This is a genomic window from Micromonospora sp. NPDC050784 (assembly GCF_044456765.1).
GTDB classification, from domain to species: domain Bacteria; phylum Actinomycetota; class Actinomycetes; order Mycobacteriales; family Micromonosporaceae; genus Micromonospora; species Micromonospora foliorum.
In genome coordinates this window covers 55,872-170,363 of record NZ_JBITGG010000013.1, presented here as the reverse complement: position 1 = coordinate 170,363, position 114,492 = coordinate 55,872, and the positions used below count along the sequence as shown (strand labels likewise).

Sequence of the window (114,492 nt, the reverse complement as noted above, 5' to 3'; positions counted from 1 at the left end):
GTCGACCCGGGCCAGCACCCAGGTGCCGCCGCCCTCGGCGTTCAGCCGCTCCAGGACCGGGGCGAACTCGTCGCTCTCCGGGAAGCCGGCCGCGCCGAAGAACACGACGACGGGCGTGGCCATCGAGCGTTCGAGCACGTCGGACTGGATGGTCGCCTCGGTGACGTCCACGATGGCGGTGTCACCGCCGGCGGTGGGCGCGCCGGGGGCGCCGTTGGACGGGCCGCCCTGCGGGGGCGTGCCAGGGCGGGTACTTGCTGGTGCGGGGCCACGCAGCGTGCTGAGGTCGACCGCGCCGCGGGTGAAGATCGACGAGGTGATCCGTGGGTCGCTCATGGTTACCTAGTCTCGCACGTGAGCCGCCGATCTCAGCTCACCCGCAACCCCGACGTTGCAACTCTCACGCCCCGCCCCCACCCCCAGCGATCTTGCACATTCTGTCGCCGGTACGCCACATTTATGCCTTATGTCGGCGCACAAACTGCAAGATCGACGGGGGCGGGGTGACGGCGGGGGGTTAGAAGCGGGCTGGCTCCCGGTAGGTGCCCCACTCGGCGCGCAGGGCGTCGCAGATCTCGCCAAGGGTCGCCTCGGCGCGGACCGCGTCGAGCATGGCGGGGATCATGTTCTCGTCGGTACGGCTCGCCTCGATCATCCGGGTCACCGCCGCGCGGACCGCCGACTCGTCCCGCGCGCTCTTGCGCTCGGCGAGCACCCGGCGCTGCTCCAGCTCCACCTCGTGCGAGATGCGCAGGATCTCCAACTCCTTGGCGACCGTGCCGGTGTGGCAGTTGACCCCGACGATCTTCTTGTCACCCTTCTCGAGGGCCTGCTGGTAGACGAAGGCCGACTCGGCGATGTGCCCGGTGAACCAGCCGTCCTCGATACCGCGCAGGATGCCCGAGGTCATCGGGCCGATCTGGTGCGGCCCGTCCCCGCCGAGCTGCCGGATCCGGGCGAAGATCTCCTCCGCCTCGGCCTCGATCTTGTCGGTCAGCGCCTCGACGTACCAGGAGCCGCCGAGCGGGTCGGCCACGTTGACCACACCGGTCTCCTCCATCAGCACCTGCTGGGTACGCAGGGCGATCTCGGCCGACTCGTCGGTGGGCAGCGCCAGGGTCTCGTCCAGCGCGTTGGTGTGCAGCGAGTTCGTGCCGCCGAGCACCGCCGCGAGAGCCTCGACGGCGGTGCGTACGACGTTGTTGACCGGCTGCTGCGCGGTCAGCGACACCCCGGCGGTCTGGGTGTGGAACCGCAGCCACAGGGCCTTCTCGCTGGTCGCGCCGTAGACGTCGCGCAGCCAGCGGGCCCAGATCCGGCGGGCGGCCCGGAACTTGGCGATCTCCTCGAAGAAGTCGAGGTGCGAGTCGAAGAAGAAGCTCAGCCCGGGAGCGAAGACGTTCACGTCCAGCCCACGCGAGAGACCCAGCTCGACGTAGCCGAAGCCGTCCGCCAGGGTGTACGCCAGCTCCTGCGCCGCGGTCGAGCCGGCCTCCCGGATGTGGTACCCGGAGACCGACAGCGGCTTGTAGCGCGGGATCTCCCGAGCGCAGTACTCCATCAGGTCGCCGATCAGGCGCAGGTGCGGCTCCGGGTCGAAGAGCCACTCCTTCTGCGCGATGTACTCCTTGAAGATGTCGGTCTGCAGGGTGCCGTCCAGCTTGGACAGGTCGGCGCCCTGCCGCTCGGCGGCGACCAGGTACATGCAGAACACCGGCACGGCCGGGCCGGAGATGGTCATCGAGGTGGTGACGCCGGCCAGGTCGATGCCGTCGAAGAGCGCCTGCATGTCGGTGGCGGTGTCGATGGCCACGCCGCAGTGGCCGACCTCGCCGAGCGCCTGCGGGTCGTCCGAGTCGCGACCCATCAGCGTCGGCATGTCGAACGCCACCGAGAGGCCGCCGCCTCCGGCGCCGAGGATCATCTTGTAGCGCTCGTTGGTCTGCTGGGCGTTGCCGAAGCCGGCGAACTGCCGGATCGTCCAGGTCCGCCCGCGATAGCCGGTCGGATACAAACCCCGGGTGTACGGATACTCGCCCGGCCAGCCGATCCGTTCGAAGCCCGGATAGGTGGCGCCCTCCGGCGGCCCGTACACCGGCTCCACCGGCATCCCGGAGAGCGTGGTGAAGTCCGCGTCCCTCTTGCGCGCGGCGTCGTACCGGGCCTGCCAGCGCGCCCGTCCGGCGTCGATCTCGTCGGCGTCCATGAGCAGGGCTCCTCCTCGGGTCCTCGACTGCACGTCGAGTGTAAGGCCCCCACCTGAACGATCGCTAAGTCACGCCGTACCGGCGAGTAACGGCGAGCGCGCGCGTCGATCATGGAGTTGTGGTGGTGCACAAATCCCGCAGCCGGGGCCAAAATGGCCACCACGACTGCATGATCGACGGGGGAAGGGGCCCCGGGGGGAGGGAGGCGGGCGGGCGGGGGTGGACTAGGACCGGTCAGGCTGGGGGTGTGGTGGGGGTTTCGCTGATCGCCAGGTCGTCGACCCGGATGTTGACCTCATCGACCCGCAGCCCGAATGTCTCGACCGCCTCGGTCACTCGAGCGCGCACCTGACCGCTGACCTCTGCCACCTGTCGACCGGCCTGGATCACCAACACCAGGTTGACCACTGCGGCGTCCCCGGTCACGTGGGCCGAGCAACCCCGTCGGGCGTCACCCACCTGGTCCAGCCCGACCCGGTCAAGAACCGCGTTGAAGAACCGGGCGACGTCCCCACCGAGGTCGGCCACACCGGGCACCGCGCGGGCCGCCGCGACGGCGATCTTCTCGATCACCTCGTCGGCGACCTGCGTCGTCCCGCCGGCCGGCACCGACGCCCTGGTCAGCTCCCGCGTTGCTTCCAGGTCCACAGTCGCCCCCTGCTCCTCGCACACCACGTCTGGACACGTCCGGCACCCAGTGAAGATGGGGCGGAGCGAGCCTACTGGGACGATGCGTCCCCGGATTTTCCTGCCGGACAGCCAATGCGCGGTCCGGCAACCGTCAGGCCGTTGGCACCTACGCCTCAGACCGCTGTCGCGCCCGGCTGGTTCAGCTCGATGTCGTCCACCGTGACGTTGACCTGGGTGACCGTCAGGCCGTACTTCTCCACGGCCTCGATCACCGCGGCCCGCACCGCCTCGGTCACGTCGGCCACGACGTGCCCGGCGTCGATCACCAGGACCACGTTGATGACGGCCGAGTTGCCCTTCACGTCGGCCGAGACGCCCCGGCGAGCGTCGCCCACCGCGTCCAGGCCGACCTTGTCCAGCACGCTGTTGAAGAACCGGGCCACGTCACCGCCGAGATCGGCGACACCGGGCACCGCGCGAGCGGCCGCCCCGGCGATCTTCTCCACGACCTCGTCGGAAACCGACGTGACACCCCGGGCCGCACCCGTCGCGGGCTGCACTGCGCCGGCGTTCTCCACCGCGTCCGTCATGATCACATCTCCCCTGGTCCCGGTGCACTGTGGACCGACCGACCCGTCAGCCCGCTTCGCGGCAGCTCACTGCCGGCCACGCGCCGCGAGCCTACTAAAACCGGAGTGACCTTCGCGTGCGGGCGGAGGCGCGCTCGGACCGGCACACGAGCGACGACGTCGGACCGTGCCGATCCGGTACGTCCAGCGTGGACGCGCCGGCCGGCGGAAAGCCGGGTCAGCGGGCGAGCTGGGCGAGCAACTCGTCCGCTGCCGTGTACGGGTCGACCGCACCCTCGGCAACCTTGGTGGCGAGCGTGGCCAACTCCGTACCGTCGCGAAGTGAGCCGATCCGGGCGCGCAGGGTGCCGAGCGCGATCGCCTCGATCTCGGCGGCGGCCCGCTTCTCCTGGCGGCGGCGCAGCTCGCCGTGCTCGACCAGCCAGCCCCGGTGCTTGTCGATGGCGGCGGCGATGTCGTCGATGCCCTCGCCGCGCGCGGCGACCGACCGGACCACCTGTGGTCGCCACTGCCCCGGACCGCGCTCACCGAGAGCGATCATGCCCTGGATGTCACGGACGGTGGCGTCGACGCCGTCCCGGTCCGCCTTGTTGACCACGAACACGTCGGCGATCTCCAGGATGCCGGCCTTGACCGCCTGGATCGCGTCACCCATGCCGGGCGCGAGCAGCACCAGCGTCGTGTCGGCGAGCGAGGCGACCTCCACCTCGGCCTGCCCGACGCCGACGGTCTCCACCAGCACCACGTCGCAGCCGGCGCCCTCCAGCACCCGGACCGCCTGCGGCGTCGCCGCCGCGAGCCCGCCGAGGTGCCCCCGGCTGGACATCGACCGGATGTAGACGCCCGGATCGGTGGCGTGGTCCTGCATCCGCACCCGGTCGCCGAGGATCGCTCCGCCAGTGAACGGGCTGGACGGGTCGACCGCCAGCACGCCCACCCGGTGCCCGCGCGCCCGCAGCGCGCGGACCAGCTCGTTCGTGGTGGTCGACTTGCCCACCCCGGGTGAGCCGGTCAGCCCGACCACCTGGGCCTGCCCGGCGTACGGCGCCAGCGCCGCGGCGATCGCCGGCAACAGCGCGTCACCGTTCTCCACCAACGTGATCAGGCGGGCCACCGCGCGGGGGTCGCCCGCGCGGGCCCGCTCCACCAGCAGCGGTACGTCCCTGCTGCGACGCACCGACGTGGTGCCCGCTGCCGGCACGTGCTCAGCCTCGCTCACCGCATCATCTTTGTTCGCGACTGCGGGGCTCGCAAAACCGGCTCACTCCTCGCGCTCACTGCATCATCTTTGTTCGCGACTGCGGGGCTCGCAAAACCGGCTCACTCCTCGCGCTCACTGGCCGGCCGCGGCCTTGCCCGGCACGTGGATGATCAGCGCGTCGCCCTGGCCACCGCCGCCACAGAGCGCCGCCGCGCCGGTGCCACCGCCGCGCCGCTTCAGCTCCAGAGCGAGGGTGAGTACGAGGCGCGCGCCGGACATGCCGATCGGGTGCCCCAGCGCGATCGCGCCGCCGTTGACGTTGACCTTGTCCGGGCTGACCCCGAGGTCGCGGGTGGACTGGACACCGACCTGCGCGAACGCCTCGTTGATCTCGATGAGGTCCAGGTCCGCGACGCTCAGGCCACCCTTCTTCAGGGCGTGGTTGATGGCGTTGGACGGCTGCGAGTGCAGGGAGTTGTCCGGGCCCGCCACGTTGCCGTGCGCACCGATCTCGGCCAGCCAGGTCAGCCCCAGCTCCTTCGCCTTGGCCTTGCTCATCACGAGCACCGCGGCGGCACCGTCGGAGATCGGCGACGAGCTGCCGGCGGTGATGGTGCCGTCCTTGGCGAAGGCGGGGCGCAGCTTGGCCAGCGACTCGACGGTGGTGTCCGGGCGGATGCCCTCGTCCTCGGTGATCACCAGCGGGTCACCCTTGCGCTGCGGGATGACCACCGGGGCGATCTCGTCGGCGAAGTGGCCGTTCTTCTGCGCGGCGGCGGCCCGCTGGTGGCTGGCGGCGGCGAAGGCGTCCTGCTCCTCGCGGGAAATGCCGTGCTTGGCGCCGAGCCGCTCGGTCGACTCACCCATCGAGCAGCAGTCCCAGGCGTCACTGAGGCCGTCGTGCGCCATGTGGTCCTTGACCACCACGTCGCCGTACTTGTAGCCGGTGCGCTGGCCCATCAGCAGGTGCGGGGCGTTGGTCATCGACTCCATGCCGCCGGCCACCACGATGTCGAACTCGCCGGCGCGGATGAGCTGGTCGGCCAGGGCGATCGCGTCCAGGCCGGAGAGGCAGACCTTGTTGATGGTCAGCGCCGGCACGGACATCGGCACACCGGCCTCGACCGCCGCCTGCCGAGCGGGGATCTGACCGGCGCCGGCCTGCAGCACCTGCCCCATGATCACGTACTGGACCTGGTCCGGGCTGACGCCGGCACGCTCCAGCGCCGACTTGATGGCGATCCCGCCGAGCTTCGTGGCCGGGAGGTCCTTGAGGTTGCCCAGCAGCCGGCCCATCGGGGTCCGCGCGCCGCTGACGATCACCGAAGCCATGCCTGCCTCCGAGGGGGTGCCGAGCTGTACGCCTTAACGATTGTTCGGTCAGACTAGCGCCATGGCAGAGAACTCCCCCGTCGAGCCCGGTGCGGACTACGTCACAGACATCGGACTTCGCAAAATTGACCACGTCGGGATCGCCGTGGCCGACCTGGACGCCGCGATCGACTTCTACCAGCGGACGTTCGGGATGCGCTGCGTACACGTGGAGACCAACACCGAGCAGGGCGTTCGGGAAGCGATGCTGTCCGTCGGGCCGACCACCGAGGGCGGCTGCGTGCAGTTGCTCGCCCCGCTCACCCCGGAGTCGACGATCGCGAAGTTCCTGGACCGCAACGGGCCGGGCGTGCAGCAGGTCGCGTACACCGTGGTGGACATCGACGTGGCCTGCGCGGCGCTACGCGAGCGCGGCATGCGCCTCCTCTACGACGCACCGAGGCGCGGCACCGCGGACAGCCGGATCAACTTCGTCCACCCCAAGGACGCCGGCGGCGTCCTCATCGAACTGGTCCAACCCGCCCCCACCCCCCACTGACCCCGGCCCCCTGCCCCGCCCCGCCCCGCCCCTGATTGATCAAGAGGTTTGCGTCAGCCTGCGCCACGAGGGTGACCGAAAGCTCTTGATCGACCAGGGGGTGGCGGCCGGTGGGGCGGGGCGCACGCACGTCAGTGCGCGGATGGCGGGGTGGCCGGACACCTTCACGCATCGGCGGATGCAGTTTTTCACAGAGGACTTCCCGGCCTAGCTACCGTTCAGTAACGTCCGGCCCCACCAGAGCGCGACCGGTGCGGGATGTGTCGAATGCCGACATGGCGGTCGTGCCCACCGGCGCCGACGATGGCAGCACCCGGGCCCGTGCGGGTGCGGATGAACCGGAGGTCACCGTGCAGGACATCCTCGAAGCGATCATGGCGGCGGAGGAATCGAACGATCCGGACCGCGAACTCGCCGGCCTCGCCGGGCTGCCCGTACCGGAGAGCTACCGGGGCGTGGTGGTCCGCGCCGAGGAGGCCCGGATGTTCGACGGCATGGCCACCCGGGACAAGGACCCGCGCAAGGCACTGCACGTGCAGGAGGTGCCGACGCCGGAGCTGGCGCCGGGCGAGGCGCTGGTCGCGGTGATGGCCAGCGCGATCAACTACAACACGGTGTGGACCAGCATCTTCGAGCCGCTGCCCACCTTCAAGTTCCTGGAGCGCTACGGCCGGGTCTCCGAGCTGACCCGCCGGCACGACCTGCCGTACCACGTGGTCGGCTCGGACGCGGCGGGCGTGGTGCTGCGCACCGGCCCCGGGGTGACCCGCTGGGCCCCCGGCGACGAGGTGGTGGCGCACTGCCTCTCGGTCGAGTTGGAGGACGCGGCCGGTCACGACGACACCATGCTCGACCCGCAGCAGCGGATCTGGGGTTTCGAGACCAACTTCGGCGGGCTGGCCGAGCTGGCGGTGGTCAAGGCCAACCAGCTGATGCCCAAGCCGCGGCACCTGAGCTGGGAGGAGGCGGCCAGCCCGGGGCTGGTCAACTCCACCGCGTACCGGCAGCTCGTCTCGCACCACGGCGCCAACATGAAGCAGGGCGACGTGGTGCTGATCTGGGGCGCCTCGGGCGGCCTCGGCGGGTACGCCACGCAGATGGCGCTCAACGGCGGCGCGATCCCGGTCTGCGTGGTGTCCTCACCGGAGAAGGCCGAGCTGTGCCGCCGGATGGGCGCGGAGCTGGTCATCGACCGGGCCGCGGAGGGCTTCCGCTTCTGGAAGGACGAGGAGACCCAGGACCCGGACGAGTGGCGGCGCTTCGGTGAGCGCATCCGTGAGCTGACCAGCGGCGAGGACCCGGACATCGTGTTCGAGCACCCGGGTCGGGAGACGTTCGGCGCCAGCGTCTACGTGGCCCGGCGCGGTGGCACCATCGTCACCTGCGCCTCCACCAGCGGCTTCCAGCACCAGTACGACAACCGCTACCTGTGGATGCACCTCAAGCGGATCGTCGGCAGCCACTTCGCCAACTACCACGAGGCGTGGCAGGCCAACCGCCTGGTCGCGCTCGGCAAGGTGCACCCGACGGTGTCCCGCACCTACGCGTTGGAGCAGACCGGCCAGGCCGCGTACGAGGTGCACCGCAACGCCCACCAGGGCAAGGTCGGCGTGCGCTGCCTCGCACCCACCGACGGGCTGGGCGTACGCGACGGAGAGTTGCGGGCCCGGCACGAGGACGCGATCAACCGCTTCCGGGGTCACTGACCGGCACCGCCGGCCGCCAGGCCTCCCCGACCGGCACCGCCGGTTGCGGGGCCACGGCCGGACGGTGGAACGCGGGATGACCATTGCGCTGATCGCTCATTGTTCTTCCGCCCCCATTAGCGGATAACCCACCCGGATCGAACAAAGGGCCTCGGGGCAACCCCGGGGCCCTTTTCCGCGTCACGCTGCGTGGCGTCCGACCGGCCAAGACCTGCCAAGATCGCCGATTGGTCCAACCACGCCGATCGCGGGAGTTGACCATGCAAAGAGGGCACGAAAGCTTCGCACCGCTCTTGCGAAGCACCCTGGGGGGTCTGCCAGTATGTCCCAATGCCCCAGCAGCAGTCCTCCCCTCTCGCGTTCTTCGATAACGCGAACTCGCAGCCAGATTTCACCGTTGGCCTGCGCGGATACAACACCCATCAGGTCGACGACTTCCTCGGCCGGATGACCGCCGCGCTGACCCAGTCCGAGCAGGCCCGTGCCGAGGCCGAGCAGCGGATGAACGACGCCCAGCGTCGTCTCCGCCAGGCCGAGCAGCGCATGAGTGCGCTGGAGCAGAAGCTCACCGACACGAACAAGCAGCTCGAAGAGAACAGCCGGCCCACCCTCTCCGGGCTCGGCACCCGCGTTGAGCAGATCCTCCGGCTCGCCGAGGAGCAGGCCAACGACCACCGCAACGAGGCCAAGCGCGAGTCGGAGGGCATCCTCTCCGCCGCCCGCCTCGAGGCCCGCGAGATCACCGACAAGGCCCGCGCCGAGGCCGCCGCCATGAAGGCGAGCGCCGAGCGCGAGGCGGGCAACCTGCGCACGGCCGCCGAGCGCGAGGCCGCCGAGGTCCGGGTGCAGGCCCGCCGCGAGGCTGACACGCTGCGCGCCGACGCCGACCGGGAGACCAAGCAGCTGCGTACGGTCACCGCGCACGAGGTGGCCGAGCTGAAGTCGACCGTGGAGCGCGAGGTTGCCACCCTGCGGGCCACCGCCGAGCGGGAGATCACCCAGCAGCGGGCGAAGGCCGCCCGTGAGGCTGAGGAGAAGCGCGCCGAGGCGACCAAGCTGCTCACCGACGCGCGGGACAAGCGCGACAAGGACCTGCAGGCCCTGGAGCTCCAGTTGGCCGAGCGGCGGGAGAAGGCCGAGCGCGAGGAGTCCGAGCGTCACGCCGCCCAGGTCGCGCAGACCCAGAAGATGGTCAGCGAGGCCGAGCAGCGTGCCCGGGCCGCGCAGGAGCGGGCCAAGGAGATCGAGCAGCGCGCCGAGGCGCGGCGGGTCGAGTCGGAGCGCAACGCCGCCGAGACGGTCGACAAGGCCAAGGCGCACTCGGAGAAGACCCTCAACGAGGCGAAGGCCGAGTCGCAGCGCCTGCTCACCGAGGCTCGCACCGAGGCCGAGCTGACCACGCAGGCCGCCCGCCGCGAGGTCGAGGACCTCACCCGGCAGAAGGACGCGGTCACCTCGCAGCTGGGTCAGATGCTCTCCGGGCTCGCCGGCATCGTTCCGGGAATGCCGGCGCAGGCCGCTCCGGCTGCCAAGCCGGACGCCAAGAAGACCGATGGCGGTCAGGAGCGGGTTCCCGCGGAGACCGCCGGCTGACGCGAGGCGTCAGGTCGGGGCATCGACGGCGCGAGGTGACACCGGGTAACCGGTGCCACCTCGCGCCGTGTGCGTTTCCCAGCCCGTGGTATCCGCCGGCCGCAACGGAGTGAAGTAGCTCCCACAAGGCCCGTCCGTATCGCCCCAGCAGGGCCCGTTGCGTGTGAGGATGGGGGCATGTCGCACGGCGAGGAACTGTTCGCTCTCGGCGGGGACGTGACGACGGAGCCCAGCTTCGAGTCCGCTCTGCGGGGGTACGAGAAGAAACAGGTCGACCGTTATGTCGCGCGTGCTGAGCACGAGATCGCGACCCTCGCTTCGGAACGGGAACAGGCGTACACACAGATCCACAAGCTCGCCGGCCAGGTCGAGGTTCTCCAGCGCGACCTGACCCAGGTGCGCAAGCAGATGAACGTGGTCGACCGGGCGTCGTTCCGGCATCTCGGCCCGCGGGTCGAGTCGATCCTCACCCTCGCTGAGGAGCAGGCCGAGCAGATCCTCGCCGACGCGAACGGGGAGATCGAGGCCCGTCGTGCCGCGGCCGAGCACATCATCGAGGAGGCCCGCGAGCAGGCCGCACGGGCTCTGAAGGACTTTGAGATCGCCCTCGCCGCCCGACGCGCCGAGGAGGAGCGGCACAGCGCCGCTCAGCGGGCCGAGGCGGACGCGACCCTGCGGTCGGCCAAGGACGAGTCGGCGCAGTTGCGCAAGGCGGCGCAGGACGCGCTGGCGAAGGCCCAGCAGGAAGCCACCCAGCTGCGGGACTCCGCCAAGGAGATTCACAACCGGGCCCAGCAGGAGGCCACCAAGCTGCGCGAGACGGCCCGCGAGACGTTGGTCAACGCCCGGCAGGAGGCCAGCGACCTGCGCGACGCCGCCAAGGAGGTGCATGCCAAGGCCCTCCAGGAGGCCAAGCGGCTCACCGACACCGCGACCGAGGCCGGGCGGGCCACCCACGCCAAGGCGCAGCAGGAGGCCAAGCAGATCATCGACGACGCGTCGATGGCCGGCCGGGCCACCCGCGCCAAGGCGCAGCAGGAGGCCGAGCGGCTGACGACGCAGGCCACCGAGTCGGCGAAGCGCAGCCGCGCCGAGACCGAGGCGTACGTGCAGCGGATGCGCACCGAGACCGAGGCTTACGTCCAGCACACCCGGGCGCAGACCCAGCAGGAGCTGGGCGCGTGGCGGGCCGGGGTGGAGCAGGAGGTCAACTCCCGTCGGGAGGCGGCCGACCGGGAGTTGGCGCAGCGACGGTCCACGGCCGAGCAGGAGTTCGCCAAGCGCCGCGACGAGCTCGACAAGCAGCACGCGGCACGCCAGCAGGAGCTGGAAGCCGTATTCGCCAGCCGTCAGCAGGAGCTGGAGGGCGGGATCACGACCCGTCGGGACGAGCTGGAGACCGAATACTCCGGCCGCAAGAACGAGCTGGAAGCCGAATACACCGCTCGCAAGAACGAGATCGAGCAGAGCGCGGCCGGCATCCGTCAGGCCGCCGAGCAGGACGCGGCGGCGCTGCGCCAGCGGTCCGAGGCGGAGGCCGCCGAGCTGCTGAGCCGGGCCGAGACCGAGGCCGGCGACAAGCGCCGCAAGGCCGACGAGCATGTCGCGGCGTCCCGGCGGCAGTTCGAGGAGTACGCGGCCACCACCCAGCAGCACCTGGCCACCACCCAGCAGCACCTGGCGGCGACCCAGCAGGAGTCGGCGGCGGGCCGGCAGCAGTTGGCCCAGGTGATGCTGGAGATCGCCCAGGCCCAGCAGCAGCTCGCGGATCTGCGGCAGGAGACCTGGAAGGCCCGACAGGAGTCCGACGAGCTCCAGCGTCAGATGTCCGAGCTGCGGTTGCAGAGTGTCACCGGCCCGATCGACGGCCCGACTGCGCCGGCCGCGTCGGACGACGCGAGCGGGAGCGCGCCCGATGGTGGTGACGACGGCGTGAGCGTCACCGCCGGCGCGGCCTCCGGCTCAGGCGCGGCTTCCGGGTCGGGCACGGGCACCGGGTTGAAGGCCGAGCCCGCCGAGACCGGTCAGCCGGTGAACGCGGGCGCGGAGGAGTCCGGGCAGCCCACGACGCGGCCGGTGGCCGAGCCGGTGACCACAGTGGATGGTGGGACGGCGAGCGCCGGGGTGGACGGGGAGCCGACGGTGGCCGCCGTTCCGGGCGAGGGTGGCCGGGGCGCCAAGCCCACCAAGATCACTAGCACCGGTGAGAACGGCAAGCGACCCACCAAGCCGACCACCGACGAGCGCAGCGCCAAACCCAGCAAGGTCACCATCGACAAGGAGTGACCGTCGGCGCTGAGCCACGCGCACTCATGATCGACACGGCATCAGCAAAGTCGGGGTGTCCCGCCAACGCGGACACCCCGACTTCCTGAATGGCGAGTGGATCAGGCCCGATGGTCCGGGGGTGGGTCGATGATTGGGCGACGGAACGGACCCCACGCCACGAAGCGTTCGAACAGCTCCCTGGGTGCCGGGCCGTCGTAGGGATTGAGCTGGTAGAGGTCGTGCGCCGCCTCGTGGTAGAGCCCGGCGAGGTAGATGGTCAGCGCGGCCGGGTCCTCGTCGAACTCCGCCTTGAGCAGCAGCCGGGCGTCCGCGCAGGGCCACGGCCGGCCGTCGGCCCGGCAGCACCACATGGGCCGCAGCGGGGTGTGCGGCGTCCGCGCGCCGCAAGGTCGGGGAAACACGGGGTACGGCCCAAGCCGCGGCTGCGGCAGCCCCGACATCGGGGTACGTGCCCTTCCGCCTGAGCTGGAGCCCGGCGGGGTGCAGCCGGCGGACGGCCGCGACGCCGAGGTGACCGTGACAGGCAGCGACCGGCCGGCGGGGCGAGACGTGGGCATGGGGTATCTCCTCGGCTGAGGCGCGGTCGCGCCGCCGTTCGACGGCAGGTCCGCGCGGTGGGGAACCGGAGTGGTCTGGGACGACCCGATACGTGACAGTCTGCTGAGGACACCGCTACGGTCGGAAGACATCGCCGACGTCGGTGGGGTGACTGCGGGAACGACGTGGCCCGCCGGGTCGACCGGTGGAGACGACCCTCGACCTGCGGAGGCACTGTGGAAGGCGACGCCGCGCCGACGGCCGACATGATTCGCGCGCAACTGCGCCGGCTGCGGATCGCCGCCGGGATGAGCCAGGAGGACTTCGGCCGGCTGGTGCACTACTCCGGCTCGATGGTGTCCGCGCTGAAGCTGGGCCAACGCCCACTGGACCGGCTCTTCCTGGCTCGCGCCGACGAGGTGCTGACCACCGGTGGTCTGCTCGTCCATTTGCTCAAGCTCGCCGAGCGGGACGGCCAGCCGAGCTGGTTCCGACCCTGGCTGGATGCCGAGCGCACCGCCCGCCAACTGCGCTGCTTCCAACCCACGCTGATCCCCGGGCTGCTCCAGACCGAGAACTACGCCCGCGCGGTGATCCGCTGCGACGACCTGCTCAGCGACGACGAAGTGGAACGCCGAGTCCACGCCCGCCTGGACCGCCAGTCCATCCTCATGCAGGCTGACCCACCGCAGCTCATCGCCGTCGTCGACGAACACGCGCTGCGGCACACCGCTGAGCACATGCGCGGGATCATGGTCGAGCAGCTCACCCAGTTGATCACCTACGCCCAACGTCCGCCGGTCAGCGTGCACGTCATTCCCGCCGAGGTTGGAGTGCACGTCGGGATGTCCGGACCCTTCACGCTGGCGCGCGGCGCGGACGGTGGCTGGGTGGGCAACCTCGAGAACCAGCTTGCCGGCGTCGTGGTTGACCGAGATGGCGACGTGGCTACGCTGCTCTCACGATGGGAGACGGTTCGCAACGAAGCGCTCTCTCATCGGCACTCGATTGACCTGATGAAGGAAGCAGTGGATTCATGCACCTGAGCGGCGCAGTTTGGCGCACCTCCACTCGCAGCGGTAACAGTGAGTGCGTCGAGGTGGCGGACAACCTGCCCGGGATGGTGGGGGTGCGGGACAGCAAGGACCCGACCGGCCCGGTGCTGGTGTTCGCGCCGGCCGCGTGGCGGGCGTTCGTGGCCGTCGCCCGTCGTCCCACCGCCTGAGTCGGGAGGTCTCTGGTGCCACAGCACGACCCGTCCGGCGACGACCCGGACGTGACCCCCGGCCCCAAGCCAGCCGAAAACCCACCGCCAGCGGACACCCCACAGTCGGCGAAGACGCCGCCGACGGCGGAGACACCACTGCCGGTGCCGGTTCCCGCCCCGGGGATCGACCCGGAGGAGCCGCCGGCGGTCCCGTCCGGAAAGTTCGGCACACCGGGGCGGCCGCTGCGCCGCAGCAGCTTCCTGATCGGCTTCACCGGCGCGCTGGGCGTGCTGCTGGCGTACACCCTTTATCTGGGGATTCGCAATGCCGGCGGCATCCTCGTGCTGGTGGTGATCGCGCTCTTCCTCGCGGTCGGCCTCAACCCGGCGGTGGTCCGACTGGGCCGCTGGGGTGTGCCGCACGGCCTGGCGGTGGCGGTGGTCGCGTTGACTGTGGTGCTGCTGCTCTGCGGCGGCATCGTGGCGCTGGTCCCGCCGATCGTCACCCAGTCGGGGCAGTTCATCGACCAGATCCCGAGCCTGCTCGACGAGTTGCGCCGCAGCCCGACGGTCAATGACCTGGTGGAGCGGTACGACGTGGTGGAGCGGGTGCAGGGCGCGGCCAACGCGGAGACGGTCGGACGGGCGCTCGGCGGGGTGCTGGGCGGTGCACAACTGATCTTCGGCACGGTGTTCCGGACGCTGACCGTGCTGGTGTTGACGATCTACTTCCTGGCCTACTTCGACCGGCTGCGTTCGCTGGGCTACTCGTTGGTGCCCCGGTCCCGGCGGCAGCGGGTGCAACTGATCGGCGATGAGATTCTGGCCAAGGTTGGCGCCTACATGGTCGGTGCGCTGAGCATCGCGGTGCTGGCCGGCGCGACCACCTTCGTGTTCGCGCTGATCGTCGACCTGCCGTACCCGTTCGCGCTGGCCGTGGTGGTCGCGGTGACCGACCTGATCCCGCAGATCGGCGCGACGCTGGGCGCGGTGATCGTGAGCCTGGTCGGTTTCGCCGCCGACCTGCCCACCGGCATCGCCTGCGCGATCTTCTTCCTCATCTACCAGCAGGTGGAGAACTACCTGATCTACCCGAAGGTGATGCGCCGCTCGGTGGAGGTCAACGAGGTGGCCGCCCTGCTGGCCGCGCTGCTCGGGGTGGCGCTGCTGGGCGTGGTGGGCGCGCTGATCGCCATCCCCACGGTCGCCGCGCTGCAACTGATCCTGCGCGAGGTGGTGCTGCCCCGTCAGGAGCGCCGCTGAGCGTCAGCCGGCCTGACCAGCGGCCGGGCCGGGGACGGGGGTATCGGCGAAGGCGGCCACCGTCCGGTCGGCGTACGCGCTGACGTCGCCGGCCTCCATCGGGCCGTCCCAGGTCGTCGGCAGTGGCACCCCGACGGCCGGGTTGACCCGTCGGACGATCTCGTCGAGCACCGTCTCCGCGTCGCCCACCCAGAGGTGCTTGGCGCCGGGCACCCCGACCACCTCGGCCTGCGGCACGGCGGCGAACCGCTCCCGCGCCTCGGTGGGGCGCAGGTAGTCGTCGAACTCCGGCACCAGCGCCACCAGCGGCCGACCCGAGTTGGCCCAGGTGGCCAGGTCCTCGGGGGCGGAGAAGCGCAGCGGCGGGGAGAGCAGGATCGCCCCGGCGATCGTCGGGTCGCAGCCGTACTTCAGTGCCAGGTCGGTGCCGAACGACCAGCCGACGAGCCAGATGTTGGGCAGCTCGGCGAACTCCGCGTACTCGATGGCGGCGGCCACGTCGTACCGCTCGCCCACCGCGCCGTCGAACGCTCCCTCGCTGGTGCCGCGCACGCTGCTGGTGCCCCGGGTGTTGAACCGCAGCACCGCCAGGTCGGCCAGGGCGGGCAGCCGCCAGGCCGCCTTGCGGAACACGTGGCTGTCCATCATTCCGCCGTGGGTCGGCAGCGGGTGCAGGCAGACCAGGGTGGCCACCGGCGGTCGGTCGGCCGGCAGGGCCAGCTCACCGACCAGCCGCAGACCGTCGGCGGTGTGCAGCTCGATGTCCTCCCGGCGGCCGGGCAGGATCGACGACGCGCGGATCGCTGTGCTCACCGCCCAAGTCTGTCGCGAAGTCGCCGCCGCCGCCCGCCCAGGCACGAACAGGGTGACCCAGGTCGCTAACCGGCGGGCAGCGCCCCGCCCCGGGCCGCTCCGGCCGGGAGCACGAGCCGCCCCGCCCCGGGTCGCTCAGCCCTGACGCGGCGGCGCGCCGGGCCCGCCACTCAGTAACGCGGGGTGCCCCGGCCGCGCTGCACCGCCGGGCCGCGCCGGTCCCGGGCACGCCAGCAGCCGCTGTGCCAGTGCCGCCGGTCGGTCAGGTCACCCAGGCCGTCCGCCGGCCAGGCCACCAGGTGCGCCACCCCGGGTCGGATCTCCTGGTCACACCCGGGGCAGCGGTACGTCTTGACCGACGCGCCCGCGCCGATGCCGCGTACCTGCCAGGCGCCGTCGGTCCACTGCTGCACCGAGGCGACGCCCTGCCGGACCCGGTCGGCGTCCAGGCTGGCGTTCTCGTCCCGGCGAGGGCGGTTGCGACGGGGGCTCACAGTCACCAAGCGTACGTGCGGCGGGTCAGGCCGCCGGTGGCGGTCACCAGGTCGCCGGCCGGTCCAGGTGCTCGGCGACCCGCGTACCGAGCAGCACCGTCGCCGCCTCCGCCTCGCTGAAGGACTGCTCGTGGTTCATGACGGCGATCAGTTGGGCGCTGGGGATGTCCAGGAGCTCCAGCCGTGCACCGCCGGGGTCGAAGTGGGCGGGCCTGCCGCCGATCGTCCGGTTCGCCGGCGCCTTGTCCGTCACGGTGGCGCCCGCGTACTGCAACTCGACGGTAACTCCCGGGCCGCGGTCGTCGTCCCTGACCTGCAGCATCACCGCGTACGCCGCCGGGAAGGTGCCGACGACCATCCAACAGCTTCGGAGCTGCGCACCGGCCGGCAGGTCGGTGAGTTGCAGCGGACCGGTACAGGTGTGCGCCTGGTCGAGCCGCAGCGCCGCGGCCACATCGAACAGGGCCCGATCGTCGTCGGCGACGACGCTGGCCCGGGCGTACACCCCGGGGGCGGGTTGCCAGTGGCGCAGCCAGACCGTGACCCCGTAGGGACCTTTGGCGTGCGCCACCGACCCGTCGAAGACGCCGTTGGTGACCAGATCCGGCACCAGCTCCGCTGGCAGGCCCTGCGCGCGCCGGGGCAGTACCTCGGTGGACGCGGACAGCTCCAGGGTGACCGTGCGACCGCCCACGTCGAGCTGTGCCATCTCCACGCCGCCCTGCGCCGACCAGGAAAGGTATCGAAGCCGGTCCGGGCCGAACCCGAAGTGCAGCACCCGCGGATCGGCGCCGATCAGGTCCGGGCGGGCGGCCGCACCCGGCACGCCGTCAGCCCGGGGCGGCACCACGGACACCGGGGCGTTGGCCGGCATACCCAGCCCCGGCATGACGACCTCCGGGCCGGAGCCGGGCAGCCGCACCGGGCCGATGGCCACGCCCAGGCCGAGTACGGCCACCGCACCGAGCGCGGTGCCGGCGGCGGTGCGCCGGCGGCGTACCCGGGCACGGCCCCGGGTCACCGCGGTGGCCAGCAGCCGGTCGGTGTCGACACCGCCCTCGGCGCGCTCGCGCAGCGTCTGATCGATTCGCTGGTCGAGGTCAGTCACGGTCGGCTCCCGTTGGTGGCCGGGGCACCGCAGCGCTCCCGGAGGTTGGCGAGCGCCCGCATCGCGTGGGTGCGGACGGTGACCGGCGAGCAGTCCAGGATCTGCGCGATTGTCGCGTCGTCGAGGTCCTCGTAGTAGCGCAGCACCAGGACCGCCCGCTGGCGGTCGGGTAGGCCGAGGATCAGCCGCCACATCTCGTCCCGGTCGGCCGCCTCGCCGCCGAGGTCGCCTCGGTGCGCCCGCTCGGCGAAGGTGTCGACCGCCAGTTCACGGTTGGACCGGCGACGCCACCAGGAGATGTTGGCGTTGACAAGCATGCGGCGCACGTACACGTCGGGTCGGTCGGCGCGGGCGATCCTGCGCCACTGCACGTACGCCTGGGACAGCACGTCCTGAGTGAGGTCCTCGGCCCGGTGCTCGTCACCGGTCAGCAGCCGGGCGAGCCGGACCAGCGCCGGACCCCGGCTGCTGACGTACTCCTCGAAGGTCACACTCTGCAGACGCGGTCAACACCCGCAGGCGTTGACGCGGTCAGCGGTGCGAGTGGTCGCGGAAGCCGCGGCGGGTCTTTCGGCCCAGGTATCCGGCGGTGACGAGGTGCTCCAGCAGCGGCGCGGGCGCGAAGCCCGGCTCGCGCAGTTCCAGGTACAGCTCGCGCTGGATGGCCAGGGAGACGTCCAACCCGACGACGTCGAGCAGCTCGAACGGCCCCATCGGGTAGCCGCAGCCCAGCTTCATGGCGTGGTCGATGTCGTCGGCCGTCGAGTAGCTGGCCTCCAGCATCTTCACCGCGTCGTTCAGGTACGGGAAGAGCAGCGCGTTGACGATGAAGCCGGACCGGTCGCCGCAGACCACACCGGTCTTGCCGAGCGCGGCGCAGACGGCGCGGGCGGTGGCGGTGGCCTCCGGGGAGGTGCGGATGGTGCGGACGACCTCGACCAGCGGCATGACCGGCGCCGGGTTGAAGAAGTGCAGCCCCACCACGTCGGCCGGCCGCTGGGTGGCCATCGCCACGTCGATCACCGGCAGCGAGGAGGTGGTGGTGGCCAGCACCACGCCCGGCTTACAGATCTCGTCGAGGCTCGCGAAGAGGGCCTTCTTGACGCTCAACTCTTCGACGACCGCCTCGACCACCAGGTCGACGTCGGCGAGATGGTCCAGCGTGGCGGACCAGCTGATCCGGCCCAGGGCGGCGTCCCGGTCGGCCTCGGCGAGCTTGCCGCGCACCACGCCCTTGTTCAGGGAGGTTTTCACCGCCTCGCAGACCTTCGCGGACTTCTCCATGCCGCGGGTCACCGACACGACCTCGTAGCCGGCCTTCGCGAAGACCTCGATGATCCCGGTGGCCATCGTCCCGGAGCCCACAATGCCGACCTTGGTGATGGCGCGCGCCCCGTCGGCGACCGCGGCGTCCGTGGCCAGCGGCGTCGCCTCATCCGGTACGACCACCGGAGAGCCGGGCCGCTCGTAGGTGTAGAAGCCCCGGCCCGACTTCCGGCCCAGAAGCCCCGCCGTCACCATCTGCTTGAGCAGTGGCACCGGGGCGTGCCGGCGGTCCCGCCCGCCGCGCCGGTACATGGTGTCCAGGATCTCGTACGCGGTGTCGAGGCCGATGAGGTCCATCAACGCCAGCGGGCCCATCGGCAGGCCGCAGCCGAGCTTCATCGCGGCGTCGATGTCCTCCCGGGTCGCGTAGTGCGACTCGAACATGCCGACCGCGTGGTTGAGGTAGCCGAAGAGCAGCGCGTTGGCGATGAAGCCGGCCCGGTCGTTGATAGTGACGTCGACCTTGCCGAGCCGGGCGCAGAGCGCCTCGACGTCGGCGACCACCTCGGGTGCGGTGACGACCGTGCGGACCACCTCGACCAGCTTCATCACCGGAGCCGGGTTGAAGAAGTGGATGCCGATCACCTGGTTGGGGCGGCTGGTGGCAACCGAGATCTCGGTGACGCTCAACGACGAGGTGTTGGTGGCGAGGATGGTCTCCGGTCGGCAGACCCGGTCCAGCTCGGCGAAGATCCGCTGCTTGAGGTCCAGGTGCTCGGGCACCGCCTCGATGACCAGGTCGACGGAGTGCAGCGCGTCCAGCCCGACCGCGAAGTGCACCCGCTCGTGCAGGGCGTCGCGGTCCGCCTCGGCGAGCTTGCCCTTGGCGACCGCCCGGTCGGTGGAACTCTTCAGGGTGGCCCGGCCGCGCTCCAGCGCCGGCGCGGAGATCTCCACGGCCACCACGTCGATGCCGTTGCGGGCGAAGACCTCGACGATGCCGGCACCCATGGTGCCCAGCCCCACCACACCAACGGTGCTGAACTCGCGCGCCACGACCGGCCTCCCCAGAGACTCCGCACGACCACTGAACGGCCGCTAAGGTTATGCGCGCGAGTCTGCCACGTGACGGTGAGTTGTCGAGACGCCGTGGCATATTTCACCCACGGCACAGCAGGGCCTCTATGCCGCCGCCACGCTGGTCAGGGCCAGCAACTCCGCGACGAACTCCGCCGGGCGCTCCAGGTGCGGGCTGTGACCGCAGCCGGGCAGCACCACCTCGTGGTACGCGCCGCCGGCCGCCGCGTACCGGTCGAGCACCGCCCGGGTCTGGCCGACCATCGGCTGCGGTGGGCAGGCGTCCGCGCCGGGCCAGCCGGGCACGAGATCCAGCGAACCCAGGTACGCCAGGTCGAACAGCGAGGTGTCCGAGACGATGACGTCGGCGTCCCCGCGTACCCAGGTGACGGGCGGCTTCTCGGCGACGGCCACCAGCTCGTCGGCGAGCCGGAACCAGGTCGGCGCGAGCGCGTTGAGCACCCCGCGCTCCCCCGGTGCGGTGCCCGGCCAGTTCTCCGAGGGCACCGCCGTGCCCGGGTAGTTGTCGTCCCCGGTGGCGGTGGAGAGCACGGTGTCCAGCAGCAGGTCTTCGTCCGCGCCCAGCGAGGCGGGATCGGCCACATAGGTGGCTCGCAACACGGCGCGCGGGCTGGCCGGCGCGTCCGCGCTCCGGTCACCGGCGGCGAGTCGGGCGACGAAGTCCGGGTTCGCCGTGCCGGCGCCGGTGCCCGCGAAGTCGGCTGTGGTCGGCGTGCCGGTCAGGTCGCGGGTGCCACCGAAGCCGTACGGGGAGACCGGCGCGGCGAGCAGCAACGCCCCCACCCGGTGCGGATGGTCGACCAGCAGGCGCATCGCCACTCCGCCGCCGAGGGAGTGCCCGACCACCACCGGGCGCGCGTCGGCGTCGAAGAGCGTCGGGTCGTCCAGCAGGGCGGCCACGTCGTCGGCGAAGTCCCGCAGGCCCCGGGTGGCGTCCACCGGGGCGGTCGCGGAGTCGCCGTACCCCCGCAGGTCGGGGGCGATCACCCGCAGCGTCGGTGGCAGCCGCCGGACCAGTGGCTCCCAGAACAGCGCGGACGAGCAGTTGCCGTGGATCAGCAGCACCGGCGTGCCGTCCGGCGGGCCGGCGACCCGTACCGCCTGGGTGATGCCGTTCGCCGTCACGGTCCGCTGCTCGGTCTCCATCCGCGGCATGGTGCCACGCGTGTCCCCGCCGGTCCAGGTGTCGGACGGCCATCCGGTGGTGCCGCCCGGTGTGGCCGACCGCCAGGCGGTCAGCGACGCGTGCCCGGTGGCGCGGCCAGCGGCAGCGGCAGGGTCGGTCGGACGTCGCGCCGGGACGGCCCGAAGCTCAGCCCCACCGGATCGGTGAGCGCCACGCCGGGGTCGAAGAGGCGCAGCTCGGTACGGCCCAGCCGGATCACGTCACCGTCGGAGAGTCGTTCCACCTCGGTGATCCGCCGGTCGTTGAGCCAGGTGCCGTTGGTGGAGCCCAGGTCCCGTAGGGAGGGGCCCTCCGGCGCCAGCCACACCTCGGCGTGACGACGGCTCAGGTGCGGGTCGTTGATGACCACCTGACCGGTCGGCGCACGGCCGATCACCTGTGGTTCGGTTCGCATGCGAAAGCTCGCTCCGCGCATCGGTCCACCCGAGACCGTCAAGAGCGGCATCAGCTCTGGATGTTCCTCCATGGACAGTCAGCCCTCCACCCCACACCGTCACTCCGCGCGTCAGCCTGCCATCAGACGGTAGTCGTCAGTACCGACCGGCCGGTCAGCCTCTCGTCACCTCCCGGCCATCTGCCGTTCGACGATTCGGGCGGGCCGCATCCGTCACCAACGCCCTGACCTGCATGGATCAACGATCGGTCGGGTCGGTGCGACGCCGTTCCCCCGGTCCCGAATCGGGGACCCTACCGGCGAGTAATCCTCGGGTCTAGACTTCCGCCATGACGGCAGTGCATATCCCGGGCGTTCCGGTCATCGACGCGGGCCAGTTGGTTTCCACCAGCCCGGCGACCGGCGCTGAGGCAGGTCGCCTCCCGGTCGCCACCGACGCCGACGTGCGGCAGGCCGTCGCCCGCGCCCGCGCCGCCGGCGAGTGGTGGGCCGGTCTCGGCTTCACCGGCCGCCGCCAGCGGATGCTGCGCTGGCGTGCCCTGCTCGCCAAGCGCATCGAGCAGTTGGCCGAGTTGGTGCACGTCGAGGGCGGCAAGCCGGTCGCGGACGCCATCGTCGAGATCGTCACCGCGATCGAGCACATCGACTGGGCCGCCCGCAACGCCGGCCGCGTGCTCGGTCCACGCCGGGTGCGGTCCCGGCTCATCCTCGCCGAGTTCTCCGCGCACCTCGAATACCAGCCGTACGGGGTGGTCGGCGTGATCGGGCCGTGGAACTACCCGGTCTTCACGCCGATCGGCTCCGCCGCGTACGCGCTCGCCGCCGGCAACGCCGTGGTGCTCAAGCCGAGCGAGTACACGCCCGCCGTCGGCCAGTGGCTGGTCGACAGCTTTGCCGAGGTGGTGCCCGAGCAGCCGGTGTTCACCGCCGTGCACGGGCTGGGCGACGTGGGCGCGGCGCTGTGCCGATCCGGCGTCGACAAGCTGGCCTTCACCGGCTCCACCGCCACCGCCCGGAAGGTGATGGCCGCCTGCGCCGAGACGCTGACCCCGGTGCTCATCGAGGGCGGCGGCAAGGACGCCATGATCGTCGACAGCGACGCCAACCTGGACGCGGCCGCCGAGGCGTGCGTCTGGGGCGGCATGACCAACGCCGGCCAGACCTGCATCGGCATCGAGCGGGTGTACGCCGTCGACTCCGTCTTCGACGCCTTCGTCGACAAGGTGGTGGCCCGCGCCGGTCAGTTGACGGTCGGGCCGGAGGGCACCGACATCGGCCCGATCACCATGCCCCAGCAGATCGACGTGATCCGCCGGCACATCGACGCCGCGATCACCTCCGGCGGGCGCGCCGTGCTCGGCGGCCCGAGCGCCGTCCAGCCGCCGTACGTCCACCCCACCGTCCTGGTGGACGTCCCGGAGGAGTCCGCCGCGGTCCGCGAGGAGACCTTCGGCCCCACGCTGACCATCAGCCGGGTCCGCGACGCCGACGAGGCCGTCAGCCGCGCCAACGCCCTGTCGTACGGCCTCGGGGGTTCGGTCTTCGGCCGGCGGCGTGCGGTGGCCATCGCCCGGCGGCTGCGCTCCGGGATGGCCTCGATCAACTCCACGCTGACCTTCGCCGGCATGTCCACGCTGCCGTTCGGTGGTGTCGGCGACTCCGGCTTCGGCCGGATCCACGGGGAGGACGGCCTGCGTGAGTTCGGCCGGTCCAAGGCGATCACCCGACGTCGCGCCCGGTCGCTGCTGCCGTCGATGACCTTCGACCGCACCCCCACCGACGTGGCAAGGCTCGTCAAGACGATCAAGGCGTTGTACGGAAGGTGAGTGTCGGATAACCGATCATCAAGGAGGATCGGCGTATCCACATGTTTATACGCAGTCAGCACGGCGGTACATTGCGTTAAATGGGCCCCAATCGATTGCGCTACCGCCTTGTCGACAGTGAGCAGTCGTGGGCCGCCCGGCGGCGTCGGCACCGCTCGGACTGGCTGGCACGCACCTTCCCCGACATCGGCGACATGCACGTGGTCGACCTCGGCGGTCGGCTCGGCACCTGGCACCGCGCCGCCGTCCGGCCGGCCCGGGTGACCGTCGTCAACCTGGAGCAGCCGCCCGCCGTCGTCCCGGAATGGGCCCACGTCGAGCAGGCCGACGCCTGCGACCTGCCCCCGCACCTCGCGAACGGCAGCTACGACCTGGTCTTCTCGAACTCGGTGCTGGAGCATGTGGGCGGGCACGAACGCCGGATCCGCTTCGCCGCCGCCGCCCGTTCACTGGCCGACCGGCACTGGGTGCAGACGCCCTACCGCTACTTCCCCATCGAGCCACACTGGATCGCCCCGGGGATGCAGTTCCTGCCGGTACGACTGCGCACCGCGCTCGCCCGACGCTGGCCGTTGGGGCACAAGCCGACCCGCAGCCACGACGCCGCCATCCACCAGGTGCTCTGGACCGAGTTGTTGGACCGCTCGCAGATGCGCCACTACTTCCCCGACTCGACCATGCTGGTGGAGCGGGTGTTCGGCCTGCCGAAGTCACTGATCGTGGTGCGCACCGGGTAGTGCGCGGGTCAGAAGAGGGTCAGCTCGTCCTTCACGATGCCGCGCAGCTTGTCGTAGTCCACCACCACACACCGGATGCCCCGGTCGCTGGCGAGCACCCGGGCCTGCGGCTTGATCTCCTGGGCGGCGAAGACCCCGACGACCGGGCTGAGCAGCGGGTCACGGTTCATCAGCTCGAGATAGCGGGTCAACTGCTCCACGCCGTCGATGTCGCCACGCCGCTTGACCTCGACGGCGACCGAGCCCGAGTTGGCGTCCCGGCACAGCAGGTCGACCGGGCCGATCGCCGTCATGTACTCGCGGCGGACCAGGGTGAACCCCTCACCCAGGGCAGACGGGTTGGCGGCCAGCAACTCCTGTAGGTGCGCCTCCACCCCGTCCTTGCGCAGGCCCGGATCCACACCCAACTCGTACGAGGTGTCCTGGAAGATCTCCTCCAGGGTGATCCGCAGCTCCTCGCCAGCCTTGTTGACGACCCGCCACACACCGGGGGCCTCCTCCAGCCGACACGGCGGGCTCATCCAGTTCAACGGCTTGTACGCCCGGTCGTCGGCATGGATGGACACCGACCCGTCCGCCTTCACCATCAGCAACCGGGTGGCCAGCGGCAGGTGAGCCGAGAGCCGTCCGACGTAGTCCACCGAGCACTTCGCAATGACCAACCGCACCCGACGAGGGTAGCCGAGCACCCCCCGGTCGCCAGCGAGCGGCACTGGCGCGTCGATGCGATGCTGAACTCGTGTTCGAAGTCCTCACCGGCACCGGTCTCGCCGCCTCGGCGGGGCTGAACGCCTACATACCCCTGCTCATCCTCGGTCTGCTCGGCCGGTACACCGATCTGATCGACCTGCCCAGCGGTTGGACCTGGCTCGGTAACGGCTGGGTCATCGCCATCATGGCCGTGCTGCTCGCCGTGGAGATGGTGGCGGACAAGGTCCCCGTGGTCGACCACATCAACGACGTGGTGCAGACCGTGGTCCGACCCACCGCCGGTGGCCTGGCCTTCGGCGCCGGCTCCTCGTCGGAGACGGTGACGGTCAGCGACCCGGGGAGCTTCTTCTCGTCCCACCAGTGGGTGCCGGTCGTCACCGGCGTACTGCTGGCGCTGGGCGTGCACCTGCTCAAGTCCGCGGCCCGCCCGGTGATCAACGCGACCACCGCCGGGTTCGGCGCCCCGGTCGCCAGCACCGCCGAGGACGCCACAAGTGTGGTGGTCTCCCTGGTGGCGATCATCCTGCCGGTGCTGGTGCTCGTCTTCCTGGTCGGCCTGGTCTTCTTCACCTTCTGGTTCGTCCGTCGTCGTTCCGAACGACGCCGCGAACGAGAGGCCGCCCGCGCCGCCGGCTTCCGCGTCTGAGGCTTGATCGGCGGCGGATCGGCGGCCCGCCATACCGGGTTCCCCGGGCCGACAAAAGCCTAGGATCGGGGCAAGAGCCTAGAGGAGGTCGGCATGACCGCAGCGTTGGAGATGCCCCGAGTCCAGGAATGTGTGGTCGCCGCGTGCGCGTACAACCGGTCGGGTGACTGCCACGCCTTCGCGATCACCATTGGCAGCATGGATCACGCCCACTGCCACACCTTCGTCGAGTCGCCCGTGCGGGGCGGCGTGGAGAGCCTGATCGCGCAGGTGGGCGCCTGCCAGCGTGCCGACTGCCGGCACAACGAGCAGTTGGAGTGCCACGCCGCGTCCATCCGGGTCGGCCCGGACAACGACATGGCCGACTGCATGACCTACGCCGGCCGCTGACCAACGCCCACCGGCGACCCACGCCGGCCGGCGACCGGCCGGGACAGCGCTCGATCAGGGCAGGTCGTTGGCGCGACGGATGACCGTCACCAGGTCGTCGATGATGCCGGTGAGGGCGAAGTCCTTCGGGGTGAAGACCCGGGCGACCCCGGCCGCCCGGAGGGTGTCCGCGTCACCGGCCGGGATGATGCCGCCCACCACCACCGGCAGGTCCGCCCGGCCGGCGGCGCGCAGCCCGTCGAGCACCGCGGGCACGGCCGCGAGGTGCGAGCCGGAGAGCACGGAGAGCCCGACCAGGTCCACGTCCTCCTCCACGGCGGCGGCGACGATCTGCCCCGCGGTCAACCGGATGCCCTGGTAGACGACCTCGAAGCCGGCGTCGCGGGCGCGTACCGCGATCTGCTCCGCGCCGTTGGAGTGCCCGTCCAGGCCGGGTTTGCCGACCAGCAGCCGCAGCCGGCCGCTGCCCAGCTCCCGCGCGGTGGCGGCGACCCGCTCGCGCACCGCCACGAGGCCCGGCTCACCGCCGCCGCCGGTGGCGCCGGCGAGGCCGGTCGGCGCCCGGTACTCGCCGAAGACCTGGCGCAGCGCGCCGGCCCACTCGCCGGTGGTCACCCCGGCCCGCACGCACTCCAGGGTCGCCGGCATCAGGTTGGTGGTGGTCGCGGCGTCCGCGCGGAGCCGGGCCAGTGCCGCGTCGACGACGGCCGCGTCCCGGTCGGCCCGCCACCGGCGTACGCCGTCCGTGGCGGCCGCCTCGACGGCGGGATCGACCTGCTCGACGGCGCCCGCACCGGCGGTGGTCAGCGGGGAGGACTCGGTCTCGGTGTACCGGTTGACGCCGACCACCACGTCGGCGCCGGACTCCATCCGCTGGCGGCGTTCGGCCAGCGACGCGACCAGCGCGCTCTTGAGGTAGCCGGTCTCCACGGCGGCGACGACGCCGCCCAGCTCCAGCACCTTGTCCAGCTCGACCCGCGCCCCGGTGACGACCTCGTCGACCAGCGCCGTCATCACGTGCGAGCCGGCGAAGAGGTCGGGATATTCGAGCAGATCCGACTCGTACGCCAGGACCTGCTGCATCCGTAGCGACCACTGCTGGTCCCACGGGCGGGGCAGGCCGAGCGCCTCGTTCCAGGCGGGCAGTTGGACCGCGCGGGCGCGGGCGTCGCGGGACATCGTCACGCCGAGCATCTCCAGCACGATGCGCTGGATGTTGTTCTCCGGCTGCGCCTCGGTGAGGCCGAGCGAGTTGACCTGCACGCCGTAGCGGAACCGCCGTTGCCGGGCGTCGGTGACGCCGTACCGGTCCCGGGTGATCTCGTCCCAGAGCACGCCGAACGCGCGCATCTTGGCGATCTCCTCGACGAAGCGCACCCCGGCGTTGACGAAGAACGAGATCCGCTGCACGACGTCGCCCATCCGCTCGGCCGGCACCTGGCCGGAGTCACGGACCGCGTCGAGCACGGCGACCGCGGTGGCCAGCGCGAAGCCGACCTCCTGCACGGGCGTCGCGCCGGCCTCCTGGAGGTGGTACGAGCAGATGTTGACCGGGTTCCACCGGGGCATCTCCCGCAGCGTGTACGCCACCACGTCGGCGGTGAGCCGCAGCGACGCGGCCGGCGGGAAGATGTACGTGCCCCGGGACAGGTACTCCTTGATGATGTCGTTCTGGGTCGTGCCGGCGCAGCGGGCCAGGTCGGCGCCCTGCTCCAGGCCGACGGTGCCGTAAAGGGCGAGCAGCCACATCGCCGGGGCGTTGATGGTCATCGAGGTGTTCGTGTCGGCGAGCGGCAGACCGTCGAAGAGCGCCCGCATGTCGCCGAGGTGCGCCACCGGCACACCGACCCGGCCGACCTCGCCGGCGGCGAGTTCATGGTCCGGGTCGTACCCCGTCTGGGTGGGCAGGTCGAAGGCGACCGACAGGCCGGTCTGCCCCTTGGCGAGGTTGCGGCGGAAGAGCGCGTTGGTGGCGGCGGCCGACGAGTGGCCGGCGTACGTGCGCATCACCCACGGGCGGTCCCGCTCGGGCAACCGGCTCGCAGATGGCGTCTCATCCATGGCCGGAGTCTAAGTTACCGTTCAGTAAAAGGGACTGTGGAAAACCACACAGGTCCATGTCGCGGACGTCCGGGTGTCAAGTACGCGCAGTGGGGCTGACCACCACACCCCGGGCAGCGAGCCACCCCGGTCAGGACGCACACTGGACGGCATGGAAGACGAGCTGGCCATCTCCGTCCGTGGGCTGCGCAAGGCGTACGGCGACAACGTCGCGGTGGCGGGCGTGGATCTCGACGTCCACCGCGGCGAGGTGTTCGCGTTGCTCGGCCCGAACGGCGCCGGCAAGACCACCACGGTGGAGATCCTGGAGGGTTACCGCCGCCGCGACGCCGGCGAGGTCACCGTCCTCGGCGTGGATCCGGCCCAACCTGATGCCGACTGGCGGTCCCGGGTCGGCATCGTGCTCCAGGGCACCGGCGAGTTCGACGAGCTGACCGTGGGCGAGGTGATCCGGCACTTCTCCGGCTTCTACCCCGACGCGGACGACCCGGCCAAGGTGATCGAGCGGGTCGGGCTGGCCGACAAGGCGAAAGCCCGTACGCACAGCCTCTCCGGCGGGCAGCGTCGCCGCCTGGACGTGGCCCTGGGCATCATCGGCCGTCCCGAGCTGCTCTTCCTCGACGAGCCGACGACCGGCTTCGACCCGGAGGCCCGCCGCGAGTTCTGGGAGCTGATCCGCGACCTCGCCGCGGCCGGCACCACAATCGTGCTCACCACCCACTACCTGGACGAGGCCGAGGCCCTCGCCGACCGGGTCGGTGTGATCGCCGGCGGCCGGCTGGTCGAGGTGGCCGCCCCCAACCGGCTGGGCAACCGGCAGGAGGCCCTGGCCACCGTCTCCTGGCGTACCCCGGAAGGGGCGCTGGAGAGCGCGCAGAGCGCGACGCCGACGGCCTTCGTGGCCGACCTCGCGGCGCGTTACGGCGGCGAGGTCCCCGGGCTCACGGTGACCCGGCCGACCCTGGAGGACGTCTACCTCACCATGATCGGACACGCGCGATGACGACCACGACGAAGCCGCCGACACCGGTCGCCGCCACCCCGGGCCGCCGGCCGGGTGCCGGCGCGCTCGCCCTGCGCCAGGGCCGGCTGGAGATCACCCAGTTCCTGCGCAGCCGGGAGTCCGTGGTCTTCACGATGGGCTTCCCCATCATCATGATCCTGATCTTCGCGTCGATCTTCGGCGGGACGATCGGCGGCGGGGTCAAGTTCACCCAGTACTTCATCACCGGCATGATCGCGACCGGCCTGATGACGGTGAGCTTCCAGAACCTCGGCATCTGGATCCCGATCGAGCGGGACCGGGGCGTGCTGAAGCGCTACCGGGGCACGCCGATGCCGAAGTGGGTCTGGTTCGCCGGCAAGGTGATCATGGTGGTGGCGATCGGTATCGCCGAGACCGCGCTGCTGCTGGCCGTCGCGGTGGCGCTGTTCGACCTCGACCTGCCGGGTACGGCCGGGAAGTGGTTCACCTTCGGCTGGGTCGCCGTGCTCGGGGTGACCGCGTGCACCCTGTGCGGCATCGCGATCTCGTCGCTGGCCCGCACCGCCCGCAGCGGCTCGGCGGTGGTCACCCCGGTCGCCCTGGTGCTCCAGTTCATCTCCGGGGTGTTCTTCGTCTTCACCGACCTGCCCACCTGGATGCAGCAGGTGGCGGCGCTGTTCCCGCTCAAGTGGATGTGCCAGGGGCTGCGGTCGGTGTTCCTGCCGGAGAGCTTCGGCGCCCAGGAGCCGGGCGGCTCGTTCGAGCTGGGCCGGGTGGCGGTGGTGCTGGGCCTGTGGTGCGTGATCGGCGTGGTGCTCTGCCTGACCACCTTCCGCTGGACCACCAAGCGCGACGGCTGAGCGGCCGGCCGGGGCGGACGCCGCCCCGGCCGCCACAACTCAGTACGTGTAGAAGCCCTTGCCGGTCTTGCGGCCCAGGTCGCCGGCGGTGACCATCCGCTGGAGCAGCTCCGGCGGAAAGAACTTCTCGTCGGCGGTGTCGGTGTAGATGTTCTTCGAGGCGTGCAACAGCACGTCCACCCCGGTCAGGTCGGTGGTGGCCAGCGGGCCCATCGCGTGCCCGAAGCCCAGCCGGCAGGCGGTGTCCAGGTCCTCCGCGGACACCACGCCGGACTCCACCAGCTTGACCGCCTCCATCACCAGGGCGGAGATCAGTCGGGTCGTGACGAAGCCGGCGATGTCCCGGTTGACCACGACCACCGTCTTGCCGATCTCCTCGGCGAAGGCCCGCGCCGTGCCCAGCGTGGCGTCGCTGGTCTTGTAACCGCGCACCAGCTCGCAGAGCTGCATCATCGGCACCGGGGAGAAGAAGTGGGTGCCGACGACCGCCTCGGGCCGCTCGGTCACCGCGGCGATCTGGGTGACCGGGATGGCCGAGGTGTTGGTGGCGAGCACCGCGTCCGACTTGCAGATCTTGTCCAGGGCGCGGAACACCTCGTGCTTGATCTCCAGCCGCTCGAAGACCGCCTCGACCACGATGTCCGCGTCGGCCGCCGCCTCCAGGTCGGTGGTCGGGGTGATCCGCGCCAGCGTCGCCTCGACCTCGGACGCCTCGATCCTGCCCTTCTCGGCGAACTTCTCCAGTGACTTCCGAATGCCGCCCAGACCCCGTGTGGTGGCCGCGTCGTCCAGGTCGCGCAGCGTCACCTGCCAGCCCGCCTGCGCCGCCACCTGGGCGATGCCGGAACCCATCAACCCGGCCCCGACGACCGCGAGTCGACCCGCCATCTACTTCTCCCTCGCTGCGATTGAGTGCCTGCCTGCACCCTAGTCGGCGAGCCTGAACGATGGCTAAGTGGCGGTCGGGCCGGATCGCGGCGCCCGGCCTCAGATCTCCAGTGCCGGCTCCTCCGGCGTGGTGCCCCGCTCGACCGCCACCCCGAGCGCCCGCAGGTCGGCCACGAAGTCCGGGTAGCCCCGGTCGACGTGGTGCACGTGGGAGACCTCGGTGAACCCCTTGGCGCAGAGCCCGGCGATGATCAACCCTGCTCCGGCCCGGATGTCGGTGGCCCGCACGGGGGCGCCGGAGAGCCGGTCCCGTCCCCGGACCACCGCGTGATGCCCGTCGGTCTTGATGTCCGCGCCGAGCCGCATCATCTCGTTGGCGAACATGAACCGTCCGTCGAAGATGTTCTCGGTGATCAAAGAGGCGCCGTCACTGACGGCCGCCAGGCCGATCGCCATCGGCAGCAGGTCGGTGGCGAAGCCGGGGTACGGCAGCGTCACCACGTCCACCGCCCGGGGCCGCTCGTCCATCCGTACGCGGAAGCCGTCCCCCCGGGTCTCCACCAGCCCGCCGGCGGCCACCACCTTGTCCAGGGCGACCTCCAGGAAGGCCGGGTCCAGCCCGGTCACCGTCACGTCGCCCCGGGTCATCGCCGCGCCGAACGCCCAGGTGCCGGCGACGATCCGGTCCCCCACCGTGGCGTGACGCACCGGACGCAGACCGGGCACGCCGGTGATCCGCAAGGTGGACGTGCCCGCGCCGACGATGCGCGCGCCCATCTGGCTGAGCATCGTGCAGATGTCGACGATCTCCGGCTCCCGGGCCGCGTTGTCGATCATCGTGGTGCCCTGGGCCAGCACCGCCGCCATCACCAGGTTCTCGGTCGCGCCGACGCTGGGGAAATCCAGCACGATGTCCGCGCCGCGTAGCCCGTGCGGGGCGGAGGCGATGACGAACCCGTGCTCACCGGAGATCTCCGCGCCCATCCGGGTCAGCCCGGAGATGTGCATGTCCAACCCCCGCGACCCGATCGCGTCGCCGCCGGGATGGGCCACCCGCACGTACCCCCGACGGGCCAGCAGTGGGCCGAGCACGCAGATCGACGCGCGCAACCGTCGGACCAGGTCGTAGTCGGCCTCCGCGCCCGGCTGTTCGGGCACGTCGATCGTCACCGACCGGGACCGGGCCACGCCGCCCCGGGCGACCATCGGGTCGACCGGGTCGTCCGCGTCGAACTGGACGTCGCAGCCCAGCCGACGCAGCACCTCCCCCATGATCGCGATGTCGGTGATCCGGGGGACGTTGGTGATCACGCTGCGGCCCGGCGCGAGCAGCGCCGCGGCCATCAGCTTCAACGCCGAGTTCTTGGCACCCACCACGTGCACGGTTCCGGCCAGCCGGGCGTCACCGTGGACCCGGATGACGTCGACATCGTTGACCGCCGGATCGCCGGCGTCGCCGGGACCCACCACCAGCGGCCAGCCGGCGGTGCTGTCCGGCCGCGCCGGGATCGTCAGGTCGGGAATCCGTAGGCTGTGCGTCATGGCCGTCCACCTCACGCGCATCTACACCAAGGCCGGCGACGCCGGCATGACCAGGCTGAGCAACAACGAGCAGGTGCCGAAGACCGATCCGCGGATCGCCGCGTACGCGGATGTCGACGAGTGCAACGCGGCGCTCGGCGTCGCGCTCGCGCTGGGGAACCTCGACGAGGAGCTTCGCGGCGTGCTGGGGTCGGTGCAGAACGACCTGTTCGACGTCGGCGCCGACCTGTCAACCCCGGTCGAGCCGGAGCCGAAGTACCCGCCTCTGCGGGTGACCGAGGAGTACGTCGAGCGCCTGGAGGGCTGGTGCGACGAGTACAACGCACGCCTGAGCAAGCTCGACTCCTTCATCCTCCCCGGCGGCACCGCAGGCGCGGCGCTGCTGCACGTGGCGCGGACCGTCGCCCGGCGTGCCGAACGGGCAGCGTGGGCGCTGGTCAGCCACGATCCGGAACGAACCAGCACGCTCCCGGCAAAGTATCTCAACCGGCTCTCCGATCTGCTCTTTATCCTGTCAAGAACGGCAAATCCGGCAGGAGATGTGCTATGGGTGCCGGGCGGCAAGCGCTGAACGTCGGCGCTCCGCACCACGTCGAGGTGTGGGTTCCCACTCTGCCCGCCACCACGCGTAGCCAAGGCCGACTCCTCAGCAAGCCAACCTGACCAGCGCCTTGATCGACGGGACGACACGACCGGGCGGCACCCGACCACCGAGAGGGCGGGACTCAGCTGAGTCGGTAACGGCAGGTGAGAGAAACCGCGCCGGAACGACGCACAGTGGCAACGACGGGTTTCCGGGGGAGCCCGCCCGGCGCAGGGATCAAGCCTGACCGCCCGGAGCCGGGCGGGCTCCCCCGGAAACCCAGCAAGAGCGACCAGGACGACTCAGGCAGCCGGCCAGTCCTGGGAGGCCATACGCGGCGAGACCGCCCCCGGAGGGGCGGCCTCGAGCCAGGAGAGGAAACCGGTCACGGTCGATCGCGCCATGGCGATCTCCACCGGTGCGTGGTTACTGGTACAGCGGAGGATCACCCAGTCGGCCGGCATGGAGAACCGTTCCTGACCTTCGGGCAACCGGCGGCGCTCCACGGCCAGCCCCTTGCGGGAGAGCACCCGCTTGGGCCGGATCGCGAAGCTGAACATTCGGTACCAGCGCAGCTCGTCACCGGCGAATCGGCCGAAGCCGGGCGACCAGCCGCGGCCGTCGAGCATGGTGGAGACCCGGACGCTGAGCCGGATGATGCCACCGCTGCGGGTGACCAGAGCTCGCCGGACGAAGAGGATCAGAAGCGCGCCGAGGATGACGACAACGCCGATTCCGAATCCTTCGACGATCTCCATCCCCGGTGTGGCTCAGCGGCTCTGCGCGGAGACCGGGGTTGCGCTCTCGGCCAGCACGGTGACACCGTCGGCGCTCACCGAGAGGAAGCCGCCGGCCACCTCGTAGGCGACCTGCTCACCGCCGGCGAGCTTGATGCGGACCTGGCCGGGCTCGGCGAGTTGGCCGAGCAGCGGCGCGTGCCCCGGCAGGACACCGAGCTCGCCCTCGGTCGTCCGGGCGACGACCATCTCGGCGTCACCGGACCAGACCTTCTCCTCGACGGCGACGAGCTCGACGTGAAGCTGCTGTGCCACGCTGTCTCCTTGCTGCGGCTACGGATTGCCGAAAGTCTAGCCTGACGACGTGGCCCGCCCAACGCGGGTGGGGACAACGTCGCCCTGACTACTTGCCCTTGTGCTACTTGCCCTTGTTGACGAATTCCGGGTGCTCGAGCAGGAACGGGTCGAGTTGCTCGTTGTGCAGGGCGTCGAAGAAGTCCGGGACGCCCTCCTGGAACTGCTCGCCGAGATATTTCTTACCGTCGAAGACTCCACCACCGGGGAGCTTGATCATCTCGATGGTGTTCGGGCGGATGTCCTTCAGGGCGAGCCCGAAGTCGACCACGCTGTTACCCCGACCATTGAAGATCAGCGACTGGCCGGCGGCGCGGAGCACCTTGTCCAGCTTGATCGGGTTGGACACCACGTCGGCGCTGAACGCCTGGCCGACCATGGCCTTGACGAACTGCTGCTGGTGGCGCTGCCGGCCGTAGTCGGAATCCGGGACGCCGTTCTTCGGGTAGCGCTGCCGAACGTAGTCCAGCGCCTGCCACCCACTCAGGTGCCGGTTGCCCTTCTTGTAGAGGGCCTGCGGGCCGACGTAGCCCTCACCACGGGTGTTGCCGGGCCGCGGCTTGCCGTCCGGCTGCTTGTGCTCGGACCTCACGTCGCGCTCGATGTACATGTCGACACCACCCATGGCGTCGACGATCTTCTGGAAGCCGGTGAAGTTGATGATCGCGCCGGCGTCGAAGCGCTTGATGCCTGTCACCTTCTGCACGGTGGCGGCCAGCAGCTCGAAGCCCCGTGCCGCGTCGGGGTTGGCCCCCGGCACCTTGCTACCGAACGACATGGCGGCGTTGATCTTGGTGGTCTCGCCCGGAAAGTCGGCCTTCTTGAACGCCGGGATCTGCACGTAGAGGTCACGTGGCAGCGAGAACAGGTAGGCCCGGTCCATCGATGCCGGCACGTGCAGCACCATGATCGAGTCGGCCAGTGGCGCGGCCGTCGGCGTACGCGGGTCGATGCCGACGAGCAGGATGTTGAGCGGACCCTTGATGTCGCTCTTCTTCGCCTGGGCACCCGCCGCCTGGTCGCCGAAGAGGTCGGCCTTGCCGACGGACCCCTCGTAGCGGGCCATGAGCACCTCGGTGCCGACCAGCACGGCGCCGCTGAGCACGGTCAGCACGGTGCCGAACACCGTGCAGATCTTGGCCCATCGCGGCACACCTCGCCAGATGGACGGCTTGCGGCCACTCTTGCCGGCCTTACCCACGAGCATCTCCGTTCGTTACGCCCACGACGAGGAAGACGGGCGCACGTCGTCGAAAGGTTGCAAAGATCAACGCTCGTTCAGGTGAGCGCGGAACGAACCGTAGCTCGGGAGCCTCGGGAGTGACGACCACGAGTAACGGACCGCGACGATGGTAAGGCGCGAACATGAACAAAAGACTGCCCCGGCATTGCCGGGGCAGTCTTTTTGCTACGGGTCGAATGAGGGCTGGTCAGGCCTTCATCAGCTCCTCAGCCTTGCGCTCCAGGTCCTCGAGACCGCCGCACATGAAGAACGCCTGCTCGGGGAAGTGATCGTACTCACCCTCGCTGATCTTCCGGAACGCCTCGATGGTCTCCTTGATCGGGACCGTCGAGCCCGGCACGCCGGTGAACTGCTCCGCCGCGTAGGTGTTCTGCGAGAGGAAGCGCTCGATCCGCCGCGCGCGCTGCACGGTGATCTTGTCTTCCTCGGAGAGCTCCTCGATACCGAGGATGGCGATGATGTCCTGCAGGTCGCGGTAGCGCTGCAGGATCCGCTTCACCTCGGTGGCCACCTGGAAGTGCTCGTTGCCGACGAACTCCGGGGCGAGGATCCGGGACGAGGACGCCAGCGGGTCCACGGCCGGGTAGATGCCCTTGTCGGAGATCGACCGCTCCAGGTTGGTGGTCGCGTCCAGGTGGGCGAACGTGGTGGCCGGGGCGGGGTCGGTGTAGTCGTCCGCCGGCACGTAGATCGCCTGCATGGAGGTGATGGCCTGGCCCCGGACCGAGGTGATCCGCTCCTGGAGCTCGCCCATCTCGTCGGCGAGGGTCGGCTGGTAACCCACGGCGCTCGGCATACGGCCGAGCAGGGTGGACACCTCCGAACCGGCCTGCGTGAAGCGGAAGATGTTGTCGATGAAGAGCAGCACCTCCTGCTTCTTCACGTCCCGGAAGTACTCGGCCATGGTCAGCGCCGAGAGCGCCACCCGCAGCCGGGTGCCCGGCGGCTCGTCCATCTGGCCGTAGACCAGCGCGGTCTTGTCGATGACGCCGGACTCGGTCATCTCGGCGATGAGGTCGTTGCCCTCACGGGTGCGCTCACCCACGCCGGCGAACACCGAGGTACCACCGAAGTTACGGGCAACCCGGGTGATCATCTCCTGGATGAGCACCGTCTTGCCCACGCCCGCGCCGCCGAACAGGCCGATCTTGCCGCCCTTGACGTACGGGGCGAGCAGGTCGATGACCTTGATGCCGGTCTCCAGCATCTCGGTCTTCGGCTCCAGGTCCGCGAAGGCCGGGGCCTTGCGGTGGATACCCCAGTGGTCGTCCGGGGTCAGGGTCTCGCCCTCTTTGAGGTTGAGCACCTCGCCGATCGCGTTGAACACGTGGCCCTTGACCGCGTCGCCCACCGGCACGGTGATCGGCTCGCCGCGGTCGCGCACCTCGGCGCCACGGACCAGGCCGTCGGTCGGCTGCATCGAGATGGCACGGACCAGGTTGTCACCCAGGTGCTGGGCGACCTCCAGGGTCAGCGTCTTCTCACCGCCGGACAGGTTCACCTTCACGTTCAAGGCGTTGAACAGGGGCGGCATGGCGTCGCGCGGGAACTCGGCGTCGACGACCGGGCCGATGACCCGGACCACGCGACCCGTGGCCGTCTTGGTCTCTACTGGTGCAGTCATCACACTTCACTTCCCGACGCGGCCAGCGCGTTGGCGCCGCCGACGATCTCGCTGATCTCCTGGGTGATCCCGGCCTGGCGAGCCGAGTTCATCTCGCGCGTGTACTTCTCGATCATCTCTTCGGCGTTGTCGGTGGCGCTCTTCATCGCCCGCCGACGCGACGCCGACTCACTCGCCGCCGATTCGATCAACGCCGCGTAGATCCGCGTGTTGATGTACCTCGGCAGGAGCGCGTCGAGCAGCGCCTCCGCCTCCGGCTCGAACTCGTACGCCGGCAGCAACCCCTCGGAGCGCGGCCGGTCCTCCACCTGCATCGGTCCGATGACCTTGGTCACCGGGCTCTGCGTCATGAGCGAGTGGAACTCGGTGTAGACGATGTGCAACTCGTCGACGCCGAGCACCCCGTCCGCTCCGGCGCCGCCGTCGGCGTCGTCCGCACCGGCCGTGAACGCCTTGATCAGCGTCTCACCAACGGTACGGGCGTCCTCGAACGACGGCTGCTCGCTGAACCCGGTCCAGTTCGCCTCGATCGGCCGGTCGCGGAACCGGTAGAACCCGACGCCCTTACGCCCGATGACGTAGAGCACCGGCTCCTTGCCGTCCGCATTGAGCCGCGCGATCAGCGACTCGGCCATCCTGATCGCGTTGGAGCTGTAACCGCCGGCCAGGCCACGGTCGCTGGTGACCAACAGGACGCCAGCCCGCCGCACCCGCTCGCGCGGGGTGAGCAGCGGGTGGTCGATCCGCGCGTTGGACGCCAGCGCCGTGAGCACACCGGTGATGGCCTGGGCGTACGGCAGGGACGCCTGCACCCGGGCCTGAGCCTTGGCGATCCGGCTCGTCGCCACGAGCTCCATCGCCTTGGTGATCTTCTTCATCGACTTCGCCGAGCGGATCCGTTGACGAAGAACGCGTACCTGGGCCGCCATGGGATCAGCTCTCGGCCGGGCGGTCGGTCGCGCCGTCGCGGAAGCGGGTCACCGTCTCGCGGTTCTCGTCGCCCTCAAGCGGCGCGGCCGGCGCGTCGTTGACCCGACGCTCCTCGTCCTTGTTGAGGAAGACCTGCTTGAACTCGGCGATCGCGCTGTCCAGGGAGCCGATGATGTCATCGTTCCACTGGTTGTCGGCGATGCCGGCCAGCACACCCTGGTGCTTGTGCCGCAGGTACTGGAGGAACTCCGACTCGAAGCGCCGCACCTCACCGACCGGAACGTCGTCCAGCTTGCCCTCGGTGCCGGCCCAGACCGAGACGACCTGCTCCTGCACCGGGAACGGCGAGTAGTTCGGCTGCTTGAGCAGCTCGACCAGACGCGAACCGCGGTCCAGCTGGGCGCGGGAGGCCCGGTCCAGGTCGGAGGCGAAGGCGGCGAACGCCTCCAGCTCGCGGTACTGGGCCAGGTTGAGCCGCAGCGAACCGGCGACCTTCTTCATCGGCTTCACCTGCGCGGCGCCACCGACCCGGGAGACCGAGGTACCGACGTTGATCGCCGGACGGACGCCCTGGTTGAACAGGTCGGTCTCCAGGAAGATCTGGCCGTCGGTGATCGAGATGACGTTGGTCGGGATGAAGGCCGAGATGTCGTTGGCCTTCGTCTCGATGATCGGCAGACCGGTCATCGAGCCGCCACCCAGCTCGTCGGAGAGCTTCGCGCAGCGCTCCAGCAGGCGGGAGTGCAGGTAGAAGACGTCACCCGGGTACGCCTCACGGCCCGGCGGGCGACGCAGCAGCAGCGACACGGCGCGGTACGCCTCGGCCTGCTTGCTCAGGTCGTCGAAGACGATCAGGACGTGCTTGCCGCCGTACATCCAGTGCTGCCCGATGGACGAGCCGGTGTACGGGGCGAGGTACTTGAAGCCAGCCGGGTCGGAGGCCGGCGAGGCGACGATGGTGGTGTACTCCATCGCGCCCGCCTCCTCGAGCTGCCCCTTGATGGAGGCGATCGTGGAGGCCTTCTGGCCGATGGCGACGTAGATGCAGCGAACCTGCTTCTTCGGGTCGCCGGTGCGCCAGTTGTCCCGCTGGTTGAGGATGGCGTCCAGAGCGACCGTGGTCTTACCGGTCTTCCGGTCACCGATGATCAGCTGCCGCTGACCCCGACCGATCGGGGTCATCGCGTCGATGGCCTTGATGCCGGTCTGCAGCGGCTCGTCGACGGACTGCCGGGACATCACGTTCGGAGCCTGCAGCTCCAGCTCGCGGAAGCCCTCGTTGGCGATGTCGCCGAGCGCGTCGATCGGATCGCCGAGCGCGTTGACCACGCGACCGAGGAAGGCGTCGCCGACCGGAACGGAGAGAACCCGCTCGGTGCGCTTGACGCGCTGCCCTTCCTCGAGCTTGGCGGAGTCACCGAGAACGACGACGCCGATCTCCCGGACGTCGAGGTTCAACGCCACGCCGAGCGTGCCGTCCTCGAACTCCAGGAGCTCGTTGGTCATGGTCGAAGGCAGGCCCTCGACGTGGGCGATACCGTCACCGGTGTCGGCGACGGTGCCGACCTCCTCGCGGGAGACGTCGGACGAGTAGGAAGAGACGTAGCGCTCCAGGGCGCCGCGGATCTCCTCCGTCGAGATGGTCAGCTCGGCCATCCTCTGCTTCCTTAAAATTCAGGGGCCCGGGATACCTAGTACCGACCGGTCCGAATGGCGTCTGTCAATCCGAGCGCTGAGCGGCGGAGCCGCCCCAACGCTGGGCGGCGGAGCCGCTCAGCCGCTGGACGGCGAGCCGATCAGCGCTTCGCGAGCGCGTTGCGGGTCTCGTTGAGGCGGCGCAGGATGGTGCCGTCGTACAGGTCGGAGCCGACCCGCACGCTCACGCCACCCAGGACGTGGGGGTCCACCGTCTGCTTGACGGAGACCTCTCGACCGTATATCGCAGCGAGGCTCGCACCCAGCCGGCGCTCCTCCTCGTCACTCAACGGGGCCGCCACGGTGACGTACGCCACCTGACGGTCCCGCCGTTCGGCGGCGAGTTCCACGAGCCGGGTGAGCGATCCGCTGAAGGAACGCCCCCCGAAGCCGGACAGCGCCACCTCGATGAGGCGAACGGTGGCCAGGCGGGTCTTGCCGGCCAGCAGCTGGCCGACCAGGACCCCGCGCTGGTCCACCGGTGCCGCGGAGTTGGACAGCACCGCCGAAAGCTCGGGCTCGTTGGCGACGACCTGCCCGAAGCGGAACAGCTCGTCCTCGACCTCGCCCAGGTCACCGGCGGCCTCGGTGCTGGCCAGCACCGCTTCCACACCGAGTCGCTCGACGGCGTCGAGCAGCTCCGACGGCGCCGACCAGCGGCCGGACACCAGCGCGGCGAGCAGCTCGAGCGCACCGTCGCCGACCTTGCCGCGCAGCATCCCGCCGAGCAGGTCGGCGCGGTCCGCGCCGGATCGGGCCGGGTCCGAGAGCGCCCGGCGCAGCCGCGGCTCCCGTCGCAGCAGCCCGCCGACGGCGAGCAGGTCGTTCGCGGTGTGTGCCACCGCGACCGCGTCATTGCCGCGGACGTACGCGTCGAGATGCTCGGCCCCGACCTTGTACGACTCCCGGCTGGCGGCCTGCATCAGCGGGCCCCCGTGCTCTCGAGACCGTTCAGGAACCGGTCCACGGTGCCCTTACGCCGCGCCTCGTCGGCCAGCGACTCGCCAACGATCTTGCTGGCCAGGTCCACCGCGATCGTGCCGACCTCCGCGCGCAGCTCACGCACGATGGTGGCCCGCTCGGCGGCGAGCGCGTCCTTGCCCGCCTGGATGACCCGGTCGGACTCTTCCCGCGCCTTGGCGAGGATGTCCTGCCGGATGCCCTCGGCGTCGGCCCGCGCGTCGTCACGGATTTTGGCGGCGTCGGTCCGGGCCTCAGCGAGCTGGGCACGGTACTGCTCGAGCAGCTGGTTCGCCTCGGCCTGGGCGGCCTCGGCGCGCTTGATGCCGCCCTCGATCGCGTCGACCCGAGCCTGGAACGTCTGCTCCATGCGCGGGAAGACGAACTTCATCAGCACGAAGCAGAGCACGGCGAAGGCGACCGAGCCGACCACGATCTCCTGCCAGAGCGGGATGATCGGGTTGTGGGTCGACTCACCACCCTCAGCGGCGAGGAAAAGCATGGTTACCTCCCGGTCAGAAAGGGCGGGATCAGCTGGCGGGAGAGCCGGCCCAGATGAAGCCGAAGGCGATGCCCAGCAGCGCGAGCGCCTCGATGACGGCGAAGCCGATCCAGACGTACGGCAGGGTCATGCGCGACGACTCCGGCTGGCGGGCGGTCGACTGGATGTAGGCAGCGAAGACCAGGCCAACGCCGATGCCCGGGCCGATGGCGGCGAGACCGTAGCCGATGGCAGCGGTGCTACCGGTGACCTCGGCGAGAACGCTAGCGTCCATTGGTGTGGTTCCTCCTGGTTATCACGCGTGACTCTCACGCGGGACGACAACGGATGGTGCGGGTGGATCAGTGCTCTTCGGCGAGCGCGCCCTGCACGTAGCTGGCGGTGAGGACGGTGAAGACGTAGGCCTGCAGGACGATCACCAGGAACTCCAGGAAGGTGAGCGCGATGGTCATCACCCAGGAGAGCACCGAGACCGGGGCCAGCCAGGCGTTGGCGCTCAGCATCGCGAAGCCGCCGAGCGTGAAGACCAGCAGGAGCATGTGACCGGCGAACATGTTCGCAAAGAGACGCACGGCCAGCGAGAACGGCCGAACGATGAAGGTCGAGAAGAGCTCGATCGGGATCAGCAGCGGCAGGATGTACCAGGGTGCCGGCGGGATCAACGAGTTCTTGAAGTATTTGACGAAGCCGTGCTTCTTGATGCCGATGTAGTTGAACAGCACGTAGCTGATGATCGCGAGGATCGCCGGGAAGGCGATGTGCGAGTTCGGCGAGATCTGGAAGAGCGGGATGATCGCGAACGCGTTCGTCAGCAGCACGAAGCAGAACAGCGTCGTGAAGTAGGGGGCGAACCGCACACCCTGGTGACCGATCATGTCGACCGCGATGTTGTTGCGCACGAAGCCGTAGATCGACTCGGCGAACCACTGCTTCTTGGTCGGCACCAGCTGCGGGTTCCGGTAGCTCGCCAGGAAGAAGATGATCAGGACGCCGACCGCGATCCAGACCATCGCCGTGATCTTGGTGACCCAGTAGGAATTCTCCACACCCCAGGGCAGGATGCTGGGCAGGTAGAAGTCCTCCACCGTGGGTGGGAATGCCGCCTGGCCCGCTGCCAGAACGTTCGCCTGTCCGAACACCGCGTCCCTTCCTAAGTAGGCGTGCCGAGCCGGCGGACGACGAGGATGATTCCCCCGGCCATACCGAGCACGACGCCGATCCCGGTGGCGACGCCGCCGGTGTCGAGCCACTGGTCAACCAGCCAGCCGATGAAACCCCACACGAGCATTCCTCCGATGAGGTAGCTGAGCGCGGTCCAACCCTGACCGGCGCCGGACGGAATATCGTCCGGTTCGCCGGCGGGACGGGGGGTTTGGTCACCAGCCATGACGGGGCGAACGATATCAGCCGGGAAGACGAGGCTGTGCCTCACCCCCCGCACAACCGTCGTTGTGTGGGCTTCTCGTGGGCGCCGTCGTCTGTGGGCACGCTACTCCCCTTCCGCCCGTCGGAAAATGACCGGAGGCCGACACATTTCGGCGCGTCCGAAGGGTGGGACGACCGCCAGGTCAGCTGTGCGCCCGGCGGGCGTGCACCGTGGTCAGCCACCAGATGTGCACCGCCGTCCACACTGCCACCCCGGCGACGATGCCGAGGCAGAGAGGGATCAACCCGGGCCAACCGGTCGACGCCACCGCCACCAGCACCACACCCAGCAGGCTGAACTTCAGCACGTACAGGCCCAGGCCGAGCGGCAGCAGCAACTGCGGGTTGATCTGATCCGCCCGGGCCAGCACCACCGTGGTGAGGGTGTAGCTGAGCACCGTGACGCCCACGCCGGCCGCCGCGCCGAGCGCGGCCGTCACACCGCCGGTCACCCCACCCACCACGGCGGCGACCGCGGCGAGCGCCGCCGACGCGGCCAGCAGCACCGGGAGGTGCCGCAGCCGCCACCGCCGGTCGGTGCCCGGCTCGACCACCCCGGGCTCAGCCACGGGGGTACGCCGGGAACGCCGCGACCAGCTCGGACACCTCGGCACCGAGCCGGGTCAGCTCGTCGGCCCCGCCCGGAGCGCCGGGATCGGTGCGCACCGCACGGGCGATCAGGGTCGCCACCTGGCGTAGCTCCCCCTCACGCATCCCCTGGGTGGTGACGCTCGGGGTGCCCACCCGGATGCCGGAGGCCACCATCGGCGGCTGTGGGTCGTACGGGATGGCGTTCTTGTTCAGGGTGATCGACGCGGCGTCGCAGCGTCGCTCGGCCTCGGTGCCGGTCACCCCCAGCTCCCGCAGGTCGATCAGTGCGAGGTGGGTGTCGGTGCCACCGGACACCGGGCGCATCCCCTCGTCGGCCAGCCCGGCGGCGAGCGCCTGGGCGTTGCTGACCACCTGTCGGGCGTACGTCTGGAACTCCGGCTGGGCGGCCTCGCGCAGCGCGACCGCCTTGGCCGCGACCGCGTGCATCAGCGGGCCACCCTGGGTGAACGGGAAGACCGCCTTGTCGATCCGCTGGGCCAGCGACTCGCGGCACAGGATCATGCCGCCGCGCGGGCCGCGCAGCACCTTGTGGGTGGTGGCGCAGACGACGTCGGCGTACGGCACCGGGGACGGGATCGCCCGACCGGCGACCAGGCCGATGAAGTGCGCGGCGTCCACCATCAGGTACGCGCCGACCTCGTCGGCGATCTCCCGGAACCGGGCGAAGTCGATCAGGCGCGGGTACGCCGTGGCCCCACAGATGATCAGCTTGGGTCGGTGCGCCCGCGCCAGGTCCCGTACCTCGTCGTAGTCGATCTGCTCGGTGTCCGGCCGCACCGGGTAGCCGACCGGGTGGAACCACTTGCCGGAGAAGTTCACCCGGCTGCCGTGGGTGAGGTGCCCGCCGTGCGGCAGGTCCATCGCCAGTACCGTGTCCCCCGGCTGCACCAGCGCGGCGTACGCGGCCAGGTTGGCGCTGGCCCCGGAGTGGGGCTGGAGGTTGGCGTGCTCGGCCCCGAAGAGCTCCTTGGCCCGGGCGATGCCGATCTCCTCGGCCCGGTCCACCTCGGCGCAGCCGCCGTAGTAGCGCCGGCCCGGGTAACCCTCGGCGTACTTGTTGGTCAGCGTCGAGCCGAGCGCGGCCAGCACCGCCGGCGAGGTCAGGTTCTCGCTGGCGATGAGCTGCAGGCCGCCCCGCAACCGGTCCAACTCGCCGAGGACCACCCCGGCGATCTCCGGGTCGGTGGCCCTGAGCTGCGCGAAATCCGGCCCCCAGAAGGTGCTCGTCTCGGTCTCCACAGCGAACGAGTCTAGGGGGCAGCAGACTGGGACCTGTGAGATGCCTCGTCACCGGAGCTACCGGCTATATCGGCGGGCGGCTGACGCCGCTGCTGCTCGCCGACGGGTACACCGTGCGCTGCCTCGCCCGTAAGGCGGTGCGGCTGCGCGACGTGCCCTGGGCCTCGGCGGCCGAGATCGTCGAGGGAGACCTCAGCCGACCGGAGACGCTGGCCGCCGCGTTCGCCGACGTGGACGTGGCGTACTTCCTGGTGCACTCGCTGGGCCGGTCCGACTTCGAGGCGGTCGACCGGGCGGCGGCGACGAATTTCGCGGCGGCGGCACGGGCGGCCGGCGTACGGCGGATCGTCTACCTGGGCGGCCCGCTGCCGGCGACCGACGCGGCCCCCTCGCCGCACCTGCGCTCCCGGGCGGAGGTGGGCCGGATCCTGCTGGGCAGCGGCGTGCCCACGGCGGTGCTCCGGGCCGCGGTGATCATCGGCTCCGGTTCGGCGTCGTTCGAGATGCTGCGGTACCTGACCGAGCGACTGCCCGCCATGGTCACGCCGCGCTGGGTCCGCAACCGGATCCAGCCGATCGCCGTCCGCGACGTGCTGAACTACCTGGTCGGCTGCGCCGCGCTGCCGGCGGACGTCAACCGGGGATTCGACATCGGTGGGCCGGACGTGCTCACGTTCCGCGAGATGATGCAGCGCTACGCCCGGGTGGCCGGCCTGCGCAAACGGATCATCGTGCCGGTCCGGGCGCTCACCCCGTCGCTCTCCTCGCACTGGGTCGGCTTCATCACCCCGGTGCCGAACGCCATCGCCCGCCCGCTGGTGGAGAGCCTGATCCAGGAGGCGGTCGCGGACGAACACGACATCGCCCGCTACGTCCCCGACCCGCCGGGCGGGCTGACCGGCTTCGACGACGCGGTGGCGCTGGCGCTGGCCAAGGTGCGCGACGCCCAGGTAGAGACCCGCTGGTCGAACGCGAGCGGCCCGGACGCACCCGCCGAGCCGCTGCCCACCGACCCGGTGTGGTCCGGTGGCAGCGCCTACACCGACGTCCGGGAGCGGGCGGTGGACGCGTCGCCCGCGGCGTTGTGGCGGGTCGTCGAGGGCGTCGGCGGCGAACACGGCTGGTACTCGTTCCCCCTCGCCTGGTCGATCCGCGGCTGGCTGGACCGGCTGGTCGGCGGGGTTGGGCTGCGCCGGGGCCGACGTGACCCGCACCACCTCCAGGTCGGCGAGGCGCTGGACTTCTGGCGGGTCGAGGAGATCGTCCCGGGCGAGTTGCTGCGACTGCGCGCCGAGATGCGGCTACCCGGCCGGGCCTGGCTGGAGATGCGGGTGCAGCCGACCGACGACGGCCGCAGCCGCTACCAGCAACGCGCGGTCTTCCTGCCCCGCGGCCTGGCCGGGCACGCCTACTGGAAGTCGGTGGCCCCGTTCCACACCGTGGTCTTCGGCGGAATGGCCCGCAACATAGCCCGCAACGCCGAGCAGACCCACTGACCGCCCCGCTCCCCGCTCCCCGCTCGCCGCTCCCCGCTCCCCGCTCCCCGCTCCCCGCTCCCCGCGATCTTGCACTTTGTGTTGCCGATTTGCGGACCTCGACACCTTTTGTCACGGCAGGAAGTGCAAGATCGGCGAGTGGGGTGGGGTGGGGTGGGTGGGTGGGGGGTGGGGGTTGGGGTTAGTTGCCAGCTTGGGGTTGGGTTTGGAAGGCGGTTCGTTCGCTCGGCGGGACGAAGTCGCGGACCGGTTGGTCGCGTAGGGCGAAGGCGAGCACCTCACCGACGGCGTCCACCATCTGGGCCTGCACCGCCTGACCGACCGCGTCCCGGGGATCGTCCGGGTTCGCGGCCATCGAGGCGACCGCGAGCTGCGGAGTGAACGCCACCACCGTCTCCGTCTCGTACCGTTCCGAGCTGCCGGTCTTGCCCGCCACCGGACGGCCGAGCTTCGCCCGCAAGCCGGGAGCGGTGGCGCCGTCGCAGCGCCCGTACATCGACTGGTCGCCGACCGGGCAACGGGCCGCGTCGGTGGCCGCCCGCGCCACGTCGGCATCGAGCACCTGTCGGCAGTCCGGCTTGGCGGCCTCGACCGGCCGGCCGCCCGAGTCGGTGATCGAGACCACCGGCAGCGGCGCGCACCAGGTCCCCTCGGCCGCCACCGTGGCGTACGCGGTGGCCAGATCCAACGGTGTGGTGGCGGCCACACCCAGCGTGAACGGACCCCAGTCCTTCGCGCCGTAGCGGGCCAGCTTGGCGTCGGACTCGGCCCGCAGGACGATGCCGAGCCGCTCGGCCATCTCCACCACCCGGTCGGCGCCGACCCTCTCGGTGAGCCAGGCGAAGTAGGTGTTCACCGAGCGGCCGAACGCGCTCCACATGGTGCGGGGGCCGTCCATCGACGACGGGCTGGCGTTCGCCGGGCACCACCGCCCGTCGCAACTCGCCTCCCCTGTCACCGGGAAGCGGGTGAGCAGCTGGGTCGGCGCCACGAAGTCCGTCGACAGCGGCAGGCCGGACTCCAGCGCGGCCAGCAGGGTGAAGAGCTTGAACGTCGAGCCGCCCTGGTACCCCTCGATCGCGCCGCCGCCGGCAACCAACTGGTTGACGGTGTTCGGGCGGTTCTTCTGCCCGACCGGATTGCCCGCCACGCTGTAGGCCCGGTTGACCGACATCGCCAACACCCGCCCGGTGCCCGGTTGCACCACGGCGGTGGGCACCGCCTCGGCCCTGGTCGTCGGGTAGATCCTCAGCACCTGCTCGGTGGTGGCCCGCTGCACCCCCGGGTCCAGCGACGAGACGATGGAGAACCCGCCCCGGCGCAGCGCGCGCTGCCGCTCGTCGGCGGTCGCCCCGAACGCGGACTGGCTGCTCCACCAGCGGGTGAACCAGTCACAGAAGAAGCCCCAGTCGTTGTGCGCGTCGGGCACGCCCGTGCAGTCGTTCGGGGTCTCGCTGGGCCGCAGCTGCAACGGTTCGGCACGCGCCGCCGCCGCCGCGTCCGCCGGCACCTGCCCCGACTCCACCAGCCGCTCCAACACGTACGACCGCCGGGCCACCGCGCTGTCGGCGTCGCCGTTGATCGGATCGTCGCTGTCCGGCGAACGCACCAGACCGGCGAGCAGGGCCGCCTGGGCCAGGGTCAACTCGGCCGGGGACCGGGAGAAGTACCGCTTGCTGGCCGCCGCGATGCCGTACGCCCCGGCACCGAAGTAGGCGATGTTGAGGTAGCGGGTCAGGATCTCGTCCTTGTCGAGTTCCCGCTCCAACGCGAGCGCGTACCGCATCTCCTGGAGCTTGCGCACGGTGGTGAGTTCGGTGGCGGCGGCCCGCTGCGCCTCGGTCAGCCGGGGGTCGTTGCTGAGCACGTTGCGGACGTACTGCATGGTCAGCGTGGAGGCGCCCTGCCGGGTCCGGCCGTCGCGCTTGTTGACTGTGAACGCGCGCACCACGCCCCGCAGGTCGACCCCGCTGTGCTGGTAGAACCGGACGTCCTCGGCGGCCACGATCGCTCGGCGCATCACCGGGGCCACCTCGTGCAGCGGCACGTCCACCCGGTCCTCCTGGTAGAAGGAGGTGATCAGGGTGGTGCCGTCGTTGGCGTAGAGGTTGGAGCGCTGCGCGGTGGGCGGCGTACGGAGTGTGTTCGGCAGCTCCGAGTACGGCGTCGACAGGGCACTGAAGCCGATTCCGAAGACCAGGGCCGCGGGCAGTGCGGCGGCGGCCAGCACCAGCCCGGCCAGCACCCCGGCGATCACCACGGTCAGCAGTTTGTCGAGTTGGGCCCGGATCATCAGCTCTCCCCGCAGGAGCCGGTCACGCTAGGACCCGTTCAGAATGACCCGGAACGCACCTTTAGCCCTGGGTTTTCCCCAAACCCGGAGGAAACTCGCACCACGCTCAGGGCAGCAGCGCGCCGGCCAGCGGGTGGACCGTCTCCTCGATCTCGTCGGCGACCCGGCTGAAGCACTGGTCGCCACGACCCCAGGGGTCGTCCAGATCATCGGTGGCCAGCGCCGAGGCGCCCAGCCGCGCGTCGTGAGCCGCCGCCACCAGGGCCACCCCCCGGGCGTACACGGCCTCCGGGGTGGCGTCGCCCGGCGGCAGCGCGGCGGCGTCCACCGCGGCCAGCAGCCGGCCGAACTCGCCCAGCACGAACGTGCGGGCCGCCGCGTCCGGACGAAGCGCCACCACGTACTCCTGCTGGTCGGCGGTGGCGGTCAGGACCAGATCGGCGGCGTCGATGTGGTCCGAGCGCAGCTTGCGCGCCGCGAACCCCGCCACGTCCCCACCACGGCCGATGACCTGCCGTGCCGCCGGCGGGTTCATCTCCTCGCCCGCGTGCCAGCCACCCGTGCCGGCGCTGTGGCTGTGCACCAACTCCTCGGCCTGAGCCGGGTCCTGAGCACGCCGGGTCAGCCGCTCCCGCACCGCCAGGGCAAGCAGCCGCTCCGCCATCGGCGATCGGCAGATGTTGCCCATGCAGACGTGCAGAACCGTGAACGGGGGCACTCAGGCCGCCCGACCGTCGACGAGATCCGGCACCACGTCGCGCAGCTTCTCCAACGGGATCGCCCCGGCCCGCAACAGCTGCGGCACCTCACCGGTCAGATCCACGATCGTGCTGGGCACCGGGTCCGGGCAGGGCCCGGCCTCCAGGTACGCCCGCACCGAGTAGCTGAGCTGGTCACGCGCCTCGTCGGCGGTGACCGCGGCCGGCTGGCCCGTCTTGTTGGCCGACGAGACCGCCATCGGGCCGGTCTCGCGCAGCACCTCCAACGCCACCGGGTGCAGCGGCATCCGCACCGCCACCGTGCCGGTCTTGTCGCCCAGGTCCCACTGCAGGCTCGGCGAGTGCTCGACCACGATCGTCAGGGCACCCGGCCAGAACGCCTCCACGAGGTCCCGTGCGGCCGTGGGCAGCGAGAAGACCAACCCGTCCAGGGTGTGCCGCGAGCCGATCAGCACCGGCGGCGGCATCTGCCGACCCCGGCCCTTGGCATCCAGCAGCGCCTTCACCGCGTACGGGGTGAACGCGTCCGCGCCGATCCCATACACGGTGTCCGTCGGGAGAACAACCAGCTCGCCGTTCTTGACCGCCTCGATCGCCGCAGCGATGCCGCGGTCCCGATCGGCGGGCGACCGGCAGTCGTAGAGCATCACGAGGAGTCAGTCTGCCACGCCGCCCCGATCGGGGCGTGCTGGCCGTCCGCCCGTCGGGACGCGGTCGCGTAGCGGGGACGCCCGGTGAGGTCCAGATGCTCCGCGACAGCGGTGAAGCCGCCGTCCTCGGCGAACAACCCGGGCACCGCCGCGCCGTGGGTGTCGTCGTGCTCGACGCCGAACACGCCCCCGGGGCGCAGCAGCACCGCCGCCCGGGCGACGACCGGCCGGATCACCACCAGACCGTCCGCACCGCCGAAGACCGCCTCCGCCGGATCGTGCCCGGCCACCTCCGGCGGGACCACCACGTCGTCCGGCACGTACGGCGGGTTGCAGAGCAGCACGTCCACCCGGCCCACCAGCTCCGCCAGCAGGTCCGGCGCGGTCACGTCGGCCTCGACCACCTCGATCGGCCGGTCCCCCGCCGCGGCGCGCTCCGCCGCGTTGCGCCGCAGCCAGGCAAGCGCCGCCGGGGACCGCTCCACCGCGATCACCCGCGCCCCCGGCACCTCCTGAGCCACCGCCAGGGCGATCGCGCCCGAGCCGCTGCACAGGTCAACCACCACCGGGTCGGGCCGGCTCCGGGCCTGCTCGACGCCCCAGCCGGCCAACAGCTCGGTCTCCGGCCGGGGCACGAAGACACCCGCGCCGACCGACAGCTCCAGGTGCCGAAACCCGGCCCGACCGGTCAGGTGCTGCAAGGGCTCACGCGCGACGCGGCGGCGGGTCAGCTCGTCGAGCCGCGCCAGCTCGTCGGCACCGAGGTCGTCGGCGAGCGCCAGCCGACCCCGGGGAACCCCCAGCACGTACGCCGCCAACACCTCGGCCTCCACCCGGGCGGAGCCGACCCCGGCAGCGGCGAGCGCACGGGCCGTTCGGGCCACCGCGGCCGACGGCCGGATGGGGCCTGTCCCTTCGGGGGGGTGTTGCGGCAAAGTACTCACGACATAATCATGAAGCGTCGCGAGCGACGTGACGAACAGGTGCGCCCAGGCGCGCACGACAGGAGGTTGGCGGGTGGGCTGGCTCGACCGGGTCGATGACCAGGTTGACGCCCTCACGCACGCCCGGGCGTTGCAGGAGGCCAGCCGCTCCGCGGAGGCGTACGTTCTGCTGGAGCGTGTGATCCGCACCACCACCGACCCGGCGGCACGGGCGGACGCCATGGTGCAGCGCCTCTCTGCGCTGATCAATCTCGGTCGGACCGCGGAGTTCACCCGGGCCATCGAAGAGGCGTCGGCGGCCGTCCGCGACCTCGCCGAGCCCTATCTGCACGGGCACCTCAACGCGCTGGCCGCACTCGCCGCGCACCACCAGGGCGCACTGGACCGCTGCGTCATGCACCTCGTCCGAGCGGCCCGGGCGCTGGGCGCCGTCGCCGACCCGGACCGGGACACCGCCTGGGGCTGGCACGACCTGGCCATGGCCTACAGCTACCTCAGCTTCCACGGGTACGCCCTGGGGGCCATCGAGCGGGCCCGGCAGCTCGGGCTGACCGCCGGGATCCCGGAGGAGACGTTCGCCGCGCCGGGCATCCGGCTGCGCAACGCCGTGGCCCTGGACCACAACGGCGACAGCGACGGTTGCCTGCGGGTGCTCCGGGACGTGGCCGCCGACCTGGCCCGCTTCGTCCGCGCCGGGCGGGCCGGCCAGCTGCGCCCGAGCAGCCTCGCCGCGTACGGCTACGCGGCGGCCCGACAGGCCGCGCTCGGCGACCAGGTGGCGACCGAAGGCGCCCAGCCGGCCCGGTTGATCAGCCACGGCGGGGACAGCGCCCGCGCCCGCGACCTGCGTCAGCTCGGGCAGGTGTGCCTCGCCGTCGCCGACGGGCGGCCGATCGAGGCGGTCGCCCGACTGGACACCGTCCAGGTGTCCAACGAGACGCTCGGGGCGGCCGAGCCGGCCCGGCTGCGCAGCATCGCGCTGACCCGCGCCGGGGACCACCTCTCCGCGCACCGGGCCGACCGGCTGGCGTTCCGGCTCGCCGCGCAACGCAACGACCGGCTGCGTGACGTCTACATCGACGGCATCGCCGCCCGCATCGACCACGAGGAGATGCGCCGCGAGGCGGCGCGCTTCGAGGGCGAGGCGTTGACCGACCCGCTCACCGGGCTGCCGAACCGCCGCCGGCTGGAGCGGTACATCACCGCCGTGGTCACCCGGGGCGAACGGGTGGTGATCGGCGTCTGCGACCTGGACGGCTTCAAGGCGGTCAACACCCGGCACGGGCACCACTCCGGCGACCTGGTGCTGCAACGCATCGCCGGCGTGATCAACCGGGTGATGCGCCGGGGAGACTTCGTGGCCCGCTACGGCGGTGACGAGTTCGTGGTGGTGCTGCCGGACACCGGCATGGCCGAGGCCGCCGAGGTCGCCCGCCGGATCGAGGCCGCGGTCCGCCTGGAGGACTGGGAATCGTTGGTGCCGGGCACCCCCGTCGGGGTGAGCATCGGCTTCGCCGAGGTCTCCGGCGGCAGCGGGCTGCGCGACGCGCTCAGCGTCGCGTTCGAGCAGGCCGACCGCGAGATGCTCCGCGCGAAGACCCGCCCCCGCGCCAGCTGACCACCCGGGCCGCTGCCTGACCGCCCGGGCGGGCCGCTGGCGTCGATCAAGGAGTTGTGGTGCCTCGCGAAAACGCCACGACGTGACAATTCGCCCACCGCAACTCCATGATCGACGGGGCGTACCGCCTCAGCTCGGTGTCGCGGTCGCGGTCAGCGGCGGGTCAGCTCGGTGTCGCCGGCGAGGCGGGCGGCCCGGTCGGCCTCGGTGAGGGCGTCCAGCACCCCGTCCAGCTCGCCGCCGAGCGCCAGATCCAGGTTGTACGCGGTGTAGCCGATCCGGTGATCGGTGATCCGGTTCTGCGGGAAGTTGTAGGTGCGGATCCGCTCCGAGCGGTCCACGGTGCGCACCTGGGCCTTGCGCGCGTCCGAGGCGGCGGCGTCGGCCTGCTCCTGGGCGGCGGCGAGCAGCCGGGCCCGCAGGATCCGCATCGCCTGCTCCCGGTTCTGCAACTGGGACTTCTCGTTCTGGCAGGAGACGACGATGCCGGTCGGCAGGTGGGTGATCCGCACCGCCGAGTCGGTGGTGTTCACAGACTGGCCACCCGGCCCGGACGAGCGGAACACGTCGATGCGCAGCTCGTTCTGGTCGATGGTGACGTCGACGTCCTCGGCCTCCGGCAGCACCAGCACCCCGGCGGCGCTGGTGTGGATCCGGCCCTGCGACTCGGTCACCGGGACACGTTGCACCCGGTGCACGCCGCCCTCCCACTTGAGCCGCGACCAGACGCCGTTGCCGCCGTCCGGCACGCCCTTGGTCTTGATTGCCAGGGAGACGTCCTTGACCCCGCCGAGGTCGGAATCCTGTGCGTCGATCACCTCGGTGATCCAGCCGTGCCGCTCGGCGTACCGGGTGTACATCCGCAGCAGGTCACCAGCGAACAGCGCCGACTCCTCGCCACCCTCACCGGCCTTGATCTCGACGATCACGTCCTTGGCGTCGTGCGGGTCGCGCGGGATGAGCAGCTCGGCGAGGCGCTCCTCCAGCACCGGCAGGGACCCGGCGATGGACTCCGCCTCGGCCGCGAAGGACGGGTCCTCGGCGGCCAATTCGCGAGCCGCGGCCAGATCGGCGCGGGCCTGCTCCAACTCGTCGGCGGCCTTGTGCAGCGGCACCAGCTCGGCGTACCGGCGGCCGACCCTGCGCGCGGTGGCCTGGTCGGCGTGGATGGCCGGATCGGCCAACCGCTTCTCCAGCTCCGCGTACTCGTCGAGAAGGCCGGCCAGACGCTCGCTGCTCATGCTGCGGATGCTCCTTCGACGGTGCGCGACGACCAGGCCGGGGCCGGGAGGCCGACGGCCGGGCGGAAACGGAGGAAAATGCGGACGGCGCCCGCGTCCGGCGGAAAACCGGACGCGGGCGCCGAACGAGGAGTTACTTGGCCTTCTTGGCCTGAACCTTGGCGTACTTCTGCTGGAACTTCGCGACCCGGCCGGCGGTGTCGAGAACGCGCTGCTTACCGGTGTAGAACGGGTGGCAGGCGCTGCAGGTCTCGGCGTGGATCGCCCCGCCCTTGGCGGTGCTGCGGGTCGTGAACGTGTTGCCACAGGAGCAGCTGACCTCGGTGGTCACGTACTCCGGGTGGATGTTTGCCTTCATCTCGCCTCGGTCCTCTCGTTGGTGGTCGCCGGGTCGCCGTCATCGCTCGTCGCGCCGTACGCGACGGGCTCGGGCGTGAACCGGAACCGGTGGCCGATTGACCAGTGTGCCATGGGCCTGAGCCGACCCGGTAATCGGGCCGCACACCTCGTCCGGCATCGTCAACACGTGCCTACCCGTCCGCATTCCCGCCGCCCGACGGGGCATTCGCGCACCCGGCGGGGAGCCGCCAGGTACCCCGCCCGGGGTACGCCCGCCGAGCCGGAGGTGCGTCGATGACCCGCCTGATCGCCACCCGGGGTCTGCCCGCCTCGGGTAAGACGACGTTCGCCCGCACGCTCCAGCCGTCCGTCGCGCGGGTGAACCGGGATGACCTGCGCCGGATGTTGCACGGCGAACGGCTGTTCACGCAGTGGGCCGAGGCACAGGTGACCGCCGTCCAGCAGGCTCAGGTCGAGGCGCTGCTGCGGGCCCGGGCGGACGTCTGCGTGGACGACACCAACCTGCGCTCACGGACGCTGCGTGACTGGGCCGACCTGGCCGCTCGCCACGGCGCGGATTTCGAGGTGCACGACTTCACCGACGTGCCGCTGGACGAGTGTCTGCGCCGCGACGCCGCCCGCCCGGCCGCCGACCAGGTCGGCGCGGACGCGATCCGCCGTCTGCACGAGCGGTACCTCCAGGGGCGGGAGCTGCCGTTGCCAGTGCCGCAGGCCCGCACCGGACGCCCCGCCGTGGTGCACCCGCCCTCGGCCGAGCCGCCGGAGATCGTTCTGGTGGACATCGACGGCACCGTCGCGCTGGCCGTCTCCCGCAGCCCGTACGACATGACCCGGGTGGGCCAGGACGAGCCGAACACGGCGGTGATCGCGGCGGTCCGGGCGATGCACGCCGCCGGGTACGGGGTGGTCTTCTGCTCCGGGAGGGACGCCTCCGCCCGCGCGGCCACCGAGGCGTGGCTGGCCCGGCACGTCCGGGTCCCCTACCTGGGCCTGCACCTGCGTGCCGTCGGCGACTCCCGGAAGGACTCGATCGTCAAGCGGGAGATCTACGACCGGGAGATCCGGGACCGTTATCGGGTGGCCGGCGTCTTCGACGACCGCGTCCAGGTGGTGCAGATGTGGCGATCCCTCGGCCTCACCGTCTTCCAGGTGGCCGACGGCGACTTCTGAGGTGTCCGGACGGGCCCCCGCGCGTGGGGGCCCGTCCGGACGGTTCACCCGGTGACGGTGATGGTGGCCTCGGCACGGGCGCCGTTGACCTCGACCGTCAGGCGTACCGGCGCGCCGGTACGCAGTGCCGTCAGGGTGCCGGTGGCCGGGTCGAATCGGGCGGTGTGCCAGGGGCGCACCCCGGCCGCCGAGCCGACGTGCACTCCCGGCGAGGCCGACCAGTCGGCGCTGACCGGTGCGGCCACCGGGACCGTACGCCCGCCGGGCTGGGTCAGCGTGGCGGTGACCGCCGCGGGGGTGCCGACCACGACGCTGGCCGGTGCGGCCACCGTGAGCCGGTCGACGTGCGCGTGGAACTCCGCGTCCACCCAGCGCGGGCCCTCGGCGAGCGGGTCACGGCGGGCCCGGTCCGCCTCGGCCGGGGTCACCGGGTCCACGCCGAACTCCGTCCAGCCGGTGAAGCCGCCCTGGTCGGCAGGGGTGGACGGCGTCTTGCCCGCATTGCCGTTGATCACATACGGCACCCCGTCCACCCGGTCGGCGTGGAAGGTGCCGACATGCCCGCCCACGAACAGCGCGCCCTTGCCGGTGCGGTGCTGGAAGTCGGCCAGCCACTGCTCCAGCAGCGCCGCCTCCTTGCGGTCGCCGAGCTGGCTGGCCTGCGCCGGGCTGGGGTCGCGCGGCGGGTGGTGGTGCAGGACGACGACCGAGCCCACGCGCCGGTCGGTGGCCGCCGCGTCCAGCGTCTCGCGGAGCATCCGTACCTGGTCGAAGCCCCCGCCGCGCAGCGTCCCGGTGGACGAGTTCAGCGTGACGAACCGGGTGCCGTTGTGGTCGAACACCCGGGAGGTGGCACCGAACGCGGCGGCGAAGTTGCTGATCGGGGCGCCCATGATCTCGTGGTTGCCGGGCACGTAGTACCAGGGCAGCGCATCGCCCAACTCCTCGTCGAGGATCCGCCGGGCCAGCGCGAAGTCGGCCGGGTAGGCGGTGTCCACGAAGTCGCCGTTGATGAGGAGGAAGTCCGGCCGGGCCGCCCGCACCTCGCGCAACGTCCGCCGGGCCTGGGCGACCAGGTCGCTGTCCGGGTCGGCGGCGACGAACTGGGCGTCGGAGAGCACCGCGAAGCGCCACGGCGCGCCGTCCACCGTGCCGTCGCGGACCACCACCCGATCGGTACGCGAGGCCACCTCCGGCACGTCGACCGTCGGGGGCACCTTCGCCACCAGGTCGTCGATGATCACCTCGCTGGTGTACTGCGCGGCGGCGTTCGTCTCGGCCACGTAGAAGCGGCGTACCCGCACCGGGTACTGCACCCCGGCCGGCACCGCGAACTCCACGTACCGCCAGCCGGTCCAGGTGATCAGTGGGCCGCGCAGCACGTGCTGGGTGTCCTGGGCGTCGTGCAGGTGCAGGCTGGGCCACTCCCCGGTGCCGTTGCCGTGGATCCACATCCCGAAGGCCTGCGGCTGACCGGGCACCTCGATCCAGGCGGGCGGGTCGGCGTACGCGGCCCGGGTGCCGGTGGACTGGCCGAAGTCGTACGACATGCGCAGGCCGGTGCCGGTGTGGCCCGGCGCCGGGGCGACCGAACCGCTGGCGCGGGCCTGGCTGAACCGCCAGGAAGCGGCGTCGTCGAAACCGGCGACCGGCACGTCGGTCAGGCCGACGGTGACCGGCAGGACCACGCTCGTGCGGCCGACGCGAACGGTCACCAGGCCCGAGCCGGTGTCCCGCAACGCGGCGACGGACAGGTTGCCGTCCCCGGTGGGGGTGATCCGCAGCAGGTCCCGGTCGTAGTCGATGGTGAGGTCGGCCGGCTCGATCGGCGCGGTGTTGCCTTCGGCGTCGTACCCGACCACGCCGACCAGGGCGTCACCGTCCCGGCCGGTCAGCCCGACCCGCGGCACGGTGGTGCCGATCCGGGCCAGCGGGCCGAGCACGGTGAGGTCCAGCGAGCCGGTGACCCGCCCCCGTGCGGCGGTGACCGTGCTGGCCCCCGGTGCGCCGGCGTGGAACACACCGTCACGGCCGACCCGGCCGCGTACCGCCGGGGTCGCCCGCCAGGTGGGAGCGCCGGCCGCCGGGCCGTACGTCTCGTCGTAGCCGGATGCGGTGAGGGTGCGGGTCAGCCCCGGGAAGACCCGGTCGGGCCGCCCACCTCGCACCGGTGAGACACCCGGGGCGGCGGTGGGGTCGCTGGCCGTCTCGACCCAGTAGCCGGTGAGTCGCCCGCTGCCCTTCGGCGCGTAGATGGCCAGGCCGTTGGGCACGGCCCGTTCGCTGCCGTCGGAGGGGCCGTTCTCCACCTGCACGGCGGGTGCGCCCGGCTCCCGGGCCAGCAGCGTGGACGACCCGCCGCCATCCAGGTTGAGCGCGTGGTGGGCGCCCAGCTCGGCCATCATCCGGCCCATCTCGGTCTGCGTCACGCCGCGGCTGTCGACCTGACGACCGTCCACCGTCAGCATGATCATCTTTCGACCGTCGGCGCTGAACCCGACAGCGGTGCGGGGGGCGAGGGTCGGATCGGCGATGGTCTGCACGACGCCGTCGCGGACCAGGACGTTGCCGCCCCCGACCGCCGCGTGCAGAGGGCTGCCGTCGGAGGGCTTCGGCCGCCAGGCCACCGCCACCGGGTCACCGGCGCGCAGGCCGGCCAGCGCGTCCGCGCCGAGGTCACGGCCGAGCAGCACGGTGCTGCCGGCGGCGATCGGGCCGCTACCGGCCACGCTTCCCACCGCGGCCACCCGACCGTTGGTCACGGTGACCTCGACCACCCGGGCCGCGCCCTCCACGGCACGCGACCGGGTGTACGTCCCCCACAGGTCGGTGAAGGCACCGATGCCGTCGGTCTGGACCATGTTGTTGAACTGGGTCAGCGGGACCGGCCCGGTGGGTAGGGTGGCGCTGCCGTCGAAGTTCACTTCGATCACCCGCCCGAGGCCGTTCGTGGTGACCGCCACCGCGTTGCGGTGACCGCTGACGCCGGACTGGATCAGCTCCCCGTCCCGGACGCCGACGCCCTGGGCGGCACCGGAGTTGTTGATGTCGAAGAAGTCGCCGTTGACCGCGGCGACCGCGCGCGACTGGTCCACCGCCTTTCGCAGTGGCTCGGCCCGGCTGACCGCACCGGAGTTGACGTAGTCGACGGTGGAGCCGCCGCCCAGGTCGGTGGTGAGCGCGTCGGCGCGCAGCCAACCCTCGGCGTCGTACCTGTCGAAGGACGTCAACTGCACGCCGGGCGCCACCGGCCGGGTGGCCTTCGTGGTCTCCAGCCCGCCGGCCGGCTCCAGACCACCAGTGCCGGCGGTCGGGGCGGTCGCGACTGTCGGGGCGGCGGCCAGACTGACCGAGCCGGCCGGGCGGGAGGACGCGGGCGGCGCGTCCTCCGCGATGGTGGGTGAGGCCACGGACGGTGAGGCCACGGTGGGCGGGGCGATGGTGGGAGCCGCAGTGGCCGGCGGCGACAGGGCCAGGGCGAGCAGCGGCGTCAGCAGCAGGACGCCGGTGCGGCGGGCGGATCGTCTGCGGGTACGCATGGACGACAGTCAACCCGGCCATGAATAGAAGTTTCAATACCTGTCGACTGAACCGAAGGAAAATTCCATCAACTCCCCGGCGCGGGCGTCGGGCCCGGGGACATGACGAAGGGGCACGGCCGAGATGGCCGTGCCCCTTCGTCGTCACCCGGGGAGGTTTACTCCCCCGGCGTCGACTTCGCGATCTGCATCAGGAACTCGATGTTCGTGCGGGACTGCTTGAGCCGGTCCAGCAGAAGATCCATCGCGGCCTGCGAGTCCAGCGAGTGCAGCACCTTCCGGAGCTTGTGGATGATGGCCAGCTCTTCCGGTGCGAGCAGGACCTCTTCCTTACGCGTACCGGACGGGTTGATGTCGATGGCCGGGAAGGTCCGCTTGTCGGCGATCTTCCGGTCCAGCTTCAACTCGGCGTTACCGGTGCCCTTGAACTCCTCGAAGATGACCGTGTCCGCCATGGACCCGGTCTCCACCAGCGCCGTGGCGATGATGGTCAGCGACCCGCCGTTCTCGATGTTGCGGGCCGCGCCGAGGAAGCGCTTCGGCGGGTAGAGCGCGGTGGAGTCGATACCACCCGACATGATCCGGCCGCTGGCCGGCGCCGCCAGGTTGTACGACCGACCGAGCCGGGTCACCGAGTCGAGCAGCACGACGACGTCGTGCCCAAGCTCGACTAGGCGCTTGGCCCGCTCGATGGCCAGCTCCGCCACCGTGGTGTGGTCCTGCGGCGGACGGTCGAACGTGGCCGCGATGACCTCGCCCTTGATCGACCGCTGCATGTCGGTGACCTCTTCGGGCCGCTCGTCCACCAGCACCACCATCAGGTGGCACTCCGGGTTGTTGCGGGTGATCGCGTTCGCGATCGCCTGCAGCACCATCGTCTTACCCGCCTTGGGCGGAGACTGGATGAGTGCCCGCTGGCCCTTGCCGATCGGCATGACCAGGTCGATGACCCGGGTGGTCAGGATGTGCGGCTCGGTCTCCAACCGCAGGCGCTCCTGCGGGTAGAGCGGAGTGAGCTTGTAGAACTCCGGACGACGCCGCGCCTCCTCCGGCTCCATCCCGTTGATCGTGTCCAGCCGCATCAGCGGGTTGTACTTGTCGCGCCGCTGGTCGCCGCTGTTGCCGCCCTCGCGGGCCGCCCGGACCGCACCGGTGATCGCGTCACCGCGGCGCAGGCCGTACTTCTTGATCTGGGACATCGAGACGTACACGTCGTTCGGGCCGGCGAGGTAACCGGTCGTCCGCACGAAGGCGTAGTTGTCGAGCACGTCGATGATGCCGGCCACCGGGACGAGCACGTCGTCCTCGTTGACCTGCGGCTCACGCCCGCCGGTGTCGGCACCGGTCTCGGTGCGCTCGCCGCGCCCGCGGCGACGGTCCCGGAAACGGCTGCGCCGGCCGCGCCGGCCGCCGCCCTCGTCGTCGTCGTCGCTGTCCCGCTCGGCCCGCTGACCACGGTCGTTGCGGTCGTTGCGGTCGTTGCGGTCACCGCGGTCGGGTCGGTCGTTGCGCTCGGCACGCTCGCCACGATCGGCACGCTCGCCACGATCGGCACGCTCACCCCGGTCGTTGCGCTCGCCACGATCGGCACGCTCACCCCGGTCGTTGCGCTCGCCACGATCGGCACGCTCGCCACGATCGGCACGCTCGCCCCGCTCACCCCGGTCGGCACGCTCACCCCGGTCGGCACGCTCGGTCCGCTCGCCGCGATCGGCACGCTCGCCCCGGTCGGCACGCTCGGCGCGCTCCGGACGCTCGCCCCGGTCGGTCCGCTCGGCGCGCTCCGGACGCTCGGCCCGGTCGCGGCGGTTCTCGCCACGGTCGGCCCGCTCGCCGGCTTCCGCCTCGTCGGTACGCGTCGTCTCAGTCGCACGCGTCTCAGTCGCACGCGTCTCAGTCGCACGCGTCTCGGTCGCACGCGCCTCAGCGGGGCGCGCTTCGGTGGCACGGGCCTCCGCCGTTGCGGTCCGGCTCCGCCGGGTGCGGCTACGGCCCTCGGTCTCGGCGGCCGGCTCGGCCGGCGCCTGCTCGGCACCGCGCCCCTCGGCTGCCGGCCGGTCGGCGGTCTCCCGCACCTCGGCACGCACTCCCTCACGGGTCGGGGCGGCCGCGGCCGCGGCCGCGACCTCGGCCCGTGGTCGAGGGGTCCCGGCGGCGTTGCCGCCCTGCCGCTCGGAAATCGCGGCGATCAGCTCGCCCTTGCGCATGCGAGCCGTGCCGGAGATGCCGAGCGACGCAGCCAGGCTCTGCAGCTCTGGCAGCAGCATCGCCGACAGACCGGTGCCGCTACGCCGACGACGGGCGGGAGCGGCGGCGGTGGCATCGCCAGCGACGTTGGAAACATCCGACGTCACGTCGGTGGTGTCGCTCAATGGATTCCTTCCCTCGATAAGGCCGGGACTGCCCGGAGTCGGAGCTCAGGTGGCCGGGCGGCCTCGGTGCACCCGCCTCGCAAGGACGCGTCGCGGGAGTCTGTGACACAGCAGCCGGTCGGTATCCCGACTCACCAACGTCGGTGAGCAGGTCTCGCCGTCTGCGGCGACCTGTGGAAACTGCGGTGCGGCGTGGGCCTTTGGCAGGGGTAGACGGGCTGACCGCCGAGAGCTTCGGGGGTGCGCCGCCCCGCAGGAGATCGCGTGCTTCGCGGCTGTGCTAGGTCTAGAGCGTAATCAACTCTTCCGACCTGCGGCAACAGGGTCCCGCTCGGCGTGTCCAAGTCTACCCCGCGCGACCCGCGCGCCGCTGACGTCTATCGGTAACTGCCAGATCTCCCAGTCTGTTCCCACTGGGAAGCCCGTTGGCGGCTCGCTGAGCGCCAGGACGGTGGGCCCCGCCCCACTGACCACAGCTGCCACACCGACCCCTCGCAACGCGCTGACCAGGGCAGATGTGCCGGGCATCCCGGCTGCGCGGTAATCCTGGTGGAGCCGGTCGACGGTGGCCGGCAGCAGCAGGGTCGGGGCCGTGGTGAGCGCGTGCACCAGCAGCGCGGCCCGCCCCGCGGTCAACGCGGCGTCGCCATGCGGCACGGTTGCCGGCAGAGCCGCCCGCGCGGTCGCGGTCAAACCGCGCTCCGACGGGACGAAGACGGTGGGCCGCACCGCGTCGGCGACCGGCAGCGACACCGCCCGGGCACCGCCCGGCTCGGACCAGGCCACGGTGAACCCGCCGAGCAGGCACGGCGCCACATTGTCGGGGTGGCCCTCGATCTCGGCGGCCAGCCGGAGCGCGCCGGCGTCGTCGAGGCGGTGCTCCCCGTCGGCGACGAGGGCACGGGCCAGCAGCACCCCGGCGACGATCGCGGCGGACGAGGAGCCCAGCCCGCGCGCCTGGGGGATCCGGTTGACGCACTCCACGCTCAGCCCGTCGGGGTGGGCCCCGAGCACGTCGAACGCGGCGCGCATGGCCCGCACCACCAGATGCCGGTCGTCGTCGGGCAGCTCACCGGCCCCCTGCCCGGTCACGGTCACCCGGACACCGCCCGACCCGACCTCGGCGGCCACGTCGTCGTAGAGCCCGAGGGCGAGACCCAGCGCGTCGAAGCCCGGGCCCAGGTTGGCGCTGGTCGCGGGAACCCGGACCCGGACCGGCCCGGCGGTGAAGTTCGTCGGCACGCGCTCATGCTAGGGCTCGGCACCGACGAACCGGCGCCGCGCCCGCTGCCTGGGACCGCCGAGTTCAGCCGGTCGGGTCCGGGACCGGCTCGGCGGCCGGATCGGTGAGCGAGAGCCGGCGGGTGGCGATCCGCCAGCCGACCGCGTACACGAGGGTGATCAGACCGCAGCCGGCGAGCACCACCCGTTCGTCGACCGTGTCCACCACCAGGGCCACCGCCAGTTGGCTCACCGAGATCGCGAGCGTCGCCAGCATCATGTCGGTGGCGAAGACGCGGCCCCGCAACCGGTCCGGGACTTCGCCCTGCAGAGCGAAGTTCGACATCACCCAGTTGCTGCCACCCGCGAAGTGCGCCACGAAGACCAGCAGCAGCACCAGCGGGAACCAGCGCACCACCGAGGTGCCCAGGTAGGACAGGCCGTAGAGCGACATGGACAGCGCGAGCCCGGGCAGCAGCCAGGCCCGGTTGGTCAGCACCCGGCGCATCAGGATCGGCCCCACCAACGCTCCCGCGCCGCGTACCGCGAAGAGCAGGCCGGCGCCGAGCGGGCCGACACCGTACACACCGGCGAGCAGCGGAAAGACGGTCAGCACGCCGTTGCCCAGGCCCACCGCCGACTTCACCGTGACCAGGGCGAGCACCCGGGGGCGGTGACCGATGTAGCCGAGCGCCTCGCGGACGGCCGACCAGGTCCGCTGGGCGGGTTGGTCGGCGTCCCGGGGCGCCTGCAACGGCCGGCGGATCCGGGTGGCGAGGCCGGCGGCCACCGCCAGGCCCGCCGCCGCCACCCAGAAGCAGACGTACGGGCCGGCAGCGGTGCTGAGCACGCCGCCCAGCGAGGCACCGACCACGGTCATGGTGCCCCAGGCCGAGCCGGCGACGGCGTTGCCCGCGGCGAGTTCGTGCGGCTCCAGCACGTTGGGCAGCGCGGCCTGGGCGGCGGGCGAGTAGAACGCCTTGGCGACCGCCACCACGCCGATCGCGACAAGCGCCAGCCACGCCGTCCCGGCGTTCCGCACGCCGAGCAGCAGCAGTACGCCCGCCAGCGCGGCCACGTTCGCGGCGATCATGATCTTCCGGCGGTCGAAGCGGTCGGCGATCGTGCCGGTGTACGGCAGCAGCAACGCCACGATGCCGGTGTCCACCGCCAACACCAGCGCGCCCCAGACGCCGCTGCCGGTCAGGTGCGGCAGCAGCACCAGCAGCGGCACCATGACGAACCAGTCGGCGCCGAAGACCACCAGCTCGGCGAAGAACAGGTTGCGGAAGCTCCGATTGCCGGTCAGAACCGAGAGGGTGGACGCCACGGAGCGCGACCCTACCCCGTCGGTGTCGGACCCACACCCGCTCCCAGCAGCGCCGAGACCGTGACGAATGTGTAACCGCGCGACCGAAGCCCGTTGATCATGTCGGTCAGGCCGCGCAGTGCGACCAGTCGCCGCCGCGCCCCCACATCGTGGCCCAGCACGATCGTTCCCGGTCGGACGTCGGCCACGATCCGCTGGGCGTGGCCGGCCGGATCGCCGGGGAACTCGCGCTCCACCATCTGCAACGACCAGAGCACCAGCCGATAGTCCAACCGGGCCGCCGCGTGCAGCACCGCCCCGCCCAGGTGGCCGTACGGCGGGCGGAGGAGCGCCGGCGGCGCGCCGGTCAGCTCGGTGATGGCGTCGTGGCTGCGGCGCAGGTCGTCGTACGCCTCGGCGGTGTCCATCTCGGCCAGGTCCCGGTGGTCCCAGCTGTGGTTGCCCACCTCGTGCTCGGCGAGCCGGTCGCGGACGACGTCGGCGTGCCGGCGGACCTGCGCCCCGACCATGAAGAAGGTGGCCGGAACCCGGTGCTGGGCCAGGGTGTCGAGGACCATCGGGGTCCACTGTGGTGCGGGGCCGTCGTCGAAGGTGAGGGCCACCAGGCGCTGGTTGGTCCGCCCGGACCAGAAGACCTCCAGCGCGCCGGGGCCGACATCCTGCTGGCCGTTACCGAAGGTGGTGCTGGCCGAGCCACCGGCGATCGGCACCCGATGACGGGTGATCCAGCGCGCCTCGGACGTCCCCGCGCCGAGGGCCACACCGCCCGCCACCAGCAGGCCACCGCGCAGCAGGTCGCGTCGACCCCACCCGCGCGCGCCCTCGGCCATCCGTCCGCCCCGCTTCACCCACACCTCCCGCCCACCCACGAGGAGTATGCAAGAAGTTACACAAAGTGCGGGTCCGTCGAGTCGGAGTGTTTTCGGTCGGATAAAGCCTGAACGCCCCCGGCGAAAATCCGCCGGGGGCGTTCCGAACCGCGTTCCGACCTACTCGGTGGGCTCCGCCGGAGGCAGCGGCGAGGTGCGGCTACGGGGCAGCCGCAGCACCTCGAACTGGTCCGTGCCCTCCACCAACGCGGCCGACGGCGCGGGTCGGCCGGCCGGCTGCGCACCCTCGGTCGCAGCCGGGGCGGGCGCGCCGCTCGGCACCGCGACCTGGTTCGGGGCTGGCGCCTCGTCCGTCTCCGTCGCGGTCACCGTCGACCCCCCGGAGCGCCGCCGTGCACGCCTGGCCCGCAGGGACTCCTTGGTGTGCTCCACCATCGAGTACAGCGTCGGCACCAGGATCAGCGTGAGCAGCGTCGAGCTGAGCAGACCACCGATCACCACGACCGCCAGCGGCTGAGAGATGAATCCGCCCTCACCGGTCAACCCGAACGCCATCGGCAGCAGCGCGAAGATGGTCGCCACCGCCGTCATCAGGATCGGGCGCAGCCGGCGACGGCCACCTTCGACCACCGCCTCCCGGACCCCCATGCCCTGCGCCCGGTACTGGTTGATCAGGTCGAGCAACACGATCGCGTTGGTCACCACGATGCCGACCAGCATCAACACGCCGATCAGCGCCGGCACGCCGAGCGGCGTCCCGGTGACCAACAGCAGGCCGATCGCACCGGTAGCCGCGAACGGGATGGAGATCAGCAGGATCAGTGCCTGGGTGAGGCTGCGGAACGTGGCCACCATGATCAGGAAGACGATCGCGATGGCGGCCAGCACCGCCAGGCCCAGGTCCGCGAAGGCATCCGCCTGATCCGCGCTGACACCACCGATGGTGAAGCTCGCGCCCGGCACGTTGATGCCGTCCAGCCGCTTCTGCAACTCCTTGCTGGTCGCGCCCAGGTTCGAGCCGGTCGCCGCGCCGGTAACCGACACGCTGCGCTCACCGTCGATCCGGGTGACCTGCTGCGGACCCTCACCCTGCGTGACGTCCGCGATGTCGTCCAGCTTGACCGGACCCACCGGCAGCGCCCGCAACTCCTCGACGGTCACCGGCGGCTGCGTGCCCAACCGCAGCACCACGTTCTGCTGCTGACCGTCGAGCGCGACCTGGCCCAGCGGCGCTCCCCGGAACGCCTGCGACACGAGCTGCCCCACGGCGGCCTCGGTGAGCCCGACCCGACCGGCGGCGACCCGGTCGACCGTCACGTCGACCCGCGGCACCCGCGCGGCCAGGCTGGTGGAGACGTCCTCGACGTCCGGCACGCCGGCCATCGCGGCCCGCGCCTCCTCGGCGGCCCGGGTCAACACCTCCGGGTCGCTGGCCTGGACGATCACCTCCAGCTGGCTGGTCGACGCCTCCTGCCCGCCACCGAAGCTGATCTCACCCACACCGGCGCCGAGCTTGTCGAACTCCTTGCGCAGCACCTCACGCATCTGCTTGGCGTCGGTGTCACCGTCGAGCGCCAGCGACCAGCTGGCGACGTTGTTGCCGCCGCCGCCCGCCCACGGGTTGTCCCCACCGCCCGCGGTCACCTGGTACGTCTCGACGCCCCCGGTGCGGGACAGCACCGACTCGACCTGCTTGGCCGCCGCGTCGGTGGCCGCCAGGCCACTGCCGGCCGGCAGCTCCTGGCTCATGTTGAGGGTGTCCTGGCCGGAGTCGTCCAGGAAGTTGGTCTCCAACTTCTGCGCCAGACCGAACGTGCCGAAGAGCACCAGCAGGCCGAGCCCGACGGTGATCCAACGGGTCGACCGCTTGCGGGTGGCGAACCCGATCACCGGCAGGTACGCCCGCTGCAACGGGCTGCGCAGCTCCTTCTCCTCGGCGGCGTGCCGTACCGCCTCGTCGTCCGCGGTGCCGCCGCGCGGCTTGAGGAACCAGTACGCGAGGACCGGGATCACGGTCAGCGACACCAGCAGCGAGGCGAGCAGGGCCACCGTCACGGTGATCGCGAACGGCGCGAAGAGCTGGCCCACGAACCCGCCGACCAACGCGATCGGCGCGAACACCGCCACCGTGGTGAGGGTGGACGCGGTCACCGCACCGGCCACCTCCCGGACGCCGGTGATGATGGCGTGCCGCTTCTCCTCGCCGTACTCCAGGTGTCGTTTGATGTTCTCCAACACCACGATCGAGTCGTCCACCACCCGACCGACCGCGATGGTCAACGCGCCGAGGGTGAGCAGGTTGAGCGAGTAGTCACCGATCCACAGGGCGATCAGCGCCACCAGCACGGAGAGCGGGATGGAGACCGCGGTGACCACCGTCGAGCGCACCGACAGCAGGAAGACCAGGATGACGATGACCGCCATCACCAGGCCCAGCAGGCCCTCCGTGGTCAGCGACTCGATCGACTTCTCGACGAACGGCGCCTGGTCGAAGACCACGGTCAGCTCCGCGCCGGAGGCGTCCTTCAGGTCGTCGAGCCGGTCGCGGATCTCGTGCGAGATCTGCACGGCGTTGCCGTCCGGCGCCGCGGTGACCGCGATACCGAGGCTGTCCTTGCCGTTGGTGCGGGTGATCGCCGTGGCCGGTGCGAGCTGCTGCTCGACCGTCGCCACGTCACCGAGGCGGACGGGTGCCGCAGCCGGGGCGACCACGATGCCGCGCAGCTCCTCCAGGGTGTCGATCGGCGTGCCGACCTGCACCGGGAGGGCCAGCGAACCGTCGGTCACCGCGCCGGCCGGAACCGCCACGCCGTTGGTCTTCAGCGCCGCGCCGATCGCCGTCGGCTGGATCTTCGCAGCGGCCAGCTTCGCCGGGTCCGGGGTGACCACCACGACGTCATCGCGGGTGCCGGTCACCTCGACCGTGCGTACCCCCTCGATGCCCTCCAGCTCCGGCACCACCGTGGCGCGCAGCTTCTCCGCGAGCGCCCGCTCGTCCGCCGCGCCGGCCGCGGCCAGCACCACCGCCGGGAGGTCGTCGGTGCTACCCGCGATGACCTGCGGGTCGACGCTCTCCGGCAGCTGGGCGTCGATCCGGCTCAGCGCGGTCTGCATCTTGTTGACCACGTCGTCGAGGTCGGTCCCGAACTCGTACGTCACCTGGACGGTGGCCGCGCCCTCGCGGGACGTGGAGGTGACCTTGTCCAGCCCGGGGATGCCCTGGAGGGCGTTCTCGATCGGCTCGGTCACCTGGGACTCGACGATCTCGGGGCCGGCGCCTGGGTAGGGGGCCACGATGAACGCGGCCGGGAACTCGAGCGACGGCAGCAGTTGCTGCTTCAGCGACGGCACGGCGAACGCTCCGAACACCGTGGTCACCACCGCGATGAGGGCGATCAGCCCTCGGTTGGCGAGGCTGAATCTGGCGAGCAGCGACATCGGCCTGGCTCACTCCTGAACGAGAATGCGGGCGGGGATACCCGAAAGTGTGCCGGACTCGCATACCTCGACCCCCGCCGCCCCCGGGCCGTCCCGCGGGCCGCCTACCCGCCGTCGATCACCACCCGGACGGTGGCGCGTTCAGGCCAGGTCGAGGGCGCGGGCCGCGGCCAGCGGGTCGTTCGCGATGGTCAACGGCGCCGGCGCGGTCGAGATCGCCCACTCCGGGTCCTTCAGCCCGTGGCCGGTCACCGTGCAGACCACCGTGGAACCGGGCGGCACCGCGCCCGCCGCGGCCTGCTGCAACAGGCCGGCCACGCTGGCCGCGCTGCCCAGCTCGACGAAGACCCCCACCTCACGGGCGAGCAGCCGGTACGCGGAGAGGATCTCCCGGTCGGTCACCGACTCGATCAGGCCCCCGGAGGCGTCCCGGGCATCCAGTGCCTTGGTCCAGCTCGCCGGGTTGCCGATCCGGATCGCGGTGGCGATGGTCGACGGCTCCGGCACCACCTGGCCGGTCACGATCGGGGCCGCCCCGGCGGCCTGGAAGCCGTACATCTTCGGCGTCCGGGTGGTGGCGCCGGCGGCCAGCTCCTCCGAATACCCCATCCAGTACGCGGAGATGTTGCCGGCGTTGCCGACCGGCAGGCAGTGGATGTCGGGCGCGTCACCGAGCGCCTCGACGATCTCGAAGGCGGCGGTCTTCTGGCCGTGCAGCCGGTCGATGTTGACCGAGTTGACCAACGCGACCGGGTAGTCCTGGGCGAGCTTGGCGGCCGTCGCGAGGCAGTCGTCGAAGTTGCCACTCACCTGGAGCAGCTTCGCGCCGTGCACCAGCGCCTGGGCCAGCTTGCCCAACGCGATCTTGCCCTGCGGCACCAGCACGGCGCAGGTCAACCCGGCCCGGGCCGCGTACGCCGCGGCGGAGGCGCTGGTGTTGCCGGTGGAGGCGCAGATGATGGCCTTGTTGCCGGCCTCGACCGCCTTGGACACCGCGAGGGTCATCCCCCGGTCCTTGAAGGAGCCGGTCGGATTGGCGCCCTCCACCTTGAGGTGCACGTCGCAACCGAGCCGGGCGGACAGCACCGGCGCCGGCAACAGCGGGGTGTTCCCCTCGTGCAGCGTGACGACCGGCGTGGCCGCGGTGACCGGCAGCCGATCCCGGTACGCCTCGATCAGACCCCGCCACATGTCGTTCTCCTCGCCTCTACCGCCGCGCCCACCCGAGCATCAGGGCCACCCTGGACCAGCCTGCCGCAGTGGTCGATGGCACACCCCGGCTTACCCACCTGGCGGGACGCGCGAGTCGTCCCGTCGATGATGCAACGACTCAGGCGTCGCCCTCGACCCGCAGCACACTGGTCACCGACCGGACAATGTCCAGACCACGCAGCTCGCCGACGGTCGCGGCGAGCGCGGCGTCCGGCGCCACATGCGTCACGATGACCAGCTCGGCGTCGCCGTCACGGCCCGCCGGCCCGCCCGCCGAGCCCTGCCGCACGGTCGCGATCGACACGTCGTGCCGGGCGAACACGCTCGCCACCGACGCCAGCACACCCGGGCGGTCGGCCACGTCGAGGCTCACGTGGTAGCGGGTCAACGCCTCACCCATCGGCCGGACCGCGAGGTCCGCGTACGCGCTCTCGCTGGCCGCGCGCACCCCGGCGAGTCGGTTGCGGGACACCGCGACCACGTCACCGAGCACCGCGCTGGCGGTGGGCGCGCCGCCGGCGCCCCGACCGTAGAACATCAGTTGCCCGGCCGCGTCCGCCTCCACGAAGACCGCGTTGAACGCGTCGCCGACGCTGGCCAGCGGGTGGCTGCGCGGGATCATCGCCGGGTGCACCCGCACGCTGACCGTCTCCCGGCCGGTGGGGTCGACGCCGCGGGCCGCGATGCAGAGCAGTTTGATGGTGCAGCCCATCGCCTGGGCGCTGGCCATGTCCGCGGCGGTCACCTCGGTGATGCCCTCGCGGTGCACGTCGGCGGCGCCGACCCGGGTGTGGAACGCCAGGGAGGCGAGGATCGCCGCCTTCGCCGCCGCGTCGAAGCCCTCCACGTCGGCGGTCGGGTCGGCCTCCGCGTACCCCAGAGCGGTGGCCTCTTCGAGGGCCTCGGCGAAGCCGGCGCCGGTCGCGTCCATCGCGGAGAGGATGAAGTTGGTGGTGCCGTTGACGATGCCGGTGACCCGGTTGATCCGATCGCCGTGCAGCGACTCCCGCAGCGGGCGCAGCAGCGGGATGGCCCCGGCCACGGACGCCTCGTAGTAGAGGTCGCCGCCGCCCTCGGCGGCCGCCTCGTGCAGGGTCACGCCGTCCTCGGCGAGCAGCGCCTTGTTGGCGGTGACCACGCTCTTGCCGGCGCGCAGCGCCTCGACCAGCCAGCTGCGGGCCGGTTCGATGCCGCCGATCACCTCGATCACGACGTCCACGTCGTCGCGCTTGATCAGGCCGAGCGCGTCGGTGGTGAACAGGTCCTCGTCGACCGGCAGGTCACCCCGGTCCCGGCCGAGCCGACGGACGGCGATGCCGGCGATCTCCAGCGGAGCGCCGATCCGCGCTGCCAGGTCGGCCGACTGCTCGTGCAGCAGCCGGACCACCTCCTGGCCGACCGTGCCGCAGCCGAGCAGCGCCAAGCGCACAGGTGACGTCATCCCACATCCAAAGCGAGCAGGTCCTCTTCGGTTTCCCGCCGGACGATCAGGCGCGCCTGGCCGTCACGCACCGCGACGACCGGTGGCCGGGGCACATGGTTGTAGTTGCTGGCCATGCTTCGGCAGTAGGCACCGGTGCCGGGCACCGCGACAAGATCTCCGGGCTGCACGTCGGCGGGCAGGAATTCATCCTTCACCACGATGTCCCCGGACTCACAGTGCTTTCCCACCACGCGGGCGAGCAACGGCTGCGCGTCGGAGGCCCGCGAGGCCAGCGTGGCCGAGTAGGACGCGTCGTAGAGGGCGGTGCGGATGTTGTCGCTCATCCCGCCGTCGACGCTGACGTACGTCCGGAGGCCGTCGAGGTCCTTGACCGTGCCGACCTCGTAGAGGGTGAACACGGCCGGCCCGACGATGGCCCGGCCCGGCTCGATCGACAGGTGCGGCACGGCCAGGTTCTCCGCCGCGCACTCCGAGTCGACGATCTTGCGAAGTCGCTTGGCCAGATCCTGCGGGGTCGCCGGGTCGTCCTGCGAGGTGTACGCGATGCCGAAGCCGCCGCCCAGGTCCAGCTCGGGAAGCTCCACCCCGCGCGCGTCGCGGATCTGCGCCTGCAGGGCGAGCACCCGACGGGCGGAGACCTCGAAGCCGCTGGCGTCGAAGATCTGCGAGCCGATGTGTGAGTGCAGACCGCGCAGCTCCAGCACACCCTCGTCGAGGATCTTGAACGCGGCGTTCGCGGCCGCGCCACCGGCCAGCGAGAAGCCGAACTTCTGGTCCTCGTGGGCGGTGGCGATGAACTCGTGGGTGTGCGCCTCGACGCCCACCGTGACCCGGACCAGCACCCGGGGCCGGACCCCGCGCTCACGGGCCAGCGCGGTGAGCCGGTCGATCTCGGTGAACGAGTCGACGATGATCCGGCCCACCCCGGCGTCCAGCGCCCGGCCCAGCTCGGCGACCGACTTGTTGTTGCCGTGGAAGCCGATCCGCTCCGGCGGCATTCCGGCCGAGAGCGCCGTGGCCAGCTCACCACCGGTGCAGACGTCCAGGTGCAACCCCTCCTCGGCGATCATCCGGACCACCGCGCGGCAGAGGAACGCCTTGCCCGCGTAGAAGACGTCCTCGGTCGGGAAGGCCGCCCGGAAGTCCCGGCAGCGCGAGCGCAGGTCCGCCTCGTCCAGGACGTACACCGGGGTGCCGAACTCGGCCGCGATGTCGCGGACGCTCAGGCCCGCGACGGCGACCGCGCCGTCGGCGCCGCGCGTCACCGACCGCGGCCACAGCGCCGGCATGAGGGCGTTGACGTCCTCCGGGGTACGCAGCCAGGCCGGCTCCCGGTTGCTGATGTCCGCGTGCAGCGCACCAGCCTCATGAGCCCTCATGTCACATCCTCTCGGGTGCGGAGACGCCGAGCAGGTACAGGCCGTTGGCGATCACCGTGCGGGTGGCGTCGTTGAGCCAGAGCCGAGCGCGGTGCAGGTCGGTGGCCTCCTCGTCACCGCGCGGCAGGATCCGGCACTCGTCGTAGAAGCGGTGATAGGCCCCGGCCAGGTCCTCCAGGTAGCGGGCCACCCGGTGCGGGCCCCGCAGCTCGGCCGCCGTTGCGACCGTGGCGGGGAACCCGGCGAGCGCCTTGAGCAGCTCGTTCTCCTTCTCGTTGGCGAGCAGCTCGGGCCGGAACGCGTCCGCGTCGCCCCGGGTCAGCCCCACCTCGGCGGCGTTACGGCCCACGCTCGCGGTGCGGGCTGCGACGTACTGCACGTAGTAGACCGGGTTGTCGCGGGTCGCCCGGGTCCACAGCTCGATGTCGATGTCGATCGGGGAGTCGCTGGAGTAGCGGGCCAACGCGTACCGGGAGGCGTCCACGCCGATCGCGTCGACCAGGTCCTCCAGGGTGATCACGGTGCCGGCCCGCTTACTCATCCGCATCGGGGCGCCGTCCCGCAGGAGGTTGACCAGCTGCCCGATGAGGATCTCCAGGTTGCGCTCCGGGTCGTCGCCGAAGCACGCGGACATCGCCTTCATCCGGCCGATGTAGCCGTGGTGGTCGGCGCCCAGCATGATCACGACCCGCTCGAAGCCGCGCTCGCGCTTGTCCAGGTAGTAGGCGCAGTCCGCGGCGAAGTACGTCCACTCCCCGTTGGACTTGCGCAGCACCCGGTCCTTGTCGTCGCCGAAGTCGGTGGTGCGCAGCCAGGTGGCGCCCTCGGACTCGTAGAGGTGCCCCTGCGCGCGCAGCCGGTTCAACGCCAGGTCCAGCTCACCCCGGTCGTGCAGGTCCTTCTCGTTGAAGTAGGTGTCGAACTCCACCCCGAAGTCGCGCAACGAGGTGCGAATCTCGTCGAACATCAGCGCGACGCCCTCGACCCGGAAGACCTCCTGGGCGGCGGCGTCGTCGAGCGAGCGCACCTCCGGCCGGCGGGCCTGCACCTCACTGGCGATCTCGGCGATGTACGCCCCGCCGTAGCCGTCGTCCGGCGCCGGCTCACCCTTGGCGGCGGCGAGCAGCGACCGGGCGAACCGGTCGATCTGCGAACCGGCGTCGTTGAAGTAGTACTCCGTGCCGACGTCGGCACCGGTGGCCCGCAGCAGCCGGCTCAGCGCGTCACCGACGGCCGCCCAACGGACCCCGCCGATGTGCACCGGCCCGGTCGGGTTGGCCGAGACGAACTCCAGGTTGATCTTCTCGCCGGCGAGCCGGTCACTGCGGCCGTACTCGGCGCCGGCCTCGACGATCACCCGCGCGAGCTGACCGGCCGCGGCGGCGTCGAGCCGGATGTTCAGGAAGCCCGGCCCGGCGATTTCCACCGATTTGACACCCGCTGCCCGGCCCAGCTCGTCGGCCAGGGCCGTAGCCAGCTCCCGGGGCGGGACGCCCACCTTCTTGCTCAACTGCAGCGCGAGCGTCGAGGCGTAGTCGCCGTGCTCGGGGTTGCGCGGTCGCTCCACCACCGTGCTCGCCGGCAGCGCGGCGCGGTCGAGCCCACGCTGCTCGAAGACGGCGTGGGCGGCGGCAAGGACGACCGAGGCTAGTTCTGCAGGAGTCACCCAACCATGTTATCGGGGGTAGACTCGGGCACTCGGCGGCTCCCCTGCGCGTCATCCGGCCCGCCACTCCCCTGACCGACCGACTTGACGAGGCACGATGAGCATCAGCACCCCGGGTGGCCCTGAGCGCCGCCCGACCGTGGTCAGCACCGGCAAGAAGCCGGCCGCGGGCCGGCCGGCGTCCGGCGCCAAGGCCGGTTCCGGCAAGCCGGCGGGCTCCCCCCGCGCCGGTGGCAAGGGCCCGCGCAAGCCGGTCACCCCGGTCAAGGTGAGCCAGGGCCGCGCGTGGGGGCCGATCGCGCTCTTCGTCGCGGTGGGCGTGCTCGCGGCCGGCATCATCGGGTACGGCGCCTGGGCGTCGTTCCAGGGCTCCAAGCCATGGGACAAGCGGGCCAACGCCATCGACGGCATCACCAACATCCGCAAGTCCGACCCGGAAAGCCTGAAGTACGAGTCGCACAAGGCGGGCCCGCTGACCTACAAGTACTCGCCGCCGGTGGGTGGGGTGCACAACGCCGCCTGGCAGAACTGCATGGGCGACGTCTACGACGCCCCGATCGCCAGCGAGCACGCGGTGCACAGCCTGGAGCACGGCGCGGTCTGGATCACCTACCGCCCGGACCTGCCCAAGGACCAGGTCGACAAGCTCGCCGGCAAGGTGCGCGGCGTCGAGAAGATGCTGATGAGCCCGTACGAGGGGCTGGACAAGCCGATCTCGCTGCAGGCCTGGGGCTACCAGCTCAAGCTCGACAACGCCGACGACTCGCGGATCGACGAGTTCATCAAGGACCTGCGGGTGAACGCCTCCGTCGAGGGCCCGACGGCGCTCTGCAACACCGGCATCACCGCCACCGGCACCACGCCGCGTGAGCTCCAGCAGCAGCAGCCCACCCAGTAAGGACGGCAATGACCGCTCCGGCAACCACCGACAGCGAGTACGACGAGATCCCGGCCGCCCCGGACGAGGGCGGCCGGGCCCCGGCGTCGCGCTACGGCGTGCTGGCGCTCGCCATCATGCTGGTGGTGGGGCTCCTCCTCGGGTATGCCGGCGGTCTGCTCACCCCGCGGCTCACCCGCCCCGGTGACGCCTCGGTCGAGGCGGGCTTCGCCCGGGACATGACGACCCACCACGCGCAGGCGGTCGAGATGAGCCTGATCGCGTACCGGTCGGCAACTCTCCCCGAGGTACGGCAGATCGCCGTCGACATCGCCACCGGGCAGCAGGGTGAAATCGGCGCGATGCAGACCTGGCTGCGCGAATGGGGCCTCAGCCCGACCGGGTCGAACCCGCCGATGTCGTGGATGTCCGACGGGGCCACCGTCAAGGACGGCCTGATGCCGGGCATGGCCACGCCGCAACAGATGACCGACCTGCGCAACGCTCAGGGCATCGAGGTCGACCGGCAGTTCCTGGCCCTGATGTACGCACACCACCTGGGCGGCATCCACATGATCGACGCGGCGCTCGGCGCGACCGACAACGCCGAGGTGGTACGGGTGGCGAACACCATGAAGGCCACCCAGCAGAGCGAGTTGAACAACCTCCGGCAGCTCCAGGCGCAGGCCAAGGGCTGACCGACCGGACGGGCGCACCCGGCCCGCGTCCCCGCCGATGTGTGGCGGGGACGCGGGCCGCGCCATGTCAAGAGCCCCTTGATCGACTCGGTTTGCAGGGAAGCGCGCTGTCCGGGCGATCGGGACACCCCGACTTCCAGGAACCCGAGTCGATCAAGGCGGATAGGTCGCCGGTTTATGCCTCAACGTCCCAGTCCGCACGTTGTGGGTGTTTTGCGTGGCACAGGCGATTACGTTGCTTAGAGAGTTTTCTCCCCACATATCGTGACCAGTTGCGATTCGGGCTCGTTGCCCAAGACGTGGGGGTTGCACTCAGAGACGCACGGCGTTCGGTCACCAGTTGGTGCCGACGCCACACCATCGGTGGTGACGGGGCGGTGGCAGCCGTCCGTCGCGGACAGCGGCAGGGCGAGCCGGGAATGCTCAGCCGCGAACAGGAACTCGAGTTGATCGACATGCTGCGGGGCGTCCACCCCGACGGGTTCGGCCTGGACGAGGAGTTGTGGACGCGGCAGAGCCTCACCACGCTCATCCAGCGGCGCTTCGAACTGCCGTTGGACGCTGGCGCGGTCGGGGCGTACCTGCGGGCCTGGGGGTTGGGTCCACGGGAGCCGCGCGAGCGGGCCTGCGGGCTCTGCGTCAGCGCGGTCGAGCGGTGGGTCCGCAGCGAGTACCCGGCGATCACCCGGGCCGCCCAGGAGCACCTCGCGGAGGTCTACTGGATCGGCCGGGTCCGGTTGCGCGGCACGATGCCGGCCGCCGACGTGATCTCCGCTGTCTCGTCTCGCGGTCGGGTGCGCTTCATGATCACAACGCCGTCGGTGGACCCGCCGCTCCCCCGCGACTTCGTGCTGCGGCTCAGCGGCGAGGAGCAGCGCACCGTCCACCTGATCGTGGACGGCTCCTGGCCGCGCAACGAGTGGCCGCGCCGGCTCCCCCGGCGAATCGTCCTGCACCCGCTGCCCAGCTGCGGACGGGCGGTAGCCGCCTGAGCACCGGGTGGGCCGATCCGACACGATCGGCTCACCCGATACCGATTCGGCGTACGCAGGGGAGGTTTGCTAGTCTTCTCCAGTCGCTGAGCCCCCGTAGCTCAGGGGATAGAGCACCGCCCTCCGGAGGCGGGGGCGCAGGTTCGAATCCTGCCGGGGGCACCAAGATTGATCACCACGAGAGGCTCCTGACCAGCATTGGGTCAGGGGCCTTCATCGTGTTGGCGGAACACCCGCCAGAATGTCGATCATGCTGTTTCTCGGGTTGCTCCTCGCCGCGCTGGGTGGGGCCGTCATCGCGACAGCCTTGGCCGTCCGCGGGTTCCGCGCGATGTTCCGGAACAACGAACGGTCGGGTCGCCTGCGCACGGCGGCGCTGCTCGTCGGTGCGGGTGCCGTCGCCCTGTACGCCTGGGGTCTGCTCCACCTCGGCTACGCGGTGCTGCGGGCCGAGGACGGTGGCACTGGATCTTCCCCGATCGAACCCTGCCGCCAGGCCGGACCACAGATGGCAAGCATGGTCGTCGGGTACGACGTCGGCTTCCTACCGCTCCGCTTCGAGTGCCGCCTCACCGGTGGCGGCACCTACGTCACCTCGTCCGTGCCCGGCTACGTCAACCAGGGCGCGGCCGTCCTGGGTCTGGTCACCGCCACGTGCGGAGTCCTGGCCAGCACGACGGCACGGCGGGTCCGACCGCCGGTGGCGTGACGGTCGACCGGAGGCGACCCGTCAGGTGCCGACGTACGCCGCCAGGTGCTCGCCGGTGAGGGTGGAGCGGGCGGCGACGAGGTCCGCGGGGGTGCCCTCGAAGACGACCCGGCCACCGTCGTGGCCCGCGCCGGGGCCGAGATCGATGATCCAGTCGGCGTGCGCCATTACCGCCTGGTGATGCTCGATGACGATCACCGACTTGCCGGCGTCGACCAGGCGGTCGAGCAGACCGAGCAGTTGCTCGACGTCGGCCAGGTGCAGGCCGGTGGTCGGCTCGTCGAGGACGTAGACGCCGCCCTTCTCGGCCATGTGGGTGGCCAGCTTGAGCCGTTGCCGCTCCCCGCCGGAGAGGGTGGTGAGCGGCTGCCCCAGGCTCAGGTAGCCGAGCCCCACGTCGGCGAGCCTGTCGAGGATGGCGTGGGCTGCCGGCGTACGTGCCTCGCCGGCGCCGAAGAACTTCTCGGCCTCCGTCACCGACATCGCGAGCACCTCGCTGATGTCACGACCGCCGAAGCGGTATTCCAGCACCGACGCCTGGAACCGCCTGCCCTCGCAGTCCTCGCAGGGGGCGGCGACGCCAGCCATCATCCCCAGGTCGGTGTAGATGACGCCAGCGCCGTTGCAGCTCGGGCAGGCACCCTCGGAGTTGGCGCTGAACAGCGCCGGCTTCACGCCGTTGGCCTTCGCGAACGCCTTGCGGATCGGGTCGAGCAGCCCGGTGTAGGTGGCCGGATTGCTGCGTCGTGAGCCGCGGATCGCGCCCTGGTCGATCGACACCACACCCGCGCCGGCCGGGATCGAGCCGTGCACCAGCGAACTCTTGCCCGAGCCGGCGACGCCGGTGACCACGACGAGCACCCCGAGGGGTACGTCGACGTTGACGTCCCGGAGGTTGTTGGCCGTGGCGCCCCGGATCTCCAGCTTGCCGGTGGGCGTCCGCACCGTCTCCTTGAGGGCCGCCCGGTCGTCGAGGTGGCGGCCGGTGATGGTGCCGCTGGCCCGAAGTCCGTCCAGGGTGCCCTCGTAGCAGACGGTCCCCCCGTCGGTGCCGGCTCCGGGCCCGAGATCGACGACGTGGTCGGCGATGGCGATGGCCTCCGGCTTGTGCTCCACGACCAGGACGGTGTTGCCCTTGTCGCGCAGTTGGAGCAGCAGCTCGTTCATCCGTTGGATGTCGTGCGGGTGCAGCCCGATCGTCGGCTCGTCGAAGACGTAGGTGACGTCGGTGAGCGACGAACCGAGGTGGCGGATCATCTTGGTGCGCTGCGCCTCGCCGCCGGAGAGGGTGCCCGACGGTCGATCGAGCGAGAGATAGCCCAGCCCGATCTCCTCGAACGAGTCGAGGAGGTGTTGCAGGCCGGCCAGCAACGGGGCCACCGACGGCTCCTCGATCCCGCGTACCCAGGCGGCCAGGTCGCTGATCTGCATCGCGCACGCGTCGGCGATGTTCTTTCCCTTGATCTTCGACGACCGGGCCTCCTTGCTGAGCCGGGTGCCGGCACACTCGGGGCAGGTCGTGAACGTCACCGCACGCTCCACGAAGGCGCGGATGTGCGGCTGCAACGCGTCGATGTCCTTGGCGAGGAAGGACTTCTGGATCGACGGGATCAGGCCCGCGTACGTCAGGTTGATCCCGTCGATTTTGATCTTGGTGGGCTCCCGGTGGAGCAGGTCGTGCAGCTCCCGCTTGTTGAACTTCGCGATCGGCTTGTCCGGGTCGAAGTAGCCGCAGCCACGGAAGATCCGGCCGTACCAGCCCTCCATGCTGTAACCCGGGATGGTGATCGCGCCCTCGTTGAGCGAGAGGTTGTCGTCGTAGAGCGCCGACAGGTCGATGTCGGTCACCGCGCCCATGCCCTCGCACCGCGGGCACATGCCGCCGAGACGGTTGAAGGTCGCCTTCTCGGTCTTCGTCTTGCCGGCGCCGCGGTCGACGGTGATCGCCCCGGTCGCCTTCACCGAGGGGACATTGAAGGAGTACGCGTTGGGCGAGCCGATGTGTGGCTGCCCGAGCCGGCTGAACAGGATGCGCAGCATCGCGTTGGCGTCGGTGGCGGTGCCGACGGTGGAGCGGGAGTTGGCGCCCATCCGCTCCTGGTCCACGATGATCGCCGTGGTCAGGCCGTCCAGCAGGTCGACCTCGGGGCGCGCCAGCGTCGGCATGAAACCCTGCACGAAGGCGCTGTAGGTCTCGTTGATCATGCGCTGGGACTCGGCCGCGATGGTGCCGAACACCAGCGAGCTCTTGCCGGACCCGGAGACACCTGTGAACACCGTCAGCCGCCGCTTCGGGATCTCGACGCTGACGTCCTTGAGGTTGTTCACCCGCGCGCCCTGCACCCGGATCAGGTCGTGGCTGTCGGCGACGTGCGGCGCGGACGGCTGGATGGCCCTGCTCATCGTGTCTCCATCTGTCGGGCGCGCAGGACTCAGCGCACTTCCTGGATGCGGACCATATTGCCCGCCGGGTCCCGGAAGGCACAGTCACGCACGCCGTACGGCTGCTCGGTCGGCTCCTGGACCACCTCGGCGTCGCTGGCCTCCAGCTTCGCGAAGGTGGCGTCGAGGTCGGTGGTGGCCAGGTTGACGCCGAAGTAGCTGCCCTTGGCCATCAGCTCAAGGATGGTCTGGCGCTCGTCGTCGGTGATGCCGGGGTTGGCGGCCGGCGGGTGCAGGACGATGGCCGTGCTGGGCTGGCCGACCGGCCCGACCGTGATCCACCGCATGCCCTCGTAGCCGACGTCGAGGCGGACCTCGAAGCCGAGGATGTCGCGGTAGAAGACCAGCGAGGCCTCCGGATCGGTGTGCGGCAGGAAACTCGAGTGAATGGTGATGTCCATGCTGGTCACGCTAGTTGCGGCTCGGTGGCCCGCGCTTCTCGATTCCTGACCGGTCTGGTCACCTGCTTCGCCACGCACGACGGCATGCCCGCCGTCGCCTGCGCCGCCTGCCGCCGGTAGACGCTGGGCGGCACGCCGACCAGCTCGGTGAAGCGGGTGCTGAAGGTGCCCAGCGACGAACAACCGACCGCGAAACAGACGTCGGTGACGCTCAGGTCGCCACGGCGCAGCAGGGCCATCGCCCGCTCGATCCGACGGGTCATGAGGTAGCTGTAGGGAGATTCGCCATAGGCGAGGCGGAACTCGCGGCTGAGGTGCCCGGCCGACATGTGGGCGCCACGGGCCAGCGCCTCGACGTCCAGGGGCTGCGCGTACTCCCGGTCGATCCGGTCGCGGACCCGGCGCAGCCGCGCGAGGTCGCCCAGTCGCTGACTGGCGTCGGATTTGCTGCTCACCTGCGAAATCGTGCCACAACCCACCGACAATCGGCCGCTCGCCGGACGCGAGCCGGGGCCGAGCGGGGGGGCCGGGCCTGTGCCGAGCGGGGCCGGCGAGCCGAGCCGAGCCGAGCAGGAGCCGGCGAGCCGGTCAGCTGGTCAGCCGGCCTCGCGGCGGGCGCGGGCCCGACGCTTGCCCTCGTGCATGGCCTGCACCCGGGCCACCGGGATGGTCCGGCCCTCGGCCACCAGGTCGGCGGGGAGCGACTGCGGTGCCGGCATCAGCGCGGCCCACGGGTCGCTGTCGGCGAGCAGTGCGGGCGCGGTCCGGATGGTGAAGTCGGCGGGGGTCACCTCGGTCAGGTCGGCCCAGTCGACCGGGAACGAGACCGGCATCCCGGGGCGCAGCCGGGGGCTGTACACGGCCGCGACGGTCGCCCCGCCCGCGCGGGTGGCGTCCACGAAGACCCGGCCACCCCGGTCCTCCTTGATGTACGCCGTGGTGGCCAGCGCCGGGTCGAGCCGCTCGGCCCGAACGGCGAGCGCCCGGGTGGCGGCGGCCAACTCCTCGGCCGTGGGTTCGCCGGTCACCGGGACGAAGACGTGCACGCCCTTGGCGCCGCTGGTCTTGACCGCACCGGCCAGGCCGGCGTCGGCAAGCGCCTGGCGGACCAGCAGGGCCGCGCCGACCGCCGCGCGGAACCCGTCGCCGTCCGGCGGGTCCAGGTCGAGGATCAGGTGGGTCGGACGGTGCGGATCCGCCGTGGTGGCGAGTGTCGGGTGGTATTCCACCGCCCGCTGGTTGGCGAACCAGAGCAGGGTGCGGCGGTCGTCGCAGAGGGCGTACGAGATCTCCCGGTGCGACGCCTCCGCCCAGACCGGCGCCCGGCGAACCCAGTCCGGGGTGTAGCGGGGCAGGTTCTTCTGCATGAACGGCGGCTGACCGGGGCGGACCCGGATCACCGACAGCGGCCGATCCCGCAGCTGCGGGAGGATCCGGTCCCGGACCGCGTCGAGGTAGTCGACCAGGTCACGCTTCGTCGCGTCGTCGCGATCGGACAGCGGCTGGTCCAGGTTCGTCAGGGCCACGCCGTCCCGGGTCTCGTCAGCCTCGCTCACCCGACCACCCTCCCGGCCCCGGTGCCGTCGGTCAACCGGACGCGGCGCTTCGGTACGGATCAATTCCGGCATCCACCGCGGCCGGGCCCGACGGATCGGCGACCGACGACGGCCCGGCCGAGCGTCGGGGCACGGTGGTCAGCGCCACCAGCCACGCGGCGACCACGAGGCCGGCGGCCACGGCGAACGCCGTCCGGTAGCCGCCGGCGAGCGCGGCGGTCTCGGCCCAGCCGGCGGCCCGCAGCCCGTCGCTGCGGGCGGCGGCCAGGGTGGCCAGCGCGGCCAGGCCGACCGCGCCGCCGACCTGTTGGGTGGTGTTGGCCAGGCCGGAGGCGAGCCCGGCGTCCGTGTCGGTCGCGCCGGCCATGGCCAGTGTGGTGACCGCCGGCAGGGTCAGGCCGCCGGCCACGCCGAACACCAGCATCGCGGGGAGTACGTCCGCGACGTAGGCGCCGTCGGCGGGCAGCCGGGCGAGCAGGAGGAAGCCGACGGTCGCCAGGACGAGCCCGACCAGCAGGACGGTCCGGGCACCCCAGCGGGCGATCAGCCGACCGGCCAGGCCGAGCGAGACCACGGCGATCACGACCGGGGTGGGCAGGAACGCCCAGCCGGTCGCGGCGGCGTCCAACCCCAGCACCAGTTGCAGCTCCACGGCGAGCAGGAACTGGAACCCGAAGTACGCGCAGACCATCAGGAACTGCACGGCGTTCGCCGCCACCAGACCCGGGACGCGCAGCACCCGGGACGGCACCAGCGGGGTTGCCGCCACCCGTTGGCGCAGCGCGAAACCGCCGAGCAGCAGCGCCGCGAGGGCCACCGCGCCGAGCGTCCGAGGGCTGGTCCAGCCGTGCTCACCCGTCCCCACGATGCCCAACACGGCGGCCATCAGACCGGCGGTGGCGAGCAGCGCGCCCGGCAGGTCCAGGCCGGCCCGCAGGCCGATCCCCCGTTCGCCCGGGAGTCGGCGAAGGGCCGCGATGAGGATGGCCGCCCCGATCGGTACGTTGACCAGGAAGATCGTCCGCCAACCGGCGGCCTGGGTGAGCAGCCCTCCGGCGACGGTGCCGACCGACGCACCCGCCGCGCCGGTGAAGCTGAAGACGGCGATGGCGCGGGCCCGTTCGGCCGGTTCGGGATAGAGCCGGACGATCATGCCGAGGCTGACCGCCATGGCCAGCGCCCCGCCGACGCCCTGCCCAAACCGCGCGCCCACCAGCAGGGCCGGGCCGGTGGCGACCGCGCAGGCCAGCGAGGCCAGTGTGAACAGCGCGACGCCGGCCAGGAAGACCCGCCGTCGGCCCAGCAGGTCGCCGAGCCGACCGGCGAGCAGCAGCAACCCGCCGAACGCGACCAGGTAGGCGTTGACCACCCAGGCCAGGCCGGGGGCGGTGAAGCCCAGGTCGCGTTGGACGGCGGGCAGCGCCACCGCGACGACGGTGCCATCCAGGATGATCATGAGGCTGCCGGCGCAGAGCACCAGCAGCGCCGGCCAGCGGGACGAAACGACACGCTCCACGAAAACCCCCTTGGTGCACGGTTTGTTACCGAGGTCATCGTCTGTGACCATGAACCGGAGCGGAAGGAGGCACTTTGATGTCCCAGAGGAACAGCGATGTGTCCGCGCTGGTCGAGGCCGAGCTGACCTGCACGGCCGAGAACGTGCCGTTCACCCCTGGTCAGGCCCGGGCGTGCACCGTCCGCCAGGTGCTGGACCGGGTCGGCGGTAAGTGGAGCATCGGCATCCTGGTGGCCGCCTCGAACGGGCCGGTGCGCTTCACCGAGCTGGAGCGGCACATCGAGGGCATCAGCCGTCGGATGCTCACGCTGACGTTGCGCAACCTGGAACGGGACGGCCTGCTGCACCGCACGGTCTACCCGACCGTCCCGCCCAAGGTCGAATACACCGCCACCCCGATGGCGCTGGAGCTCTACGAGTCACTGGTCGCGCTGACCAGTTGGGCCGAGCGGCACCGCCGGGCCATCGCCGAGGCGCGGACCAGGTACGACGCCGAGCACGCCGGTTAGACCCGGCCGGGGTGTGGTGAACGCCACCGCTTCCGTCTGACCGATCGGTCAGGGTCTGACCGATCGGTCAGGCATGCTGGTCTGCGGGAGGTGGACCAGCATGGTCAGAGCGGTGTCCGACACGCACGGCGAGATCCTCGCCGCGGCGGCGCGGCAGTTCACGGTGAGCGGTTACCGGGGCACCTCCCTGCAGGACATCGCCCGGGAGGTCGGCTGCTCCAAGGCCACCGTGCTCTACCACTTCGCCAACAAGGAAGCCCTGCTCGCCGAGCTGATGGCGCCCGCGATCGAGGTGCTCCGCAGCCTCGACGAGCAGCTCGACGGCCTGACCGGAGCGGCCGCCCAGGAGGTCGCCGCGCAGGGCTTCGTGGACCTCGCGGTCCAGTTCCGGCAGGAGATCGCCGTACTGCGCGGCGAGTTCCCGGAGCTGCTGTGCCAGCCGGCCTTCGCGCACATCCAGCAGATCTCCGATCGACTGCGGGACGCGTTGGCCGGGCACTCCGACCGGCCGGGCGCCCGGATCGCCGCGCTGGTGCTGCTCGCCGGCATCTCCGAGGCGTGCGCCGAGTTCGTCGACATCCCCGACGACGAGCTGCGCCCCGCCCTGCTCGCCCTCGCCCGGCGGGCCGTCGAACCCGTCGACGCACCCCTGACCCATCCACCCACGACCGAGGACAAGGACTCCTGATGGCCACCCTGCTCTACCGGCTCGGCCGGGGCGCGTTGCGCCGGCGACGGCTCGTCGTCGCGCTCTGGCTTGTCGTACTCGTCGTCGCCGGCCTGGCCGCGGCGACCCTGCGCGGCCCGACGGCGAGCAACTTCACGATGCCCGGCACCGAGAGCCAGCGCGCGCTCGACCTGCTGGCCGACCAGTTCCCCGCGGCCAGCGGCGCCACCGGCACCATCACGGTCAAGGCGCCCGCCGACGGCCAACTGGCCACCCCGCAGGGTCAGGCCGTGGTGCAGGAGCTCGTCCAGCAGGCGTCGACACTGCCCGGCGTGGTCGGCGCGGTCAACCCGCTCCAGGTCGGCGCGGTCTCACCCAACGGCCGGTACGCGCTGGTCCAGGTCCAGTTCGCCACCGGCGGGGACGACGTGACCGACGAGCAGCGCACCGCGTACGAGCAGGTTGGCGCGGCGGCCAAGGCACAGGGCTGGCAGGTCGCCCCCGGCGGTGAGGTGCTCGGCGGCGAGCCGGAGATCGGCTCCACCGAGGCGCTCGGCGTCCTGGTCGCCGCGATCGTCCTGATCATCACGTTCGGTTCCCTGGTCGCCGCCGGCATGACGATGCTCAACGCGCTGATCGGCGTGGGCGCCGGCATGGCCGGACTGTTCGCGCTGAGCGGCGTCGTCCAGCTCACCAGCACCGCACCGATCCTGGCGCTGATGCTCGGTCTCGCGGTCGGCATCGACTACTCACTCTTCATCACCTCCCGACACCGGCAGAACCTGCTCGACGGACTGTCCCCGGAGGAGGCGGTCGGCCGGGCCGTGGGCACCGCCGGCTCGGCCGTGGTCTTCGCCGGCGCCACAGTGGTCATCGCCCTGGCCGGGCTCGCCGTGGTGGACATCCCGTTCCTCACCGTGATGGGTCTCGCCGCCGCCGGCACGGTCACCGTCGCCGTACTCGTCGCCATCACCCTCCAGCCGGCGCTGCTCGGCTTCGCCGGTCGCCGGGTGCTCCCCCGCCGGCTGCGCTCCGTTCCCACCGACGGCACCGCCGCCGACGAGGACGACAGCGACGTCACCGACCGGCCGGCCGCGCAGGCGACCACGACCGTAGAGCGCAACCGGTTCGGCTTCCGCTGGGCGCGACTGGTCACCCGGTTCCGCGTACCTGTCATCCTGGTCGGCCTGCTCGGCCTGGGGCTGCTCGCGCTGCCCACGCCGGACATGCGGCTGGCCCTGCCGGGCGCCGCGACGGCCGCCGTCGGCTCACCCGCCCGGGTGGCGAACGACCTGACCGTCGAGGGCTTCGGACCGGGCTTCACCGGCCGGCTCGCGGTGGTGGTCGCCGGTGACACGCCACAGGCCACCTCGGCCGCCGTGCCGCAGGTCACCGCCCTGCTCCAGCGCACCGAGAACGTCCTCGCGGTGGCACCGCCGCAGCTCAGCCCGGACGGCCGGACCGCGCTGCTCGGCGTGGTGCCGAAGACCGGCCCGACCGACGAGGCCACCGAGACCCTGGTGCACGACATCCGGGGCGCGGTGAGCGGTATCCCCGACGCGGACGTGCTGCTCACCGGCGTCACCGCCATCGGCATCGACGTCTCCGAGAAGCTCTCCGACGCGCTACCGATCTACCTGTTGCTGGTGGTCGGGCTCTCGGTGCTGCTGCTGATGCTGGTGTTCCGCTCGCTGCTGGTGCCGATCAAGGCGGCGCTGGGCTTCCTGCTCACCGTCGCCGCCACGTTCGGCATCACGGTGGCCGTCTTCCAGCAGGGTCACCTCGCCGACCTCGTCGGCCTGGACACGCCCGGCCCGCTGATCAGCTTCCTGCCGATCCTGCTCATCGGCATCCTGTTCGGGCTCGCCATGGACTACGAGGTGTTCCTGGTGTCCCGGATGCGGGAGGACTTCGTCCACGGTGAGACCGCCCGACAGGCCACCATCAGCGGCATGGGGCACGGCGCCCGGGTGGTCACGGCCGCCGCGCTGATCATGATCTCGGTCTTCGGGGGCTTCGTCTTCCTGGAGGACCCGGTGATCAAGTCGATGGGCTTCGCGCTCGCCGTCGGCGTCGCCATCGACGCGTTCGTGGTCCGGATGACCATCGTCCCGGCGGTGATGTCCCTCCTCGGCGACCGCGCCTGGTGGCTGCCCCGCTGGCTCAACCGCGCTCTGCCCAACGTGGACATCGAAGGCGAGGGCCTGCGCACCCACCTCGAGGAGCGCACCCCGACGCACGTCTGACCCACCCGGCCCCACCCGGTCGATCATGGAGTTGTGGTGCCCGTCGTGCCCCGATCAGAGGCCTTCGTCCAGCACCACAACTCCATGATCGACGCAGCCGACGGGATCGACCAAGACCGGGCGCGGGTCAGACGCCCGCCGGATAGGTCTCCATCTCACCGGGGAGCGCGGGCACCGGTAGTGGGTGCAGGGCCGTGGTGTCGTCGCACCAGATGAAGGCGTCGTACCGGTCGCCGAGCCGGGTGGGCACGTAGTTGCCCCAGGACTCGAACGACGGGTCGTAGACGACCCCGATCGCCCGGTGGTCCACGGTGTCGGTGACCCAGCCCGGCTGGTCGTCGCCGCCGAAGACCAGCACCGCCCGCTCCGGCATCAGCTCGTGCAGCCGCCGCTCGATCGACCCCGCCCGAGCCGGGGGCACCACCATCGCCTCGGGCGGCGAACCCCAGCGGGGTGCCGCGATCACCGTGCCCCGGTAACTGCCGAAGCCGACCAGGGCCACCTCGTCCTCGCCGTGCCGCTCCCGGGCCAACTGACCAATGTTGACCATCCCGTCGGCGGCCATGTCGGTGGCCCGCGCGTCCCCGACGTGCGTGTTGTGCGCCCAGACGATGCCCCGGGCGTCGGGGCCGTACCGGTCCAGCAGCCGGTCCAGGGTGTCCTGCATGTGGGTGTCGCGGATGTTCCACGAGTCCGGCCCACCGGCCACCATCGCCCGGTAGTAGCGCTCGGCCCCGGCCACCACCTCCGCGTTCTGCCAGGCCGAGAAGCGGTCCGGGCCGTCGGAGAGGGCGTGTTCACGGGTCCGGGCGAGCAACCGGACGACCTCCTCCTCGCAGCGGGCGGAGACGAACCGGCTGGCCGCGCCGTACTCCTCGACCCTCTTGCCGTACGGCTCGAAACACCGGTAGGCGTCCTGCGCCGCCTCCAGCGACTTCGGGTCCTCCTCCCCCAGGTAGTCGAAGATCGCCTGCATCGACTCCCAGAGGCTGTACACGTCGAGCCCGTGGAACCCGGCCCGTTGCTCCTCCGGCCGCTCCACGTTCCAGGCCCGCAGCCAGCTGGCGAACCGGGCCACCTCGGCATTGGCCCACATCCAGGTCGGCCATCGCTCAAACTGATGGAGCGCGAGCTGCGGTTCGAGGGCGCCGCCCGGGGCGGCCGTCACCGACCGGTGCACCCGGTCACAGTCGGGCCAGTCACCCTCCACGGCGACGAAGGAGAAGCCGCACTCCGCGATCAGCCGGCGGGTGAGCTGCTCACGCAACCGGTAGTAGTCGTAACTGCCGTGGGTGGACTCACCGATCATCACCACCCGGGCGTTCCGGACGCGCTCCAGCAACGGGTCGAAATCGCTCGGCGCGCCGAGCCGCTGAACCAGCATGCCAGCGGCTACCCGGCCGCCGCTGCGGCAAACCGTGGGCGCGTCGCGGCCCGACACGCCGGGCGCCGGGCCGTCGTGGGTGCCAACCAAGCCGGTGTACGACCACCGCGAGCGGGTAGCCGGCCGACATGACCGTCACCGGCGTTCAGTTGCAGGAGTACCTGGCCGGGCTCGACTACCCGGTCTCGCGGGAGGACCTGATCCGCTGGGGCCAGGAGAACGGCGCCAGCACCGCAATGCTCCAAATGCTGCAAGCACTGCCCCCAGAGCAGTTCAACTCCCCCGACGAACTAAACGCCGCCCTAACCACCCCCACCTAAACCCGCGCCCACCCTGGCCTTACCCCCTACCCCAGCCCGGTGATCAAGAAGTTTGCGTCATGCCGCACGGCGTGTCGTGACGCGAACCTCTTGATCAACCCGGGCTGGTGGGGTGGGGCTGGGGTGGGGTGGGGGGGTTACGGGAGGGGGACGGGGATGGTGCGGGATTCGGTTCGGGCGGTTTCGGCGGCGGCGAGGATGGTGACGACCTCACGGCCGAAGCGGACGTCGCAGCGGTGGTCCCGGGTGCCGGCCTGCACCTGCTCGATGAGTTGGTCGATGGCGACGCCGAAAGCGGTGGCGGCGTCGTTCTCGCCGAACGGGACGTTCTCGATGCCGTTCTCGCCGTAGAAGACGAACTCCCGGGCCATCGACTCGGTCGGGGCGTCCAGGGAGAGCGAGGCGCTGCTCGTGGCGCCGCCCTCGTGGGTGAGCAGCAGGTGCACCATCCCGTTCGGCCCGTCCATCGCCGCCACCTGCGTCACCCGGCCCAGCACCGGCAGCAGGATCGAGAGCGCGTGCGGGGCGATGTCCCAGAGCGCCCCGTGCTCCCGACGCCACAACGAGCCGCCGTACGGGCTGCCCTCCTGGAAGATCGAGGCGAACGCGGTGGTCCGGCCGTGCTGCCAGCCTCCGGCGGCGGCGGTGGCGGCGAGGAACGCGGTCACGTTCGGCTGGAACCGCTGGGTGAAGAAGACGACCGAGGCGACCCCGGACTCCTCGGCGGCGGCCACCACGCGGTCGGCGTCGGCCACGCTGAGCGCCAGCGGCTTGTCCAGCAGCAGGTGCCGGCCGGCGCGGGCCGCCCGGACCGCGATGTCGGCCTGGATGTCCGGCGGCAGGGCGACGGCGATCGCCTCGCACTGCTCGATCAGCGCGTCGACGTCGGCGTACGCGGGCACCCCGTACCGCTCGGCCAGCGCGGAGGCCCGCTCCGGGTTACGACCCCACACTCCGACCAACTCCGCGTCGGGGTGTGCGTGTAGCGCCTTCCCGTGCGTCTCGATCGCCCAGTGACCGGTGCCGAACAAACCGAACCGCAGCACGTGTACCTCCGCTGTCTCCCCGCACCGTGGCAACGCCACGGACGTGATCCACGCTAGTCGCCCCGGCGGCCATGACGGCGGCGGGTTCGACCAATCGAAGCAGCTCACCCCGGTTTCCGGTTCGGTGGTGGAGCTACCCGCGCGCCAACTGTCGGTGCGGCGGTCCCCTCGTGGCCTGCCGGCACCGTCCGCGCCACTCCCGCTAGCGTCAGGTCCGATTGCCGCCAGACGCACGGGGGTGCGGCGCGGCAGTCTCGACAACATGCCGAGCACGAATCCAGCGACGACGAGCGGTCCAGCGACGACCAGCGGTGTCGTGACTTTTGAACACTGGTACGACTTCGCCGAGGGCGGCCCCGTGCACCGCGCGCTGCTGCCGTTTCCGTCGACGGCGCCCGCGCCGTTCGAGGTTGCCCGCTGGTCGGTGGCCCCGAAGACGTCCAATGACCTCGACGTCCACCGGTCCCGTGAGGTGTGGATCATCGTGTCCGGAGGCGGAACCCTGACGTTCGCCGACCAGACGGTCGTCCTGCGGGCCGGAGACGTCGCGGCGTTCGACAGCAGGGTGCCGCACCAGATTCGGAACGACGGACCGGACCCGCTCCATGCGATCTCCGTCTACTGGCTGCAAGCAGGCGACTGACGCCCAGTCGAGAAGCGTGGGCACAGGCGCGCGTCACACCCGGAGAGGCAGGGCGCCCGTTTACTACGACGGTTAGTAGGCTGTGCCGGTGACCGAGGCAACGACCGGGTGGTGCCGGTGACCAGCGTGGGCGCCGACTCACCGGTGGATGGGATCGTCGCGACGCTGTCGATCGTGCTGTCGCTGCTCGTGGCGGTGTGGGCGCTGGTGGCGGCGGTACGCCACCGGCCGCCGGACCGGGTGCAGTTCGTCGGTCTGGCCGTACTCGAAGTGGCGTTGCTGGTGTTGACCGTGCTGGCGCTCGTCGCGGTCGGCGGCGGGGATCAGCCCGGCGAACCCGGCGCCTTCTACGGCTATCTGGTCACGCTTGTGTGCCTGCCGCCACTGGCCTGGGTGCTGGCCCGGATGGAACCGACCCGCTGGGGTTCGGCGATCGTGTGCGCGGTCTGCCTGGTGGCCCCGGTGGTGGTGGTCCGGTTGCAACAGACCTGGGAGGTGCTCGGTGGTTGAGGCCGGATCGGCCCAGCGGCGTACGAACTCCGGCCCGGGTCGGCTGCTGATCGCGGTCTACCTGCTCTTCGCCATCGCGGCGACGAGTCGGGCGGGTCTGCAACTCGCGACCAAGTTCGACGAGGCGCCGGTGGCGTACCTGCTCTCCGGGGTGGCCGCGCTCATCTACATCGTGGCGGCGGTGGGTCTGGCCCGCGCCGGGCACACCGGCCGACGGGTCGCGCTGGCGTGCTGCTCGGTGGAGTTGGTCGGGGTGGTCGCGGTCGGCATCCTGAGCCTGGTCGACAAGGAACTCTTCCCGGACGAGACGGTCTGGTCGCAGTTCGGCAGCGGGTACGGCTACATCCCGCTGGTGCTGCCGGTGCTCGGCCTGATCTGGCTCTGGCGCACCCGCCGCGCACCCGCCTGACCCGCCGTACGCCTGCCGCGCCGCCGCCGAGAACGGCGACGAGGGCGCCGCCGGCAGGTGCCGGAGCGCCCTCGTCGGGGTACGGGTCAGTCCCGTGGGCCGCCCGCGACGTAGATGACCTGACCGGAGACGAAGCCGGCGCCCTCGCTCGCCAGGAACGAGATGGTGTGCGCGACGTCCTCCGGCCGGCCCGGGCGACGGACCGGGATCTCGGCGGCGGCGTGCTTCTGGAAGTCGTCGAAGTCGACCTTCATGCGGGCGGCGGTGGCCGCGGTCATGTCGGTGACGATGAAGCCGGGTGCGACCGCGTTCACGGTCACCCCGAACGGACCCAGCTCGATGGCGAGGGTCTTGGTGAAGCCCTGCAGACCGGCCTTGGCGGCGGCGTAGTTCGCCTGGCCCCGGTTGCCCAGCGCGGAGGTGCTGGAGAGGTTGACGATCCGCCCCCACTTACGGTCCACCATGTGCTTCTGGGCGGCCTGGCTGAACAGGAACGCGCCGCGCAGGTGCACCCCCATCACCGTGTCCCAGTCGGCGTTGGTCATCTTGAACAGCAGGTTGTCGCGGAGCACACCGGCGTTGTTGACCAGCACGGTGGGCGCGCCCAGTTCGGCGGCGACCCGGCTCACCGCCGCCTCGACCTGGTCCCGGTCGGACACGTCGGCGCCCACCCCGAGTGCCCGGCCGCCGGCGGCGGCGATGGCGTCCACCGTCTCCTTGGTGGCCGCCTCCTCGATGTCGACCACGGCGACGGCCATTCCGTCGGCGGCCAGCCGTCGGGCGGTGGCCGCGCCGATGCCGCGTGCGGCTCCGGTGACGATGGCGACGCGGGGCTCCTCCGACATGATTACCTCCCGGTAACGTGGGGTCGATCGAAGGAGCTTAACCTTCCACTGCTAGTTAGCGGTGATGACCATGGTTCGATTCATGATCTATACGAGATGATCTTCCGCGCGTAGCGTCGCGATCGCTGTCACCTGCCAGCGAACAGACGACGAGGTAAGGAACGACATCACGTGACGTTCTCGCGTACCCGTGGAGCCTGGCTCGCCGCCGTGGTCTCCGCGGCCCTCGCGGCGACCGGTGGATCACCCGCCCTGGCCGCCGCCCCCGGAGCCCCGGCCGATCCCGGCGCCACCCCCGCCCCCGCGACCAGCCTGCCCACCCCACCCGGCACCCACTCGGTCACCCTGATCACCGGTGACAGGGTCACCACCCGCCAGAGCGCCAACGGCGGCACCCTCGACGTACGGGGTCCAGACGGCGCCTCGACGCCGGTACGGGTGGTCGAGGCCGGCGACGACCTGTACGTCTACCCGCAGTCGGTGCTGCCCTACGTGGCCGCGAACACCCTGGACAAGCGGCTGTTCAACGTCACCCGGTTGATCGCCGACGGGTATGACGACGAGCGGGTGGACCACCTTCCGCTGATCGTGTCGTACGACGCCGGGGCAGCCGGCCTGCGGGCCGGCGCCGCACCCACCGGTGCGACCCGCACCCGTACGTTGAGCAGCATCTCGGGTGCCGCGCTGAGCGAGGATCGCGACAAGGCCGACGAGTTCTGGGCCGCGATCACGGCCGCCTCCACCGCGAAGGCGACCGCGGCGACCGGCGACAAGGGACGCTTCTCCGGCGGGATCGCCAAGGTCTGGCTGGACGGGCGGGTACACGCCGACCTTGCCGACACCACGGCGCAGATCGGCGCTCCCGCGGTCTGGGCCGGCGGCGACACCGGCACGGGCGTGCGGGTTGCCGTGCTGGACACCGGCATCGACGCTGCCCACCCGGACCTGACCAACCGGATCAGCGCGTCCGCCGTGTTCGTGCCGGGCGAGGAGATCACCGACCGGGTCGGGCACGGCACCCACGTCGCCTCCACCATCGCCGGCACCGGCGCCGCCTCCGATGGCCGCGAGAAGGGTGTCGCCCCCGACGCCCGGCTCGCCGTCGGCAAGGTGCTCAGCGACGACGGCTACGGAATGGACTCCTGGATCCTCGCTGGCATGGAGTGGGCGGCCCGGGAGGCCGACGCCAGCGTCGTCAACATGAGCCTGGGCTCCAACCAGCCCAGCGACGGAACCGACCCATTGAGCCAGGCGGTCAACACGCTCAGTGCGGAGACCGGCGCCCTGTTCGTCATCTCCGCCGGCAACGCCGGCCTGCCGGGCAGCGTGAGTGCCCCGGGCGCGGCGGACGCGGCGTTGACCGTCGGCGCGGTCGACGGCGGCGACGAGCTCGCCTTGTTCTCCAGCCAGGGCCCCCGGATCAGCGACGAGGCCATCAAGCCCGAGCTGACCGCGCCCGGCGTCGGGGTGCTCGCGGCCCGCTCCCAGTACGCGCCCGGCGAGGGCTCGTACCAGACCATGGACGGCACCTCGATGGCCGCGCCGCACGTGGCCGGCGCTGCCGCCCTGCTCGCCGCGAAGCACCCGGACTGGACGGGCCAGCAGCTCAAGGACGCCCTGGTCAGCACGACCAAGGCCACCGGGCAGTACGACGCCTTCCAGGCCGGCACCGGCCGGGTCGACGTGGCCGCGGCGGTCCGCGCGCCGGTCATCGCCACCGGCACCGTCTCCACCAGCGTGGGCAAGGACACCGCGAAGGCCACGCACCCGGTGACGTACACGAACACCACGGGTCAGCCGATCACGCTGGGTCTGTCGGTGGACGCGCCGAGCGCGCCGGCCGGGCTGTTCACGCTGTCCGCGGCGCAGCTGACCGTGCCGGCGAACGGCACCGCCACTGTCACGTTGACCACGGACACCACCCGGGCCAGCGCCGGCAGCCGGTACACCGGTCAGGTCGTCGCGGCGGGGCCGGACCGGGCCGTGCTGGCCCGCACCGCCATCGGGCTTGGCACGTTCACTCCGTACCACCGCCTTCGCCTGGAGATGACCGACCGGGCCGGCAAGCCCGCCAGCGGCATCATCGAGCTGGGCCAGCCGGGCAGTTACGACATCAGCTTCGTCGAGACCGACCCGGACGGCACGGCGCAGCTCTACCTGCCTGAGGGCGTCTACTCGGCGATGAGCTTCCTGAACGTCACCGGCAGCCACGGCCCGAACTCACTCGGCCTGGCGCTGCTCGGTAACCCCGACATCGACCTGCGCACGGACGCCACGGTTCGGCTGGACGGAAAGGCGGCCCGCCGGGTCGAGTCGTCGGTGCCGCAGCAGACGGCCGACACCTTCACCCGGCTGGACTACTACCGGTCCCAGGGCGAGGGCCGCTGGCGCTCGTTCATCGCCGGTGGCGTGTTCTTCGACAGCTTCTGGGCGCAGCCCACCAGCAGGGACGTGCGACACGGCGACTTCTACCTCGGTGCCCGCTGGCGCAAGGAGCAGCCGGTGCTGACCGTCGGCACGTCGACTGTTAACTTCGACGACGTGGTGCGCCAGCAGGGCACCACCCAGTTGCCGAAGGGCAGGTGGACCCTGCCGACGGTCTTCGCCGGCAACGGTGCGGCGAGTGACTACACCGGGCTGAAGGCCCGGGGCGCGGTGGCCGTGGTCCGGCGCAACTGGGAGGTCAGCGACTCCGAGCAGGCAGCCGCGGCGACCGCCGCCGGGGCGAAGATGATGCTGGTGGTCAACGACTTCCCGTGGCGCGAGGTACGCGACTACTCGATCGACTTCTTCACACCCACCCCGATCGAGGTGGCGATGCTCAGCACCGACGAGGGCGAGGCGTTGATCCAGCAGATCCAGCGCGGGTCCACCACGGTCGAGGTGGTCTCGCAGCCGGTGGCCGACTACGTGTACGACCTGGTCCAGGCGTACCACAACCGGATTCCGCGCGACCTGAGCCGGGTCGAGACCCCGAAGACGCTGGCCCGCATCGACGTCGGCTTCAATATCCCGATGCCGCAGACCCGGGGTGGCGAGTTCCGGTACGACTGGCCGTCGTACAACAACTGGGGCATCGGCCAGACCAGCAACCGGCCACTCGCCGCGGTCCGTACCGACTGGGTGTCCACCGGCGACCTGTACACGTGGGGTCAGGAGGCGTACCTCGACTCCGCGACATACCAGATCGACCCCCGGACCAGCTTCCGCGCTGGCGGCAGGAGCACCGAGCAGTTCTTCGAGCCGATCGAACGGCCGCACCTGAACAACAACTTCAAGCTGCCGACCCGCTCCGGCGACGCGCTCAACCTCGACGTGCCCGGTTGGGGCGGTGCCGACCACGTCGGCATGGCGATGAGCGCCGCGGGGCAGACCAACAAGCTCTACCAGGGCCGGACGTTGCTCGGCGAGAGCACCAGCACGTGGATCAGCGGCACCGCGCCGAGCGCGGGTGACCTGCCGTACCGGTTGGTGGTGGGGACCACCCAGGACCCGACCGTCGGCCGGTACTCCACCAGCACCAGCACCGAGTGGACGTTCCGGTCGAAGGCGCCGGCCGCCGGGGTGGAGTCGAGCGTGCTACCGCTGCTCCAGCTCGACTACGGCGTCGACACCGACGCCGCCGGCACCACGAAGGCCCGGACCGACCTGACCATCTCCGCCGCGCATCTGCCCGGCGCCACCGGTTGCGGCAGCATCCGGCCGGTCAGCCTGGAGATCTCGTACGACGATGGCGCGCACTGGCACCAGCAGACGCTGGGCCGTGCGAAGGACGGCTCCTGGACGGCGAAGCTGCAGGCACCGAAGGGGGCGACGTTCGTCTCCCTGCGGGCCGGCGCCACTGACGGCTCCGGCAACTCGGTCAAGCAGACCGTCATCCGCGCCTTCGGCGTTCGCTGATCGGCACACCGCGATGAGGGCGTGACATCGTCCGGTGGGGCACGCAAAGGGGGACCGCGACGCCGAGCGGCGCGGTCCCCCGGGTCAGCTCAGAACGCGCGGCCCCGGCAGAGCCGGATCCAGCGGTAGCCGTGGCCGGAGACCTTCACCGCGCCGAGCTTGCCCAACTCCCCGTAGCCACGGTCGGCGAGCACGTCGATCGGCTGGTCGGCCTCCGGTTCGAGGCTGCTGAGGTCCACCTCGACGTCCTCGGTGCCCAGGTTGTGCACGAAGACCATCGTCCCGGTCGGCCCGTCGGCCCGGTGCGCGAGCACGCCGGCCGGCATCGCCACGTCGATGTGGGTCGTCGAGCCGGAGCCGACTTCCGGGGCTTCCCGCAGCGTACGGATCATGCGCTCGAACCAGGCGAGCAGCGACTTGGGGTCACTCCGCTGGGCGGTGACGTTGACGTTCTGGTAGCCGAACTCACCCTTGTCGATCACCGGGCGGACCAGCTTCTCCGGGTCCGCCGTGGAGAAGCCGGCATTCGGCTGGTACGACCACTGCATCGGGGTACGGATCGCGTCCCGACCCCGCAGTGACAGGTCCTCGCCCATCCCGATCTCCTCGCCGTAGCGCAGCACCGGCGTGCCACGCATGGAGAACTGGAGGGCGTACGCCAGCTCGACGCGCCGCCGGTCGTTGCCGAGCATCGGGGCGAGCCGCCGCCGGATGCCCCGGTCGTAGATGCGCATGTTCTCGTCCGGGCCGAACTGCGCGTACACCTGGTTGCGCTGTTCGGTCGTCAGCCGGGACAGGTCGATCTCGTCGTGGTTGCGCAGGAAGGTGGCCCACTGCCCACCGACCGGCAGCTTCGGGGTGTCGCGGAGCGCCTCGATCAGCGACTCCGGATCCTCCCGGGCCAGGGCGAGCATGAGTCGACCGTTGAGCATGAAGTCGAAGAGCATGTGGATCCGGTTGCCGGAACCACTGGCGTCGCCGAAGAACGTCGGTAGCTGGTCCGGCTCGACGTTCGCCTCGGCCAGCAGGACGGCGTCGCCGCGGCGCCACTGGACGTGCTGGCGCATCTCGGTGAGGAACTCGAAGTCCTTCGGGGAGTTCGGGTTGCCCGGCTCGGTCAGCTCGATGATGAACGGCACCGCGTCCATCCGGAAACCGGAGACGCCGAGCTGGAGCCAGAACGACATGATCTTCTTGATCTCGGCCCGGACCTGCGGGTTGGCGAAGTTGAGGTCCGGCTGGAACTTGTAGAACCGGTGGTAGAACCACGCCTTGGCGGTCCGGTCGTAACTCCAGGTTTCGTCCTGCTCGCCGGGGAAGACCATGCCCTGGTGCCGGTCGTCCGGTTCGGTGTCGGACCAGACGTACCAGTCCCGGTACGGCGAGTCCGGCGAGGAACGCGCGGACTGGAACCACGGGTGCTCGTCGGAGGTGTGGTTGACCACCAGGTCGATGATCACGCGGATGCCCCGGTTCTGCGCCTGGTGCAGCAGCTCGGCGAAGTCGCCCAGGGTGCCGAAGCGCGGGTCCACGTTGTAGAAGTCGGTGGCGTCGTAGCCGTCGTCGCGGTTGGGCGACGGGTGGATCGGGTGCAGCCACAGGCAGGTCACCCCGAGCCGGGCCAGGTAGTCCAGCCTCCCGATCAGCCCACGGATGTCACCGACCCCGTCGCCGTCGGAGTCGGCGTACGTGTCGATGTCGAGGCAGTAGACGACGGCTTCGGAATACCAACGGTCACCCATGCCGAAGGAACATCTCCGTTCGATCACCGCGGCAAACCCTTGGTTATCGTGCCTGTCATGGGAAACGACCTCGTACCGCCGAGCGAACTGTTGGACTGGTCCCGGGGCACCTGGCTGCACCCGCCGGTGCGCGTCGAGGAGGGCCCGGCCGGCGAGCTGGTCGTCGAGCCGGCGGCGGACAGCGACTTCTGGCGGCGGACCAGCTACCGCTTCGTCCACGACAACGGCCCGGCCCTGCTGGCACCGCTGCCGGTGGGCACCGCCATGGAGGTGAGCTTCCGGCTCGACTTCTCGGCGCAGTTCGACCAGGCCGGTGTGTACGTCCGCGTCGACGAGCGGACCTGGACCAAGGCCGGGGTCGAGATCAGCGACGGCGAGGTGCAGCTCGGCGCGGTGGTGACCCGGGAGTTCTCCGACTGGTCGGTGGGACCGGTGCCGGAGTGGGCGGGCCGGGAGGTGACCGTCCGGGTCAGCCGGGCCGGCGACGCGCTGACCGTCCGCGCCCGGGTCGACGACGAGCCGTGGCGACTGGTCCGGCTCGCCCCACTGGACCCGGCGGCCGACGCCGTCGCCGGCCCGTTCTGCTGCGCCCCGTCCCGCGCCGGTCTGACGGTGGTGTTCACCGGCTGGCGGCAGGGGCCGGCGGACACCGCGCTGCACCCGGAGCACTGAGCGCGGGTGTAGGCCGGGCCCCGGTGGGTATGACCCTCCGATCCCCGACTGCCGACCGGAAGGACGACCATGGCGTACGCCCAGGCTGGCGACCCGTCCGAGTTCACCGGGTTGACCGGTTGGGTGGCCACGGTGATCGAGGCGATGGGCCCGGTCGGCGTGGCGCTGCTGGTGGCACTGGAGAGCATCGTTCCGCCGATCCCCAGCGAGGTCGTGCTGGCGCTCGCCGGTTTCCTGGCCCACGAGGGCAAGTTCAACGTCTTCGTCGTGGTGCTGGCCGCGACCGTCGGCTCGCTGGTCGGCGCGTTGGTGCTCTACTGGCTGGGCGCGGCGCTCGGCGAGGAACGGCTCAAGCGCTGGCTGGACCACATCCCGTTGGTGGACAGCGACGACCTGGAGAAGGCCGACAAGTGGTTCGAGCGGCACGGCCGGTGGGCGGTGCTGATCGGCCGGGTGGTGCCGGTGGTCCGCAGTCTGGTCTCCGTTCCGGCCGGGGCCAACCGGATGCCGCTGGGCGAGTTCATCCTGCTCACCACCATCGGCAGCGGGGTGTGGAACGGTCTCATCGTCGGGGCCGGCTACGCGCTCGGCAACCAGTGGCAGGACGTGGCCCGCTACAGCGACTGGTTCAACTACGCGATCGTCGCGGTCTTCGTCGTCATGGTGGTCAGCTGGGTGATCCGTAAGGTCCGCAAGCGTCGGCGGCGCGACGACCGGCGGTCGGTGACCGCCGGTCGCTGATCCGCGTTACCGCCCACCGCCGGCGCCCTGGACGGACGCCGGCGGGCACGGTCAGGGCAGGGTGTCCAGGTGCGGGCCCACGGTGTTGGCGAAGCCGTTGCCGTTGCTGACGTCCCAGTTCACCGACCAGGTCATCGCGCCACGGATGCCGGGGTAGGTGCGCGGCGGGCGGAAGCTGCCGCAGTTGGTGCCCCGGGCCAGGCAGTCCAGGGCGGCGTTGACCACGCTGGGCGCGACGATGCCGCCACCGGCCGCCCCCGCTCCGGCGGGCAGGCCGAGGCCGACCTGGTCGGGGCGGAGCCCGGCCTCCAGTTGGATGCAGGCCAACGCGACGATGAAGTTCACCGTGCCCTGGCCGTACGCGGCGTTCTGGTCGCAGCCGAGCATCGCGCCCGAGTTGTAGTACTGGGTGTTGACGACGGTGAGGATGTCCCTGATGTCGAGCGCCAGCTTGAAGTAGCCGCCGGCCGGGTTCTGCATGTCGATGGTCTGCGGCGCCATCGCGATGATGAGTCCCGATCCGACCTTGGCCCGCAGCGCGCGCAGCGCCTGCGCCATGTACGTCGGGTTGAGCCCGTTCTCCAGGTCGATGTCGATCCCGTCGAAGCCGTACCGGGCGATCAGCGCGGCGGCCGTGTCGGCGAACGCGGTGGCCGAGGCGGCGTTGTTCACGGTGACCCGGCCGGTCTCGCCGCCGACGGAGAGGATGACCCGCTTGCCCCGGCTGTGCAGGGTGCGGACGTCGGCGGTGAAGTCCGCGTCGGTGTAGCCGCCGAGCGCGGCGGCCAGTCCGGGGTCGACGCCGAAGGTGAGCGCGCCGGGGGTCGCGGTGGCCTCGGCGAAGGCGACCGCCACCAGGTCGTACTCGGCGGAGACGTCGCGTAGCCGCAGCTCGACGGCGGGGTTGTCGAAGTTGTGCCAGTACCCGGTGAGCAGGTGCTTCGGCAGCCCACCGGTGGGCGGGTCGGTCGGCGGTGGGGTGGTCGGTGGTGGCGTGGTGGGTGGCGGCGTGGTGGGTGGCGGCGTGGTGGGCGGGGTGCCGCCGCCGCAGGACGCGCCGTTGAGCTGACAGCCGCTCGGCGAGCCGGAGCCGTTGGCCAGGAAGCCGAACGAGACCGACGCGCCCGGGGCGATGGTGCCGTTCCAGGACCGGTTGGTGAAGGTGTGCCGCTGCCCGGCTGAGCTGAGCAACGCGTCCCAGTAGCTGCCGAGGGTGGTGCCGGACGGCAGGTCGAAGGCGAGGCTCCAGCCGTTGATGGTCGAGCTGCCGCCGTTGGTGATGGTGTACTTCCCCTCCCAGCCGGAGCCCCACTCGGCGGTCTTGGCGAAGCTGGCGGTGGCTCCGGCGGCGTACGCGGGCAGCGCCACCCAGGCCGCGCCGAGTGTCGCCACGAGGGCGGCGACGAGGGACAGGACAAGGGATCTGGAGCGTTTCATGCGACCCTCCGGGCCCGCACGGGCATTTATGGACGTCAACGTTGCCGCTAATTATTAAGACAGTTAACTGTTTCTGTCCAGAGGGTGCGACGCCTGCGGGCGGCGGAGCACCGCCTGCTCGAGGGCCGACCACACGCTCGTGGTCACCAGGTAGATCACCGCGGCGAGCGGCAGCACCAGCGCCACCAGCACCGTCGTGAACGGCAGCAGGGGCAGCAGCCGGCCGAGCGTGGCCGCCCCCGGCCCCTCGGTCGGCGTACCGGCCACCGTGCCCACCGCCACCGACGCCCGGCGGGCCCGGCGCGACGACCACCAGGCCACCGCCAGCAACACCACCAGCAGTACGCCGAACAGCGGGCCGGCCGCACCGGCCAACCCGTCGCTGAGATGGTGTCCCAGCGGCACGCCGGCCAACCGCTCGTCCAGCAACCCGGTGCCGCCCTCACGGGTGGTGAACAACCGGTACAGGACCAGCAGGAACGGTGCCTGGAGGAGCAGCGGCAGGCAGCCGGCGATCGGGTTGGCGCCGGCCTCGCGGTACAACGTGAACACCTCGCGCTGAAGCGTCGCCGGGTCGTCGGCGTACCGCTGCTGGAGGTCACGCACCTGTGGGGCGAGCGCCGCGCGGCGCCGCTCGCCGCGGACCTGCGCGACGGTCAGCGGCGAGATCAGCAGGCGGACGGCGATGGTGAAGAGCACGATGGCGGCGGCGGTCGCCGCGCCGCCGGCCAGCGGTTCGAGCAGTTCGGTGAGCCAGGACAGCGCGCTGCCGGCAGCGCCGACAGCGTCGTGCAGAGGTGCGAAGGCAAGCATGGGAAACCCCTCGGTCCGATTCCGGTGAGGCCCTCCCCCGGGCGCGTCCGCTCGACAAGGGGGGGCCGGTGACGGCGGGATCGGCCGCGCCGCGGCGAGGCGCTACGCGGCCGAGGGGTGACCTGGAGCACGCGGACGAGGCCGACCGGCCGCATCCGGATCGATCTGGCGGGGCATTCGGCGACTCCGGGAGCGGGCCCGCAGGCCGGCCCAGCGCGGCCCGGCACCGGACGCGCCCGCCCGACCGTGCACCCGCGCCGCCAGCACCACCGCGAGCAGCACCAGAGCGGTCAACGCGGCGCCCGCGAGCAGGTCGACCGGTCGGCCCGCGAGCAGGGTGAGCTGGGCGAACGCGGACAACCACGCGACCCCGAGATAGCCCAGCAACACCGGCACGGGCTCAGCATAGGACCGGCTGTCACCTCACCCAGCCGAATCCGGCGGCCCGCCCCGAGTACGACGCGCTGCCGCCACGTTTCCGGGCATCGCCACGTTGGGTAACCAACGGCGGACCGACGCGGACGGACCGCGAACGGTAGGAACGGACGGGTGATGTCGATGACCGGTCAGGTGGCGGAGGCGCCCAGCGACATGGCTGCGGCGACCGGGTTGCTCACCGTGGGTGTCGAGGAGGAGTTCCTGCTCGTCGACCCGCACACCGGGGCCGCGGTTCCGGCCGTGGACCTGGTCATGGAGCAGGTGCCGGCCGAACTTCGCGGACAGGTGGAGCGGGAGTTCCAGACCAGTCAGATCGAGATCGGCAGCCCGCCCGGCCTGGAGCTCTCGTCGATCCGGCACTCCCTGGGCGTACTGCGTCGGGCGCTCTCCGACGCCGCCGAGCGGGCCGGCGTACGCCTGCTCGCCATCGGCACCGGCCCGGTGGACGGCCCGGTGCCACCGGTGGTGGACAAGCCCCGCTTCGACCGGATGATCGAGCGGTTCCGGCTGCTCGTTCCCGGCCCCGGCAACAACGGCATGCACGTGCACGTGGGGGTGCCCGACCCGGACACCGGCGTGCAGGTGCTCAACCACGTACGGCCGTGGCTGCCGATGCTGCATGCGGTGACAACCAACTCGCCGTTCTCCCGTGGCGAGGACACCGGCTACGCCAGTTGGCGCTCGGTGGAGTGGGAGCGCTGGCCGTCGGTGGCCCCGACGCCGTTCCTGGAGTCGCACGAGCACTACCAGCGGCTGATCCGTCAGTTGATCTCCAGCGGGGTGATGCTCGACGAGGGGATGCTCTACTGGTACGCCCGCCTGTCGGCGAAGTACCCGACGGTGGAGCTGCGGATCGGCGACGTCTGCCCGTCGGTGGACGACGCGGTGCTGGTCGCCGCGCTGGTCCGGGCACTGGTGGCCACCGCCATGGCGGATGTGGAGGCCAACCGGCCGGCGTTGCAGACCGACCACCACCTGCTGGTCGGGGCGCACTGGCGGGCCGCCCACGACGGCCTGGAAGGCGAGGCCGTCGACGTCACCAACGGTGAGCTGCGACCGGCCTGGGAGCTGTTGGACCGGTTCGTGGAACGGATGCGGCCGGCGCTGGAGCAGCACGGCGACTGGGCCGAGGTGACCGACCTGCTGGGTGGGTTGCGCCGGCACGGCAGCGGCGCGGCGCGGCAGCGCGCGGTGTTCGAGCGCACCGGCCGACTCACCGACGTGGTGCAGGACGTCGCACGGCAGACCCGCGGCTGATCATTGCGTGACAGGATGGACCCGTGGCGCAACGGCTGATCGTCATCGGCGGGGACGCCGCCGGAATGTCGGCGGCGTCCCAGGCCCGACGCCGCCGCGACCGTGACGACCTGGAGATCGTGGTCTTCGAGCGGGGCCACTTCACCTCCTACTCGGCGTGCGGCATCCCGTACTGGATCAGTGGTCTGGTGCCCGGCCCCGAGGCGTTGATCGCCCGCGACCCGGAGACGTTCCGCACGCAGTACGCGATGGACGTACGGATGCGCCACGAGGTCACCACCATCGACCCGGACCGCCGCGAGGTGGTGGCCCGGGACCTGGAGGGCGGCGGCGAGGTCCGCGAGCGCTTCGACGACCTGGTGTACGCCACCGGCGCGGTTCCGGTGAAACCGCCGTGGGCGGACACCGACGCGGGCGGCGTGTTCGGCATGCAGACCCTCGACGACGGCGCGGCGCTGCGCGACTGGCTGGACGCCGACCCGCAGCCGCGCCGGGCCGTGGTGGTCGGCGGCGGCTACATCGGCGTCGAGATCGCCGAGGCCCTGATCCAACGCGGCCTCTCGGTGACCCTGGTCGAGGCGGGCGACCAGCCCATGGCGACGGTGGACGGCGACATGGGCGAGCTGGTGGCCGACGCCATGCGCGGCCTGGGCATCACGATCCGGACCGGCCTGCCGGTGACCGGCCTGGAGCAGCGGGACGGCCGGGTGTCCGCGGTGGTCACGGCCGAGGGGCCGATGCCGACCGACGTCGTGGTCCTGGGCCTCGGCGTACGCCCCAACACCGCGCTCGCGGAGGCGGCCGGGCTGCCCTGCGGGCCTACCGGTGCGATCCGGGTGGACCGGCGGATGCGGGTGCCCGGGTTCTCCGGGGTCTGGGCGGCCGGTGACTGCGTGGAGACCCTGCACCGGGTCAGCGGGTTGCCGGTGCACGTGCCACTGGGCACGCACGCCAACAAGCAGGGCCGGGTCGCGGGGATCAACATCGGCGGCGGGTACGCCACGTTCGCCGGGGTGATCGGCACGGCGGTGACCAAGGTCTGCGACCTGGAGGTGGGCCGGACGGGCCTGCGCGAGGGCGAGGCCAGGGCTGCCGGCTTCGACTTCGTCTCGGTGATCGCCGAGTCGACCAACCGGGCCGGCTACTACCCCGGTTCCCGACCGATGACCGTGAAGCTGATCGCCGAGCGTCCCAGCGGCCGGCTGCTGGGGGCGCAGATCGTCGGTTGGTCCGAGGCCGCCAAACGGATCGACGCGCTGGCCGTGGCTCTGTGGAACGGCATGACGGTGGACGATATGACGTCACTGGACCTGGGCTACGCTCCGCCGTACGCGCCGGTGTGGGACCCGGTGCTCATCGCCGCCCGAAAAGCGGTCGACGCGCTCGCCGCGCTCGACCGCTGACCCGCGCCCGCCGTGGAGGACCACCCCGTGACCCAGACCCCGACCCGGCCGACCGTGCGTCGGCGCCCGACGATGGTCGACGTGGCCCGGCGCGCCGACGTCAGCCTGAAGACGGTCTCCCGGGTGGTCAACGACGAGCCGGTGGGGCAGGAGTTGGTCAGCCGGGTGCTGGCCGCCATCGCCGAGCTGGGCTTCCGGCGTAACGACATCGCTCGTAACCTGCGCTCGCGGCAGCTCAACGCCACCGTCGGGCTGCTGATCGAGGAAATCGCCAACCCGTTCTACGCGACCATCGCCAGCGTCGCCGCCGAGATCGCTGCCGCCCACGGCACCATGCTGATCACCGCGTCGTCCGAGGAGGACCCGGAGCGGGAACGCGCCCTGCTCCAGGACTTCACCCAGCGCCGCGTCGACGGTCTGCTGGTGGTGCCGGCGGGCTTGGACCACTCGTTCCTGCGTCGTGAGGTCGAGCTGGGCATGCCTGTGGTGTTCCTGGACCGGCCGCCGCAGGGGCTGCACGCCGACGCCGTGCTGTTGGACAACCGGGGTGGCAGTCAGGCCGGGGTGAGCGCGCTGCTCGACGAGGGGCACCGGCGGGTGGGGCTGCTGCTCGGTGCGCCCAGCGTGCCCACGATGCGGGAGCGGCTGGCCGGGGCACGGGCGGCGCTGGACGCCGCCGGGGTGGAGCCGGACGAGTCGCTGGTCCGCGAGCGGCTCATCGCTCCCGAGGAGGCCGGGCGGGCGGTCGCCGCGCTGCTCGACCTCCCGGATCCGCCCACCGCGTTCTTCTGTGCCAACAACCGGCTCACTGTCGGTGCGCTCCAGGAACTGCACCGGCGGGGCAGCGACGCCGCGCTGGTCGGCTTCGACGACTTCGAACTGGCCCACCTGATGCCCCGACCACTGACCGTCGTCGCATACGACACGAGGGAGCTGGCAAGGGTCGCCACGGAGCGACTGTTCCAACGAGTAGCCGGCGACGACACCCCGCCCTCCACCACGGTCCTGCCCACCAGACTGCTCAAGCGCGGCCTCGCCTAGCCCCCTGGGTCGATCATGGACTTGTGGTGGGCGTTTGACTGCACTTCGCGGCATACGCGAGGCACCACAAGTCCATGATCGACCGGGTGAGGCGGGTGGTTCTTACGGGGTCAGGTTGAGTAGGGCTTCGACCTCGGCGCGGGTCGGTGGGTCGGCGCCTCGGTGGGCGCAGGTCAACGCGGCCACCGTGGCGGCCTGCCGGAGCACCTCCGCCCACTGCTGTGGGGTCACCGCGGCGAGCCGGTCGGCCGGCCGGTCACCGAGCGCGTCGAGGTCGGCCAGCGCGGCCAGCAGGCCACCGGTGAACGAGTCGCCTGCGCCGACGGTGTCGACCACGGTGGTGCGGACCGCCGGCTCCTCGTGCAGCGTGCCGTCGGGCGCGAGCAGCCAGGCGCCGTCCCCGCCCCGGGTCACCACGGCGCAGGACACCCCGGCCGCACGCCATTCGGTCATCACGTCGGCCACCGAACGCTCCGGGTAGAGCCAGGCCAGGTCCTCGTCGCTGGCCTTGACCAGGTGCGCGAGGCGTACCTGCCGGCGTACCCGCTCCTGCTCCGCCGCCCGGTCGGTGACGATGCTCGGCCGCAGGTTGAGGTCGATGGAGATGGTGAGCCCGTCCCGCTGCCGTTCGCCGGCGAGCAGACCCTCCAGCACCTCCGCGCCGGGTGCCAACGCGAGCGCGAGGGATCCGGTGTGCAGCGCGATCGCCGGTGACCCGGCCAGCTCGGGCAGCTCCTGCGGCGTCCACTGCCAGTCCGCCGCACCGGCCAACCGGAACTCGTAGCTGGCCTGCCCGGCGGCGTTCAACGTGGCCACCGCCACCGAGGTGGGCTCCTCGGCGCGGACCGCCCATCCCAGGTCCACCCGGTTGGCGCTCAGATGTTCGACGAGTTGCCGACCGTACTCGTCGCTGGCGAGCCGGGCCAGCAGTCGTACCGGCTGGTCGAGCCGGGCCAGGGTGACCGCGACGTTCGCCGGGGAGCCACCCGGCACGGCCCGCTGCCCCTCGGCGGTGACGACCAGGTCGATCAGCGCCTCACCCGCGACGACGATCACGCGGTCACCTCCCCGGGTGCGAGCGGGCCGGGGCCACCGAGCCCGTCGGCCGCGCGGGACAGCAGTACCGCCTGGTACGCGTGGTAGACGTCCGGTCGGCCGTGCCAGACCGTGTCGGCGGGCAGGTTCTGCGCGTCCAGCTCGTGCCGCCATCCGGTCTGGTCGATCAGACTGCGGCGGGCGTACGCCCAGAAGACCCGGTACCAGTCGAGGTAGACCCCGTCCCCGGTACGGCGGTGCAGGGTGATCGCCGCTCCGACGGCCTCGGCGAGAACCCAGTGCATCCGGGAGCGCACCACGGGCCGGTCGTCCCAGTCGATGGTGTAGACGAAGCCGTCGGCGCCGTCGACGGCCCAGCCGCGACGCACGGCGGCGGCGAAAAGGGCACGGGCGTCGGCGAGCAGCCAACGGGGTGGCTGCGGCAACACCGCCTCCAGTTCCAGCAGCAGCCGGGCCCACTCCAGCCAGTGCCCGATCGTGGAGCCGTATGGCCGGAACGGGTCGGCCGGCTGGTCCCGGTTGTAGTCGGGCAGCGGCGTCCAGTCGGTGGTGAAGTGCTCGGGCAGCCGCCAGTCGTGCCGGGCCGCCTCACCGTGAACGAGGTGGGTGGCGATCCGCAGGGCCCGGTCGGCCCAGCTCGCGTCGCCGGTGGCGGCGGCAGCGGCGAGAAACGCCTCGACCATGTGCATGCTGCTGTTGGCGCCCCGGTAGTCCTCGGTGACCGTCCAGTCCCGGTTCCACGACTCGCGGACCGCGCCGGCGTCGTCGTCCCAGAACCGGTCCCGCACGACGGCCAGTGCGTCGGCGAGCAACCGGTCCGCGCCGGGCCGGCCGGCGCGCGTGGCGCTGGCGGCGGCGAGCAGCACGAACGCGTGGTCGTAGCCGGCCTTGCGATCGTTGACGGGCTCCCCCTGCTGGTCCACCGCGCCGAACCAGCCGCCGTACCGGTCGTCGCGCAGCAGCGTGCTGAGCGCGGCAATCCCGTGGTCGACCAGGGCGGCGGCGTCCGGGTCGCCGTTGCGGTGGGCGAGGGCGGCCACGTGGGTCATCCGGCAGGTGATCCAGGTGTGGATCGGTTCGCCGCGATCCGGGGTGCGGTCGTCGGTCAACCACCAGAACCCGGCCTCGGGCCGGACCGAGCGGCGGGCGGTGTCGAGCAGCGTCCGGGTCTGGTCGACGAGGAACTCGTCCAGATCGGGCAGGTCTGGCGACCCCGCCGCAGCGGGGGTCGTCTCGGCGTCGGATCGGGGCACGTCGGTCATCTCAGCTGGTCACCGTCGGGTAGGAAAGGGACATACGGCCAGGATCGGCGGACGGACCGGGTCCGCGCCGCAAAACCGCCAACGGTACGCCACGAAGCGACTGGTCAGAGCCGACGCGCGGCGGGAGGCTTTCCTCCCTTTTGCCCGTTGACATCGTTGTCACTTCCCAACCCTGCTCTGGCAGCCGGCCGACTGTCAATTCCGGCTGCGTCACACCGCCCCGCGACAGCTCCGGTCAGTAGTAGTCGTCGATCGGCTGGCGCGCCTCGTCGAACAGCGCCGGACCCTCGTACCGGACCGGGGGCAGCGGCGGGGTGGCCGGCTTGACCTCCTCGAACTGCTCGCTGGACAGGGCGTACACCACCCGCCCGAGGCCGGACCGGTCGATCGCGGTCGCGCACATCGCGCAGGGCTGGCAACTCGTGAACATGGTGGTGCCGGCGGCCACCTCGGGAGAGAGTTCGCGCGCCGCCCAGCGGGCCAACTTCAACTCCGGGTGGGCGCTGATGTCCGCGTCAGAGACCACCGTGTTGTGATCCTCGATCAGGACGACGCCGCCGGCGTCGACAAGCAACGAGCCGAACGGCCGTTCGCCGGAAGCCCCCGCCCGCCTGGCGATCTCCACGGCGTGGCGGAGAAACTTCTCGTCGTCGGGGGTCATCGGTCCTCCTGGGATTTGTGGTGTGCGGCCACGGCCGCAAGGGTTCGCCAGGCGCGTTCGGGCTGGCGGATCTCGGTCAGGTCGCCGTTGAACGGGTCCAGCACCACCGTCTGCGCCCCAAGCGCACGAAGCTGGTCGAGATCGGCGAGGATCTGATCGGTGGTGCCGACCCCGGCGAGCCGGTCCGGGGCGGTGATCGGTGCTCGGGTCTCCTGGAGCGCGATCCGCGGCACCAACGCGGGCACCGGGCGACCGAGTCCGTCGGCGATGGTCGCCAGCCGTCCGACCGCCTCGGCCAGCCGTCCGGGCGTGACCCGCAGCGGGTGCCAGGCGTCACCGAGCAGTACCGCGCGGCGCATGCCGGCCTCGCTGTTGCCGCCGACCCAGATCGGGATCGGACCCGTGTCGTAGTCCTCGGTGTTCTGCCAGGCCGTACGCATGGTGTGCAGGTATTCGTCGGTCAGCGCGCCGCGCTGCCGGAACGGCACGCCGAGCGCCTCGAACTCCTGCCGGGCCCAGCCGACCCCGACGCCGAGGACGAGCCGGCCGCCGCTGAGCCGGTTGAGGTTCGCCGCCATCCGGGCGGTGAGCAGTGGGTGCCGGTACGGGACGATGAGCACCGTGGTGCCCAACCGGACCCGGGTGGTCACCCCGGCCAGCCAGGACAGCGTCGTGAACGGCTCGTAGAACGGCGCCGGATACTGCTCGGCCACGTCCGGGGTCACCGCGATGTGGTCGGAGACCATCAGCAGGTCGAAGCCGAGACCCTCCACCGTCTGCGCCCACTGCCGCAGCACGTCGGGGTCGGTACCCGGGGCGAAGTTCGGTACGTTCACGCCAATCTGCACCCGTTCACGCTAGCCACTGTGGAGCCGGTGTGGGAACCCAATGATCCCTGCCTGCGCGGCCATCTGCCGTTGATTCAGCGGTAGATTGATCCAATGGCCGAGAATCTTGACGATCTCGATTGGTCGATCCTGACCGAGTTGCAGGGCGACGGCCGTTTGCCGATCACCGAACTCAGCCGCCGGGTCAAGTTGAGCGCGTCGGCCACCACCGAACGGGTGAGACGGCTGGAGGCGACCGGTGTGATCAGCGGCTACCGCGCCGAGGTCGACCTGTCCAAGGCGGGCTTCGCGGTGCTGGCGGTGGTCCGGCTGAAATACCCCGGCAGCCGGCACGAACCGCTTCACCGACTACTGGACCGACGGCTGGAGATCCTGGAGTGCCTGCGCACCACCGGGGACGACTGTTACGTGCTCAAGGTGGCGGCCACGTCGATGGCGCACCTCGAACAGATCGTCAACGACCTCGCCGGGTTCGGCAGCACCACCACGAACGTGGTCTACAGCGCCACCCTCCCCTATCGCGGCCCGCGCCTGACGCCGCCCCGGTCGTGACGGCACCGTGGATGTCCGGATGGACCTACCCGAAGGGCTCGACTGGGTACGCGGGTCACCCGCCGGTCGCGCCTGGCTGACCGCACTCCCGACATGGCTGACGGAGTGCACCGAGCGGTGGTCGCTCCGACTCGGCCCACCCTTCCGGTACGCGTACGCCTCACTGGCGCTCCCCGCCGACCTGCCCGACGGCACGGCGGCGGTGCTGAAGCTCCAATACCCCGACGAGGAGAGCCGGCACGAGGCTGACGCGCTGGCCCACTGGGACGGCGACGGGGCGATCCGTCTGCTCGCCCACGACCCCGGGCGGCGCGCCCTGCTGGTGGAACGCTGTCAACCCGGCACTCCCCTGCACGATCTTCCGCCGGACCGGGCGCTGGACGCGATGATCGGATTGCTGCCCCGGCTCTGGCGACCGGCCGGCGCGCCGTTCGTCCCGCTGGCGCAGGAGGCCGCCGGCTGGATCGACCGGATGCCCCGGGCCTGGGAACGGGCCGGCCGGCCGTACGAGCGGCGGCTGCTCGACGCGGCGCTCGACCTGCTCGACGGCCTGGCGTCGAGTCAGGGCGAACAGGTGCTGCTCAACCAGGACCTGCACGCCGGCAACGTGCTCGCCGCCGACTCGCTCGCCGCCACCCGAGGGCCTTGGCTGGCGATCGACCCGAAGCCGCTGACCGGGGAGCGGGAGTTCTCGGTCGTGCCAATGGTGCGCGGCCCCGAGCTGGGCCACTCCCCGGCCGTCGTCCGGCACCGACTGGACCGGCTCAGCAGTGAGCTGGGGCTGGACCGGGAACGGGTTCGGGGTTGGACGATCGGACACACGCTGGCCTGGAGCGTCGCCGACGACACCGTCTTCCCCGAGAAGATCAACGTGGTCCGCTGGCTGCTCGACGCCAACTGAGTCCCGGCTCGGCGATCACGGGTGGTGGTGCCCGACCCAGCTCCGCGATCTTGCACTTTCTGTGCCGACCTAGGGCGCATATCCACCCGTGTCGACAACAGAGACTGCAAGATCGGCGCGGGGCGGGAGCCGGGGCGCGGGGCGGGGCGGGGCGGGCGGGTCAGCCGGCCTGGCAGGTACGGCACCAGTAGAGGTTGCGGCCGGCCAGCTCGCCGCGGCTGACCTCGGTGCCGCAGACGTGGCAGGGCGCTCCCGGGCGGCGGTAGACGTACACCTCGCCACCGTGCCGGTCCACCCGCGCCGGCCGGCCCATCGCCTCCGGCAGGTGAGCGTCGCGGACGGTGTCGATCCGCCCGTGCTCGACCGCGAACTGCATCAGCTCGACCAGGTCGGCCCAGAGCGCGTCCCAGCCGGTCCTGGTCAATTGTCGGCCCGGCATCCTGGGCGGCAGCCCTGCCCGGAACAGCGCCTCGGTCACGAAGATCAGGCCGGTGCCGGCCACCACCGACTGGTCCAGCAGCAGCGCGGCGAGCGGTGTGGGGCTGCGGGCGATCCGGGCGTACGCCCGCTCCGGGTCGGCGTCGCCGCGCAACGGATCGGGCCCGAGTCGGTCCCGCAGCGCGGCCACCTCAGGTGGGGTGAGCAGCTCACAGGCGGTGGGCCCGCGAAGGTCGAGCCAGTGCCTGTCGCTGGCCAGTCGCAGCCGCACCTGACCGACCGGCTCCGGCGGCTCCCCCGGCCCGTCGGTGAACTTGCCATACAACCCGAGGTGTACGTGCAGCGTCAGCTCGCCGGCGTAGTGGTGCAGCAGGTGCTTGCCGTACGCCTCGGTGCCCTCCAGCACGGTCCCGGAGAGCCGGGCGGCACCCTCGGCGAAACGACCCTGCGGGCTGGCGGCGTGCAGTTTGTCCCCGGCGAACAGCTCGGCGTGCCGGGCCGCCAGGCGATGGATCGTGTGTCCCTCTGGCACAGGTGCCAAGGATAGCCAGCCCCGCCCGGCCGGGCCGCGCACTGATCGACCCGGGTCCCCCGCCGCGCTGATCGACCGGATTCGCCGCCGCGTTGATCGACTTGGGTTTCAGGAAACCGGGGTGTCCACGTCGGCGGGACACCACGACTTCCAGGAAACCGAGTCGATCAACGGCCAGGGCCGGGCCGGGGCCATAACCGGAGTCGGGCCGGACCGACCGAGGCCGGTCTCGATGGCCGTACCCAGGATTGGTGTCAGGAAACGCCCAGGTGGGTATTCGAGGGGCGACACCGCGTGGGTGCCACCCTTTCCGTCGGCCACCACGCATTCATCAGGAGGTGTGTAGTGGTCAGGATTCCTTCGCTGTCCCGCCGGTCCGAGCCGGCACCGCGGGACGAGAACCTCGACGGCCGCGTGGACGGCCGCGACAACCCGGTCACCGAGACGGCCCAGTCCGACGACAGCGTCGGCCGCCCGGTGGTCACCGACCGGGACGCCGACCAGACGACGTACCGCAGTGCCGGCGCGACCGGCGGCCAGACCAGCGAGGCCGAGCGGCGCGCCAACGAGCGGGCGGCGGTCGCCCGAGCCGCCACCGCGCGACCGGCGGAGGCCGATCCCCGGCCCGGCACCGCCCGCCCAGTCGCACCCGAGCCCCTGAACGGCACGACCCGCCCCGTCGCACCGGAGCCCGTGAAGGGCACGACCCGCCCGGTCGCAGTAGACAAGGTGGAGACCGAATCCCGGCCCACCGTCGCCCCGGCCACGGCGCGCACCGCCGAGCGGGACGCCGACCTCGACAGCACCACCCGGCGGTCCGACACCACCGAACGCGTCACCACCGACCGGGCCACCACGGACCGCCCGGTCGACCCGACCCCGGGCGTGACCACGCCGGAGCCGCCGGTGACGCGTGGCCCGAAGCCGCGGGCCAGTCTGCTCGCCACCCTCGGCCTGATCGTCTCGGTCGCCGGTGCGATGTTCGTGCTGACCGGGACCCTTGCCGGGTACGGCATCGGGCTCGGCGCGTTCGGTGCGGTGCTCGCGGTGCTCGGCCTGATGGCCACCCGCCGCCGGCACGTCGCCGGCAAGACCGACGCGCTCTTCGGTGTGTTGATCGGGCTGGCCGCGGTCGTGATCGGGGTGCTCGCGATGACCGGTCAGTTCGACTGGCCGACCACCGACGGCGACTGGGTGCCGCGCTTCCGAGAGTGGCTTGACTCACAGTTTGTCGATCGTTTCTAGCGGGCACTGTTCCGCTCGCCGGTGATGCACCGGCGGAACAGCCGGCGGTTCGCCGGCAGCCCGATCAGTCCGGTGGTTCACCGGCCGGGCGACACCCTTTCAGGGGCGGCGGTTCGCCGCCCCTGAAGTGTTTCCGGGTTCTGGCGGTTTCTCGAACGGCCCGCTGGCCCGACCGGAACCCCCGCACACCCCGGCCCGGCCGTCCGTGCCCGCCACCTTTTCTCTGGTGCGCCCCATGCATCCACCCGCACGACGGATGCCGGGCGTGCGGGTGGTGCACACGTAAGGCAGCAGAGCAAAGGCCCAGCGAGGGCAGCGCGAAAGGCCACGCGAGGGCAGCGCGAAGGCCCCGAAAAGGCCATGCGGCAGGTGGCCGGAAACACCAAAAGCGGCCCAGGCAACCCTCGACGCAACGATTCGCAGCCGTAGACCGTCCAGACGCAACGAATGTTCGGTCTGCGCAACTCTCGGTGGTGGATCCTGCCGCTGACGCCGCATAACGTTGAGCAACGGCGCCAGCCCGTGGGCCACGGTGGCCGGGCGCGCCCGACCCCTGGGAGCAGGACAATGACGATGGACGCCACCAGCCAGCGCCTGTTGATGTGCCGGCCGACGTACTTCGCCGTCGGCTACGCCATCAACCCCTGGATGGACCCGAGCGCACCGGTCAACACCGCGCTGGCCGTTCGGCAGTGGGAGCAGCTGCGCCAGACGTACCTTGACCTGGGCCACACCGTCGAGGAGATCACTCCGGTGCCCGGCCTGCCCGACATGGTCTTCGCCGCCAACGGCGGCACGGTGATCGACGGCAAGGCGATGGCCGTGCAGTTCCGCGACCCGCAGCGCGCCGACGAGGCGCCGGCGTACCGGGCCTGGTTCGAGGCCGCCGGCTTCGAGATGTACGACCCGAAGCACGTCAACGAGGGCGAGGGCGACGTCCTGCTCGCCGGCGACCACCTGCTGGCCGGCACCGGCTTCCGCACCGCGCACGCCGCACACGCCCAGTTGCAGGAGGTCTTCGGCTACCCGGTGATCACCATGCAACTGGTCGACCCGCGCTTCTACCACCTGGACACCGCGTTGACCGTGCTCGACGAGCGGACCGTGGCGTACCTCCCGGAGGCGTTCTCCCCGGGCAGCCAGGCCGTGCTGCGCCGGCTCTTCCCCGACGCGGTGCACGCCACCATGGCCGACGCCGAGGTGTTGGGGTTGAACGCGGTCAGCGACGGGCGGCACGTCGTGCTGCCGGCGCAGGCCACCGACCTGGCCGCCAAGCTGCGCGACCGGGGCTACGAAACCATCGGGGTCGACCTGTCCGAGCTCCGTAAGGCCGGCGGCGGACCGAAGTGCTGCACGCTGCGACTCCGTCAGGGAAAGGCAAGCAAGTGATCGTGGATGACAAGCTGCGTACGCCGGGAGCGGTCCGGGACGCCGAGCGCTGGACAGCGCACAACTACCACCCGCTGCCGGTGGTGATCTCGTCCGCCGAGGGAGCCTGGCTCACCGATGTGGACGGCCGCCGCTACCTGGACTGCCTGGCCGGCTACTCCGCGCTGAACTTCGGCCACCGGCACCCGCAGTTGATTGCCGCCGCGCACGCCCAACTGGACCGGCTGACGCTGACCAGCCGGGCGTTCATCCACGACCAGTTCGCCGACTTCTGCCGGGAGCTGGCCGAGCTGTGCGGCAAGGACCTCGTGTTGCCGATGAACACCGGTGCCGAGGCGGTCGAGACCGGGATCAAGGTGGCCCGCAAGTGGGGTTATCAGGTCAAGGGCGTGGCCGCCGGGCAGGCCAACATCGTGGTCGCCGAGGGCAACTTCCACGGCCGGACCACCACCATCGTCAGCTTCTCCACCGACGAGGACGCCCGCGCGGACTTCGGGCCGTACACCCCGGGGTTCACTGTCGTTCCGTACGGCGACCTGGAAGCGCTGACCGCCGCGATCGACGAGAACACCGTGGCCGTGCTGCTGGAGCCGATCCAGGGTGAGCAGGGCGTGGTGGTGCCGCCGGAGGGCTACCTGCCGGGCGTACGCCAGGTCTGCACCGAGCGCAACGTGCTGTTCATCGCCGACGAGATCCAGTCGGGTCTGGGGCGTACCGGCGCGACCTTCGCCTGTGACCACGAGGGCGTCGTGCCCGACATGTACCTGCTCGGCAAGGCGCTCGGTGGCGGGATCGTGCCGGTCTCCGCGGTGGCCGCGAACGCCGACGTGCTCGGGGTGCTCAAGCCCGGCCAGCACGGCTCCACCTTCGGCGGCAACCCGCTCGCCTGCGCGGTGGCGATCGAGGTGGTCCGGCTGCTGGCCACCGGCGAGTTCCAGCGCCGCTCGGCCGAGCTGGGTGAGCGGCTGCGGGCCGGCCTGGAAGGTCTGGTCGGCAAGGGTCTCGTCGGGGTACGCGTCCGTGGCCTGTGGGCCGGCCTGGACATCGACCCGGCGCTGATGAGCGGTCGGGAGGCGTGTGAGCGGCTGGCCGAGCGCGGAGTGCTCGCCAAGGACACCCACGGCTCCACCATCCGGCTCGCCCCGCCGCTGGTGATCACCGAGGAGGAGATCGACCTGGCGGTGGCCCAGCTGGCCGAGGTGCTGGCCGGCTGACGCACCGCGCTGGAAACGCAACTACAGGGAAAGTGCTGCCTCGACACCATCCGAGGCAGCACTTTCCCTGTTCTTGTCCGGATCTTGACCGGTCGCGCGCGGGCTCGTCAGGGACGGGGCAGGCGCATGGCCATCGTCGGGGCCTCGGCCATCACCGAGGTGGGGGTGAACGGGGCACCGGTGGGCAGCTCCTCGGCCCGACCGATCTGCACCCCGGGGTACAGCTCCACCATGTCGTTCTCGCCCAGGACCCGGG

At 71.3% G+C, this 114,492-nt stretch carries 103 protein-coding genes, 1 tRNA gene and 2 pseudogenes (2 of these 106 running past the window's edge); 41 read left to right on the top strand and 65 right to left on the bottom strand.

The annotated features are described in order from the left end of the window. The 6 genes from ACIBD9_RS19490 to ACIBD9_RS19465 all read right to left on the bottom strand — a co-directional run. A protein-coding gene (locus ACIBD9_RS19490) for a tetratricopeptide repeat protein (protein ID WP_396719423.1) crosses the window boundary here: on the bottom strand, positions 1-336 show its start. The gene continues 588 nt to the left of window position 1, outside the view; only the first 336 of its 924 coding nucleotides appear in the window; it begins with the start codon at positions 334-336; its stop codon lies off the left edge, out of view. A gap of 181 nt (positions 337-517) precedes the next feature. Beyond that, positions 518-2,206: a methylmalonyl-CoA mutase gene (locus ACIBD9_RS19485; protein ID WP_091405796.1), complete on the bottom strand. Its 1,689-nt coding sequence runs from the start codon at positions 2,204-2,206 to the stop codon at positions 518-520. Positions 2,207-2,441: 235 nt separating this feature from the next. Further along, a complete protein-coding gene (locus ACIBD9_RS19480; RefSeq protein WP_238687329.1) occupies positions 2,442-2,855 on the bottom strand; it encodes an Asp23/Gls24 family envelope stress response protein in 414 nt (137 codons plus the stop codon). A gap of 155 nt (positions 2,856-3,010) precedes the next feature. Then, on the bottom strand, positions 3,011-3,427 hold the full coding sequence (locus ACIBD9_RS19475; protein ID WP_396719420.1) for an Asp23/Gls24 family envelope stress response protein: 417 nt from the start codon (positions 3,425-3,427) through the stop codon (positions 3,011-3,013). Between the two features lie 217 nt (positions 3,428-3,644). Continuing rightward, entirely contained in the window at positions 3,645-4,646 is a 1,002-nt protein-coding gene (meaB, locus tag ACIBD9_RS19470) for a methylmalonyl Co-A mutase-associated GTPase MeaB (protein WP_238659294.1), read from the bottom strand. A 114-nt stretch (positions 4,647-4,760) separates the two neighbouring features. Next, a complete protein-coding gene (locus ACIBD9_RS19465; RefSeq protein WP_396719418.1) occupies positions 4,761-5,960 on the bottom strand; it encodes an acetyl-CoA C-acetyltransferase in 1,200 nt (399 codons plus the stop codon). Positions 5,961-6,021: 61 nt separating this feature from the next. On the opposite strand from ACIBD9_RS19465, the gene mce reads away from it, so the two are divergent. The 4 genes from mce to ACIBD9_RS19445 all read left to right on the top strand — a co-directional run bounded on the left by mce (position 6,022) and on the right by ACIBD9_RS19445 (position 12,083). Then, positions 6,022-6,498, top strand: coding sequence for a methylmalonyl-CoA epimerase (mce, locus tag ACIBD9_RS19460; protein ID WP_396719416.1), 477 nt, complete (start codon positions 6,022-6,024; stop codon positions 6,496-6,498). A 350-nt stretch (positions 6,499-6,848) separates the two neighbouring features. Then, complete coding sequence (gene ccrA / locus ACIBD9_RS19455; protein WP_396719491.1) at positions 6,849-8,204, top strand: crotonyl-CoA carboxylase/reductase; 1,356 nt, start codon at positions 6,849-6,851, stop codon at positions 8,202-8,204. A gap of 330 nt (positions 8,205-8,534) precedes the next feature. Then, positions 8,535-9,797 (top strand): DivIVA domain-containing protein, encoded by a 1,263-nt coding sequence (locus ACIBD9_RS19450; RefSeq protein ID WP_238659297.1) that lies wholly within the window; start codon positions 8,535-8,537, stop codon positions 9,795-9,797. Positions 9,798-9,974: 177 nt separating this feature from the next. Beyond that, positions 9,975-12,083 (top strand): hypothetical protein, encoded by a 2,109-nt coding sequence (locus ACIBD9_RS19445; protein ID WP_396719414.1) that lies wholly within the window; start codon positions 9,975-9,977, stop codon positions 12,081-12,083. A 101-nt stretch (positions 12,084-12,184) separates the two neighbouring features. On the opposite strand, the gene ACIBD9_RS19440 is transcribed toward ACIBD9_RS19445, so the two are convergent. Continuing rightward, positions 12,185-12,526 (bottom strand): hypothetical protein, encoded by a 342-nt coding sequence (locus ACIBD9_RS19440; protein ID WP_396719489.1) that lies wholly within the window; start codon positions 12,524-12,526, stop codon positions 12,185-12,187. A 363-nt stretch (positions 12,527-12,889) separates the two neighbouring features. Here ACIBD9_RS19440 and ACIBD9_RS19435 point away from each other — a divergent pair, with 363 nt between their 5' ends. Genes ACIBD9_RS19435 through ACIBD9_RS19425 form a run of 3 tightly spaced genes read left to right on the top strand, consistent with a single transcriptional unit; the run spans position 12,890 to position 15,093 of the window. Continuing rightward, entirely contained in the window at positions 12,890-13,669 is a 780-nt protein-coding gene (locus ACIBD9_RS19435) for a helix-turn-helix domain-containing protein (RefSeq protein ID WP_396719487.1), read from the top strand. Further along, positions 13,660-13,848 (top strand): DUF397 domain-containing protein, encoded by a 189-nt coding sequence (locus ACIBD9_RS19430; protein ID WP_396719412.1) that lies wholly within the window; start codon positions 13,660-13,662, stop codon positions 13,846-13,848. The genes ACIBD9_RS19435 and ACIBD9_RS19430 overlap by 10 nt, the downstream gene beginning before the upstream one ends. A gap of 15 nt (positions 13,849-13,863) precedes the next feature. Next, positions 13,864-15,093: an AI-2E family transporter gene (locus ACIBD9_RS19425; protein ID WP_396719410.1), complete on the top strand. Its 1,230-nt coding sequence runs from the start codon at positions 13,864-13,866 to the stop codon at positions 15,091-15,093. Between the two features lie 3 nt (positions 15,094-15,096). On the opposite strand, the gene ACIBD9_RS19420 is transcribed toward ACIBD9_RS19425, so the two are convergent. The 7 genes from ACIBD9_RS19420 to ACIBD9_RS19390 form a co-directional block, all read right to left on the bottom strand. Beyond that, a complete protein-coding gene (locus ACIBD9_RS19420; RefSeq protein WP_396719485.1) occupies positions 15,097-15,957 on the bottom strand; it encodes an alpha/beta hydrolase in 861 nt (286 codons plus the stop codon). Between the two features lie 119 nt (positions 15,958-16,076). Further along, a complete protein-coding gene (locus ACIBD9_RS19415; RefSeq protein ID WP_396719408.1) occupies positions 16,077-16,400 on the bottom strand; it encodes a hypothetical protein in 324 nt (107 codons plus the stop codon). A gap of 43 nt (positions 16,401-16,443) precedes the next feature. Further along, positions 16,444-17,508 carry a hypothetical protein gene (locus ACIBD9_RS19410; protein WP_396719406.1) on the bottom strand — a complete coding sequence of 355 codons (1,065 nt, stop codon included), beginning with the start codon at positions 17,506-17,508 and terminating at the stop codon, positions 16,444-16,446. Next, a complete protein-coding gene (locus ACIBD9_RS19405) occupies positions 17,505-17,999 on the bottom strand; it encodes a SigE family RNA polymerase sigma factor (RefSeq protein WP_396719404.1) in 495 nt (164 codons plus the stop codon). The genes ACIBD9_RS19410 and ACIBD9_RS19405 overlap by 4 nt, the downstream gene beginning before the upstream one ends. Positions 18,000-18,039: 40 nt before the next feature. Continuing rightward, a complete protein-coding gene (locus tag ACIBD9_RS19400) occupies positions 18,040-19,830 on the bottom strand; it encodes a 3-hydroxyacyl-CoA dehydrogenase family protein (RefSeq protein WP_396719402.1) in 1,791 nt (596 codons plus the stop codon). Positions 19,831-19,956: 126 nt separating this feature from the next. Then, complete coding sequence (locus ACIBD9_RS19395) at positions 19,957-21,027, bottom strand: alpha/beta fold hydrolase (protein ID WP_396719400.1); 1,071 nt, start codon at positions 21,025-21,027, stop codon at positions 19,957-19,959. A gap of 80 nt (positions 21,028-21,107) precedes the next feature. Continuing rightward, positions 21,108-21,473, bottom strand: a complete 366-nt coding sequence (locus ACIBD9_RS19390; RefSeq protein WP_396719398.1) for an FHA domain-containing protein — start codon at positions 21,471-21,473, stop codon at positions 21,108-21,110. A gap of 308 nt (positions 21,474-21,781) precedes the next feature. Between ACIBD9_RS19390 and ACIBD9_RS19385 the strand changes: the two genes are divergently transcribed. After that, on the top strand, positions 21,782-23,278 hold the full coding sequence (locus tag ACIBD9_RS19385; RefSeq protein WP_396719396.1) for an aldehyde dehydrogenase family protein: 1,497 nt from the start codon (positions 21,782-21,784) through the stop codon (positions 23,276-23,278). Positions 23,279-23,358: 80 nt separating this feature from the next. Next, positions 23,359-24,015 (top strand): methyltransferase domain-containing protein, encoded by a 657-nt coding sequence (locus ACIBD9_RS19380; RefSeq protein ID WP_396719394.1) that lies wholly within the window; start codon positions 23,359-23,361, stop codon positions 24,013-24,015. Positions 24,016-24,023: 8 nt separating this feature from the next. On the opposite strand, the gene nucS is transcribed toward ACIBD9_RS19380, so the two are convergent. Further along, positions 24,024-24,683 (bottom strand): endonuclease NucS, encoded by a 660-nt coding sequence (gene nucS / locus ACIBD9_RS19375; protein ID WP_396719392.1) that lies wholly within the window; start codon positions 24,681-24,683, stop codon positions 24,024-24,026. 71 nt (positions 24,684-24,754) lie between these two features. On the opposite strand from nucS, the gene ACIBD9_RS19370 reads away from it, so the two are divergent. Both ACIBD9_RS19370 and ACIBD9_RS19365 read left to right on the top strand, forming a co-directional pair. Beyond that, positions 24,755-25,372: a DUF4126 domain-containing protein gene (locus tag ACIBD9_RS19370; protein ID WP_387168552.1), complete on the top strand. Its 618-nt coding sequence runs from the start codon at positions 24,755-24,757 to the stop codon at positions 25,370-25,372. Positions 25,373-25,465: 93 nt separating this feature from the next. Next, entirely contained in the window at positions 25,466-25,762 is a 297-nt protein-coding gene (locus tag ACIBD9_RS19365; protein WP_396719390.1) for a DUF1540 domain-containing protein, read from the top strand. A 54-nt stretch (positions 25,763-25,816) separates the two neighbouring features. Here the strand turns inward: ACIBD9_RS19365 and ACIBD9_RS19360 are convergent, their stop codons facing one another. Beyond that, complete coding sequence (locus ACIBD9_RS19360) at positions 25,817-27,823, bottom strand: protein meaA (RefSeq protein ID WP_396719388.1); 2,007 nt, start codon at positions 27,821-27,823, stop codon at positions 25,817-25,819. Positions 27,824-27,974: 151 nt separating this feature from the next. Here ACIBD9_RS19360 and ACIBD9_RS19355 point away from each other — a divergent pair, with 151 nt between their 5' ends. Both ACIBD9_RS19355 and ACIBD9_RS19350 read left to right on the top strand, forming a co-directional pair. Continuing rightward, complete coding sequence (locus ACIBD9_RS19355; RefSeq protein ID WP_396719386.1) at positions 27,975-28,826, top strand: ABC transporter ATP-binding protein; 852 nt, start codon at positions 27,975-27,977, stop codon at positions 28,824-28,826. After that, complete coding sequence (locus ACIBD9_RS19350) at positions 28,823-29,668, top strand: ABC transporter permease (RefSeq protein ID WP_396719384.1); 846 nt, start codon at positions 28,823-28,825, stop codon at positions 29,666-29,668. Before ACIBD9_RS19355 ends, ACIBD9_RS19350 begins: the two co-directional genes overlap by 4 nt. A gap of 39 nt (positions 29,669-29,707) precedes the next feature. Here ACIBD9_RS19350 and ACIBD9_RS19345 read toward each other — a convergent pair whose 3' ends face one another. Together ACIBD9_RS19345 and murA are read right to left on the bottom strand one after the other, a co-directional pair. Next, a complete protein-coding gene (locus ACIBD9_RS19345) occupies positions 29,708-30,556 on the bottom strand; it encodes a 3-hydroxyacyl-CoA dehydrogenase family protein (protein WP_396719382.1) in 849 nt (282 codons plus the stop codon). 99 nt (positions 30,557-30,655) lie between these two features. Further along, positions 30,656-32,098 carry a UDP-N-acetylglucosamine 1-carboxyvinyltransferase gene (murA, locus tag ACIBD9_RS19340; RefSeq protein ID WP_396719380.1) on the bottom strand — a complete coding sequence of 481 codons (1,443 nt, stop codon included), beginning with the start codon at positions 32,096-32,098 and terminating at the stop codon, positions 30,656-30,658. On the opposite strand from murA, the gene ACIBD9_RS19335 reads away from it, so the two are divergent. After that, positions 32,097-32,669: a cob(I)yrinic acid a,c-diamide adenosyltransferase gene (locus ACIBD9_RS19335; RefSeq protein ID WP_238659264.1), complete on the top strand. Its 573-nt coding sequence runs from the start codon at positions 32,097-32,099 to the stop codon at positions 32,667-32,669. The two genes, murA and ACIBD9_RS19335, sit on opposite strands and share 2 nt — an antisense overlap. A 314-nt stretch (positions 32,670-32,983) precedes the next feature. Here the strand turns inward: ACIBD9_RS19335 and ACIBD9_RS19330 are convergent, their stop codons facing one another. The 13 genes from ACIBD9_RS19330 to glyA all read right to left on the bottom strand — a co-directional run bounded on the left by ACIBD9_RS19330 (position 32,984) and on the right by glyA (position 44,002). Next, complete coding sequence (locus ACIBD9_RS19330; protein ID WP_091405874.1) at positions 32,984-33,439, bottom strand: DUF2550 domain-containing protein; 456 nt, start codon at positions 33,437-33,439, stop codon at positions 32,984-32,986. 12 nt (positions 33,440-33,451) lie between these two features. Continuing rightward, positions 33,452-33,733, bottom strand: coding sequence for a F0F1 ATP synthase subunit epsilon (locus ACIBD9_RS19325; protein ID WP_030333186.1), 282 nt, complete (start codon positions 33,731-33,733; stop codon positions 33,452-33,454). Between the two features lie 103 nt (positions 33,734-33,836). Continuing rightward, entirely contained in the window at positions 33,837-34,979 is a 1,143-nt protein-coding gene (locus ACIBD9_RS19320; protein WP_396719377.1) for an LCP family protein, read from the bottom strand. 223 nt (positions 34,980-35,202) lie between these two features. Beyond that, on the bottom strand, positions 35,203-36,639 hold the full coding sequence (gene atpD, locus ACIBD9_RS19315; protein WP_396719375.1) for a F0F1 ATP synthase subunit beta: 1,437 nt from the start codon (positions 36,637-36,639) through the stop codon (positions 35,203-35,205). Continuing rightward, complete coding sequence (locus tag ACIBD9_RS19310) at positions 36,639-37,568, bottom strand: F0F1 ATP synthase subunit gamma (protein ID WP_238659267.1); 930 nt, start codon at positions 37,566-37,568, stop codon at positions 36,639-36,641. Before ACIBD9_RS19310 ends, atpD begins: the two co-directional genes overlap by 1 nt. Positions 37,569-37,572: 4 nt before the next feature. Continuing rightward, the gene (gene atpA, locus ACIBD9_RS19305; RefSeq protein WP_396719373.1) at positions 37,573-39,225 is read right to left on the bottom strand and encodes a F0F1 ATP synthase subunit alpha; all 1,653 of its coding nucleotides are present in this window, start codon (positions 39,223-39,225) and stop codon (positions 37,573-37,575) included. Between the two features lie 140 nt (positions 39,226-39,365). Further along, positions 39,366-40,187 (bottom strand): F0F1 ATP synthase subunit delta, encoded by an 822-nt coding sequence (locus ACIBD9_RS19300; protein ID WP_396719371.1) that lies wholly within the window; start codon positions 40,185-40,187, stop codon positions 39,366-39,368. Next, positions 40,187-40,726 carry a F0F1 ATP synthase subunit B gene (locus tag ACIBD9_RS19295; protein WP_396719369.1) on the bottom strand — a complete coding sequence of 180 codons (540 nt, stop codon included), beginning with the start codon at positions 40,724-40,726 and terminating at the stop codon, positions 40,187-40,189. Before ACIBD9_RS19295 ends, ACIBD9_RS19300 begins: the two co-directional genes overlap by 1 nt. Positions 40,727-40,754: 28 nt before the next feature. Beyond that, positions 40,755-41,000, bottom strand: coding sequence for a F0F1 ATP synthase subunit C (locus tag ACIBD9_RS19290; protein ID WP_396719367.1), 246 nt, complete (start codon positions 40,998-41,000; stop codon positions 40,755-40,757). 67 nt (positions 41,001-41,067) lie between these two features. Further along, positions 41,068-41,865: a F0F1 ATP synthase subunit A gene (atpB, locus tag ACIBD9_RS19285; RefSeq protein WP_396719365.1), complete on the bottom strand. Its 798-nt coding sequence runs from the start codon at positions 41,863-41,865 to the stop codon at positions 41,068-41,070. An 11-nt stretch (positions 41,866-41,876) separates the two neighbouring features. Next, the gene (locus tag ACIBD9_RS19280; RefSeq protein ID WP_030488045.1) at positions 41,877-42,113 is read right to left on the bottom strand and encodes an AtpZ/AtpI family protein; all 237 of its coding nucleotides are present in this window, start codon (positions 42,111-42,113) and stop codon (positions 41,877-41,879) included. 181 nt (positions 42,114-42,294) lie between these two features. Then, positions 42,295-42,720 carry a hypothetical protein gene (locus ACIBD9_RS19275; RefSeq protein ID WP_396719363.1) on the bottom strand — a complete coding sequence of 142 codons (426 nt, stop codon included), beginning with the start codon at positions 42,718-42,720 and terminating at the stop codon, positions 42,295-42,297. Continuing rightward, complete coding sequence (gene glyA / locus ACIBD9_RS19270; protein WP_091405895.1) at positions 42,713-44,002, bottom strand: serine hydroxymethyltransferase; 1,290 nt, start codon at positions 44,000-44,002, stop codon at positions 42,713-42,715. The genes ACIBD9_RS19275 and glyA overlap by 8 nt, the downstream gene beginning before the upstream one ends. Positions 44,003-44,037: 35 nt before the next feature. Here glyA and ACIBD9_RS19265 point away from each other — a divergent pair, with 35 nt between their 5' ends. Further along, the gene (locus ACIBD9_RS19265; RefSeq protein ID WP_396719361.1) at positions 44,038-45,498 is read left to right on the top strand and encodes an SDR family oxidoreductase; all 1,461 of its coding nucleotides are present in this window, start codon (positions 44,038-44,040) and stop codon (positions 45,496-45,498) included. Positions 45,499-45,679: 181 nt separating this feature from the next. Here ACIBD9_RS19265 and ACIBD9_RS19260 read toward each other — a convergent pair whose 3' ends face one another. The 4 genes from ACIBD9_RS19260 to prmC all read right to left on the bottom strand — a co-directional run bounded on the left by ACIBD9_RS19260 (position 45,680) and on the right by prmC (position 50,104). Beyond that, positions 45,680-47,791, bottom strand: coding sequence for a transglycosylase domain-containing protein (locus tag ACIBD9_RS19260; RefSeq protein WP_396719359.1), 2,112 nt, complete (start codon positions 47,789-47,791; stop codon positions 45,680-45,682). A gap of 106 nt (positions 47,792-47,897) precedes the next feature. Beyond that, positions 47,898-48,509: a phosphotyrosine protein phosphatase gene (locus tag ACIBD9_RS19255; RefSeq protein WP_396719357.1), complete on the bottom strand. Its 612-nt coding sequence runs from the start codon at positions 48,507-48,509 to the stop codon at positions 47,898-47,900. Next, complete coding sequence (locus ACIBD9_RS19250; RefSeq protein WP_238661293.1) at positions 48,510-49,157, bottom strand: L-threonylcarbamoyladenylate synthase; 648 nt, start codon at positions 49,155-49,157, stop codon at positions 48,510-48,512. Continuing rightward, positions 49,157-50,104 carry a peptide chain release factor N(5)-glutamine methyltransferase gene (prmC, locus tag ACIBD9_RS19245; protein WP_396719355.1) on the bottom strand — a complete coding sequence of 316 codons (948 nt, stop codon included), beginning with the start codon at positions 50,102-50,104 and terminating at the stop codon, positions 49,157-49,159. Before prmC ends, ACIBD9_RS19250 begins: the two co-directional genes overlap by 1 nt. A gap of 73 nt (positions 50,105-50,177) precedes the next feature. On the opposite strand from prmC, the gene ACIBD9_RS19240 reads away from it, so the two are divergent. Next, positions 50,178-51,722, top strand: coding sequence for a diguanylate cyclase domain-containing protein (locus ACIBD9_RS19240; protein WP_387168613.1), 1,545 nt, complete (start codon positions 50,178-50,180; stop codon positions 51,720-51,722). 152 nt (positions 51,723-51,874) lie between these two features. On the opposite strand, the gene prfA is transcribed toward ACIBD9_RS19240, so the two are convergent. Together prfA and rpmE are read right to left on the bottom strand one after the other, a co-directional pair. Beyond that, positions 51,875-52,963 (bottom strand): peptide chain release factor 1, encoded by a 1,089-nt coding sequence (gene prfA / locus ACIBD9_RS19235; RefSeq protein ID WP_396719353.1) that lies wholly within the window; start codon positions 52,961-52,963, stop codon positions 51,875-51,877. A gap of 133 nt (positions 52,964-53,096) precedes the next feature. After that, positions 53,097-53,321 (bottom strand): 50S ribosomal protein L31, encoded by a 225-nt coding sequence (gene rpmE / locus ACIBD9_RS19230; RefSeq protein ID WP_030333150.1) that lies wholly within the window; start codon positions 53,319-53,321, stop codon positions 53,097-53,099. A gap of 275 nt (positions 53,322-53,596) precedes the next feature. Between rpmE and ACIBD9_RS19225 the strand changes: the two genes are divergently transcribed. Next, entirely contained in the window at positions 53,597-54,493 is an 897-nt protein-coding gene (locus tag ACIBD9_RS19225) for an AAA family ATPase (RefSeq protein ID WP_396719351.1), read from the top strand. Between the two features lie 44 nt (positions 54,494-54,537). On the opposite strand, the gene ACIBD9_RS19220 is transcribed toward ACIBD9_RS19225, so the two are convergent. The 10 genes from ACIBD9_RS19220 to argS form a co-directional block, all read right to left on the bottom strand. Then, the gene (locus ACIBD9_RS19220; RefSeq protein WP_396719349.1) at positions 54,538-58,032 is read right to left on the bottom strand and encodes a phosphodiester glycosidase family protein; all 3,495 of its coding nucleotides are present in this window, start codon (positions 58,030-58,032) and stop codon (positions 54,538-54,540) included. Positions 58,033-58,190: 158 nt separating this feature from the next. Next, a complete protein-coding gene (gene rho, locus ACIBD9_RS19215; protein WP_396719347.1) occupies positions 58,191-60,404 on the bottom strand; it encodes a transcription termination factor Rho in 2,214 nt (737 codons plus the stop codon). A 297-nt stretch (positions 60,405-60,701) separates the two neighbouring features. Further along, positions 60,702-61,646, bottom strand: a complete 945-nt coding sequence (gene thrB / locus ACIBD9_RS19210) for a homoserine kinase (protein WP_396719345.1) — start codon at positions 61,644-61,646, stop codon at positions 60,702-60,704. Positions 61,647-61,710: 64 nt separating this feature from the next. Further along, complete coding sequence (locus ACIBD9_RS19205) at positions 61,711-62,955, bottom strand: MFS transporter (protein WP_387168631.1); 1,245 nt, start codon at positions 62,953-62,955, stop codon at positions 61,711-61,713. A gap of 11 nt (positions 62,956-62,966) precedes the next feature. After that, on the bottom strand, positions 62,967-63,803 hold the full coding sequence (locus tag ACIBD9_RS19200) for a polysaccharide deacetylase family protein (protein WP_396719343.1): 837 nt from the start codon (positions 63,801-63,803) through the stop codon (positions 62,967-62,969). A 141-nt stretch (positions 63,804-63,944) separates the two neighbouring features. Next, positions 63,945-67,223, bottom strand: coding sequence for an efflux RND transporter permease subunit (locus ACIBD9_RS19195; protein ID WP_396719341.1), 3,279 nt, complete (start codon positions 67,221-67,223; stop codon positions 63,945-63,947). A 141-nt stretch (positions 67,224-67,364) separates the two neighbouring features. Next, the gene (gene thrC, locus ACIBD9_RS19190; RefSeq protein ID WP_396719339.1) at positions 67,365-68,414 is read right to left on the bottom strand and encodes a threonine synthase; all 1,050 of its coding nucleotides are present in this window, start codon (positions 68,412-68,414) and stop codon (positions 67,365-67,367) included. A 139-nt stretch (positions 68,415-68,553) separates the two neighbouring features. Further along, positions 68,554-69,864 carry a homoserine dehydrogenase gene (locus tag ACIBD9_RS19185; RefSeq protein ID WP_387169506.1) on the bottom strand — a complete coding sequence of 437 codons (1,311 nt, stop codon included), beginning with the start codon at positions 69,862-69,864 and terminating at the stop codon, positions 68,554-68,556. Positions 69,865-69,872: 8 nt separating this feature from the next. Continuing rightward, positions 69,873-71,258: a diaminopimelate decarboxylase gene (gene lysA, locus ACIBD9_RS19180; protein ID WP_396719337.1), complete on the bottom strand. Its 1,386-nt coding sequence runs from the start codon at positions 71,256-71,258 to the stop codon at positions 69,873-69,875. A gap of 1 nt (position 71,259) precedes the next feature. Continuing rightward, positions 71,260-72,924, bottom strand: a complete 1,665-nt coding sequence (gene argS, locus ACIBD9_RS19175; protein WP_396719335.1) for an arginine--tRNA ligase — start codon at positions 72,922-72,924, stop codon at positions 71,260-71,262. 97 nt (positions 72,925-73,021) lie between these two features. Here argS and ACIBD9_RS19170 point away from each other — a divergent pair, with 97 nt between their 5' ends. The 5 genes from ACIBD9_RS19170 (at position 73,022) to ACIBD9_RS19150 (ending at position 76,200) form a co-directional block, all read left to right on the top strand. Further along, the gene (locus ACIBD9_RS19170) at positions 73,022-73,822 is read left to right on the top strand and encodes a DUF3105 domain-containing protein (protein WP_396719333.1); all 801 of its coding nucleotides are present in this window, start codon (positions 73,022-73,024) and stop codon (positions 73,820-73,822) included. 8 nt (positions 73,823-73,830) lie between these two features. Further along, complete coding sequence (locus ACIBD9_RS19165) at positions 73,831-74,499, top strand: DUF305 domain-containing protein (protein ID WP_396719331.1); 669 nt, start codon at positions 73,831-73,833, stop codon at positions 74,497-74,499. Positions 74,500-74,798: 299 nt separating this feature from the next. Next, complete coding sequence (locus tag ACIBD9_RS19160) at positions 74,799-75,491, top strand: winged helix-turn-helix domain-containing protein (RefSeq protein WP_396719329.1); 693 nt, start codon at positions 74,799-74,801, stop codon at positions 75,489-75,491. A gap of 90 nt (positions 75,492-75,581) precedes the next feature. Further along, a tRNA-Arg gene (locus ACIBD9_RS19155) sits at positions 75,582-75,656 on the top strand. Positions 75,657-75,741: 85 nt separating this feature from the next. Next, on the top strand, positions 75,742-76,200 hold the full coding sequence (locus tag ACIBD9_RS19150) for a hypothetical protein (RefSeq protein WP_396719327.1): 459 nt from the start codon (positions 75,742-75,744) through the stop codon (positions 76,198-76,200). 21 nt (positions 76,201-76,221) lie between these two features. On the opposite strand, the gene ACIBD9_RS19145 is transcribed toward ACIBD9_RS19150, so the two are convergent. The 5 genes from ACIBD9_RS19145 to ACIBD9_RS19125 form a co-directional block, all read right to left on the bottom strand. Continuing rightward, positions 76,222-78,603 carry an ATP-binding cassette domain-containing protein gene (locus ACIBD9_RS19145; protein WP_396719325.1) on the bottom strand — a complete coding sequence of 794 codons (2,382 nt, stop codon included), beginning with the start codon at positions 78,601-78,603 and terminating at the stop codon, positions 76,222-76,224. 29 nt (positions 78,604-78,632) lie between these two features. After that, positions 78,633-79,043, bottom strand: a complete 411-nt coding sequence (locus ACIBD9_RS19140; protein ID WP_238657381.1) for a VOC family protein — start codon at positions 79,041-79,043, stop codon at positions 78,633-78,635. A 5-nt stretch (positions 79,044-79,048) separates the two neighbouring features. Further along, entirely contained in the window at positions 79,049-79,498 is a 450-nt protein-coding gene (locus tag ACIBD9_RS19135; RefSeq protein WP_387168663.1) for a helix-turn-helix transcriptional regulator, read from the bottom strand. A gap of 141 nt (positions 79,499-79,639) precedes the next feature. Next, complete coding sequence (locus ACIBD9_RS19130) at positions 79,640-80,599, bottom strand: DNA polymerase domain-containing protein (RefSeq protein WP_396719322.1); 960 nt, start codon at positions 80,597-80,599, stop codon at positions 79,640-79,642. 31 nt (positions 80,600-80,630) lie between these two features. Continuing rightward, entirely contained in the window at positions 80,631-82,115 is a 1,485-nt protein-coding gene (locus ACIBD9_RS19125) for an MFS transporter (protein WP_396719321.1), read from the bottom strand. Positions 82,116-82,189: 74 nt separating this feature from the next. On the opposite strand from ACIBD9_RS19125, the gene ACIBD9_RS19120 reads away from it, so the two are divergent. The 4 genes and pseudogenes from ACIBD9_RS19120 to ACIBD9_RS19105 all read left to right on the top strand — a co-directional run. After that, positions 82,190-82,624 carry a winged helix-turn-helix transcriptional regulator gene (locus ACIBD9_RS19120; RefSeq protein WP_396719319.1) on the top strand — a complete coding sequence of 145 codons (435 nt, stop codon included), beginning with the start codon at positions 82,190-82,192 and terminating at the stop codon, positions 82,622-82,624. Between the two features lie 100 nt (positions 82,625-82,724). Then, positions 82,725-83,312 carry a TetR/AcrR family transcriptional regulator gene (locus ACIBD9_RS19115; RefSeq protein WP_396719317.1) on the top strand — a complete coding sequence of 196 codons (588 nt, stop codon included), beginning with the start codon at positions 82,725-82,727 and terminating at the stop codon, positions 83,310-83,312. After that, a pseudogene (locus tag ACIBD9_RS19110) lies at positions 83,312-84,382 on the top strand (MMPL family transporter); the annotation flags it as partial. The gene ACIBD9_RS19115 and the pseudogene ACIBD9_RS19110, both read left to right, overlap by 1 nt. 33 nt (positions 84,383-84,415) lie before the next feature. Further along, a pseudogene (locus tag ACIBD9_RS19105) lies at positions 84,416-85,537 on the top strand (MMPL family transporter); the annotation flags it as partial. 127 nt (positions 85,538-85,664) lie between these two features. Here ACIBD9_RS19105 and ACIBD9_RS19100 read toward each other — a convergent pair. Beyond that, a complete protein-coding gene (locus ACIBD9_RS19100; RefSeq protein ID WP_396719315.1) occupies positions 85,665-86,921 on the bottom strand; it encodes an erythromycin esterase family protein in 1,257 nt (418 codons plus the stop codon). Positions 86,922-87,049: 128 nt separating this feature from the next. On the opposite strand from ACIBD9_RS19100, the gene ACIBD9_RS19095 reads away from it, so the two are divergent. Further along, positions 87,050-87,241: a DUF2795 domain-containing protein gene (locus ACIBD9_RS19095; protein ID WP_124855029.1), complete on the top strand. Its 192-nt coding sequence runs from the start codon at positions 87,050-87,052 to the stop codon at positions 87,239-87,241. 137 nt (positions 87,242-87,378) lie between these two features. Here the strand turns inward: ACIBD9_RS19095 and ACIBD9_RS19090 are convergent, their stop codons facing one another. Continuing rightward, positions 87,379-88,287, bottom strand: coding sequence for a Gfo/Idh/MocA family protein (locus tag ACIBD9_RS19090; RefSeq protein ID WP_396719313.1), 909 nt, complete (start codon positions 88,285-88,287; stop codon positions 87,379-87,381). Positions 88,288-88,525: 238 nt separating this feature from the next. Here ACIBD9_RS19090 and ACIBD9_RS19085 point away from each other — a divergent pair, with 238 nt between their 5' ends. The 3 genes from ACIBD9_RS19085 to ACIBD9_RS19075 all read left to right on the top strand — a co-directional run bounded on the left by ACIBD9_RS19085 (position 88,526) and on the right by ACIBD9_RS19075 (position 89,849). After that, positions 88,526-88,930 carry a cupin domain-containing protein gene (locus tag ACIBD9_RS19085; RefSeq protein ID WP_396719311.1) on the top strand — a complete coding sequence of 135 codons (405 nt, stop codon included), beginning with the start codon at positions 88,526-88,528 and terminating at the stop codon, positions 88,928-88,930. 117 nt (positions 88,931-89,047) lie between these two features. Then, complete coding sequence (locus ACIBD9_RS19080) at positions 89,048-89,440, top strand: hypothetical protein (protein WP_396719309.1); 393 nt, start codon at positions 89,048-89,050, stop codon at positions 89,438-89,440. Next, entirely contained in the window at positions 89,433-89,849 is a 417-nt protein-coding gene (locus ACIBD9_RS19075) for a hypothetical protein (protein ID WP_396719307.1), read from the top strand. The genes ACIBD9_RS19080 and ACIBD9_RS19075 overlap by 8 nt, the downstream gene beginning before the upstream one ends. A gap of 86 nt (positions 89,850-89,935) precedes the next feature. On the opposite strand, the gene fabG is transcribed toward ACIBD9_RS19075, so the two are convergent. Beyond that, the gene (gene fabG, locus ACIBD9_RS19070) at positions 89,936-90,694 is read right to left on the bottom strand and encodes a 3-oxoacyl-ACP reductase FabG (protein WP_396719305.1); all 759 of its coding nucleotides are present in this window, start codon (positions 90,692-90,694) and stop codon (positions 89,936-89,938) included. 171 nt (positions 90,695-90,865) lie between these two features. Here fabG and ACIBD9_RS19065 point away from each other — a divergent pair, with 171 nt between their 5' ends. After that, entirely contained in the window at positions 90,866-94,594 is a 3,729-nt protein-coding gene (locus ACIBD9_RS19065) for a S8 family serine peptidase (RefSeq protein ID WP_396719303.1), read from the top strand. An 89-nt stretch (positions 94,595-94,683) separates the two neighbouring features. Here the strand turns inward: ACIBD9_RS19065 and ACIBD9_RS19060 are convergent, their stop codons facing one another. After that, the gene (locus ACIBD9_RS19060) at positions 94,684-96,336 is read right to left on the bottom strand and encodes an alpha-amylase family protein (protein WP_396719482.1); all 1,653 of its coding nucleotides are present in this window, start codon (positions 96,334-96,336) and stop codon (positions 94,684-94,686) included. A 57-nt stretch (positions 96,337-96,393) separates the two neighbouring features. Here ACIBD9_RS19060 and ACIBD9_RS19055 point away from each other — a divergent pair, with 57 nt between their 5' ends. Both ACIBD9_RS19055 and ACIBD9_RS19050 read left to right on the top strand, forming a co-directional pair. Continuing rightward, the gene (locus ACIBD9_RS19055) at positions 96,394-97,008 is read left to right on the top strand and encodes a DUF1349 domain-containing protein (protein ID WP_396719301.1); all 615 of its coding nucleotides are present in this window, start codon (positions 96,394-96,396) and stop codon (positions 97,006-97,008) included. Between the two features lie 69 nt (positions 97,009-97,077). Continuing rightward, a complete protein-coding gene (locus ACIBD9_RS19050; RefSeq protein ID WP_396719299.1) occupies positions 97,078-97,749 on the top strand; it encodes a DedA family protein in 672 nt (223 codons plus the stop codon). Between the two features lie 51 nt (positions 97,750-97,800). Here ACIBD9_RS19050 and ACIBD9_RS19045 read toward each other — a convergent pair whose 3' ends face one another. The 3 genes from ACIBD9_RS19045 to ACIBD9_RS19035 all read right to left on the bottom strand — a co-directional run bounded on the left by ACIBD9_RS19045 (position 97,801) and on the right by ACIBD9_RS19035 (position 100,395). Beyond that, on the bottom strand, positions 97,801-99,186 hold the full coding sequence (locus ACIBD9_RS19045) for a chitinase (RefSeq protein ID WP_396719298.1): 1,386 nt from the start codon (positions 99,184-99,186) through the stop codon (positions 97,801-97,803). 63 nt (positions 99,187-99,249) lie between these two features. Then, the gene (locus tag ACIBD9_RS19040; protein WP_396719296.1) at positions 99,250-99,999 is read right to left on the bottom strand and encodes a YidC/Oxa1 family membrane protein insertase; all 750 of its coding nucleotides are present in this window, start codon (positions 99,997-99,999) and stop codon (positions 99,250-99,252) included. Between the two features lie 102 nt (positions 100,000-100,101). Next, positions 100,102-100,395 carry a DUF6412 domain-containing protein gene (locus tag ACIBD9_RS19035; protein ID WP_396719294.1) on the bottom strand — a complete coding sequence of 98 codons (294 nt, stop codon included), beginning with the start codon at positions 100,393-100,395 and terminating at the stop codon, positions 100,102-100,104. Positions 100,396-100,551: 156 nt separating this feature from the next. Here ACIBD9_RS19035 and ACIBD9_RS19030 point away from each other — a divergent pair, with 156 nt between their 5' ends. The 3 genes from ACIBD9_RS19030 to ACIBD9_RS19020 all read left to right on the top strand — a co-directional run bounded on the left by ACIBD9_RS19030 (position 100,552) and on the right by ACIBD9_RS19020 (position 104,138). After that, entirely contained in the window at positions 100,552-101,694 is a 1,143-nt protein-coding gene (locus ACIBD9_RS19030) for a glutamate--cysteine ligase (RefSeq protein ID WP_396719292.1), read from the top strand. A gap of 23 nt (positions 101,695-101,717) precedes the next feature. Further along, complete coding sequence (locus tag ACIBD9_RS19025) at positions 101,718-103,097, top strand: FAD-dependent oxidoreductase (protein WP_396719290.1); 1,380 nt, start codon at positions 101,718-101,720, stop codon at positions 103,095-103,097. Positions 103,098-103,169: 72 nt separating this feature from the next. After that, positions 103,170-104,138, top strand: a complete 969-nt coding sequence (locus ACIBD9_RS19020) for a LacI family DNA-binding transcriptional regulator (RefSeq protein WP_396719480.1) — start codon at positions 103,170-103,172, stop codon at positions 104,136-104,138. 102 nt (positions 104,139-104,240) lie between these two features. On the opposite strand, the gene ACIBD9_RS19015 is transcribed toward ACIBD9_RS19020, so the two are convergent. The 4 genes from ACIBD9_RS19015 to ACIBD9_RS19000 form a co-directional block, all read right to left on the bottom strand. Then, a complete protein-coding gene (locus ACIBD9_RS19015) occupies positions 104,241-105,194 on the bottom strand; it encodes a carbohydrate kinase (protein ID WP_396719288.1) in 954 nt (317 codons plus the stop codon). Continuing rightward, entirely contained in the window at positions 105,191-106,456 is a 1,266-nt protein-coding gene (locus ACIBD9_RS19010) for an AGE family epimerase/isomerase (protein ID WP_396719286.1), read from the bottom strand. The genes ACIBD9_RS19015 and ACIBD9_RS19010 overlap by 4 nt, the downstream gene beginning before the upstream one ends. 235 nt (positions 106,457-106,691) lie before the next feature. Further along, positions 106,692-107,117 (bottom strand): nucleoside deaminase, encoded by a 426-nt coding sequence (locus ACIBD9_RS19005; protein WP_396719284.1) that lies wholly within the window; start codon positions 107,115-107,117, stop codon positions 106,692-106,694. Then, complete coding sequence (locus tag ACIBD9_RS19000) at positions 107,114-107,965, bottom strand: LLM class flavin-dependent oxidoreductase (RefSeq protein WP_396719282.1); 852 nt, start codon at positions 107,963-107,965, stop codon at positions 107,114-107,116. Before ACIBD9_RS19000 ends, ACIBD9_RS19005 begins: the two co-directional genes overlap by 4 nt. Before the next feature lie 93 nt (positions 107,966-108,058). Between ACIBD9_RS19000 and ACIBD9_RS18995 the strand changes: the two genes are divergently transcribed. Further along, positions 108,059-108,517, top strand: a complete 459-nt coding sequence (locus tag ACIBD9_RS18995) for an Lrp/AsnC family transcriptional regulator (protein ID WP_387168734.1) — start codon at positions 108,059-108,061, stop codon at positions 108,515-108,517. Between the two features lie 19 nt (positions 108,518-108,536). Further along, positions 108,537-109,418 (top strand): aminoglycoside phosphotransferase family protein, encoded by an 882-nt coding sequence (locus ACIBD9_RS18990; protein WP_396719281.1) that lies wholly within the window; start codon positions 108,537-108,539, stop codon positions 109,416-109,418. Between the two features lie 160 nt (positions 109,419-109,578). On the opposite strand, the gene ACIBD9_RS18985 is transcribed toward ACIBD9_RS18990, so the two are convergent. Continuing rightward, positions 109,579-110,388 carry an Fpg/Nei family DNA glycosylase gene (locus ACIBD9_RS18985; RefSeq protein ID WP_396719279.1) on the bottom strand — a complete coding sequence of 270 codons (810 nt, stop codon included), beginning with the start codon at positions 110,386-110,388 and terminating at the stop codon, positions 109,579-109,581. Between the two features lie 345 nt (positions 110,389-110,733). On the opposite strand from ACIBD9_RS18985, the gene ACIBD9_RS18980 reads away from it, so the two are divergent. From ACIBD9_RS18980 to rocD, 3 genes are all read left to right on the top strand, one after another. After that, complete coding sequence (locus ACIBD9_RS18980; RefSeq protein WP_396719277.1) at positions 110,734-111,633, top strand: thrombospondin; 900 nt, start codon at positions 110,734-110,736, stop codon at positions 111,631-111,633. A 573-nt stretch (positions 111,634-112,206) separates the two neighbouring features. Continuing rightward, the gene (gene ddaH, locus ACIBD9_RS18975) at positions 112,207-113,022 is read left to right on the top strand and encodes a dimethylargininase (RefSeq protein WP_396719478.1); all 816 of its coding nucleotides are present in this window, start codon (positions 112,207-112,209) and stop codon (positions 113,020-113,022) included. Further along, the gene (gene rocD, locus ACIBD9_RS18970) at positions 113,022-114,236 is read left to right on the top strand and encodes an ornithine--oxo-acid transaminase (RefSeq protein ID WP_396719476.1); all 1,215 of its coding nucleotides are present in this window, start codon (positions 113,022-113,024) and stop codon (positions 114,234-114,236) included. Before ddaH ends, rocD begins: the two co-directional genes overlap by 1 nt. Positions 114,237-114,343: 107 nt before the next feature. Here the strand turns inward: rocD and ACIBD9_RS18965 are convergent, their stop codons facing one another. Further along, a protein-coding gene (locus ACIBD9_RS18965) for an FHA domain-containing protein (protein WP_396719275.1) crosses the window boundary here: on the bottom strand, positions 114,344-114,492 show its final stretch. It continues 1,006 nt past the right edge of the window; the window shows 149 of its 1,155 coding nt (coding positions 1,007-1,155); its start codon lies beyond the right edge, outside the window; the stop codon is at positions 114,344-114,346.

Coding starts and splice junctions, on each gene's coding strand:
- ACIBD9_RS19165 (WP_396719331.1), top strand. CDS start 73,831: ATGACCGCTCCGGCAACCACCGACAGCGAGTACGACGAGATCCCGGCC.
- ACIBD9_RS19300 (WP_396719371.1), bottom strand. CDS start 40,187: ATGCAGGCCGCCAGCCGGGAGTCGTACAAGGTCGGGGCCGAGCATCTC.
- atpA (WP_396719373.1), bottom strand. CDS start 39,225: ATGGCCGAGCTGACCATCTCGACGGAGGAGATCCGCGGCGCCCTGGAG.
- ACIBD9_RS19440 (WP_396719489.1), bottom strand. CDS start 12,526: ATGTCGGGGCTGCCGCAGCCGCGGCTTGGGCCGTACCCCGTGTTTCCC.
- prfA (WP_396719353.1), bottom strand. CDS start 52,963: ATGAGCAGCGAGCGTCTGGCCGGCCTTCTCGACGAGTACGCGGAGCTG.
- ACIBD9_RS19030 (WP_396719292.1), top strand. CDS start 100,552: ATGTCGATGACCGGTCAGGTGGCGGAGGCGCCCAGCGACATGGCTGCG.
- ACIBD9_RS19330 (WP_091405874.1), bottom strand. CDS start 33,439: ATGGAGATCGTCGAAGGATTCGGAATCGGCGTTGTCGTCATCCTCGGC.
- mce (WP_396719416.1), top strand. CDS start 6,022: ATGGCAGAGAACTCCCCCGTCGAGCCCGGTGCGGACTACGTCACAGAC.
- ACIBD9_RS19005 (WP_396719284.1), bottom strand. CDS start 107,117: ATGACCCCCGACGACGAGAAGTTTCTCCGCCACGCCGTGGAGATCGCC.
- ACIBD9_RS19295 (WP_396719369.1), bottom strand. CDS start 40,726: ATGCTTTTCCTCGCCGCTGAGGGTGGTGAGTCGACCCACAACCCGATC.
- lysA (WP_396719337.1), bottom strand. CDS start 71,258: ATGAGGGCTCATGAGGCTGGTGCGCTGCACGCGGACATCAGCAACCGG.
- ddaH (WP_396719478.1), top strand. CDS start 112,207: ATGGACGCCACCAGCCAGCGCCTGTTGATGTGCCGGCCGACGTACTTC.
- ACIBD9_RS19380 (WP_396719394.1), top strand. CDS start 23,359: ATGGGCCCCAATCGATTGCGCTACCGCCTTGTCGACAGTGAGCAGTCG.
- ACIBD9_RS19060 (WP_396719482.1), bottom strand. CDS start 96,336: ATGGGTGACCGTTGGTATTCCGAAGCCGTCGTCTACTGCCTCGACATC.
- ACIBD9_RS19145 (WP_396719325.1), bottom strand. CDS start 78,603: ATGAGCAGGGCCATCCAGCCGTCCGCGCCGCACGTCGCCGACAGCCAC.
- ACIBD9_RS18990 (WP_396719281.1), top strand. CDS start 108,537: ATGGACCTACCCGAAGGGCTCGACTGGGTACGCGGGTCACCCGCCGGT.
- atpD (WP_396719375.1), bottom strand. CDS start 36,639: ATGACTGCACCAGTAGAGACCAAGACGGCCACGGGTCGCGTGGTCCGG.
- ACIBD9_RS19395 (WP_396719400.1), bottom strand. CDS start 21,027: ATGCCGCGGATGGAGACCGAGCAGCGGACCGTGACGGCGAACGGCATC.
- ACIBD9_RS19485 (WP_091405796.1), bottom strand. CDS start 2,206: ATGGACGCCGACGAGATCGACGCCGGACGGGCGCGCTGGCAGGCCCGG.
- ACIBD9_RS19320 (WP_396719377.1), bottom strand. CDS start 34,979: ATGCTCGTGGGTAAGGCCGGCAAGAGTGGCCGCAAGCCGTCCATCTGG.
- ACIBD9_RS19355 (WP_396719386.1), top strand. CDS start 27,975: ATGGAAGACGAGCTGGCCATCTCCGTCCGTGGGCTGCGCAAGGCGTAC.
- ACIBD9_RS19435 (WP_396719487.1), top strand. CDS start 12,890: ATGATTCGCGCGCAACTGCGCCGGCTGCGGATCGCCGCCGGGATGAGC.
- ACIBD9_RS19115 (WP_396719317.1), top strand. CDS start 82,725: ATGGTCAGAGCGGTGTCCGACACGCACGGCGAGATCCTCGCCGCGGCG.
- ACIBD9_RS19055 (WP_396719301.1), top strand. CDS start 96,394: ATGGGAAACGACCTCGTACCGCCGAGCGAACTGTTGGACTGGTCCCGG.
- ACIBD9_RS19475 (WP_396719420.1), bottom strand. CDS start 3,427: ATGACGGACGCGGTGGAGAACGCCGGCGCAGTGCAGCCCGCGACGGGT.
- ACIBD9_RS19220 (WP_396719349.1), bottom strand. CDS start 58,032: ATGCGTACCCGCAGACGATCCGCCCGCCGCACCGGCGTCCTGCTGCTG.
- ACIBD9_RS19250 (WP_238661293.1), bottom strand. CDS start 49,157: ATGCTCTACGACTGCCGGTCGCCCGCCGATCGGGACCGCGGCATCGCT.
- ACIBD9_RS19095 (WP_124855029.1), top strand. CDS start 87,050: ATGACCGTCACCGGCGTTCAGTTGCAGGAGTACCTGGCCGGGCTCGAC.
- ACIBD9_RS19465 (WP_396719418.1), bottom strand. CDS start 5,960: ATGGCTTCGGTGATCGTCAGCGGCGCGCGGACCCCGATGGGCCGGCTG.
- ACIBD9_RS19350 (WP_396719384.1), top strand. CDS start 28,823: ATGACGACCACGACGAAGCCGCCGACACCGGTCGCCGCCACCCCGGGC.
- ACIBD9_RS19225 (WP_396719351.1), top strand. CDS start 53,597: ATGACCCGCCTGATCGCCACCCGGGGTCTGCCCGCCTCGGGTAAGACG.
- ACIBD9_RS19310 (WP_238659267.1), bottom strand. CDS start 37,568: ATGGCGGCCCAGGTACGCGTTCTTCGTCAACGGATCCGCTCGGCGAAG.
- ACIBD9_RS19140 (WP_238657381.1), bottom strand. CDS start 79,043: ATGGACATCACCATTCACTCGAGTTTCCTGCCGCACACCGATCCGGAG.
- ACIBD9_RS19335 (WP_238659264.1), top strand. CDS start 32,097: ATGGCCGTCCACCTCACGCGCATCTACACCAAGGCCGGCGACGCCGGC.
- ACIBD9_RS19045 (WP_396719298.1), bottom strand. CDS start 99,186: ATGAAACGCTCCAGATCCCTTGTCCTGTCCCTCGTCGCCGCCCTCGTG.
- ACIBD9_RS19020 (WP_396719480.1), top strand. CDS start 103,170: ATGGTCGACGTGGCCCGGCGCGCCGACGTCAGCCTGAAGACGGTCTCC.
- thrC (WP_396719339.1), bottom strand. CDS start 68,414: ATGTGGCGGGGTCTGATCGAGGCGTACCGGGATCGGCTGCCGGTCACC.
- ACIBD9_RS19360 (WP_396719388.1), bottom strand. CDS start 27,823: ATGGATGAGACGCCATCTGCGAGCCGGTTGCCCGAGCGGGACCGCCCG.
- ACIBD9_RS19040 (WP_396719296.1), bottom strand. CDS start 99,999: ATGCTTGCCTTCGCACCTCTGCACGACGCTGTCGGCGCTGCCGGCAGC.
- ACIBD9_RS19260 (WP_396719359.1), bottom strand. CDS start 47,791: ATGATCCGGGCCCAACTCGACAAACTGCTGACCGTGGTGATCGCCGGG.
- ACIBD9_RS19450 (WP_238659297.1), top strand. CDS start 8,535: ATGCCCCAGCAGCAGTCCTCCCCTCTCGCGTTCTTCGATAACGCGAAC.
- ACIBD9_RS19390 (WP_396719398.1), bottom strand. CDS start 21,473: ATGCGCGGAGCGAGCTTTCGCATGCGAACCGAACCACAGGTGATCGGC.
- ACIBD9_RS19365 (WP_396719390.1), top strand. CDS start 25,466: ATGACCGCAGCGTTGGAGATGCCCCGAGTCCAGGAATGTGTGGTCGCC.
- fabG (WP_396719305.1), bottom strand. CDS start 90,694: ATGTCGGAGGAGCCCCGCGTCGCCATCGTCACCGGAGCCGCACGCGGC.
- ACIBD9_RS19170 (WP_396719333.1), top strand. CDS start 73,022: ATGAGCATCAGCACCCCGGGTGGCCCTGAGCGCCGCCCGACCGTGGTC.
- ACIBD9_RS19280 (WP_030488045.1), bottom strand. CDS start 42,113: ATGGCTGGTGACCAAACCCCCCGTCCCGCCGGCGAACCGGACGATATT.
- ACIBD9_RS19385 (WP_396719396.1), top strand. CDS start 21,782: ATGACGGCAGTGCATATCCCGGGCGTTCCGGTCATCGACGCGGGCCAG.
- ACIBD9_RS19290 (WP_396719367.1), bottom strand. CDS start 41,000: ATGGACGCTAGCGTTCTCGCCGAGGTCACCGGTAGCACCGCTGCCATC.
- ACIBD9_RS19100 (WP_396719315.1), bottom strand. CDS start 86,921: ATGCTGGTTCAGCGGCTCGGCGCGCCGAGCGATTTCGACCCGTTGCTG.
- ACIBD9_RS19445 (WP_396719414.1), top strand. CDS start 9,975: ATGTCGCACGGCGAGGAACTGTTCGCTCTCGGCGGGGACGTGACGACG.
- ACIBD9_RS19195 (WP_396719341.1), bottom strand. CDS start 67,223: ATGTCGCTGCTCGCCAGATTCAGCCTCGCCAACCGAGGGCTGATCGCC.
- ACIBD9_RS19010 (WP_396719286.1), bottom strand. CDS start 106,456: ATGACCGACGTGCCCCGATCCGACGCCGAGACGACCCCCGCTGCGGCG.
- rpmE (WP_030333150.1), bottom strand. CDS start 53,321: ATGAAGGCAAACATCCACCCGGAGTACGTGACCACCGAGGTCAGCTGC.
- ACIBD9_RS19050 (WP_396719299.1), top strand. CDS start 97,078: ATGGCGTACGCCCAGGCTGGCGACCCGTCCGAGTTCACCGGGTTGACC.
- murA (WP_396719380.1), bottom strand. CDS start 32,098: ATGACGCACAGCCTACGGATTCCCGACCTGACGATCCCGGCGCGGCCG.
- ACIBD9_RS19430 (WP_396719412.1), top strand. CDS start 13,660: ATGCACCTGAGCGGCGCAGTTTGGCGCACCTCCACTCGCAGCGGTAAC.
- ACIBD9_RS19345 (WP_396719382.1), bottom strand. CDS start 30,556: ATGGCGGGTCGACTCGCGGTCGTCGGGGCCGGGTTGATGGGTTCCGGC.
- ACIBD9_RS19150 (WP_396719327.1), top strand. CDS start 75,742: ATGCTGTTTCTCGGGTTGCTCCTCGCCGCGCTGGGTGGGGCCGTCATC.
- ACIBD9_RS18995 (WP_387168734.1), top strand. CDS start 108,059: ATGGCCGAGAATCTTGACGATCTCGATTGGTCGATCCTGACCGAGTTG.